The sequence below is a fragment of the Microbacterium testaceum StLB037 genome, assembly GCF_900104345.1.
Classification (GTDB): domain Bacteria; phylum Actinomycetota; class Actinomycetes; order Actinomycetales; family Microbacteriaceae; genus Microbacterium; species Microbacterium testaceum_A.
This window is the reverse complement of the sequence record NZ_FNJN01000006.1, coordinates 1-115,343: the sequence shown is the minus strand read 5'-3', so window position 1 is coordinate 115,343 and position 115,343 is coordinate 1. Positions and strand designations below refer to the sequence as shown.

Sequence of the window (115,343 nt, the reverse complement as noted above, 5' to 3'; positions counted from 1 at the left end):
GGGCTGCGTTCGTCAGGCGTTGCCGATGTGCTTGTCGACGTTCGCTCGGGTCTCGTCGACCTTCGCGTGGTGTTCCGCGGGAACGACCTTCTTGATGGCGTCGGCCGCTCCGTCGAGCACCTTGTCGCTGACCTCTTCGGCCTTCTCGCTCTTCAGAGCCTCTTCGATCTTGTCGCGGTTCTCGTCCAGGAGCTTTTTGCCCTTGGCGATGATGTCGTCCACTCCCATGCGCATCTCCTTCGCAGACACGGCCGGCGATTCCGCCGACTCTCGCCTCATTGTGGTCACGGACGGGCGTGGAACGGAACCCCCGGCTTCGGAGATCGCACTCGAGGGAGAATCCCCCGCGGGAACGACAAAGGCCGGGCCCGAAGGCCCGGCCTGTGCCGAGTGAAGTCTGGAAGGACTTACTTGAGGATCTTGGTGACGGTACCGGCACCGACGGTGCGGCCACCCTCACGGATCGCGTAGCCGAGGCCCTCTTCCATGGCGATCGGCTGGATGAGCTCGACCGACATCTCCGTGGTGTCACCGGGCATGACCATCTCGGTGCCCTCGGGCAGCGTGATGACGCCGGTCACGTCGGTGGTGCGGAAGTAGAACTGCGGGCGGTAGTTCGTGAAGAACGGGTTGTGGCGGCCGCCCTCTTCCTTGGACAGGATGTACGCCGTGCCCTCGAAGTTGGTGTGCGGGGTGACCGAACCGGGCTTCACGACGACCTGGCCGCGCTCGACGTCGTCACGCTTGGTGCCGCGGAGGAGCAGACCACAGTTCTCGCCGGCCCAGGCCTCGTCGAGCTGCTTGTGGAACATCTCGATACCCGTGACCGTGGTCTTCTGCGTCGGGCGGATGCCGACGATCTCGACCTCGGAGTTGATCGCGAGGGTACCGCGCTCGGCGCGACCCGTGACGACCGTTCCACGACCGGTGATGGTGAAGACGTCCTCGATGGGCATGAGGAACGGCTTGTCCTTGTCACGCACCGGGTCGGGGATCGACTCGTCGACGGCTTCCATGAGCTCGACGATCGCGTTGACCCACTGCTCGTCGCCCTCGAGAGCCTTGAGACCCGAGACGCGGACGACGGGGGCGTTGTCGCCGTCGAAGTCCTGCGACGACAGCAGCTCGCGAACCTCGAGCTCGACGAGCTCCAGGATCTCCTCGTCGTCGACCATGTCGCTCTTGTTCAGTGCGACCAGCAGGTAGGGAACGCCGACCTGCTTGGCGAGCAGAACGTGCTCACGGGTCTGAGCCATCGGGCCGTCGGTGGCGGCGACCACGAGGATCGCGCCGTCCATCTGAGCGGCACCGGTGATCATGTTCTTGATGTAGTCGGCGTGACCGGGCGCGTCGACGTGAGCGTAGTGACGCTTCGGGGTCTCGTACTCGACGTGCGAGATGTTGATCGTGATACCGCGCTGACGCTCTTCCGGCGCCGAGTCGATCGACGCGAAGTCGCGCTGAACGTTGGTGGCCGACGGGAACTTGTCGGCGAGCACCTTCGAGATGGCAGCGGTGAGCGTGGTCTTGCCGTGGTCGACGTGACCGATCGTTCCGATGTTCACGTGCGGCTTGGTCCGCTCGAACTTGGCCTTAGCCACTGGGTCCTCCTCAGGACGTTGGTTGCGAGGTCTCGGGCACTGGATTGCGACCGGTTCTTCGCGGGGATGGTTCTCAGATTACTAGAGAGTCGGTATTCAGTTTGAGCGGATGCCGGGAACCTGAGCAGAACCCGGGGTTCCCGGCATCCGTGAGAGCGGTTTTACTCGCCCTTGTTCTTCTGGATGATCTCGTCGGCGACGGCCTTCGGGACATCGGCGTAGCTGTCGAACTCCATCGAGTAGACGGCGCGACCCGAGGTCTTCGAGCGCAGGTCACCGATGTAGCCGAACATCTCGGACAGCGGCACGTTGGCCCGGACGACCTTGACGCCGGCGGCGTCTTCCATCGACTGGATCTGGCCACGACGCGAGTTCAGGTCGCCGATGACGTCGCCCATGTACTCCTCGGGAGTACGGACCTCGACGGCCATGATCGGCTCGAGGATCGTGGGGTTCGCCTTGCGGACGGCCTCCTTGAAGCCCATGGAGCCGGCGATCTTGAACGCCATCTCCGAGGAGTCGACGTCGTGCGAGGCGCCGTCGAGGAGGATCGCCTTGACACCCACCATGGGGTAGCCGGCGAGCACGCCGACGTTCATGGCGTCCTGGAAGCCCTGGTCGGTCGGCGAGATGTACTCGCGCGGGATACGACCACCGGTGACCTTGTTCTCGAACTCGTAGGTCTTGTCGGCCGTGACCTCGAGGGGCTCGATCGCGAACTGGATCTTCGCGAACTGACCCGATCCGCCGGTCTGCTTCTTGTGCGTGTAGTCGTGACGCTCGACCGACTTGCGGATGGTCTCGCGGTACGCGACCTGCGGCTTTCCGACGTTGGCCTCGACCTTGAACTCGCGCTTCATGCGGTCGACCAGGATGTCGAGGTGCAGCTCACCCATGCCCTTGATGACGGTCTGACCGGTCTCGGAGTTCTGCTCGACGCGGAACGTCGGGTCTTCCTCCGCGAGCTTCTGGATGGCGACACCCAGCTTCTCCTGGTCGGCCTTGGTCTTGGGCTCGATGGCGACCTCGATGACCGGCTCCGGGAACGTCATCGACTCGAGGACGACCTGGTTGGCCGGGTCGCACAGGGTGTCACCGGTGGTGGTGTCCTTGAGGCCGATGACCGCGTAGATGTGACCGGCGGTGACCGAGTCGACCGGCATCTCCTTGTTGGCGTGCATCTGGAAGATCTTCCCGATGCGCTCCTTTTTGCCCTTGGTCGCGTTGACGACCTGGGCGCCGGAGTCGAGGTGACCCGAGTACACGCGGATGTAGGTGAGGCGACCGAAGAACGGGTGCGTCACGATCTTGAACGCGAGAGCCGCGAAGGGCTCCTCGCGGTCGGCGTGGCGCTCGATGACGATCTCTTCGTCCTTGGGGTCGTGGGCCTCGATGGCCGGCACGTCCAGGGGCGAGGGGAGGTAGTCGACGACCGCGTCGAGCATGGGCTGCACGCCGCGGTTCTTGAACGCCGAACCGCAGAGCACGGGGTAGAGCTCCGAGTTGATCGTCATCTTGCGGATGGCGCCCTTGATCTCGGCGACCGTGAGCTCCTCGCCACCGAAGAACTTCTCGAGGAGGGCGTCGTCGGACTCGGCGACGGTCTCGAGGAGCTGCTGGCGGTACTCGGCGGCCTTGTCGGCGAGGTCGGCCGGGATCTCCTGGATCTCGTACTTGGCGCCCATGGTCACGTCACCCTTGGCGTCGCCGGGCCACACCAGTGCGCGCATCTCGACGAGGTCGATGACGCCGACGAAGTCGTTCTCGGCACCGATCGGCAGCTGGATGACCAGCGGCTTGGCCTTCAGGCGGTTGACGATGGTGTCGACCGTGAAGTAGAAGTCGGCGCCCAGCTTGTCCATCTTGTTGACGAAGCAGATGCGGGGGACGTCGTACTTGTCGGCCTGACGCCACACGGTCTCGGACTGGGGCTCGACGCCCTCCTTGCCGTCGAAGACGGCGACGGCGCCATCGAGCACGCGCAGCGAGCGCTCGACCTCGACCGTGAAGTCGACGTGACCGGGGGTGTCGATGATGTTGATCTGGTTCTTGTCCCAGAAGCAGGTCACAGCAGCGGAGGTGATCGTGATGCCACGCTCCTGCTCCTGCTCCATCCAGTCGGTGGTCGCCGCACCATCGTGCGTCTCACCGATCTTGTGGTTGACGCCCGTGTAGAACAGGATGCGCTCGGTCGTCGTGGTCTTGCCGGCATCGATGTGGGCCATGATGCCGATGTTGCGGACCTTGTGAAGGTCGGTGAGCACGTCTTGTGCCACGGGTGTCTTCCTTACCTGTTGGGAGGTTGATGCCGGGCCCATCGGAGGGTCCGCGACCGGGGTGCGGTCACGGACCCTCCGCGGGTTTTACCAGCGGTAGTGCGCGAAGGCGCGGTTCGACTCGGCCATCTTGTGGGTGTCTTCGCGGCGCTTGACCGCGGCACCGAGGCCGTTCGAGGCGTCGAGGATCTCGTTCTGCAGACGCTCGGTCATCGTCTTCTCACGACGACCCTTCGCGTAGCTCACGAGCCAGCGCAGCGCGAGGGTGTTCGCACGGTGCGGCTTGACCTCGACGGGAACCTGGTAGGTCGAGCCGCCGACGCGGCGGCTCTTGACCTCGAGGGTGGGACGGACGTTGTCGAGCGCCTTCTTGAGCGTGGCGACGGCGTCCTGGCTGTTCTTCGCCTCGACACCCTTGAGGGCGTCGTAGACGATCGACTCGGCGATGGACTTCTTGCCGTCGACGAGGATCTTGTTGACCAGCTGGGTGACGACGGGAGCGCCGTACACCGGGTCGTTGACGACGGGACGCTTCGGGGCAGGACCCTTACGAGGCATGTTTCTCAGCCCTTCTTCGCGCCGTAGCGGCTGCGAGCCTGCTTACGGTTCTTGACAGCCTGGGTGTCGAGTGCACCGCGGACGATCTTGTAACGGACACCGGGGAGGTCCTTGACGCGACCGCCGCGAACCAGCACGAGCGAGTGCTCCTGCAGGTTGTGGCCCTCGCCGGGGATGTAGGCGGTGACCTCGGTGCCGTTGCGCAGCTTCACGCGGGCGACCTTGCGCATGGCCGAGTTCGGCTTCTTGGGGGTCGTGGTGTACACGCGGGTGCACACGCCGGCCTGCTGGGGGTTCGACTTCAGCGCGGGAGCCTTGGTCTTCGAGACCTTCGGCGAGCGGCCCTTGCGAACCAACTGCTGAATGGTTGGCACGTTCTCTCCTTGATTGGCTGGACGTTCCCTCGCGGTGGCGCCCAGGGTGCTGCACGGTGACAGCGTCGTGTCTCCCCCGTCATGTCGCTCATCTTGCGATTCGTGACGTGTCGGGCTCACGTGTGATCCACCGCGCGCCAGAATGATCTTGCGCGATTCGTGGTGGATATGCCGTGGGGGCGACCTGTTCGCAGGCCGATCCCTGAGATGGTGCGAGCGTTGATCCGAACGACTCACCCGAAGGCATGACGCACGGCGCGCGTGAACGCACACCCGGTCAATGATACGCGTTCCCCGGGACGTGGGCAAACGAGTACGGGTCCGGTCACTGGGAGTATCCCGGATGCCGAGCCCCTCAGCCTGTCAGCAGCAGGACGGCCCCGACGATCGAGGCGACGAGCACCACCGCGATGACCGCGACGAGGACGATGACGCGGCCGGCGCCCCGGTTCGCGCGCGGACGGACCGTCCCGATGTCCGGGGCCGACGGCGCTCGGACGGCGGCGACACGCTCGACTCGCGCGGGCGCGTCGCGTCGCGGTTCGTACGACTCCATGGCGAGGGCGTCGGGGACACGGGCATCGCGAACGGCGCCCTCGACCACCGGTTCCGTCCGTCCCCCTGCCGCTTCGCGGCGACGACGGCGCGAGCCCGAGGCGGTCTCGTCGTCGACGTCCGCGGCGGGACGAGCGCGCGTGGCCTCGTCGAGCGGATCCGGGCCGGAGCTCCGGCGACGGGTGAGCTCATCGGGGACGAGGCCCTCCGCCTCCGGCGTCGATCGACTCCGCGTCGCCTCGTCGGGAACGGCGGCGTCGAGCGGGGGAGGCGTGGCGGCGCGCCGCGGAGCGGTGGTGCCCACCTCGTCGTCGGCGGGACCGGCCCGGCCGGGAAGTGCGGATCGCGTCGGGGGCGAAGCGATGGTCGCGTCGTCGACGACCTCACGGTGCGAGACGACCGTCGCGTCGTCGGGAAGATCCACCCGCGACCGCGACATCTCACCCGCCGGCACCTCCGCGCGCGACACGATCGTCTCGTCGTCCGGAAGATCCACCCGCGAAGCCGAGGGCTCCTCCACCGGCACCTCACGACGCGACACGACCGTCGCCTCGTCCGCAAGGTCCACCCGCGAAGCCGAGGACTCCTCCATCGTCGCCTCACGACGCGAAACCACCGTCGCCTCGTCCGCAAGGTCCACCCGCGAAGCCGAGGACTCCTCCCCCGGCGTCCGCCGCGAGACGAAAGTCTCGTCCTCGGGGACGTCGGCCGCAGACCGAACCGTGTCGTCGTCCGGGGTGTCCCGACGGGAGAGGACCGTCTCGTCGGCGAGCTCGTCGTCCTCCGCCGGCGCCGGGGTCGGCCACGATCGGAGTCGCCCTGCCCAGAGCGTGACCTCGTCGGGGTCGTCCGGGCGGTCGTACGGGCCGCTCACGCGTCGCTCCGCGAGAGGCGCACCTCCGCGTCACCGAGGAAGAAGCGCTCACCGGCTTCGATCTCCTCGCCCGGAGGGGCCTCGACCTCGGTACCCATGAGCGTGGCGAAGAGGACGCCGTTGGTGGAGTGCAGATCGGTGACGTACCAGGTGTCGCCGCGGAGCTCGAGACGCGCGTGGGTCTTGGAGACCGTCCGCGTCTCGTCCGAGATCGGCACGAGCTGCGCATCCGGATAGGCGGAGTCGGGGCCGGGACGGCGACCCAGGATCACCACCGCGGAGGTGAGATCGACGGGCGTGCCACTCGGCGGCACGAGAGCCCACGGGATTCGCTTGCGACGCGTGACGACGGTCCGATCGAGGGCGTCGAAGTCGTCCTCTGCCGACACCGCCGGAACCTCGGGCTGCGTGTAGAGCGCCGACACCGACGTGCGCGCGGAGCGGGGGGAGCCGGCATCCGGAGCCTCAGCCACCGCGGAGACCGCCTCGGACAACTCGGGGAACTCGTCGAGGGCCGCGGCCACCGAGGGGCGAGGAGCGGGGACCGCGTCGGGTGCGGGGCGAGTGAGGGGCACGTCCGCGATGGGCGCGGATGCGGCACCCTGCGAGGAACGACGCGGCGGGTTGGCCCACGGAGCGACGGGGTCGGACTCCTCCTCGACCTCGTCGGCCGGAGCGGGCGAGGGCGTCGGTGCGACCACGGGCGGCGCCCAGGTGGGGACGGCCGCCGGAGCGTCGGCGACGTGGGAGCGGGGAGCCTCGGGCGCTGCGGACGGAACCGGCGGGGCGGCGGGGGCGGCTGCGGGACGGTCGTCCTCGACAGGTGACCCGTCGCGCAGGGCATCGAGCACGTCGAAGACGGACGTCGCGGGCGCGGCGTCGCGGGCCTGCCCGACCCGCTCGTCCTCTGCACGAGGGCGCTCCGCCGCGGGGGCGGGGACGTGAGCCGGCGGGGCCCAGTCGTTCACCGAGGGAACCGCGTCGGCGAGCGACGGCGAGGGAGCGGCGAAGGGGAGGGTGACCGGGGCGGACACCGGCGCGAGCGGCGCGGAGGGAGCCGCGGCATCCGGGGCGGGAGCCGAGGGCCCCTGTTCCGGGGTCCATCCGCCGATGAGGGGGACGTACGGGCCGTCGAAGTCCTTGCCGCGCCGGACGGGAGCGGAGTTCTCGTCGGGGCGGCTCGTACGGCGCTCCCCGTGCCACCGCGCGGACCCGAAGCCCAGGATGCTCGCCCAGATGACGGGGAACAACGCCCCCACGACGGTGAGGCCCGCTCCGACCCCGAACCCCGTGTTGATGCGATGCACCGCCACGATGAAGACCGCGATGAAGGCGATCCCTCCGAAGATGGGCACGAGGTTCAACAGGATCAGCCACGGCGAGAACCCGCCGAGCTTGAGCACGGTGGCCCCGTTCAGGACGGGCACCCACGCCTTCCAGGCGGGTTCTCCGACCTTGCGGAAAAGCGCCGCGAGGGCGAGAGCGAGCCAGACGTACAAGACGACGACGAGGGCGAAAGACGTCGCCCCGAGCACCACCATGGTCGAATCGTTCATGTCGTGTCGCGTTCCACCAGGGCGGTGGAGCGCTTCCCCCTCTCGTCGCGGTGCGGCGACCCCCGCCGCGAAGGGCGTGGAGCGAGGAACCGCAGGAACGATCTCAACGATACGGCCGCACGCAGGCGCCGCCAGAAGCCCCGCTCACGGGTGAGAGTACGGCGTTCCTCGTCGACGATGCGCCAGAACGCCTCCACCTCGTCGGAATCCACCTGCTCCGACGAGAACACGGCCCGGTCGGCACCCTCGGCGAGAAGCGTTCCGGAGGGGGTGGCGAAGGCCTCCGCCACCTCGCGACGCGTCGGCGCGCGCGGAACGGTGCGACCCGCATCGACGCCCGCGTCGACGTACTCGTCCCAGCCTCCGGCGATGGCCGTCCGCGGATCCGCGTCGCGGCGGCGCCCACGACGGCGCACCGCCTTGGCGATGACGACCGCGAGGAACGGGCCGAAGAGCACGAGCAGGACGAGCAGCGAGATCCCCGCGATGCGCAGGCTCGCCCATAGCCAGGCGAGGTCGACCCCGTCGTCGGTGCGCGGGTCGTCGTTCTGGGCGTTGTCCTCCTGGACCGGCTCGGGAGGCACGACCTCCTGAACGGTGTCGGGCCGCACCTCCGTGACGTTCTCGGGATCCTGCTGCTGAGTGACCTCGAGGCTCGGCGACTGCTCCCACTGCGGGGTGACATCGATGGGAGCCCATCGGCCGTCGGATCCCTGCACCTCGGTCCACGCGGTGAGATCGCGCGCTCGGCACTCCCCCGCCTCGCAGGTGGAGAGTTTCGCGTCCGAAGATACCAACCGCGTGCCCACGACCACCCGAGCCGGGAAGCCGAGCTCGTGGGCGATGAGCGCCGTGGCGACGGCGAACTGTTCGTCATCGCCGACGGCCGCGACGAAGTTGCCCGAAGCGGCGGCTCGCGGGTCGTCCTCCCGCTCGAGCAGACGCTCGAACATGCGGTCGATACGGGCCAGGGAGTGTCCGGACGCGCTGGGCTGGAGCTGGTACCCCTGCAGACCGGCCGCCCACTTCGGCGTCGGCCCACCCTCCGGGGCGAGGCTGTGGCTGAGGTAGCCCCGCTGACGGAGCATCTGGACCAGGCTCTGCAGGGCCGCGCCGTCGTTGCCGCTGGCGTGCTCCTCGACCCAGCGACGGAGGTTGTCTCCCCCGGAGACGCCGTCTCCCGCGCCCGGCGCCGTCATCGTGGCGAGATCGACGGTGACGGGCTCGACGGCGTCGAGGCGGTAGCGATCCCCCTCGACGAGCCCGCCGTCAGCGGTCTGCACGCCCGCCTCGGCGTCGGAGCTGTAGTAGAACCGGTCGGCGAGAAGGCCGCGGCGGTCTCCCTCGAACGTGGCGGACGCGAGACGGCCGGCGGTCGGCATCCAAATGCCTCCGAGGTCGACGATCTCGACCTCCGCCTCGACGGGCCTGCCCTCCCCCGCATCGCGCGTCGACGGAAGGCGCACGAACCCGGCACCCTCGTTGCCGGAAGCCCGGAAGATCTCGCCGTCGTAGGCGTCGAGGGTCGCGATGCGGATGCGCTCGGGCTCCGCCCCCGTCCCGCTGACGCGGAACAGCACCTGGTCCGAGCGCGCGTCCGAGAACATCGAGCGGTACTCCGACAGGGGACTCACGGCCTCGGCGATCAGTCGCTCCGGACCGGCAGCCGATCGGAGGACCTGGCGATCCGCGTCGCGGGCGGCCGCGGGGACCACGGCGACCGTGACGGCGACCGCGACCACGAGCATTCCCGCACCGAGGCCCAGCCGTCGGCGATCCGCGCGCGAGCGTCCAGGACCCACGGGAACGGCCGATACGTCGCTCGCTCGGCGGAGGGCGCGCCCACGCTCGTCCTGCGCCCTCCAGGCCAACCACAGCACCGAGACCAGCAGGGCGCTGAGACCCACGAAGGTCTCCACCGGCGCGGGCAGGTCGAACGAGCCGATCGACAGGGGCGCGCTGGTCGAGGTGCGCCCGAAGAAGAGGCCGAACCCGGTCATGCCCAGACCGCCCACGACCGCGAACGGCGCCCAGCGATCGCCGCGGGTGGCGAGAGCGAAGGTGAGGGCGGTTCCCACGAGGAAGATCACGAGCGCGGGGATCAACAGGTTGCGGTAGGCCCCCACCGGCAGATCGACCGTGACGAGGTCCTTCCAGGCGACGATGATGCCCGCGAACGACTCGCCCAGGCCGCGCAGGACGTCGAGGGGAGAGGTGAGCCGCGAGGGGACGGCCAGCGGAACCGCGAGCACCGTGAACGCCCCCAGCAGACCGGCCGCGAGGATCCACCCGCTCCACCGGCGCCACGACACGACCCCCACGACCGCTCCGGCGACGATGACCGACACCGCCACCAGCAGCAGGAAGGAGCCCGACGCGTAAACGGGCCAGGCGGCGACGGTGGCCAGCGCGACCGACAGCACGGTGTAGACGGCAGCGGCCGCATTGCGCGGCAGGTTCGTCCCGCGCCGGCGCATCCCCGCGCGCGTGCTTCGACGCCCGCTCACGAGGTCGCCCCCCTCACCAGCAGACCCGAGAGGTCGTCGAGGGTGCCGATGGTCAGCACCGTCAGGCCCGCGATGTTCTGCATCCGCGGGTGCGCGCGCTCGTCGCAGATCACGGCGGCGACGGCCGTGTCGGCCGGGAACGCGAGGGCCGCCTGGCGCAGGCGGCTGAGCGGCACTGCGGCGCCCACGACCACGAAGGCGATCGAGAGGCGTTCGTTCGCCTCGGATGCCAATCGGCAGACGTCCTCGACGGGCATGGTGTTCTCGTGCCGCTCGATCGCGCTGAACCCGTCGAGCATCGTGCGCGGGGCCACGACGGGGATGTGGCGAATGGCGCGCAGGCGCCCCTTCACGACACGCGGGATCTCGGACCCGGTGACGATGTCGATGTCACGCGCGTCGCGCACGGCCCGAAGGCCTAGGGAGGCCGCGGCCGAGACGGCGAGCTCGTACTCGTCGGCGTCCGTGTACTCCTGCGTCGCCGCAGCGAGCACGACCGCCATCCTCGAGCGGCGCGACTCTTCGTACTGCCGCACCATGAGCCGGCCCGTCTTCGCGGTGGACTTCCAGTGCACCTGCCGACGGGAGTCCCCGGGGACGTACTCGCGGATGGCGTGGAACGACATGTCCGCATCGACCAGTCGGCGCGTGGCGTTGCCCTCGAGGTCGCGCACGAGACCCGCGCTCGTGGAAGGCAGCCCCACCGTGCGCGGGTGCACGAACAGGTCGTGCACGTCGTCGAAGGCGTGCTCCCGACGAAGCAGGCCCACGGGGTCGCTGCGCACCGTCGTGACAGGCCCGACCCGGACGACTCCGCGCGGGAGCGGGGGGATCTCGAGCGGTTCCGTGGAGCTCTGCCCGGGGCGGAGGAAGGGTACCCCGAACTCCACGAGGCCCCGACCGACGGGGATGTCGAGGCGGCCGGGCAGCGCGGGACGCGCGCTCTCGTTGCGCACAACGATCTGTCCCGTCACACCGTTGCCGGCGGTCACGCGCTCGTGCTCGAGCGCCAGGTCGACCTCGTAGGCCCGAGCGCCGAACAGGAACGGCACGCTCATGACCAGCAGGATCAGGGCCGCGCTGCCCGCGACCATCCACTCGACCCACCCGAACAGCACGCCCAGCAGCAGGCCGACCGTCGCGGCGACCACGACCACCACCCCGGCGGGACGCACGGTCCGGCCAGCCCATCGCACCGCGGCGGCGACGGCCTCGGTCGTGATCCGCCACCACTCCGCGACCTGGACCACCGCACGCACGATCCGACGCTGTCGACGGACCGAGGTCGACGTGACCGAGGTGCGCGAGCCCGTCACCATGGTGCCCGCCGAGGTCCGCGTGAGACGCGACTCGGTCAGATTCAGATCGGGCACGGCTCACCCCCCGAGCGGGGTGCGGACGCCACGGGACGCGCCACCGTCAGGCGCTCTCGCGCTGCGAGGGCGGCTGGGTGTCGAGGAGCACCTGGCCGACGACGGCCTCTTGGGTGACCCCGTCGAACTCGGCTTCGGGGTGCAGGATGAGCCGGTGCGCCAGCACCGCGACGGCCAGGGCCTTGACGTCGTCGGGGGTGGCGTAGGTCCGCCCCTGCGACGCGGCACGGGCGCGCGTGGCGCGCGTGAGGGCGAGGGCCCCGCGGATGCTCACGCCGAGGCGGACCTCGTCGGCCGTGCGGGTGGCATCCACGAGACGCGCGATGTAGTCCAGCACGAGCGCGTCGACGTAGACGGATGCCGCGAGGTCGGCCATTCCGACCAGGGCCTGCGGCGTGATGATCGCGCGCAGCTCGGCCGTGGCGACGGGCGCACCGTCGAGGATGCGGACAGTCGCCGCGTGGTCGGGGTACCCGAGCGAGGTGCGCAGCAGGAAGCGGTCGAGCTGGGCCTCGGGGAGACGGTAGGTTCCCGCCTGCTCGACGGGGTTCTGGGTCGCCAGGACGAGGAAGGGCACGCCCACCTCTCGAGAGACGCCGTCGATGGTGACCTTGCCCTCTTCCATGACCTCGAGCAGCGCCGACTGGGTCTTGGGGCTCGCGCGGTTGATCTCGTCGGCCAGGACGATGTTCGCGAAGATCGGGCCCGTGTGGAACTCGAAGGTCCCCGTCTTCTGGTCGTAGACCGTGATGCCCGTGATGTCACCGGGCAAGAGATCGGGGGTGAACTGGATGCGCGTGTTCGTGCCCTGGACCGACGACGCGACCGCCCGCGCGAGCGAGGTCTTGCCGGTGCCGGGGACGTCCTCGAGGAGGACGTGGCCGTCGCTGAGCATGGCGGTGAGCACCAGCTCGACCACGTGCCGCTTGCCGAGGACGGCGCGCTCGACGTTGTCGGCGATCTGCGAGAAGGTCTGGGAGAACCAGGTGGCCTGCTCCTGGGTGATCGTCATGTCGAATCCTTCGGTGGGCGAGAGCGGGAATGGGGATGCCGGGAGGGCTCAGGACGAGGGCTTCGGGGCGGAGGCGCTGGGCTTGCATTCGCCACCGAAGTCGGTGGACGCGGAATCGAGGTTCCAGCCCTGAGCGGACCAATCGACGGTGACGCGGATTTTGTCGACGCTCGCGGCTTCGGCGGGGACGGCCGTTGCGGCCGCACCCTCGGCACGCGGGAGCTGATTGCCGTTCTTGTCGAAGTAGCGGGCGTTGTCGTAGTTGAAGGTGACCTTGGCTTTGTCATTGCTCGAGGAGCCGTTCGCGGAAAGGGTCTTGCCGCCCTCGCAGCTCGCCACCTGCCATGACGCCTGGACCTGGTACGGGGCGCTCCCACTCGCAGGTGTCACGGCGCCGTACTGCGACTGGGTACCCCACACCTGGTGCTGGAAGTACACCTGGATCTCCGGGTCGCGGTCGAAGATCGTGTTACCCGGACCCCAGTTGACGAATCTCTTGTCGTTGAAGCGCGGCGGCGGATCGCCATCGTTGATGCGGTCGATGTACCACCGTGCTTCATTGCCCTTGATCGTCTCTTTCGCTCCGACCCGGAAGGTGTACCCCTTCGGCGCCGCCTTGCTCTGCTCGGCGTTCACCTGCTGGTCCAGGCTCACCGAGCCGTACGACCGGCCGTTGAACCACGACTCCGCGCACATCGTGAACGTGTACGTCTCGCCGTCGCCGAGTGCGGTGAATCTCTGGGTGTCACCACCGCTGCGGGGGATGCAGGGCAGCCCCTTCTGCACGATGTTGAACCGCACCTCGGAATCCGTGCCGTTCTGCTGCGCGGTCGCGCGGGCGTCGACGGTCGAGGTGCCGTTTCCGTTCGAGGTCGAGGTCAGCGTGAGGGTCGGATTGGTCGGTGCCCCGACGCCATGCGCGATAGCGCTCAGCTGATTGCCCGCCGAGGCGCCACCGAGACCCGGAGGCACGGTGAAGCGCGAGATCGGGGTGACGGTGACCTGAGTCGACGAGTTGGAACCCACGCGGAAGCGGGCGACCTGCACGACCTCCTGGTTGCGGCCGACGCTCACTTGGATCTTGTCGCCCGCGGCGCTCGCGATCTCGAGGGTCCCCGTCTCGGCGCTGTCGACGCCCTTGATGACGAGGTCGGCGAGGTTTCCCTCTCCCCCGGTCTGCGTCGGCGTGAAGTCCATGCCCTGCGGTGCGTTCGGCGGGCGGTACGCCCACCCGGTCGTGCGCACGGCCGCCTTGGACTCGCCGACGCTGTTCACCGCGGTCACGACGTACTCGCGCTGTTCGCCGTTGGGAGCAGCGATCGGCGGACAGGTGCCGTCCGCGCCGCACTGGCCGACGACCGCGCCGTTGGACCGCACGGTGAAGCCCGAGATCGCGGGGTAGGCGCGTCGCGCCTCGCCCGGGTCCACGCGGAGGGTGAGGGAGCCGTCGGCGTAGGCGGTCTGTCGCACGCTCCCCGGCGGGCGCGGGAATCCGAGCAGGTCGAGCACGACGCGGGCGTCGCGCGTCGACGCCGTCGTGCGCCCCTGCGCGTCGCGGAGCGTGACGCTCGCGCTGCAGGTGGCGCCGGGGGCGTCATCGCTCCACGAGGCGACGATGCCCGAGGCCGAGGCGACGCCGAAGCTCACGCCGGCGCAGGCAGCCGTCGGGCGCACGTCGACGACCTCGAGGGGCGTGCGCGGCAGCGGGTTGACCTCGCCGCTCGTTCCGACGACACCGATGGTGCAGCTCGAGCCCGAGGCCTGCGAGCACTGCTGCGACGTGGTGCCTCCCTGCGGAAGGGTCGAGGGAGCAGCACCCACGCGCAGCACCAGGCGCGCCGGGGCGACCGCGTTGTGGCTCGTCACCGAGATGATCGCGGCGTTCTCGGTGCCGGGAACGGAGCGGTCGTTGCCCGTGACGGTCACGATCGACCCGTCGAGCGACACGCCGAAGGCGGATCCGCCGTAGTCCAGGGCGTAGCGGATGCCGTCCCAGTCCTCGCGACCCAGCTGCCAGCTCGTCATATTGCGCAGATCGAAGGTGGCCGTCTCACCGGGCCCGACCGTCAGGGCTCCGGGCTTGAGCTCGGGCTGGGGGTCGCGCGCGACGATGCCGATGGGCACCGACACCACCGTCCATTCCTCGGTGCCCGCGATGCGCACCGGCACCTGGCAGGCATCGGTGTACGGGGAGCCGGCGCCGGCGTCGTAGCGGACGACCGTCCCCGTAACGGAGCACCGTCCTTCGGCGCGCACCCCGGTCGCCGAGACATCGGTGCCGACCTCGAGCGTCGCCCGGCGTGGGAGCGCGACGAGCCCTGCCATGTCGAACTCGACCGAGGCGAGCTCGTCGACGCGCTGAGCGGCGCCCGGGCGCAGGGAGAGACTGAGGTCGTCGTCACCGGGGACGCGCAGGAACGCGTAGGTGGTCACGTCGGAGTCGCCGACGCGGCCGGTGATGGCGAACGGGATCACGCGTCGCGTCGCGGGCAGGGTGCCCGAGATCTGGCGACCGTTCAACGTGACGTCTGCGGGCGTGCCCCACAGCGAGACGTCGAGGTCGCTGACGTCACCGCCGGACCACGTTGCTTTGCCCGCGAGCACATCGACGCCGGAGGTGAAATCGTCGCGGTTCTCGACCGTCAGTACGGTGTCGGTGACGACGGGGTAGTCCGGCACGTTCTCTCGGACGACTTTGACCACGATGAGACCGCGGCCGGTGTTTCCCGAGTCGGAGGCGACGTCGTAGAGGAACGACATCGTTCCCGGCTGTTCGCCCGCCTCGATGACGACGCCGGTGTCGGACACCGCGTCGATGTATCCCTTGAGGCGGGCGTACTCAGGGTTGTCGCTCTCGTCGACGAGCTTCTCGGGCAGGTCGGGACGGACGCCGGTGAGCGTGAGCCGCCCCTGCGTGGGGTCGATGTCGTTCGCCAACGGGCTCACGCGGATCGTACGGTCAGCGCCGGCCTGCACCTGCACGTAGTCGGTGAAAGTGATGGGGCTGGGGTTGGCCTGCGCGTCGAGCACCCCGATGCGGACGGTCCCCTCGCCCGTCGCTCCCGAGGAGTCCGAGACGCGGTACCGGAAGGACACCTGACCACGGTCACCGGGGACCGAGGAGTACAGGATGCTGGACCCGTCCGGCGAGATCGAGGCGGTGCCGCGGTTGGGCTGCGCGACGATCCGGTCGAGCGTGACGGCGTCACCGTCGGGGTCGACACCGAAACCCTTGAAGTCGATCGAGGCGGTGCCGCCGCTGAGGACGCGGCCCTCGAGGGTGTCGGGCAAGGGGGCGCGGTTCGCCTCTCCGCCCAGGACCGTGACGTGCACGGTCGCTTCGTCCCAGAGAGCCGGAGTACCGGTCGTGTAGACGCGGTACGTCACTTCGTACGAACCCGGCGTCGTCGGGGCGAGGTAGCGCAGCACTCCCCCGGAGGTGAAGGCGAGGGCATCGCTGGCCGGCTGGGTCTGCACGCTCGAGGGGTCGAGCGTCGGGCGTCCGCCCGCCGGTGAGATGTCGTTGTCGAGGACGGGGATGTCGATCTGCGCGCCCACGCGCACCGTGACGTTGTCGTCGACCGCGATCGGGGCGATCTCGGGAGCCGGCGGGAGCAGGTAGACCGTCGCCTCACCCGTCACCCGCGAGCCCTCGTCGTCCGTTCCGTCGCTGACGGTGTACGCGACGGTGCCGAGCAGCCCCGCGGACCCGTCGGCGGTGCTGCCCGAGACGCGCAGGTCGTTCTGGCCCACGGTGTCGACGGTGAGCGAGGCGCCCTCCTGAGCCGTCCCGGCCACGTCGCTCAGCAGGAGCACGCGACCGGTGGGATTCGACACCGCGCTGAAGACATCGAGCGTGGCGTCCTCCTGAGGTCGGACGAACGCGACGACCGGGGAGGTCGCCAGCTGCGCCGGCGCGTCAGCGGGGAGCAGGGTGATGCGCGCGGTCCCCGTCGCGTCGCGACCCCCGCCGTTGACGGTGAAGTCGACGCGGTAGACGCCGGGCTGATTCGCCGAGAAGTCGAACGTGGTGCTGCCGCCGACCACCGTCGCGGTGGCGGTGGCGTCGTCGAGGACCCGGACCGAGGTGAGGCTGACGTTGCCGGCGGTCCCGGTCACATGGGGGCCTACATCGACCGCGACCGACGACCCGACCGTGTCGATCTTCGCGAAGGACTGGACGGCCAACGTGGGATCGGGAGCCACGCGGATGACGAGGGGCTTCGTCGTCACGGCCCCCTCGGTGTCGGCCACGGTGACGTCGAGCTGGATGTTCTGCTCTCCGCCCGAGCCGTCGTCGGCGTGCTGGTAGACCACGTCTCCCGCGGGGGTCGCGGCGACCGTGCCCACGCCGCCGGGGTTGTCCACCGAGAGCAGCAGCAGCGGGTCGCCGTCGGGGTCCACCCAGCCGGGCAGGACGGGGACCGTGATGGTGCCGCCGCGAGCGACCTCGGGGGTCGGCCACGGCTGCAGGCACTTGTCGACGCCGCACCACACGGGTGCCGCGTTCGACGAGGGCGCCGAGACCGAGAGGGTCACCGAGGCGGGGGCGGAGTTCAAGCCGTCGGCCGCGGTGCCGTCGGTGACCGCGTACGAGAAGGTGGCGCTGCCGGTCGCTCCCGGTGCGACGCGCACGGCGAGACGCTGACCGGCGTCGGTCACCGTGAGGGTTCCGAACCCCGGATCGAGTCCCGTGACGCTCTCGGCGATGATGCTGAGGACGTCCTCGTTGGGGTCGTGGTCGTTCAAGAGCACGGGGAGCGTCGTGAGACGACCGGGCCGCACGCCGAACGAATCGGGTTCGGCGATCGGCGGCTTCGGGTCAAGGACGACGCTCAGCTTCTCGTCGCTCTGCACGGCGGTCTGCTCGGTGCGGTCGTCGAGCGACCAGTTCTGGCTGGACGCGACGAGGGCCCCGTCGGGCACCGTCCAGACCCACCCCGTGCGCGTCTCGTTCAAGATCACGGCGTGGTCGGTCGCGACGAAGACCGGCCGTCGCTGGTCGGGCATGGTCGCCCCGCCGTAGTCGAGGTCGGTCTCACCCTGGTCGGAGCGCCACAGCGTGCCGCGGGCATCCCCCGGCAGGAGCCACGCGGCGTACGCGACGCCCTGGTGCGACAAGGGGCGGGCCGGCTGGCCGAGGACATTGCCGCCGCCGCCGACCTCGCGCCGGGGCTCGGAGCCGTCTGCCGGGATGCTCCACAGCGACTGGTCGTCCGCGACGTACACCGCGCGTGCGTCGGCGTCCGCATCGGCGACCACGAGCTGATCGGCCGCATCGATGGTGACGGGGTCCGCGCCGCGCACCCACACCCGCCCGGCGTCCGCGTCGACGAGGACCCAGGTGTCCCCGGCCGCCGAGAGGACGGGAGCCGCGACCTCGGCCTCGAGCGCGTCGCGGCCGCGCAGCTCGTCGGCGTCGATGTCGTACCGGATGACCGAGCCGTCGGCGGACGAGTAGGCGAAGAGCATGCCGCGGGCGTCGAGGGCGATGGCATCCGCGGTGTAGGACGGCGCGTTCTCGTCCTGTGAGGTGTCGAAGGGGTCGAGCTCGGTGGGCTTCTGCCCCGCCTGGCTCAAGCGGCTCGCGAAGAGCGTGCCGGTGTCGGTGCGATACACCGCGTAGTCGCCCGCCGTGACCACCGATGTCGTACCGGGCGGGGTGTCGGGGGCGGCCTCGAGCTGATCGTCGGACAGGTCGACGGGCTGGGCCTCGTTGATCCGGGTGAGCTTGCTGAAGCTGTCGGTGAAGAGGTAGGCACCGTCACCGCTCTGCACCACCTGGCTGGGGTTGCCCGCCGTGCGCACGGTGTCGAGTTCGCCGACGGTGGTGTTCACGCGCGCGTAGCGCTGGCCGTCACCGGTCTGCAGCGCCCACACCGACGTGTCGACCTCGGGGGTCTGCTGGGCGTCGAGACCGGGCCACACGATGCTCGCCGTGATGACGAGGGCGGCGGCGGCGAGGGTCGAGGCCAACCCTGCGATCGTCGAGCGCTTCACCGGAGGACTCCCGTGGCGAACAAGGCGGCGACGACAACGGCCCCCGCGGTCACGAGCGTCGCCGAGGCGAGGATCCACGGCAGCGCCTTGGAGCCGGTCGAGGCCGGCGCGGCGATGTCGGTGTCTTCGTCGCGGACGTAGCCCGCCATGCCGGAGGTACCGCGGAGCTTGCGCCCGCCCTCGCGCTCGATGCGCGACCGCGCCGGGCCGCGCAACGTCCCGTCGGCGAAATCGACCGCCCGCGCGGCGGGCGCCCACTCGGCGGCGGGGACCTCGAGCGGCGTCGAGGGCAGGCCGCTCTCGACCTGGACGGCCTGGATCGCCTCGCCGAACTCACGCGCGCTGGCGTACCGGTCGGCGGGGTTGCGGGACATCGACTTCGCGAGCACCGCCTGCAGCGAGGCGGGGACGTCGCTGCGGGTGATGTCGGTGTAGGTCGCTCGAGCGATGCGGCGTCGCAACTGCTCGCGGGAGTTCTGCCCCTTCTCGCGTCGTTCGAACGGGCTCTGTCCCGCCAGCAGCGAGTAGATCGTGGCGCCGAGGCTCCACACCTCGCTCGACACGGTTCCGGCCGTCTGCTCGGCGACGACCTCGGGAGCGCTCCACGGCACCGACATCGCCAGCATCTCGTCCGCCCCCTGGCGCACGAGGGACGAGGAGATACCGAAGTCGGCGAGGACGGGGGCTCCGAACGTCGTCACGAGGATGTTGCTCGGCTTCACGTCGCGGTGGATGAGTCCCGCATGGTGCGCCGATTCGAGGGCCCCCGACATGCGGACGCCGATCGAGAGGACCTCGGGCACGGGCATGCGCTCGACGCGGTAACGCTGAGCGAGCGAGCCCGGGCAGAACTCCATGACGATGTACGGCCGGCCGTCGGCCGAGATCCCCGCCTGGTAGACCGTGACGATCGAGGGGTGGGCCGAGAGATGGGCGAGGACGTCGGCCTCGGCATTGAACATGCGCAGCAGATCGGTGTCGCGCACATCGCTCGGAAGCACCTTGACCGCGACGTCGCGGCGCGGCATGTCCTGTCCGTAGAGGAAGACGTCGGCGAATCCTCCGGACCCCAGCGGTCGGATGTACGCGAGCCCGGGCAAGATGGGCGGCGAAGACGGCAGGCGCTGCGGCATCGAGCCCCCTCCCCCTGAGACGCGTCCGCGACTCGATAAGCGGACAACCCGTTGATGCTAACAAAAGCGCGGCCTCCCGCCGTGCCCTTGTGAACAGAGCTTCAGGATGCCGGAGGCTCCACGTCGCGCGGATCGAACGGCGCATCGAGCGAGCGGGTGAGGTCGTCCAGCAGCGCGGCGATCTGCGGCTCGACGAATTCCGCCACCGCCGCCTGGATCCGGAGGCGGTGATGGAGCAGGATCGTGCACACTTCGCGGCCGATCATGTTGGCGTAATCGTCGGCGAGGCCCACCTCTTGTCGCAGCGCCGCCTTCGCGGCATCCGACAGCGGGGGAAGAGCGGGGATGGCCGCATCCTCTTCGGCCGCGAGGCCCGACAGGGTGAAGAGGAAGGGCGATCCGGGCTCGGGGTCGGGGTCGAGCGGCATCCCGTCGAACTCGGGTTCGAGTCCCTCGGCCGGGCGGTAGGAACGTCGTCGGTTGCGTTCGGCCTGCTGGTCGAGCTCGGCCTGCAGCATCGGGAGGTTGCGGGACGTGTACTCGGCGACCGCATGATCGACGATCGCCTTCACCCGCGTCGACAGGCCATGCTGCACCCCGTGCGGGACATCGGACCCGAGGCCTGCGGCCGACAGGACCGGCGAGCCGAAGCACCGACGGCACGGAGCGACACGTCCGCGGTGGTTCGCGGGCTCCCACCGGGGCAGCCAACGGAGCCAGGCGTCCACCGCCTGACCGACCTGGCTCTCGAGCGACCGCTCCACGCCCCTACGCTAGCCCGACACGCCCGGGAACACGCGGATGCGGGCGGACCCGCGCGTCACGGGTCGCATCACGGGCTCTCGTCCTCGTCTTCCCAGCGCCAGCGCGGGCCCGTCGTGCGAGCCCGCACGAGCAGGATGCCGAAGAGTCCCGCGAGCACAGCCGCACCGGCCACCACCGGACCGGGGAATCCCAGCGCGACGCTCTGCGCCGCGGCGACGCCGCGAACCGGATCGGCCCCGCTGACGAGAGCGCCGAGCACGACCCCGAGCACTTCGCCCAGATAGGCCGCGATCGCGCACGGGACGGCGGTCACCCAGCCGGGCGGATCGGCCCGAAGGCCCCACCACAGCGTCGCCGCGAATCCCGCGAGGGCCAGCACCTGACCGATGATGCCGGGGATCGCGCCGAGACCGCGGACGGGGATGACATCGGCATCGACGACGAGGCTCGTCACCCCGAGGCCGCCGATCGAGAGGGCGATGAAGACGACGGACGCGAAGACGACAGCGACCGGCGGGGAAACCCCCGCCGGTCGCTGTTCGTTGGTCATCGGCTCCGGCTCAGCGCTGCGAGAGCTGCGGACCGGCCTCGAGGGTGCGCTCGTACTCGCGCTGGGCTTCGGCGTTGATCTCGGTCACGCGGCGACCGCGTGCCGACACCCACGAGCCGAACCAGATGGTGAGTTCGCGACCGAGGACGAAGGCGACGATCGCGAGCGGGGCGAGGACGTTGTTCTGGAGCAGTTCGACCGACTGGCGGGGGGAGATCTCCCAGAACGGCGCGGCGAAGAGGGCGCCGAGCAGGTGCCCGGCCCAGGCCACGACACCGACGACGAGACCCCAGACCACCCAGTGACCCCAGCGCCCACGGTTGATCAGGGCGCCGAGGAACCAGAACCCGAAGTAGAACGCCACGGTGGGCACCCACAGGTCCCACGTGGCCAGCGCCGAGAGGGCCGCCTGACCGAGGTCGGCGGTGGCGGTGCGGCCGGTCAACAGCCCCAAGCCGAGAGTCGCGGCGAGATACAGCACCGCGAAGACCAGAGCCGCGAGAAGGCCGATGGCACCGGCCGCGCCCCGGTTGTTGCGGGGACGAGGGGCTTCGGGCGCCTGCACGAAGATCGGCTGCGCCCCGCCCACCGTGCGGGTGGGCTCTTCGGCGACGGGAGCGGCGGCGGCCGCGGCGGCGGCACCGGCGGCGGGGTACGCCGTCGTGCTCGCGTCGTCGTAGCGCGACGTCGCGGTCGTGTCGTCGTGACGGACGTCGTCGTGACGGACGTCGTCGCGGCGGACGTCGTCGCGCCCCGGCTCCGCGGAGGCGGCGTACGCCGCCCAGCGGGCGTCTTCGTCCTCGAGGTCGACCGACCCGGAGGACGCCGTGGACCCCTGCGGGGCGACCGGCGACGCGTCGTGCACGACGGGAGCCGCGTGCTCGCTGCGGGCCGTCGTCGGAGCGGAGGCGGCGTGCTCGTGCGCCTCACGCTCGTCCCACGCGGCTTCGGCCGTCGCGGGGTCGACCGCGTCGCGGCGGGCGGCCTCGGCATCGGCGAGACCCTCGTGGGCTCGGCCGACGACATCCTGCGCTTCGTCCTTCGGCTCGACGACGGGGTCGCCGTACGAAGCCTTCGGTTCAGCGACGGGGTCGCTGCCCGACGTGTTGTCGCTCATGGGGTCTCCTCACGCGGTGCTTGCCGCGCAAGGCTAACCCGGGTATCCCGCGGCGCCGTGCAGGCGTGCCGTGGGATGTCCTTCTCGACCGTGTCGGTGGGGCGGCTTAGGGTGTTCCCATGTCCCGTCGCCTGCTCCGTCCGGCCGTCGCAGCGGCTCTCGCCGGCGCCACCCTCCTCGCGCTGAGCGCGTGCGCCCCTGCCGCAGACGACGCCGCGCCCACCCCCGCGGCACCGGTCGTGTCGTCCAGCCCGACCCCCATCCCGACGATCACCCAGACGGCACCGGCCGTCCGCATCCCGGCCGACTGCCGCTCGATGCTCTCGGCCGACGTCCTGGCTCAGCTCGGCCAGACTCCGTTGAACGACCCCGCGCTCGGGCCCTCGGGCGTGCAGTCCGACGGCTCGCTGATCTGCATCTGGCGCGATCCGGCGGCGGACACCACAGGCCTCGTCACGCACATCTCGCGCATGGACCGCGGCCCCGCGCTCGACATGCTGAACGGTCTCGTCGACACCCAGGGCTTCAGCTGCTACACCCCCGACGCGGGGACGCGCTGCGAGAAGACCTGGATCAACCCGACCTACCCCGTCAACGACGGTCGGACGCTTTACTGGCGCGACGGCGTGTTGATCGACACGCAGTACTCGAACCTCGCCCCCACGGGATACACCGGCAGCATCATCGCGTCCGTCTTCGGCGGCTGACCCCGCGAGGGGGCTCCCCCGTCACTCGCCGAAGAAGGCGTGGGATGCCACGATCGCGGCGTACCCGTCGGGCATCCACCCGGAGAGCGTCGACGACACCCACCGGTCGGCACGCAGATCGTGGACCTCGTGGAGCTCGCCCGAGGCGCGTTCGCAGTGCGTGGTGTCGGCCGCGACCGCGCACGTGAAACCCTGTGCGGCGAGCGTGGTCGAGACCGCTGCGGCCCCCTCGGGCGTCACCGTCGAGACGGTCGTCTCGATCGAACGCCCGGCTTCGCCCCGCCAGTGGCAGGTGATCACGACCGTCGGAGCGGCGGCGGCGACCGCCTCGGGCGTCGACGCCGGCGCGGTACGCCGCTGGGAGAGCAACGCCTGTGGAGACCACACGAGGGAGGACCACAGCGGTTGCGAGTACAGGTGTCGGCAGTCCGAAGCCGGCGCGGGAGGGGTGGTCTCGACCGCCGCGTGCCGCCCCGTGGCGGCCCTCAGCGTGTCGCCCACGAATCCCACGGCCATCGGCACGCCGGGGGTGGCGATGACCACCAGAGCGGCGACGGCGGCCGCGCACAGCAGACCCGCCGGCCATGCCAGCCACAAGCTGCGTCCCCCGATGCGGGCCATGCGTTCCTCCACCACAACGGTAGGCGCACCGAGGTGCCTCCCCCGCGCCTCGACACGCCGCGAGCACGACGAAGGCCCCCGGCGTGAGCCGGGGGCCTTCGGGGATCAGGATGCCGCGCCGGGGCGTGGCATCCCTCCCGTCGAGTTCGGGAGGACGGGCGACCCGCCCTCCCGAGCCTCGATCAGTTGTACGTGCCGGGCGTGAAGTCGTCCGTCGAGAAGCTGTCGAAGTCGACGTAGCTCAGGTCGGCGTCGCTGTACGCGCCGTCCGAAGCGAAGATGCGGTTGGGGTACCGCTCGCTCTTCGCCTCTTCCGTCGCCTCGACCGTGACGTTGCGGTACTTCGCAAGTCCGGTTCCGGCGGGGATGAGCTTTCCGATGATGACGTTCTCCTTGAGGCCGACGAGCGGGTCGCTCTTGCCCTCCATGGCCGCCTGCGTCAGGACGCGGGTGGTCTCCTGGAACGATGCCGCCGACAGCCACGACTCGGTCGCGAGCGACGCCTTCGTGATACCCATCAGCTCGGGACGACCCGACGCGGGACGCTTGCCCTCGCCGACCGCCTCGCGGTTGATGGTCTGGTAGCGCTTGAAGTCCACCAGCTCACCGGGCAGCAGATCGGTGTCGGCGTGATCGACGACGGTGACCTTGCGGAGCATCTGTCGGACGATGACCTCGATGTGCTTGTCGTGGATCGGCACGCCCTGCGAGCGGTACACGCCCTGGACGCCGTTGACGAGGTACTTCTGCACCTCGCGGGCACCCTGCACGCGCATGACCTCCTTGGGGTCGAGCGTTCCGACCTGGAGGGGCTCGCCGACCGAGACGTGCTGGCCGTCCTCGACCAGGAGCGTCGCGCGCTTCAGGACGGGGTAGACCACCGGCTCGTCGCCGTTGTCGGGCGTCAGGATGACCTTCTTGGCCTTGTCGGTCTCGTCGATCGTGATGCGGCCGTCGGCCTCGGCGATCGGCGACGCACCCTTGGGGGTGCGGGCCTCGAAGAGCTCCTGCACACGCGGAAGACCCTGCGTGATGTCGTCCGCCGAGGCGGAACCACCGGTGTGGAAGGTACGCATCGTCAGCTGGGTACCGGGCTCACCGATCGACTGGGCCGCGATGATGCCGACGGCCTCGCCGATGTCGACGATCTTGCCGGTGGCGAGCGAACGGCCGTAGCACTTCGCGCAGACACCGACCGCCGAGTCGCAGGTCAGGACGGAGCGGACCTTGATGGTCTCGACACCACCCGCAACCAGCTTGTCGATGAGCACGTCGCCCACGTCGTCGCCGGCCTCGGCCAGCACGGTGCCCTGCGCGTCGACGACCGCCGTGGCGAGCGTACGAGCGAACACCGAGTTCTCGACGTTGGCGTCCTTGACCAGCGAACCGGTCGAGTCGGCCGCGGCGATCGGGAGCTCGAGGCCCTTCGACGTGCCGCAGTCCTCCTCGCGGATGATGACATCCTGCGAGACGTCGACCAGACGACGCGTGAGGTACCCCGAGTCGGCCGTACGGAGGGCCGTGTCGGCCAGACCCTTACGGGCACCGTGCGTCGCGATGAAGTACTCGGCGACCGACAGACCCTCGCGGTACGAGGAGATGATCGGACGCGGGATGATCTCACCCTTGGGGTTGTTCACCAGGCCTCGCATACCCGCGATGTTGCGGATCTGCAGCCAGTTACCACGGGCGCCCGACGAAACCATGCGGTTGATGGTGTTGTCGGCGGGGAAGTTGTCCCGCATCGCCTTCTGGACCTCGTCGGTGGCCTCGGTCCAGATCTTGATGAGCTCCTGACGACGCTCGGCGTCGGTGGTGAGACCCTTCTCGTACTGGCCCTGGACCTTCGCGGCCTGCTTCTCGTAGCCGGCGACGATCTCGGCCTTGTTCGGCGGGGTGAGGATGTCGCTCAGCGCCACCGTGACACCCGAACGGGTGGCCCAGTAGAAACCGGCGTCCTTGATCCGGTCGAGCGATGCTGCGACCTCGACCTTGGGGTACTCCTCTGCCAGCTTGTTGACGATCTGCGACAGCTTGCCCTTGTCGGCCTGCTCGCGAACGAACGGGTAGCCCTTGGGGAGCGTGTCGTTGAAGATCGCCTGTCCGAGCGACGCGTCGACGAGACCGTGCACGTCGTAACCCTCGGGCGCCTGGCCCTCGAGGAACGTCAGGCCGGGGATGCGGATGCGCGCCTTGGCCTGCAGGTCGAGGGTGCCCTCGTCCTTGGCCAGGATCGCCTCGCCCACGGAACCGAACGCGCGACCTTCGCCCTTCGCACCCTCCTTGAGAGTGGTGAGGTGGTGCAGACCGATGATCATGTCCTGCGAGGGCAGGGTCACCGGGCGACCGTCCGACGGCTTCAGGATGTTGTTCGAGGCGAGCATCAGCACGCGTGCCTCGGCCTGGGCCTCGACCGACAGGGGCAGGTGGACGGCCATCTGGTCACCGTCGAAGTCGGCGTTGAACGCCGCGCACACGAGCGGGTGCAGCTGGATCGCTTTGCCCTCGACGAGCTGGGGCTCGAACGCCTGGATGCCGAGACGGTGCAGGGTGGGTGCACGGTTCAGCAGCACGGGGCGCTCGCGGATGATCTCCTCGAGCACGTCCCAGACCTCGGGACGGTAGCGCTCGACGGCGCGCTTGGCGGCCTTGATGTTCTGCGAGTGACCGAGGTCGATCAGGCGCTTGATGACGAACGGCTTGAACAGCTCGAGCGCCATCTGCTTGGGCAGACCGCACTGGTGGAGCTTGAGCTGGGGTCCGACGATGATGACGGAACGGCCCGAGTAGTCCACGCGCTTTCCGAGCAGGTTCTGGCGGAAGCGACCCTGCTTTCCCTTGAGCATGTCGCTCAGGGACTTCAGGGCGCGGTTGCCGGTACCGGTGACGGGGCGACCACGGCGGCCGTTGTCGAACAGCGCGTCGACGGCCTCCTGCAGCATGCGCTTCTCGTTGTTGACGATGATCTCGGGAGCACCGAGGTCGATCAGGCGACGGAGGCGGTTGTTGCGGTTGATCACGCGACGGTAGAGGTCGTTCAGGTCGGAGGTCGCGAAGCGGCCACCGTCGAGCTGGACCATGGGACGAAGCTCCGGCGGGATCACCGGGACGACATCCAGCACCATCGAGGCCGGGCTCATGCCGGTCTGCAGGAACGAGTTGACGACCTTGAGGCGCTTGATCGCGCGAATCTTGCGCTGGCCCTTGCCCTCAGAGATCTGCAGGTGGAGGCTGTCGGCCTCGGCCTGCAGGTCGAAGGCCTCGAGGCGACGCTTGATCGACTCCGCGCCCATGTGGGCCTCGAAGTACTGACCGAAGCGGTCCTGCAGCTCGTGGAACACGTCGTCCTCGGGCTTCAGGGCGCCCACCTCGAGCGTGCGGAAGTCCTCCCACACGCGCTCGAGCTTGGCGATCTGCTCGTCGGCGTTCTTGCGGGCCGCCGTCATGTCCTTCTCGGCGGCGTCCTTGACCTTCTTCTTCTGGTCGGCCTTGGCACCCTCCGCCTCGAGGGCGGCGAGCTCCTCCTCGAGCTTGGCGAGGCGGGCCGCGACGCGGGCGTCGCGACGGTCGCCGAGCGTCTTCAGCTCGAGGCGGATGTTGTTCTCCTGCGTGGCCAGGTCGCGGTGACGAGCATCCTCGTCGACCGAGATCACCATGTAGGCGGCGAAGTAAATGACCTTCTCGAGGTCCTTCGGCGCCATGTCGAGCAGGTAGCCGAGGCGCGAGGGCACGCCCTTGAAGTACCAGATGTGCGTGACGGGCGCGGCGAGCTCGATGTGGCCCATGCGCTCGCGACGGACCGAGGACTTGGTGACCTCGACGCCGCAGCGCTCGCAGACGATGCCCTTGAAGCGCACGCGCTTGTACTTGCCGCAGGCGCACTCCCAGTCGCGGGAGGGTCCGAAGATCTGCTCGCCGAAGAGTCCGTCCTTCTCGGGCTTCAGCGTGCGGTAGTTGATCGTCTCGGGCTTCTTGACCTCACCGAAGGACCAACGACGGATGTCGTCGGCGGTGGCCAGACCGATACGGATCTGATCGAAAGTGGTTGATTCGAGCACTGGTTCTCCTGTGTCGGAATTCTCTGAAATCTGAGCTGGGTCGCTGAGCTGGAAGCTCAGATCTCGTCGATCGACGAGGACTCGAAGCGGCTGGAGATGTTGATGCCGAGTTCTTCCGCAGCGCGGAAGGCGTCGTCATCCGTGTCGCGCAGGTTCACCGCGGTGCCGTCGGCCGAGAGGACCTCGACGTTCAGGCAGAGCGACTGCATCTCCTTCATGAGCACCTTGAAGGACTCGGGGATGCCGGGCTCCTGGATGTTCTCGCCCTTGACGATGGCCTCGTACACCTTGACGCGGCCGAGGATGTCGTCGGACTTGATCGTGAGGAGCTCCTGCAGCGCGTAAGCGGCACCGTAGGCCTCGAGCGCCCACACTTCCATCTCACCGAAGCGCTGACCACCGAACTGCGCCTTACCACCGAGCGGCTGCTGGGTGATCATCGAGTACGGGCCCGTCGAACGCGCGTGGATCTTGTCGTCGACGAGGTGGTGCAGCTTCAGGATGTACATGTAGCCGACCGAGATGGGCGCCGGGAACGGCTCGCCGGAGCGACCGTCGAACAGCAGCGTCTTACCCGTGGAGTCGACCATGCGGTCGCCGTCGCGGTTGGGGATCGTCGAGTCGAGCAGACCCGCGATCTCGGCCTCGAAGGCGCCGTCGAACACCGGGGTCGCGACCTTCGTGCCGGGGGCGGCCTCGCGAGCCGACTCGGGCAGCTGGGCGGCCCACTCGGGGGTACCCTCGACCTTCCAACCCTGCTGGGCGATCCAGCCGAGGTGGAGCTCGAGGACCTGACCGAAGTTCATTCGACCGGGGATACCGAGCGGGTTGAGGATGATGTCGACCGGCGTGCCGTCGGGCAGGAAGGGCATGTCCTCGATCGGGAGGATCTTGGCGATGACGCCCTTGTTGCCGTGGCGACCGGCGAGCTTGTCGCCCTCGGTGATCTTGCGCTTCTGGGCGATGTAGACCACGACGCGGCGGTTGACGCCCGAGCCGAGCTCGTCGTCTCCGTCTTCGGCGTTGAACTCCTTGACGGCGATGATCGTGCCCTGCTCGCCGTGGGGCACCTTCAGCGAGGTGTCACGGACTTCGCGGCTCTTCTCGTTGAAGATCGCGCGGAGCAGACGCTCCTCGGCGCTCAGCTCGGTCTCGCCCTTGGGCGTGACCTTGCCGACGAGGATGTCACCGGGGCGGACCTCGGCGCCGATGCGGATGATGCCGCGGTCGTCGAGGTCCTTCAGCAGGTCGGGGCTGACGTTGGGGAGGTCACGGGTGATCTCCTCCTTGCCGAGCTTGGTGTCGCGCGCATCGACCTCGTACTCCTCGATGTGGATCGACGACAGCGTGTCGTCCTTCACGAGGTCCTGGCTGAGGATGATCGCGTCCTCGAAGTTGTGACCTTCCCAGGTCATGAACGCCACGAGGAGGTTCTTGCCGAGCGCGAGCTCGCCGTTCTCGGTCGCGGGACCGTCGGCGATGACCTCGCCGGCCTCGATGCGCTCGCCGGCCGAGACGACCACGCGCTGGTTGTAGGACGTGCCCTGGTTGGAGCGGTCGAACTTGCGCAGGAAGTAGTCCTGCGTGCCGCCCTCGTCGAGCTGGATGGTCACGACGTCGGCCGAGACCTCCAGGACGACGCCCGACTTCTCGGCCGTCACGACGTCACCGGCGTCGATGGCCGCGAAGCCCTCCATACCGGTACCGACGACGGGCGACTCGCTGCGCACGAGCGGCACGGCCTGGCGCTGCATGTTCGCACCCATGAGGGCGCGGTTGGCGTCATCGTGCTCGAGGAACGGGATGAGCGAGGTCGCGACCGACACCATCTGGCGCGGCGAGACGTCCATGTAGCCGATCTCGTCGTTCGGGAAGAGGTCGACCTCGCCACCCTGACCACGACGGGCGAGGATGCGATCCTCGACGAAGTGTCCGTCGGCCTGGAGGGCGACACCGGCCTGAGCGACGATGTGGTCGCTCTCTTCGCTGGCGGTGAGGTAGTCGATCTGGTCGGTCACCCGGCCGTCGACGACGCGACGGTACGGGGTCTCGATGAAACCGAAGGCGTTGATGCGGGCGAACGAGGCCAGCGAGCCGATCAGACCGATGTTCGGGCCTTCAGGGGTCTCGATGGGGCACATGCGGCCGTAGTGCGAGGGGTGGACGTCGCGGACCTCGACGCCGGCACGCTCACGCGAGAGACCGCCGGGGCCCAGCGCCGACAGGCGGCGCTTGTGGGTCAGACCCGCGAGCGGGTTGTTCTGGTCCATGAACTGCGACAGCTGCGAGGTTCCGAAGAACTCCTTGATCGCGGCGACGACGGGGCGCACGTTGATCAGGGTCTGCGGCGTGATCGCCTCGATGTCCTGCGTGGTCATGCGCTCGCGGACGACACGCTCCATGCGCGACAGACCGGTGCGGACCTGGTTCTGGATGAGCTCGCCGACGGCGCGGATACGACGGTTGCCGAAGTTGTCGATGTCGTCGGTGTCGAGGCGGATCTCGGCGGCCTGGCCACCGCGGACGCCGTCGAACGTGACGTCACCGCGGTGCAGGCGGACGAGGTACTTGATCGTGGCGACGATGTCGTCGACGGTCAGGACCGAGTCGCTCAGCGGCTTGTCGAGACCGAGCTTCTGGTTGATCTTGTAGCGACCCACCTTCGCGAGGTCGTAGCGCTTCGAGTTGAAGTAGAAGTTGTCCAGCAACGCGCGCGCAGCCTCGGCGGCGACCTGCTCGCCCGGACGGAGCTTGCGGTAGATGTCGCGGAGGGCGTCTTCCTTCGTGAGGATCGTGTCCTTGGACAGCGTCTCTTCGATGGAGTCGAAACCGGAGAACTCGGCGAGGATGTCCTCGCTGGTCAGGCCGAGGGCCTTGAGGAAGACGGTGACCGACTGCTTGCGCTTGCGGTCGATGCGCACGCCGACCTGGTCGCGCTTGTCGATCTCGAACTCGAGCCAGGCACCACGCGAGGGGATGACGCGCGCCGACACGATGTCCTTGTCGGAGGTCTTGTCGGGCGTCTTGTCGAAGTAGACACCGGGCGAACGCACGAGCTGCGACACGACGACACGCTCGGTGCCGTTGATGATGAACGTGCCCTTGTTGGTCTGGAGCGGGAAGTCGCCCATGAAGACCGTCTGGGTCTTGATCTCACCGGTCTGGTGGTTCATGAACTCGGCCTCGACGTACAGCGGGGCGGCGTAGGTCTTGCCGCGCTCCTTGCACTCCTCGATCGAGTACTTCTCCGGCTCGAGGTAGGGGTTCGTGAACGAGAGCTGCATGGTCTCGCTCAGGTCCTCGATCGGCGAGATCTCCTCGAAGATCTCCTCGAGTCCGCTGATCTCGGGGACGTCGGTGCGACCGGCGGCCTGAGCCTCGGCGACGCGCGCCTTCCATGCTTCGTTACCGACGAGCCAGTCGAACGACTCGGTCTGCAGCGCGAGCAGATCGGGAACGGTCAGCTTGTCGGAGATCTTCGCGAACGAGAGGCGAGATGCGCCGCGTCCGCTCTTCGGGGTGGTGGTGGTGGATGCGTTGCTCGCAGCAGCCAAGGGAATAACCTCCAGAAGCCCGGGCGAGGGGCTCGTGATTCCTTGTCGTCAGGTGGAGTGCGTTCCTGCCCCGATAACCTGCACGTCGCACACCGCGGTGAAGCGGGGACGGGCAGGCTCAGCCGACCACCATATGAGGGCAGGGGGAATCGAGGAGCGCAAAGTCCAAGCATACGCGGGAGGACTCGCCGTGTCCAGTCCAATTCTTGACGCGTTCTCGGACCTGCGGTATAACCGCGTGCGCTCGCCCGGCATTCCTCGCTCCCGCCCCGTCAGGCCCGGCGAAACCGCACCCGGTCACCCGGCCGCACCTGTGCGAGAGCGTCGAGGGCGGCATCCGGGATCACCCCGATCACGGGATAGCCCCCGGTCACGGGACCGTCGGCGAGCAGGATCACCGGGCGCCCGTGCGGAGGAACCTGCACCGCTCCCGGACGCATGCCCTCGCTGGGGAGTTCGTCGCGACGGGTGCGCTCGAGGACCGGACCGTCGAGACGGATGCCGATGCGGTCGATGTCGGTCGACACGGTCCAGGACGCATCGGTCAGCGCATCGACGGAGGCGGGGGTGAACCAGTCCGCCCGCGGCCCCGGCCGGAGCCCCACCTCGAGCACGGCTGAGGGAATCGACCGGGGGAACCCGTCCACCGCGGGCACCTCCCCGGTCGCGAATCCCGCGTGCACGAGGTCGCCGGCACGGAGGGGTGGAGGGCCGAGTCGCGCGAGAATGTCGGTGGAGCGCGAGCCGAGCACGGACTCGGCGGCCACTCCCCCGCGGACGGCGAGGATCACCCGCAGGCCCGCGCGGGCGGGGTCGATCGTCAGCTCTGCACCCCTCGCGAGCCGCACCGGCGCGTAGGCGGAGACGCCGCGCCCGTCGACGCGCACGTCGGCGACAGCACCGGTCACCGCGACCCAGCAGTCGTGTACGGCTCGCGCCGAGAACCCGCCGAGCGTGATCTCGAGAGCCGCCGCGCTCTCAGCGTTTCCGACGAGACGGTTCGCGATGCGCAGGGCGCCGCGATCCAGAGCGCCCGAGCGAGCCACCCCCAGCGCCGCTCGACCGGGTCGGCCGAGGTCCTGCACCGTGACCAGCGGACCGGGGGCGAGGATGCGGAGCGCCGGGCCCGGCGCCGCCCCGGCGGTCGAGGAACGCGCCACATGGGGCGAGGAATCACCCGCGGACGAAAAGGCCGCGGCATCCGGTCGTCCGCTCGTCGGAGTCGTGCTGTCGGGCTCCCGCGGCCCGACGACGTGCGCGCGCTCGCGGAGCGGGACGAACCGCACGCGGCTGCCAGGCGCCAAGAGGACGGGGTCGACGGCCTCGGGGTCGAAGAGGACCGCATCCGTCGACCCGATGAGCCGCCAGCCGCCCGGGGTGTCACGGGGGTAGGCCCCGCTGAACGCCCCCGCGAGACCCACGGCTCCGGCGGGGACGCGAAGGCGGGGTCGGTCGAGTCGAGGGACGTCGAACGGCCAGTCCGCACTCACGAGATAGGCGAACCCCGGCGCGAAGCCGGTGAAGGCCACCATCCACTCCGCGGCGCCGTGGCGCGCGATGAGTTCGTCCGCTCGGATGCCGAGCAGCTCGGCCGTGTCGTCCAGGTCGGCGCCGTCGTACCGCGTCGCGATCTCGACGAGGGGGCCGGGTGGGGCGGCATCCGGATCCCCGGTCGCGGCCGCCCGGACCCACGCGGCGACCGCGGACGCCGAGGTGCGGAGCGGATCGAAGGCGATGAGCACGGTGCGCGCGGCGGGCACGAGATCGTCGACGCCGTCGAGCGGATCCGCGGCGAGCGCGGCGTGCAACCGCACGACAGCGGACAGATCGGCGACCTCGGCCAGCACGGCCCTCTCGCCCATCGCCCGCAGCGTCACCACGGAGCGCGCACCTCGACACCCGCGTCGTCCAGGGCCGCGCGCACGGCCCGCGCCATCGCCACGGCGGCGGGAGTGTCCCCGTGCAGGCACAGCGAGGCGGCCTCGACGGCGAGCCGCGTCCCGTCGACGGCCTCGACCTCTCGGTCGCGTACGAGGAGCACCGCCCGCTCGGCCACGAGGGCCGGGTCGTCGACGAGCGCGCCGGGAGACCCTCGGGGCACGAGCGTCGCCGTCGCCGTGTACCCCCGGTCGAGGAAGGCCTCGGGCACGAAGGGGAGACCCGCGGATGCCGCGGCCTCGGCGATCGCGCCGGGAAGGCCGAGGATCGGGAGCGCGCGTCCGAGCCGCGCGGAGTGGTCGGCCACCGCCGCGACGACCGCGTCGGCCTGCCGTCGGTCGACGGTGACCGCGTGATAAAGCGCCCCGTGCGGCTTGACGTACCGCAGGTCGGCACCGGCCGCGGCGAGCGCGGCGATCTGCCCGATCACACTCGCGCGGAGATCGGCGGAGCCGGGCGAGCGGGCCACGCGACCGAAGTTCTCGCGGTCCTCGTACGAGGGGTGTGCGCCGACGGCGACCCCGAAACGCCCCGCCCTCTCGACGGAGGCGCGCATCGCGCCGGCATCCCCCGCGTGCCCGCCGCAAGCGATGCTGGCGCTGGAGATCACCGCGAACATGGCGTCGTCGTCGGCCGTCGGCACTCCGTCGACGGTCTCGCCCAGGTCGGCGTTGAGATCCACCCGCATGCGGCCACGGTACCGCCGCCCCGAGGGCCTAGCGTGGGTTCATGGCCCGCATGCGCATCGAACCCGACGACGCCCCGACCGCGCGGCTGTCCGACGGCGCCCTCGCCCGCGTCTCGCCCTCGGGGTTCGTGTCGGGATGGGAGCTCGTCGTCGACGGGACACCCCAGTCGCACGTCGACCTCGACGACCCCACGCACCTGCACTTCGAGTACGTGGCGCGCATGGGCGCCGTGATCGATCGACTCCGGATGCCGGGACAGCCCCTCACCGCGGTCCACCTCGGCGCGGGCGCCCTCACGCTGCCGCGCTACGTGGAGGCGACCCGACCGGGCTCGCGCCAGCAGGTCATCGAGCTCGAGCCGGCGCTGTGGGACCTCGTGCGCGAGAACCTCCCCCTCCCCCGCGGCGCGTCGATTCGCGTGCGCATCGGCGACGCGCGTGCCGGGCTGTCGAGACTGCCGGCGGGGCTCTCGGGTGCCGTCGACCTCCTCATCAGCGACGTGTACTCCGGCGCGCAGACCCCCGCCCACCTCACCACCGTGGAGTTCTACCGCGAGGCGGCGGCCCTGCTCGCGCCCGAGGGGGTGCTCCTGGTGAACGTGTCCGACGGACCCGGACTGGCCTTCGCCCGCCGCCAGGTCGCCACGATCCGCGAGGTCCTGCCCGAGGTCATCGTCCTCGCCGAGGTGCAGGTGCTCAAGGGACGCCGATTCGGCAACCTCGTCGTCGCCGCCTCCGCAGCGACCCTGCCGGTCGAGTGGCTCCCGCGACTGATGGCGGCCGGCCCCCACCCCGCCAAGGTCTCTCAAGGCGCGGAGATCGAGGAGTTCATACGCGGGTCGCGACCGGCCACGGACGCCGATGCGACCGCGTCTCCGAAGCCCTCGGCATCCCTGTTCGAGAGATGATCACGGCGTCTTCGCCGCCCGACCGCGTGGCGAGGCACCCCTCGACGCCCGTGCGGCGCACACTGGAAGTCCTGCCGGAACGAGAGGAGCGATGGTGAGCTACATCCACGGGTACGACCCCGACACTTTGCGCGAGGTCACCGACTCCCGTGAGTGCGCGGAACGTCTCGAGGAGATCGGTTCCCAGCGCAGCCTCCACGCCCTCCTCGAGCGGGTGTGGCTCCTCAAGGTGCTCGACCGATTCGACGAGGCGCTCGCGATCTCGGAGCAGTCGGTTCGGGTCGCCCGCATGGCCGGCACCCGTCGCGATCTGCTGCGCGCGCGCATCCTCCACGCGACGATCATGCAGTGCCGCGGGGCCTACGCCGCCGCCGAGCAGGAGCTCACCATGTGCGCCGAAGAGGCCGAGGGGCAGGGTTGGGCGAGCATCGCCGCCTTCGCCCTCCAGCACCGCGGAAAGGTGCACTACGACGAGGGCGACTTCGACGCCGCCCGCCGCGACTTCAAGCAGGCGCTGTTCCTGCGGCAGAACGCCGGCGCCACCGACGCGCAGCTCGAATCGACCCTGCTCGCGATCGACGCCGCGGAGCGTCGCCGCACGCGCGAGGTCGTCGCGAGCTGAGTGTCGTAGGTCCCTTCTAGGCTTCCGCTCATGTCCGATCTGCAGCGCGTCCGCATCTGGGCCGAGGCGTTGATCGCCCTCCACCTCGATCCGTCGTGGACCTTCGCCTTCGACAACGCCAAGCGGCGCGCGGGCCTGTGCGACTACGGCCGTCAGCGCATCAGCGTCTCGCGCTACCTCTCCGCGCGCTACGACGACGACACGAATCACCAGACGCTGCTGCACGAGATCGCGCACGCCGTCGCGGGCCCGGCCGCGGGGCACGGACCGGTGTGGAAGCGGACGGCACGCGAGCTGGGTTACGTGGGCGGGACGACCCACGCCGGCGAGACCGCCAACGAACTCGCCCCGTGGGTCGGCACGTGCCCGGCGGGCCACGTCGCCTATCGGCACCGGCGTGCGACCCGGCCCACCTCGTGCGCGAAGTGCGCCCCGTCGTTCGACCCGCGTTTCGCTCTGTCGTGGGTTCACCGCGACATCAGCCGCGCGACGCGGCTCGCGGCCTCGACACCCCGCTAGGGCGAGGGCTCAGGCCGAAACGATCACCCCGTCGCGCAGGATCGGGACGACGGATGCCGCATCGCGCGCGGCCGAGGCGAGCACCGCCTCGCGTCGACCGTCGGCGGCGAGGGCGCGGCCGGTGCCGCTGGCCGTCAGCAGGTGCCGGACCGCTCCGCCGAGGGCGCGGAATCCTTCTCCCGCGACGGCGGCGTCGGGAGAGGCGTGGTCGATCCCGAGATCTCCGAGAGCGGCGATGACGGCGCCCGCGCCGAGCAGGTCGTCGACGGCGAAGCGGAGGCCGTCGTCGTCGGGGTAACCGGCGGCGACCACGGAGATGCTGGTGCGCTCACCTCGCGACAGCTGCACCTCGAGCACGTGGGCGGCGACGGCGGCCGCGTTGCGCAGTCCGCCGACGACGACATGGGCGCCGTCGCTCCCCGCCGCGAGCGCGAGTCCCGCGGCCTCATCACCCTCGAGGGGGAACGTCTCGCCGTCCTCGATCGCGTCCAGCGCGCGCATCGAGAGCCCCAGCGTTTGCACGATGATGGCGATGTGAGCGGGGGCGAGACGCTCCAGCCCCGAGCGGCCCCAGTCCAGACGCACCTGGTAGTCGGACTGGGCGAGGGCGGGAGAAGACGGCATCCCTCGATCGTAAAACGCCCGGAGTGCACCCCTCGCGTCAAGCCGTGCCCACCGACGGCCCGGATCGGGCACGATCGAGGTCATGCGCATCCTGCTGAAGTTCGTCATCGACTGCGACCCGGACGCCGCGTGGCGGGCACTGCACTCCCCCCGCGCCGTCGCGGAGCTGTACGGTCCGCTCCTCGACGTGGAAGCTCTGGGCGACATGCCGACCTCGTTCTCATCGGGCGACGACGTTCCCGTGCAGATGAGCGTCGCAGGCCTCGTTCCGGTGGGTCGCCAGCTCATCTCGGTCGCCGACCGCGAGACGAGCGACGGACACGGGCGCGTCCGCGTCTTCCGCGACTGGGGCGTTCCCCTGACCGGACCGCTGTCGGTGCTCGACGTGTGGGATCACCAGATGGCGGTGTCGGCCGCCCCCGGAGAGCCCGGCCGCACCCTCTGGCGAGAGAGACTGACCATCGGCGGCGCCGCGGCCCCGGCCCTGTGGCCGGCGCTCTGGGCGACGTGGCAGTGGCGCGCGACGCGCATCAAGGCCCTCGCCCCCACGTGGGCGCACGACCCGGAGAACGACGACGCCTGAGGCGCCCGCCGCTCAGGCGAGGCCGTGGCGATAGGCGAAGACCACGAGCTGCACGCGATCGCGCAGGGCGAGCTTGGTGAGGATGCGACTGATGTGCGTCTTCACCGTCGCCTCGGAGAGGAACTCGCGCTCCGCGATCTCGGCGTTGCTGAGCCCCGCCGCGGCGAGGGCGAAGATCTCGCGTTCGCGATCGGTCAGCGCGCCGTAGGCCGCCGGAACCGGCTCTCCTCCCCCGCCGTCGGCGATGTGGGCGAAGAGCTCGCGCGTCGCCTCGGCGGCGATCACCGCCGAGCCGGCGTGCACGGTGCGCACCGCCGACAGCAGAAACTCCGGCTCGGAATCCTTCAGCAGGAACCCGCTGGCCCCGCCCTGGATCGCGCGGGCGGCGGCCTCGTCGAGGTCGAACGTCGTCAGCACGACGACCCGCGGCGCGTCGGGCTCGCGCAGGATCTCGGCCGTCGCCGCCAGACCGTCCATGACCGGCATCCGCACGTCCATGAGCACGAGGTCGGGGCGCGTGGAACGGACGACCTCGACGCCCTCGCGGCCATCCGACGCCTCCCCCACCACCTCGAGGTCGGGCTGCGAGTCGATCACCATGCGGATCCCGGCGCGGAACAGGGCTTGATCGTCGACGAGGACGATGCGGACGGGGGCGGTCATGACGACGGCTCCTCTCGCGGGTCGGGGGTGGCTCGGCATCCACTCTGCCCTCTCGCTCGGGCGTTCACAGCGGGGAGCCGATCGGGAGGGTGGCGCGCACGACGAACTCGCCGTACTCGGGCCCCGCGGTCAGGTGACCGCCGACGAGCTGCGCACGCTCGCGCATGCCGATCAGCCCGTGCCCGCCCGATGGAGGGCTAGCCGGAGCGGGGACGGATGCCGTGGCCCGGGCATTGCGCACCGAGGCGACGACCCGGTCGGGCCACCATCCCAGGTGCACGCGCACGCGCGGGTCGACTCCGTGCCGCAGGGCGTTGGTGAGCGCCTCCTGCATGATGCGGTAGACCGCGAGCTGGATGGCCGCGGGGGGCTCGCCCGGGGGCAACGGGTCGACCTCGACCTCGAGGGCCACGCCCGCCGCCCGCATCCGCTGGAAGAGGGTCTCGAGGTCGGCGAGAGTCGGCTGAGGCCCCTCGGCCTGCGAGTGCCGCAACTGAGTGAGGAGCAACCTCACGTCGGCGAGCGCGGCGCGCGCGGTCGACGAGATCGTCGTGAGCGCCTCGGCGCTCGCCCGCGGATCGGATGCCGCGGCGTACCGGGCACCGTCGGCCTGGGCGATGACCACCGCCAGGGAGTGCGCGACGACGTCGTGCATGTCGCGGGCGATGCGGACACGCTCCTGCTCGGCGATCGTCTCGGCCTCGGCCGCCCGCTGAGCCCGGCTGTTCGCCGCAGCCCTCATGGCCGTGCGCACCAGTGCACCCGAGACCCAGGCCAGCATGAGCGCGAAGCCCGCCGCGAGGAAGAGCGCAATGACGGCGAACCAGTCGTTCCCGTTCGGCGGGGCCTGCAGCCCGCGACCCACGAGGTACAGCGGAACCACGGCCGCTCCGACGATCGCCGAGACGAAGCCGAACCAGAACACGCGCCGCGAGCCGTACGCCGACGTCGTATACAGGACGGCGAAGATCGCGAGGTCGGACGGCGACGGCTGCCGGCCGAACCCCATCTGCGCGAGGGCGGCCGCCCACGCCACGCAGAGGGCGAGGCCCGGATGGAGCCGTCGCAGAGCCACCGCCCCCGCGAAGGCGAGCGCGATGAAGAATCCCGCGACGTTGTCGATCGGGGTGGCGCTCGCGACGAGCTCGATCGCGATGGCCACCAGGAAGAACACCACGGCGATACCGAGGTCGGTGACCAGCTGATAGCGGGTGAGCGGGCGCAGAGCGAACATCACGGCCACGCTACGCGGACCGACGGGGGCGGGGCATCCGTCGCGGGATGTATCCCGCCGTCAGCCGTCGTGCGGATGGCCTCGGGACCAGGTCCCGTGGCCGGGGGTCACGCCGGGTAGTCGGCGGGCTCGATCGGTCGCGCCTCGAAGAACGTCTGGAGCACCACGGTCGTGCGCGTGTTGACCTGCGCCGCGGCGCGGATGTCGCGGATCAGCTCTTCGAGATCGCGGGGCGTCGGCACGCGGACGAACAGCATGTAGGCCGCCTCGCCCGCGATGGAGTGGCACGCCTCGATCGGGGTCAGGTGGGCCAGCAGCTCGGGGGCGTTGTCGGGCTGCGCGGGATCGAGGGGCGTGATCTCGACGAACGCGGCGAGGGGTCGCCCGAGGGCCTCGGCATCGAGGATCGGACGGTAGCCCTTCACGATGCCGCGTGCCTCGAGTCGGCGCAGACGGGATTGCACCGCCGACACAGAGAGCCCGACGCGCTCCGAGAGGTGCGAGAGCGTCGCCCGCGCGTCGAGGGAGATCTCTCGCACGATGGCCGCATCGACGGAGTCCTCGAGGCGAGGGGCGCGGGATGAGGCCTCGGTCATGCGGTCGACAGTATCAGCGGCGCCGCGGGCCGCTCTTTCGGAATCCGTAAGTTTTCCGTTAGCATCCAGGTTTAGCAGGAATTTTTACAGCACAGAATGGAGGATGCCATGACCATCGCCACGCCCACCCGTGCCGCCGACGATCTGATCGCCGACCACGGCGTCGACACGGTCGAGCAGACCCCCGCCTGGATCCAGCTGAAGAGCGCGGCCACCGCCCTGCAGGCACTTCAGGCCAAAGACGGGTCCATCGAGGACACCGCCGCGGCCGCACCCCTGCTCGACGACCTCATCACCGCCATCGAGGCACTCGCCCCCCTCTTCCCCCACGACCGGTCCTACCTCGCGGCCTCCGTCGCCGACTTCCGCCGGTGGCGCGACGCCGGCCTCGGCGTGCCCGACTTCCTCGACTCCCTCGTCGCCTTCCAGCCCCAGGAGCACCGGGTCGACGGCATCCGCCACCTTGTCGTGTTCCCGATGTACACGCAGAACGGCTCCAACGAACGACACGTCGAGGCGGTGCTCGTCGAGGCGATCTGGCCCGAGTTCATCGCGCGACTCGAGACCGAGTACACCAACCGTCTGTTCGTCTCACTGCGTCTGATCGACTTCACCTCGGGCTACGACACGAACTCGGCCGTGCTCTTCCCCGAGACCGTGGCGATGCGTGAGATTCCGACCTTCACCTGGGGCGCGATCTTCCAGGACCGCGAAGCGGCGCGGTACCGCCGCGTGACCCGCGCCGCTGCCGAGATCACCAAGCTCGACCTCCCCGAGGCCGCCGCCCGCATGCTCGACGACCAGTCGCTCACCGAGCAGACGTTCGTGATGTGGGACCTCATCCACGACCGCACGCACATGCGCGGCGACCTTCCGTTCGACCCGTTCATGATCAAGCAGCGGATGCCGTTCTTCCTCTACTCGCTCGAAGAGCTGCGCTGCGACCTCACCGCCTTCCGCGAGTGCGTCTCGCTGCAAGCGCGGCTGTCGGCGCGCGACGACCTCGATGCGACCGAGAAGGCGATGCTCGAGCACGCCGAGCTCGTGCAGTACGCGGTGATCTTCGACCGGATCTTCCGCTTCGCCATCACCGGGTCCCGTGTACGCAACTACGACGGCCTCGGCGGACAGCTGCTGTTCGCCTGGCTGCACCAGCACCGCGTGCTGCACTGGACCGACACGTCGCTCGCCTTCGACTGGGACGAGGTGCCCGGCGCGGTCATCGCCCTCGCCGACGCGATCGACGAGCTGTACTGGCGCTCGATCGACCGCCCCAAGGTCGCGCACTGGCTCGCCGCATACGATCTCGTTCGCGGAGTCGTCACACCCCACCCCGCCTCGGTGTGGGCGCGCGGACTGTCCGACGAAGTGCTCGCGGGGCTGCCGAAGGGCTACACCGACGCGGTGCTCGACGACGAGTTCCCCCTGTCGATGTTCTTCGAAGCGCTCGAGAAGAAGATGCGCCCGGTCATCGCGTCGACCGCGGGCATCCGCGGGACGGACTGACCGTCGCATGAGCTCCCTCGCGACCGCACCCGTCCCGCACGAGCGGGTGCGGGGACGACTCGTGCTGCTGGCCGGCGGAACGAGCGCGGCCGGTCGCGCGTGTGCGCTCGCCCTCGTCGAGGCGGGGGCGCGCGTCGTGATCGTCGGATCGAACGCCGACCGCCTGGCCGCTTCCGCCGCGTCCGCCCCGGGGGCGGCGACTGAGCAGTGCGATCTGACCGATCCGGATGCCGTGGCGGACCTGCGCGCGCGCGTGAACGACGCGCATGGCCCGGTCGACGGTGTCGTGCACCTCGTGGGCGGGTGGCGAGGCGGAGGCGGGCTGGCCGGGCAGAGCGACGAGGATCTCGCCGTGTTGCTGCGATCGTTCACCGCACTGCGGAACGTGAGCCGCACCTTCGACGACGATCTGCGCTCCTCGGATGCCGGACGCCTGGCGATCGTCTCGTCCACGGCCGTGGCGCGGCCCCTCGCCGGGGGCGCCAACTACGCCGCGGTGAAGGCCGCGAGCGAGGCCTGGACGCGGGCCGCCGCGCAGGGCTACGCGAAGCACGCGCGAGACGGGGGACGCGAGCTCTCGGCCGCCGGCGTGATCTTCCGGGTGCGGAGCCTGGACGGTCTCGAGCACGCCCTGGCCGCGGCCGTCGTGGCCCTGTGGGACGACGACGCCGCGGCGTGGAACGACGTCGTCATCGAGATCGAGGCCGGCGGCTAGACCGCACCCACCTCGGCGTTGACCTCGGCCGTCCGGTACTGCCGGGAGAGCGTCCGGTACGAACGCGTGGCGAAAGCCAGCGCACCCGCGATCACCATCACGACCCCCGAGACGGCGAACACCAGCGCGATGCCGCGGGACTCCCCCTCGCCGAGCAGCCAGCCCCACGTCGCGCGGCCGTCTTCTGCGTCCATGTACGGGATGATCAGGAATTGCGCGATCGGCGCGATGAGGAACGACGTCACGGGCGCCGCAGCCGACTCGAACGCCGCGGCGAAACCGAAGACGCGCCCCTGGGTCTCGAAGGGGACGACCTTCTGGATGACCGTCTGCTCCGCCGCCTCGACCGGTGGGATGAGGGCCATGTAGACCCAGATGCCCACCGCGTACAGCCACCACCATTCGCGCAGGGTGAAGAGCGCCCCCAGAGCCCCCATCGCGATGACGATCCAGAGCATCGTGCGGATGGGGTTCTTTCCGAGGCCGAACTTCGCGACGAGACCACCGCCGACGATGAATCCGGTCGCGGTCACCCCGAGGACGATGCCCCAGATCTGCACGTCGAACATCTCGAGGCCGTACGGGTCCATGAGCGCCATGTACACGCCGCCGATGAGGTTGTTGAACGTCGAGAAGACGATGAGAGCGAACAGGCCCGGGGCGCGGCGCACGGCCCGGACCGCCCCGCGGAGATCGACGACGGGACCGGGAGCCGTGCCGGCGGCGGGGCGCTCCTCGGGGATGCGGATCGTCAACAGGTGGGCGAGCGCGAGGACGGTCAGTGCCAGCGCGATGGCGAGCGTCCATCCCATGCCCAGGAACCCGACGGACAGCCCGCTGAACACGCTCGTCACCACGAACGCGAGGCCCTGCACGGTGCCGACCAGGCCGTTCGCGTTGGCGTGACGCTCGACGGGGACGAGGAGCGTCACGGTCGTCGACAGAGCGATGTTGCGAAGGTTCTCGATCACGGCCCCGGCGAGGATGATGCCCGAGAAGAGCCAGAACCACGGTCCGCCCAGGTCGAGGAGCGCGGCCTCGGGAAACGCCAGCCAGAGCGCCCCCGCCAGCAGGAACGCCACGAGCGTCACGAACCCGGAGACCACCATGACCCGGTGCTTGCGATGGCGATCGACGAGCGAGCCGAACACCATCGCGAACACCGCGAGGAGCAACATGTACGCACCGCCGACGATGCCGGTGGCGAGGACGGAGCGGGTCTCGAGATAGACCCAGAACGTGAGGGCGAACCAGAGGAAGCTCGTGGTCACGTTGGCGGCGGCAGTGTTGACGAGCACCGCGAGAAAGGTGCGGCGCCCGGACGACGCGACCGCGTCGAGCGGGGCGGCGGGGGCCGGACTCTCGGACATAGCGCCACGGTAGACCGGGGGTCCGACATTGACCAGGGGCCGGTCGAACGGCGGATCCTCGGGGTCAGTCGATGAGGCTGCGGATGTCCGCCGCCGTCAGGCGGGTGCCGCCACCGAACGTCTCGCCCTCGCCGCCGTCGAGCACACGCGAGAAGAGCTCGGCCTTCGTCTCGCGCAGGGTCACCACCTTCTGCTCGATGGTGTCGGCGGCCACGAGCCGGTACACGATCACGGGACGGGTCTGCCCGATGCGATGCGCACGATCGATGGCCTGGTCTTCGACCGCGGGGTTCCACCACGGGTCGAGGAGCACCACGTAGTCCGCCTCCACGAGATTGAGGCCCACTCCGCCGGCTTTGAGCGAGATGAAGAACGCCGGGTCGTCGCCCTCGCGGAAGCGGTCGATCTCGACCTGTCGGTGCGGGGTGGCACCGTCGAGGTAGCCGGACGGAAGACCCGCTTCTGTGCATCTGTCTCGAGCCGCGCGCAGGAACCGCGTGAACTGGCTGAGGACGAGGACACGGTGTCCCTCGGCAGCGGCCTCGGTCACGAGTTCGACGAGGGCGTCGAGTTTGGCGGACGGAGCCTCTCCCTCGTCGACCAACGCCGGATCGAGAGCGAGCTGGCGCAGCATCGTCAGCGAGCGGAAGATCGCGAAGCGATTGCCCTCCGCATCGTCGAGCAGGCCCAGGAGGCGTTGACGCTCGCGATGGAAGCGCCGGTCGTACAGCTTGCGATGCGTCGGGTGCAGGGTCACCTCGACCACGGTCTCCTGCTTCGAGGGGAGCTCGGACGCGACGAGTTCTTTCGTCCGTCGCAACAGGAACGGGCGGATCCGTCGGCGGAGCAGGTCGAGGCGCGCGGAATCGGAGTGCTTCTCGATGGGCGTGCGGTACATCGCGGTGAAGGACTCGCGAGTGCCCAGAAGCCCCGGCGCCACGAGAGACATGAGGGCCCAGAGTTCGAGCAGGTTGTTCTCCATCGGCGTGCCCGTGATGACGAGCGTGAAAGGCACCGAGAGAGCGCGCGCCGCGCGGTAGCCCCGCGAGGAGGGGTTCTTGATCTGCTGTGCCTCGTCGAGCACGAGCCCCGACCACTCGACCTCGGCGTACTGCTCCTGCTCGAGACGGAACAGCGCATAGCTCGTGACCACCACGTGCGCACCCGCGGCGGCCTCGGAGATGGGGGTGGAGCGTCGCGCCTGCGTCGAGGCGATGGTCGCCACTCGCAGTCCTGGAGCGAATGCGGCGCACTCGCGAGCCCAGTTGCCCACGACACTCGTCGGCGCCACGATCAGGAACGGGGCCATCTCGGGGTCGGACTCGCGGGCGACCTCCATCATCGCGATCGCCTGCACGGTCTTGCCCAGGCCCATGTCGTCGGCGAGGACGCCCCCGAGCCCCTGCGTGCGGAGGAAGTGCAGCCAGTCCAGGCCCGAGCGTTGGTAATCGCGCAGCGTGGCTCGCAGGCCCGCGGGGGACGCGACAGGGGCGAGAGCCGCCTCGTCGGTGAGACCACGCACGCGCAGCCACCACTCCGCCTCTTGCGCCGCGAGGAGGCCGAGCTCGGATAGGTCGTCCCAGAGACCGACGTTGTAGCGGTTGAGCTTCAACCCGCCGTCCGGGCGATCGGCGAGTGTCCGCGCCTCGTCGATGACCGCGCGGAGACGGTCGAAGGCGGGGGTGTCCAGTCGGACGTATGACCCGTCGTCCAGGAAGAGAGCCCGGTCACCCACGACCAGTGCGGTGTAGAGCGCGGAGAAGTCGACCTCGGTCTCGCCCACCGTGACGCGCGCGCGCAGGTCGAACCAGTCGCTGCCGTCGTCGTCACCGGTACGAAGCTCCACGGAAGCCGGCTCGGCCGCCGCGCGAGAGGGTGCGGCGCCGTCGGCGACGTTCACTCGGACGTGATCCAAAGCCTGCAGCCGCGGCACGCCCTCGGCGACGAAGATCGCCGCGTCCGCGGGAGTCCACGCCCGGGGCGGGGTGGTACCCGAGGGGAAAGGTTGCGGAACGCCGACGCCCAGCTCGGTCGCGATGGCCGCCACGGCGTCCCACACCGCGGACTCGTGCGCCGCGTCGCGCCGGCCGTTGGTGGATGACCGGTCCCACCGGACGGTGACGGACGCACGACCGCCCCGGTGGTCGAGGTCGAGCTCGAGGACTGGACGTGGCGGAGGCGGCAGGTCGACCGTGCCCCTGGGGGACACCACGGGGGCCTCGAGCTGCAAGCGCGGAAGGTAGTCGTGCAGGAACACCTCGGAACCCCCGTCGACGGCGAGGGCGCCCGGTCGCGCCAGCAGCCCGCGGACGGCCCCCGTCACCGGCGTCGCCAGGCGCGCGATGCTGAACCTCTCATCGTCGCCGTCGCGATCCGCCACGAAAGCAACGGCGACGGCAGGGTCGCCCACCACCCACGACGACAGCGACGCGACGTCGTCGTCGACACCCTCGAGGATCCCTCTCACGTGCAGGGCCGAGCCGCGTCGGTCGACGGCGACCGCCGCCGTCATTTCGGGCTCGAGAATCCGCACCGGGTGATGTGCGCCCGAGGCCGCCACGAGTGGCACCCCGGCCGCGATGACGGCTTCGAGCTGCATCCAGAGCGAATGCGGGGGGACGGCGGAGAGCGGCATCCATTCGTCGGAGAGGAACGCGCCGTTCCCGGAGCGGCCGAGGCGGCCCAGGCTGTCGAGGGCGGCGCGGGCCCGCGGGTCGGCGGAGAGGAGCGACAGCCCCGACCATCCGGCGCGCCCCTTGATCCAGGTACCGCGCGTCCCCCGCATGCCGGGGCGGGCGGTGAGCGTCAGCGCGGTGCTGCGTCCGTGGCCTCCCCCGCGCCGGATGGCGAGGAAGAGGCACAGGTCGACGGCCTGCTCGTCGTCGACCCGGGCGCCGACCGTGAGCAATTCGTCGAGGGTGCGCTGCCACTCGGGGCGCGGCGGCCGGCCGGCCGAGATCATCCGGTCGAAGAGCACCACCGCTGCGGCGCACGAATGCTCGCACTCGGGACCGCGGCCGCACGAGCACCAGCCGGACACGCGCGTGAAATCCGTGGGCACGCGCAGTTCGAGGTGTTCGTACCCGGCTGCCCCGAAGGACTGCGCGGAGACGACGAGAACGCCGTCGAACGCCTTCACGTCGCCGACTTCGACCGAGCCGTAGATGAGGAGCCGGTCGGCGCGCGACATCGCCGCCGGGGAGAAGATCTCGCCGGCGATGCTGAGCGCCTCGGGGTCCATGTGCACTCCGCCATTCTCCCGGGCCCCACCGACATCCCGGCGCCGCCGGGGACGCGAAAAGGGAGAACGCTTCGAGACGCATCCCTGGGGAGGAGGGTCATGTCCCCCGGTCGTTACGCTGGAGGAGTGACCACCCTCCACGATTCCTCGGTGCGCGGTTTCGCCTCCGACAACTACTCCGGCATCCACCCCGATGTCCTCGCCGCGATCTCCGCCGCCAACGAAGGCCACCAGGTCGCCTACGGCGAAGACGTCTACACCTCCCGCCTCCAGGAGCTGTTCGTCTCGCTGCTCGGCGACGGCGTCGAGGCCTACCCGGTCTTCAACGGCACCGGCGCCAACGTGGTCGGCCTGCAGTCGATGCTCCCCCGCTGGGGCGCCGTGATCTCGGCATCCACCGCGCACATCAACGTGGACGAGGGCGGCGCTCCCGAGCGCGTCGGCGGCATCAAGCTGCTGACCGTCCCGACCGACGACGGCAAGCTGACCCCCGAGCTCGTCGACCGCGAGGCCTGGGGATGGGGAGACGAGCACCGCGCGCAGCCGCTGGTCGTCTCGATCACGCAGTCGACCGAGCTCGGCACCCTCTACACGGTCGACGAGATTCGCGAGCTCGCCGCCCACGCCCACGGCCACGGCATGCGCCTGCACATGGACGGCGCGCGCATCTCGAACGCCGCCGCGGCCCTCGACGTTCCCCTGCGGGCCTTCACGCGCGACGCCGGCGTCGACGTGCTGAGCTTCGGGGGGACGAAGAACGGCGCGATGATCGGCGAGGCCATCGTCGTGCTCGACCCCGAGGCCTCCACCGGGCTCACGTACCTGCGCAAGCTCGACATGCAGCTGTCGAGCAAGATGCGGTTCGTCTCGGCGCAGCTGGTCGCCCTGCTCGAGAACGACCTGTGGCTGAAGAACGCGCGTCACTCCAACGCGATGGCGCAGCGCCTGCGCGAGGGCATCGAGGCGGGTCTCTCCGACGGCTCGATCCAGGGCGTCGAGTTCACCCAGCCGACGCAGGCCAACGGCGTGTTCGCGATCCTGCCGGCCGGCGTCGCCGACCGCCTGCGTCAGAGCTTCCGCTTCTACGACTGGGACGAACTGCGGCGCGAGGTGCGGTGGATGTGCTCGTTTGATACGACCGAGGCCGACATCGACGCCTTCATCGCGGCGATCGCCCGCGAGACGACGGCCTGAGCTCGCGCCCCCACGCGCTCACGTCGCACCCAGGGCCGCGGCATCCGGAAAGGGATGCCGCGGCCCTCGACGTTCACGCGCCGGCGAGCCAGTCCCGGTAGGCGTCGAAGGTCGACTCACGACCGAGGAACGCCTTCACGAGGTCGCGGGCGTCACGGGTGCCGCCCGGTTCGAGGATCTCGCGCCGATAGCGCGTGGCCGTGTCGACGTCGAACAGGTCGTCGCCGAAGGCCGACAACAGGTCGCGGGCGATCACGAGGCTCCACTGGTACGTGTAGTAGCAGGCGCCGTAGCCGGTCAGGTGTCCGAACCCGGCGTATGAGTGCGAACCGTCGAGCGGCGTGACGGGGCTCGCGGCGCGGTAGTAGCCGTCGACGGCTTCGGCGAGGTCGGCGGGCCGGTCGACGTGAAGGCGGTACGAGGTCGTGGCGTGGCCGAGCTGACGCGTGACCTCCAGGGCCCGGCCGAAGGCGTCGGCCGTGCGCATGCGTGCGACGAGGTCGGCCGGGATCGGCTCGCCCTCGTCGTTCACGGCGAAGGCGGCGAGCGCTTCGGCATCCCACGCCCACTCCTCGAGCAACTGGCTGGGGGCCTCGACGAAGTCCCACTCCGTCGCCACGCCCGTCCACCGCGCCCACTTCTGGTGGCCGCCGAGGATGTCGTGCACGAGGTGACCGAACTCGTGGAAGAACGTCACCACCTCGTCGTGCTCGAGCAGGCCGCGCGAGAAGTTGCACAGCAGCACCGACTCGGGCAGCGACCGACCGGTGATGCCCGGGGCCAGACCGAAGCACGCGGCGTGGTTGTACTTGCCGTCGCGCGGGTGCAGGTCGAGGTGGATGCGCCCGAGGCGCTCCTCGCCGCGCACGACGTCGTAGGTGCGCACGTCGTCGTGCCAGGAGGGCGCGTCGACGGGGACGTACTCCACATCGAGCAGGCGCGCGGTGGTCGCGAGGACCCCCTCGAGCACGCGGTCGAAGCGGAAGTACGAGCGCACGAGCTGCGAGTCGACGTCGTACTCCTCGCGCTTGAGGGCGCTGAGGACGTACCAGAAGTCGGCGATCGTGACGGCGTCGGCGGTGGGCTCGTCTCGGCGGAGACGCTCGAGCACGCGGTCGTACTCGACGGCGGCGGCGGGAGCCACGGCATCCGCCACCTTCTCGAGGAAGGTCTTCACCGCGGCCGACGAACCGATCATGCGGGTCTCGGTCTCGTAGTCGGCCCAGTCGCCGTATCCGAGCAGCGCCGCGCGCTCGGCACGGACGGCGAGCATCTCGGCGAGCACGGGCTCGTTCACGGGCCACGCGAGGTCGTTGTACGCCCCCATGAGCTCGTGGCGCACCGCGCGGTCTCGCGCGTACTCGCGCACCGGCATGAGGTCGGTGTATTCGGTGGTGAGCGTCACCATCCCGTCGGCATCGGCCGGGTGTTCTGCGAGGAAGTCATCGGGGAGACCGTCGAGCGACGACGCGGGCACGCGGGTCTCGCGGCGGCCCTCACGGATGTTGCGCGAGAAGGTCAACGAGAGCTCGGTGTCGCGGTCGGTCAGCTCGCGCACGCGCTCGCGGTCGGCCTCGTCGAGGTCGACGCCGCCGCGACGGAAGTCGCGCTGGATCTGGGCGAGCAGGCGCTGCTCGTCGGAGTCGAGTCCGTCGGCGGTGGCATCGGCGAAGACGCCCCACAGCGCGCGGTCCAGGAGCCGGCGTGACTGCACGGCGTCGACCGCCTGCGCCTGCTTCTCTGCGGCGTCCCGCACCTCGCCATCGGGATGCGATTCGCTCACCAGGTGGGAGGGCGCAGCGGCCTCGCTCAGGGCGATCTCGGCCTCGTTCCACAGCGCGAGACGCTCCTGCAGCGGGAGATCGGCCTCGGCGGTGAGCCGGGCGTCGATCTCGGCCACGCGCGCGAGGCGCTCGGTCGGACGGTCTTCGGCGAATGCTCGCCACCCGTCGAGGTCGCGCGGAAGGGTCAGGGGTTCCAGGGGAGGATGCGGCATGCTTCGACCCTAGGCAGGGCCTCCGACACAGGCAATCATCCGAGCGCCGGAACCCCGTCCTCCCGGGTCAGCGCAGGGCGCCGACCGATGCGAGCGCCTGACGGATGAGGGTGCCGCGGCCGCCCTCCATCTCATCGGACAGGGCGTCGGATGCCGCCTCTTCGGGCGACAGCCACGTGACCTCGAGCGCGTCCTGGCGCGGTTCGCACGTACCCGTGACGGGGACGACGAAGGCGAGCGCCACCGCGTGCTGGCGGTCGTCGTGGAACGCGCTGACCCCGGGGAGGGGGAAGTACTCGGCGACCGTGAACGGCGTGGGCGAGGGCGGAAGCAGCGGGAAGGCCATCGGTCCGAGGTCGTTCTCGAGGTGCCGGAAGAGCGCGTCGCGCACCGTCTCGCCGTAGCGGACGCGGCCCGAGACGAGGGTGCGGGTCATCTCGCCGAGCGGGGTGGCACGCAGCAGGATGCCGACCTGGGTGACGGCGCCCATGCCATCGGTGCGCACCGGCAGGGCCTCGACGTAGAGCATCGGCAGGCGTCGCCGCGCCTCGGCGAGTTCGACCTCGCTCAGCCAGCCCGGGTTGGGGTTGGGACCCCCCTGAGCTCCTGAGAAGGACGCCGAGAGCGGCTCGCGCTCATCGCCGTTGTCGCCGGGTTCGGGATCGGGAGTGCGCACGGGCATGCTCCCTGTATATCAACGCTCCGCTCCGGATGCCGCGTGTCCGACCCCGCGGGGCGATGTCGGAGGCCTTTGCGACAATGGCCGCATGAGCACCACGCCCTCCCTCGATCCATCCGTCGTGCAGTGGTCGGTGCCGCGCGCGGAACGCGGCGACCGACCGGTTCTCGTGCTGCTGCACGGCTACGGTTCCGACGAGAACGACCTGTTCGGTCTCGTGCCGTATCTCCCCGACGCCTTCGTCGTCGCGAGCGTGCGCGCTCCGCTGTCCCCGCCGTGGCCCATGCCCGGGGCCTCGTGGTACCCGATCGAGGGCCTCGACGGCCGCGATCCGGCCGCCGTCACCCGCGCGGCCGACGCGGTGCTGGCCTGGATCCGCTCCACCGTGGGCGAGAGTCCCGTGGGACTGCTCGGGTTCTCGCAGGGTGGAGCGGTCGCTGTGCAGACCCTCCGTGTGAACCCGGATGCCGTGTCCTTCGCCGTCGTCCTCGCCGGGTACGCCGCGGGTGGCGAGCTGCCCGGCGATGCCGTCCTGGCGGAGCGGCGCCCTCCGGTGTTCTGGGGGCGTGGCGCGGCGGACGACGTGATCCCGCCGCTGCTGATCGACGCGACCTCGCAATGGCTGCCCCGCCACAGCGAGCTCCGAGGCCGGGTGTACCCGGGCCTCACCCACTCCATCTCCCAGGACGAGCTCGACGACGTGCGCACCTTCCTCAACGAACGGCTGGCCGACCGCGCCGGTGCCGCCGCGCACTGACCGCGGGGGTATCGCGCGGGCCGAGCGTCGGCTATCGTGAATGCTCCTGTCCCCGAGAACGAGGTCTCCTCCGGTGAAGAACGTCGACGCTTCCGCGCCCCTGTCCGCGCGCTGACCCGTCGACCCGCCGTCCTCTCGGCATCCCTCCGCTGATGCGGACGGGTCCGGTGTCCGCGCACCCCGCGTCATCGGAGTTCCGTTTTGTCATCTTTTTCTCCTTCCCTCGTTTTCGACCGCGTCCGCCTCGTGTGGCCCGACGGAACCGCCGCCCTCGACGGGATCTCGGGGGCGATCGGGGTTGGCCGTACCGGTCTCGTCGGTCGCAACGGCGCCGGCAAATCCACGCTCCTCCGGGTGGCTTCGGGGCATCTCACCCCCACATCCGGCACGGTCTCGGCGTCCGGTGAGGTCGCGATGCTCCCTCAACGCCTCGCCGCCGACCCGCATCGTTCCGTCGCCGCCCTTCTCGGCGTCGAAACGGCTCTCACCGCACTTCGCGCGATCGAGTCGGGCGATGTCGCACCGCACCACTTCGACGCCGTCGGCGACGACTGGGACGTCGAGGCGCGTGCCCACGCCCTGCTCGCCGAGGCGGGTCTGGCACCTGATGCGCTCGATCGAACGGTCGGAGAGCTCTCGGGTGGCGAGACGATGATGGCCGCCCTCGTCGGGCTCCGCGTCCGCGCGGCCGGGATCACGCTCCTCGACGAACCGACCAACGACCTCGACGGCGACGCGCGGGCGCGTGTGAGCGATCTCGTGCGGGGGTGGTCCGGCACGCTGATCGTCGTCAGCCACGACATCGGCCTGCTGGAGCTGATGGATGCCACCGCCGAGCTGTATGACCACACTCTCAACGTGGTCGGCGGCCCGTACAGCGCGTGGCGCGCCCACCGCGACGCGGAGCAGGAGGCCGCCGTACGCGCCGAGCGCGACGCGGCTCAGTCACTGCGCCGTGAGCGCCGGCAGCGCATCGAGTCGTACGACAAGCTCGCCACGCGAGCGCGCGTCGCGCACAAGGCGCAGGTCGAGAAGCGGGTCCCCAAGATCCTCGCGGGAGCCCGAGCCGACGCGGCCCAGGTGAGCGCGGGCCGGTTGAGCACCGAGGTGAGGGGGAAAGAGGATGCCGCGCGCGCGGCGCTGAGCGAGGCGTCGGCCCGTGTGCGCGATGACGACGTGGTGCGCATCGATCTGCCCGATCCGGGCAATGCTGCGGGCCGGCGCATCATGTCGCTGGGCGACGGTGAGCGCGAGTGGATCGTCACGGGCCGCGAGCGCGTCGCTCTGGTGGGGCGAAACGGCGCGGGGAAGACGACCCTCCTCGAGAACCTCGTCCACACCGTGGCCGCGGAGGGACCGAGCCACGCCCGTGCGAGCGTCGCGCACGTCGGCTATCTGCCGCAGCGCCTCGACGGCCTCGACGACACGGCATCCGTCCTCGACACGGTGTGCGCGGCGGCGGCGAGTGTGCCCGTTCCGCTCGTGCGCGATCGACTGGCGCGGTTCCTCGTGCGCGGCGACGCGGTCACCCGACCGCTCGGGTCGCTGTCGGGAGGGGAACGCTTCCGCGTCGCCCTCGCCCGCGTGCTCCTGGCGGACCCGCCCCCGCAGCTGCTCGTGCTCGACGAACCGACGAACAACCTCGACCTCGACACCGTCGACCAGCTCGTCGCCGCGGTGCGGGCTTATCGCGGGGCGGTGCTCGTCGTGAGCCATGACGACGCCTTCCTCTCGCGGCTCGGGCTGGACCTGCGGCTCGAGCTCAGGGAGGGGAGGTTGCGGGAGGAGCCGGTCTAAGCGGGCGTGTGGGCGGCGCCCTCCGGCCGGGAAGAGGCGGTTTCCGCGGCGGGCGAACGTCAACCCCGACCCGATGTCGGAGGTCCGGGAGAGGATGTCGGCATGGCCGACGTGTTGGAGAGATTCGGTCCTGCGACGCAGGACTGGTTCCGTGGAGCGTTCTCGGCGCCGACCAACGCTCAGAAGGGCGCGTGGGAATCCGTGTCGTCGGGCCGCAACGCGCTCGTGGTCGCGCCCACCGGTTCGGGAAAAACGCTGTCGGCCTTCCTCTTCGCGATCGACCGGGTGTTCCGCGAGAAGGGCCCCGAGGTTCCGGATGCCGCTCCCGCACGCCGCGGCAAGAAGGCCGCCCCGAAAGCACCGCCGACCACCACCCGCATCCTGTACATCTCGCCGCTGAAGGCCCTCGGCGTCGACGTCGAGCGGAACCTCCGCTCGCCTCTCGTCGGGATCGGGCAGTCCGCGCGCCGTCTCGGGATCGAGGTGCCCTCGGTGACCGTGGGCGTCCGCTCGGGTGACACGAGTTCGAGCGACCGCCGCAAGCTCGTGACCGCGCCTCCCGACATCCTCATCACCACGCCCGAGTCGCTCTACCTCATGCTCACGAGCCAGGCGGCCGAGACGCTGCGCGGCGTGCACACGGTGATCATCGACGAGGTGCACGCGGTCGCGGCCACCAAGCGCGGCGCACACCTGGCCGTGAGCCTCGAGCGGCTCGACGCCCTGCTCGACGCGCCGGCTCAGCGCATCGGACTCTCGGCGACCGTGCGTCCGATCGACGAGGTGGCCCGCTTCCTCGGCGGAGCGCAGCCCGTCGACATCGTCGCCCCCAAGGCGACCAAAGCCTTCGACCTCTCGGTCGTGGTGCCGATCGACGACATGCTCAACCCGCCGCCGCCCCCGGGGTCGCCGGCTCCCGACGAAGCCGGTGACGGCGAGTGGTTCTCCGAGCGCCCCGAGAGCACCGAGATGGCCGGCTCGGTCTGGCCGCACGTCGAAGAGGCCATCGTCGACCGCATTCTCCAGCGCCGCTCGACGATCGTGTTCGCGAACTCGCGGCGTCTGGCCGAACGACTGACCGGTCGACTCAACGAAATCTACGCCGAGCGGCAGGGCATCGACGTGCCCGAGCCGACGGTTCCGGCCGCGACGATGGCGCAGGCGGGCTCGTCAGCGGGCGTCGCCGCGATCCTCGCCAAGGCCCACCACGGCTCGGTGTCGAAAGAACAGCGCGCCCAAGTCGAGGACGAGCTCAAGTCGGGAGCGCTGCGCTGCGTCGTCGCGACCAGCAGCCTCGAGCTCGGCATCGACATGGGCTCGGTCGACCTCGTCATCCAGGTCGAATCGCCGCCCAGCGCGGCATCCGGCCTCCAGCGCGTGGGACGCGCCGGCCACCAGGTCGGCGAGGTCAGCCGGGCGGCCCTCTTCCCCAAGCACCGCAGTGACGTCCTCCACACCGCCGTGGTCACCGAGCGCATGCTCGCCGGGCGCATCGAGGCCATCTCGGTCCCGCAGAACCCGCTCGACATCCTCGCGCAGCAGACGGTCGCCGCCTCGGCCCTCGGCGCGATCGACGTCGAGGAGTGGTTCGAGACGGTCAAGCGCAGCGCGCCGTTCCGCTCGCTCCCCCGGTCGGCGTACGAGGCCACCCTCGACCTCCTGGCCGGTCGCTATCCCTCTGACGAATTCGCCGAGCTGCGCCCCCGCCTGGTCTGGGATCGCGACGCCGGTACCCTCACCGGCCGGCCCGGAGCGCAGCGCGTCGCGGTCACCAGCGGCGGAACGATCCCCGACCGGGGCCTCTTCGGCGTGTTCGTCGCGGGCGAGTCGCAGAACGCCCGCGTCGGAGAGCTCGACGAAGAGATGGTCTACGAGTCGCGCGTCAACGACGTCTTCACCCTCGGCACCACGAGCTGGCGCATCGTCGAGATCACCCACGACCGCGTCAACGTGCTGCCCGCCTTCGGCCAGCCCGGCAAGCTCCCGTTCTGGCACGGGGACGGCATCGGTCGCCCGGCCGAACTCGGAGAGGCTCTCGGCAAGTTCTCGCGCGACATCGCCGGCGTCGACCGGGGTAAGGCCGAGGAGCGCCTGCGCGAATCGGGCCTCGACGACAACGCCATCACCAACCTGCTGGCGTACTTGGCCGAGCAGCGCGAGGCCACCGGCAGCCTCCCCACCGACAAGACGCTGACCGTCGAGCGCAGCCGCGACGAGGTCGGGGACTGGCGCATCATCCTGCATTCCCCGTACGGCATGCAGGTCCATTCCCCCTGGGCCCTCGCGGTGAACGCCCGAATCCGAGAGCGCCTCGGCGTCGAGGGCGCGGCCGTGGCGAGCGACGACGGCATCATCGCCCGAGTTCCGGATGCCGCGGCCGAGCCGCCCGGGGCCGACCTATTCGTCTTCGAGGCCGACGAACTCGAGCAGATCGTCACCGACGAGGTGGGCGGATCCGCGCTGTTCGCCTCGCGCTTCCGGGAGTGCGCGGCCCGCGCGCTGCTCCTGCCGCGCTTGAACCCGAACCGCCGGTCGCCGCTGTGGCAGCAGCGGCAACGCTCCGCTCAGCTGCTCGAGGTGGCCAAGCGGCATCCGGCATTCCCGATCATCCTCGAGACCCTCCGCGAAGTCCTGCAGGACGTCTACGATCTGCCCGCCCTTCTGCGCGTGACCCGACAGATCGGCGAGCGCAAGATCCGCCTCGTCGAGATCACCACCTCGCAGCCGTCGCCCTACGCCCGAGATCTGCTCTTCGGCTACGTCGGCGCCTTCATGTACGAGGGCGACTCCCCGCTCGCCGAGCGTCGTGCCGCGGCCCTGTCGGTCGACCCGGCACTGCTGAGCGAGCTGCTCGGCAAGGTCGAGATGCGCGAGCTGCTCGACCCCGACGTCATCGCGCAGTTCGAGCGCGAGGCCCAGCGCCTCGATCCCGACCGTCGGGCCCGCGGCGTCGAAGGCGTGGCCGATCTGCTGCGCATCCTCGGTCCGCTCGACGCCACCGAGGTGACCGCGAGGCTCGACACCGAGGGAGACGCGCTCGCCGAGGCCGAGCAGCACCTCGCCAGCCTGGTCGATGACCGGCGCGCCATCCGCGTGACGATCGCGGGCGTCTCCCGCACGGCTGGGATCGAAGACGCCGGGCGACTCCGCGACGCTCTCGGCGCGGCGCTGCCGGTCGGCATCCCGAACGCGTTCCTCGAACCGTTCCCGGATCCGCTCGGCGACCTCGTCGCGCGTTTCGCTCGCACGCACGCGCCGTTCACGACCGATGCCGTCGCCGAACGCCTCGGCGTCGGCGTGGCGGTCGCGCGGCTGACACTGCAGCGCCTCGAGTCGCAGGGGCGTCTGTCCAGCGGTTTCTTCCTGCCCGAAGCCTCGGGCGGAAACCGGGGCGACGAGACCGAGTGGTGCGACGTCGAGGTCCTCCGGCGACTGCGCATGCGCTCCCTCGCGGCCATCCGCGGCAGTGTCGAGCCCGTTCCTCCGGCCGCGTACGCGCGCTTCCTCCCCATCTGGCAGCACCTCGGGCGCCCCCTCGAGGGCATCGACGGGGTGCTGGCGGTGATCGAGCAGCTCGCGGGTGTCCCGATCCCGGCCAGCGCCTGGGAATCGCTCATCCTGCCCTCACGCGTCACCGACTACTCCCCCGCCCTGCTCGACGAGCTCACCGCCACCGGCGAAGTGGTCTGGTCGGGGCACGGCACCCTTCCCGGTCGCGACGGGTGGATCGCCTTGCACCCGGCAGAGGCAGCGCCCTTCACCCTGCAGGATCCCGAGGACGCCGACGACCCCGCACCCGACTCGCTCGAGGCGCGCATCCTCACCGCGCTCGAGGGCGGGGGCGCCTACTTCGCCACCCAGCTCACGCAACTGGCCGGAGCTCAGAACGAGCAGTCCGTCAACGACGCCCTGTGGGCCCTCACCTGGGCCGGACGTGTGACGAACGACACCTTCGCCCCGGTCCGCACCCTGCTGAGCGGCGGCGGTCAGTCGCACCGCGTGGCACGGCGCGCCCCCCGCGCGCGCATGTACCGGGGCGCCACCATGCCGCGCGCGACCTCCGCGCCGCGACCTCCGTCCCTCGGCGGTCGATGGTCGCTGCTGCCCGAACGCGAAGCCGACCCGGCGGCCCGAGCCACGGCGACCGCGAGCCTCCTCCTCGATCGCTACGGGGTGGTGACGCGCGGGGCCGTGCAGTCCGAGGGGGTTCCCGGCGGCTTCGCGCAGGTGTACCGCATCCTCGCCGGCTTCGAAGAGGCGGGCCACTGCCGACGCGGATACGTGATCGAGAAGCTCGGCGCGGCGCAGTTCGCCGCCTCCGCCACCGTCGATCGCCTGCGCGAGTTCGCAGCGGTCGCGGACCCGCCACCACTGCGGACGGTGACGCTCGCCGCCACCGACCCCGCCAACCCGTACGGCGCCGCCCTCGGATGGCCCGCGATCGAAGGGGTCACCCACCGACCGGGCCGCAAGGCCGGAGGTCTCGTCGTGCTCGTCGACGGCGAGCTGACCCTCTACCTCGAGCGTGGGGGGCGCAGCGCCCTCGCCTTCACCGACGCGGAGCCCGTGCTGCAGGCGGCAGCACGTCACCTCGCCGAGACGGCGAAGAAGAGACGGCTCGAGACGCTCACCGTCGAGCAGGTGAACGGCGAGTTCGTCTACGGCACCGCGGTCGGCCGAGCGCTGCGCGAGGCGGGATTCGTCGAGTCCCCGAAGGGGCTGACCCTGCGCAAGCTCACCGCGGGCGACACCCTGCGCGAGGCGGCTCGTGCCTGAGGGCGACACCGTGTACCGCGCCGCGGCGAAGCTCTCCGCGGCGCTCACGGGCAAGGTGGTCACGCGGTTCGACATCCGCGTGCCCGGGAGCGCCACCGCGGATCTTCGCGGCGAGACGGTGCATGAGGTGGCGGCGCGGGGCAAGCATCTCCTCCACCGCATCGGCGGGTACACGCTGCACTCGCATCTGAAGATGGAGGGCCGGTGGGACGTCTATTGGCCGGGAGAGCGCTGGCGACGCCCCGCTTTCAAGGCTCGGGCGATCGTCGGTGTGACGGGCGCCGACGCCGTCGGCTTCGACCTGGCCATGGTCGAGGTTCTGCGCACGGCCGACGAGCAGACCGTGATCGGGCACCTCGGTCCCGATCTGCTCGCCGACGACTGGGACGAAGCCGAGGCCGTGCGACGCGTGTCCGCCGACGAGAGGGCCGCCCACGTCGCTCTCCTCGACCAACGGAACGTGGCGGGGTTCGGCAACGTCTATGCGAACGAGCTGCTGTTCGTCCGCGGTATCGCGCCGACCACCCCGGCCACCGAGATCGATGCCCAGGCGACCATCGCCCTCGGCGAGCGCATGATCCGCGCCAATCTTCCCCGTCCCGAGCGCACCTTCACCGGCGACAGCCGTCCCGGGCGCCGCTTCTGGGTGTACGGGCGCGAGGGGGCACCGTGCCGCCGCTGCGGCACTCCCATTCGGGCCACCTCACTCGGCGCCACCGCGACGAGCGAACGGAACGTGTACTGGTGCCCGACGTGCCAGCCAGGCTGAACGGGCGAGGGCGGGCGTGAGCAACTGATTCGACGGCGCATGTCAACCCGCCCGGCTCGCCTCGTCGAGCATGCGAAAACAGGGGGACAACTCCACGCCGCACCCCGACGTTTCCCTTTCCTCGACATCGAGGAAACCGATCACGGTACCGGCGACGAAGAAGCATTCGAGGGAATGAACGCCATTCCCGACCCGTTGTGATACATGTCGGCTCAACCCGATGGCCGACCGGAGGGGATCGTGGGAAAGAACTACATCGACATCGAAAACGACCACGGCGAGACGCTGCGTTACCGCAAGCACGTCAATGGTCGCGGACTCGTCGCGCACGGCGCGAAGGTCCACCCGTCGGCGCTGGTCGAGAACGGCGCGTACGTCGAACCCGGCGTGCAGATCGCCGCGGGTGTTCGTGTCGGCCGCGGTGCCTGGATCGAGTCAGACGCCGTGATCGGCCCGGAGGCCCACATCGAGCCGCACGCGCACATCTGCGCCGGAGCGGTGATCGGCGCGGGCGCCCACATCGGCGTCCGCACACAGGTCGGCCACAACGCTCGGATCGCGGTGGGCTCGCTCATCGGCGACGACGAGATCATCAACGACGGTGAGGCGGTCGCCACCGACCGGCGGGGCCTGCGCCTGGCCGCCTGACCATCGCCCGAAGGGCGCAACGACCCGCACGACTCCTCGGAGCGTGCGGGTTTTCGTTTGCGCCGGCGGTTCGTCCGCCTCAGGCGAAGATCGCCAGGATCAGACCGATGAGCGGCAGCGTCCCCTGGATGCTCGCGGGGCGGAGGTACTTCTTGCCCGAGGTGACGAGGACGAGCGCTGCGGCGAGCATCGACCCGAGCGAGAAGATGAGTAGCGTGCGTCCGGCGACGTCGCCGATGCCGTTGACCACCCAGAACACGATGCCGACCGCCGCGCCGACCGCGAGGAACAGGTTGTAGAAGCCCTGGTTGTACGCCATGGGCTTGGTCACGTCGGCGGCCTGCTGGTCGGCGATGCCGAAGACCTTCCACGTCTTCGGCTGCGTCCACCGGACGCTCTCGAGCACGAAGATGTAGACGTGGAGCAGGGCTGCGAGTCCCGCGAAGACGAGCGCCAGGATGCCGATCATGCATCCCACGTTAGTCCCGCGGCTAGCCTGGAGCCATGGCGAAAGGCAGCGGGTCCCGCGGACGAGGTGGCGCGCCTCGACGCACCGCCGGCGCGAAGTCTTCGGCGGCGGGACGGTCGCCCTCACCGAAACCGAAGCAGAAGGTCGAACGACCCGCTCCGCCGCCCCGCGAGGAGCCACGCGAATTCGTGCTGGGCGCGATCCCCGGCGCGACGCCCGGCAAGTGGATCGGGCTGTGGCGCGAGCGGATGCCGCACGTCTCCCTCGAACTCCGAGAGATCTCCGTCTCCACTCAACTCGAGGCGCTCACCGAGGTCGATGCGGCGCTCGTCCGCCTCCCCGTCGAGGAGTCCGACGATCTTCACGTCATCCCCCTCTACGAAGAGGAGCCCGTCGTCGTCATGTCGACCGACTCCGATCTGACCGCCGCCGACGAGCTCGACATCGCCGACCTGCGCGGTGAGGTCGTCATCGCGGCGGCGGACGACGTCTTGCACCTGTCTGTTCCGGATGCCGTCGCCCCGGCGTTCGCGCCCCCGAGCGACACCGCTGAGGCGATCGCGACGGTCGCCGCGGGGGTGGGGGTGGTGGTCGTGCCGATGTCGCTCGCTCGTGCGCACCAGCGACGTGACGTCGAGTACCGCGTGCTGCGCGATGGTCCGCGCTCCACCGTCGCCCTTGCGTGGCTTCGCGACCGCACGACCCCGGATGTGGAGACGTTCGTGGGCGTCGTGCGTGGTCGCACGGCGCGATCGTCCCGCTGACCCTGCGTCCGTGGGGGCCGCGCACCCACGTTTCGCCGCGTGTCACCCCCCGATCCGACGCGAGAGCGCGCGCGTAGAATTCCGGGATGACCGGTTCTCTTCTCTATGTCTGCGTCCGCCCGCAGCGTGAGGCGGCCGTGGCCGAGTGGGCGTCTTTCCGCGACGGTCTCGGCGCGCGCGATGAGGACCTCGTACACCACGATCTCGTCCGCGCTCCGCTCCCCGAAGACCTGGACCGATACGCTGCGGTGGTTGTCGGGGGCAGCCCTTTCAACGTCACCGACCCCGACAAGACCGACGACCAGCGTCGTCTCGAGCGCGATCTGGAACGCCTCGCCGCGGTGGCGATCGAGGGCCGCACGAACGCACTGTTCACCTGCTTCGGCATCGGCGTCGTGACGCGCCTCCTCGGCGGTCGGGTGAGTCTCCTGCACCCCGAGGGAACGGGTCCCACCGACATCGCGCTCACCGCGGCCGGCCGAGACGACGAGCTGTTCGGCATCCTGGAACCTCGCTTCGAGGCGCTGACCGCGCACAAAGAGGGCACGGCGACCGTGCCGCCGAGCGCCGTCCTGCTCGCCGAGAACGACGCCTGCCCGGTGCAGGCGTATCGCGCGGGGGCCGGGCTGTGGGCCACGCAGTTCCATCCCGAGCCGACCACCGATGCCTTCGTGGAGCGGATGGTCGTCTATCGCGATGCGGGCTACTTCGATGCCGACGCGTTCGACGAGGTGTCCGCTCACGTGCGTACCGCCTCGGTCGAGCAGCCCACGCGCCTGCTGCGCTCGTTCGCCGCGCGCTCCGTCGCGGCCTGATGCGGCGCAGCCCCCGGTGGGGGCTCGAAACGAGGGGGATCGAGGGGCGGCGGCGCCGTCCGGGCCGATGTCAACCCCGAGAGCCACATTTACCTAGCTTTTCTAGTGTTCTACGTATGAACGCAGCAGCACCGTGGCGGGGCTCGGACCTCGCTCGTCAGATCGTCGTCCTCTCCGCGGTGTCGTTCATGCTGATCGCGGCCGTCATCGGCGCGGGCGCCTTCGGCAACACCGCCGTGCAGGACCAGCAGGGCGGCGCGCTCAATACCGACGGTTCGTACCTCGCGCCCGCCGGCCCCGCGTTCTCGATCTGGTCGGTCATCTACCTCGGCCTGATCGTCTACTCGATCTGGCAGGCACTTCCCCGCCAGCGTACGAACCCGCGACAGCGCGCCCTCGGTTGGCTGATCGCCCTGACGATGACCCTGAACGGACTGTGGCTCGTGGCGGCGCGCTTCGGCACGCTCCTCCTCACCGTCGTCGTGATCGTGCTCCTGCTGGCCGCTCTCGGCTGGACCTTCCGAGTCGCCGTCGCCACGCGCGAGCCGCGCGGCGGTGTCGTCGACTCCGTGCTCATCGACGGCGTCACGGGCCTGCACCTCGGCTGGGTCACCCTGGCGACCGTCGCCAACACCGCCGCGTGGTTGACGACCATCGTGCCCGCCGAGTGGGAGAGCGCAGCGGATGCCATCGGCATCGCGGTCCTGATCGTGGTGGCCCTCATCGGGCTGGCGATCGCGTGGCGCAGCTCGTGGCGCGTGACGCCCGCCATCGCCCTCGCGTGGGGACTGAGCTGGCTCGCCGTGGAACGCTTCACCGGCGAGCCGCAGAGCGGCCCGATCGGTGCGACCGCGATCGTCGTGGCCGCGGTCGTGCTGCTGCCGCCGGCGATCGTCAGCGTGCTGCGTCTGATCCGGCCGAGCGTCGACTGACCCGGATCCGCCCGGCGGCGTCGCCGTCGACGGTTCTGCGCGCGATCGCAGCCCTCAGATGCCTCGACCGAGGTCGATCTGACGCTGGATCTCCTCGCGGGCTCGGCCGAGCTCACTATCGGGACGATGGCGTGACGCGCCTCGCGCTCCTCCCGATCGGTTGACCGCGGAAAGGAGCACCACGGCCACCGCGATCACCACGAGACCACTCGTGGACAAGGCAGCGACGAGTCCGGCATCCATGTTCCGCTCCTTCGTGAGGTGACGGCCCACGCTTCCACACCCCGCCGGGGAGGTCAACCCCGCTGGGCGTACGCCTCCGACGCCTCGTGCGCAAGCGGATCGGATGCCAGGGGCGCGGGGAGTGTAATCGGGCGGTGGACTCGTTGCCGTTCTTCCTGCTCGTCGTGATCTTCGTCGCCGCGGCGGCGGTGGTGTGGGTCGCCGGGATCCAGCTGTCGAAGGCGACCGACGTGCTCGATGCCCGGTTGCACCTGGGCAGCGCGCTCGGAGGCCTGATCGTTCTCGCCGTGGCGACCAACCTGCCCGAGATCGCGATCACGGTGTCAGCGGCCGTGTCGGGCAACCTCGAGGTCGCGGTGGGCAACATCCTGGGCGGGATCGCCCTGCAGACGGTCGTGCTCGTGATCCTCGACGCCTTCGGCAAGCGCGGCCGCGGCGTGAAGCCGCTGACCTACCGCGCGGCATCCCTCACCCTCGTCCTGGAGGGCCTCGTCGTCGTCGCCGTCCTCGCGGTGGTCATCGCGGGAAGCCAACTGCCGAGCGGACTCGAGGTGCTGCGGCTCACCCCCGACGTCGTGCTGATCGCGGCCCTGTGGATCGTGGGATTGATCCTCGTGCAGCGCGCCGGATCGCACCTGCCGTGGCACGAGGACGGTCGGGCACCGGATGCCACACCGAAGCCGCAGAAGAAGGATCCGGCGAAGGCGATGAGCACGAAGAAGGCCGCGGTCGTGTTCTCGATCTCGGCACTCGCCACCCTTGTCGCGGGCGTGGTGCTCGAGCGCGCGGGAGATGCGGCGTCGTCGCAGATCGGACTGTCGGGGGTGCTCTTCGGCGCGACGGTGCTCGCCCTCGCGACCTCGCTGCCCGAGATCTCGACCGGGCTGCAGGCCATCCGCCAGGGTGACGACAACCTCGCGATCAGCGACATCTTCGGCGGCAACGCCTTCCTGCCGGTGCTCTTCCTGCTCGCGACCGTCATCTCGGGCGCGGCGGTGCTCCCCCAGGCCAACGGAGCCGACATCTACCTGACGGCTCTCGCGGCTCTCCTGACCCTCGTGTACGTGGTCGGCTTGATCTTCCGCCCGCAGCGACGCCTGCTCGGGATGGGCGTCGACTCGTTCGTCGTCCTCGTGCTCTATGCCGTGGGCATCGGCGGCTTGTTCGCCATCTCCGCCTGACGGGGCTCAGCCGGCCGTCAGCTCCACCACCACCGCCTGCTGGGGGTTCTGCACGGGCGGGCGGATTCCGGATGCCGCGAGCTGGCGCCCGGTGAGCACGGTGTCGTGGTGCGCCCACGGCAGGGACGACTGAGCGGGCTCCTGCACCAGACCGCCCGGCGTCACGAGCCGCACCCGGTACGCGCGGTCGGGGTCGAGACCCGGCAGGCGCACGCGCCCCGCGGGCGAGGCGATGAGGGTCTGCGTCTGCGCGATCGTGAAGAAGGCGTGATCGCGATCGGCCGCGACCACGCCGCGCACGTCGAGGCCGGGGTCGACGACGTCGACGTTCACGAGACGCCCCGTGGCCACCAGCGGGCGCACGCGCCGCGCGAGAGCCACCCACTCCCCCACGACGGCGCGGTCGCGCTCGTCGAGCGTGGTGAGGTCCCACTCGATGCCGAAGTGCCCGAACAGCGCGACGGCGCCGCTGAACGCGAGCGAGACCGTGCGTCCGGTCGAGTGCACGTGCGGGGTGGTCAGGTGCATGCCCATCATCTCGGGCGGCACCACCAGCGCCGTGTAGCGCTGCGTCTCGAGCCGCTCGACCGGGTCGAGGCAGTCACTCGTCCAGATCCGGTCGGTACGGTCCAGGATGCCGAGGTCGACTCGCGCCCCACCCGAGGCGCAACTCTCGATCTCGAGACCCGGGAAGGTCGCCTTGAGCTCGTCGATGAGCCGGTACACGGCCAGGGTATGGGCGTGCACGGCCGAGCCGCCGCCGGGGCCGGTCGCGGCATCCACGAGATCCCGATTGTGGTCCCACTTCACGTAGGCGATCGGGTAGGCCCGCAGCACCTCGGTCATCCGCTCGAGGATGTACGCGTAGGCGCCGGGGTGGGCGAGGTTCAGCACCTGCTGCTGGCGCGCCGACGGCGGAAGCTCGTCGCGTCCGCGCAGGATCCACTCGGGGTGCGCGCGGGCGACGTCACTGTCGGGGTTGAGCATCTCGGGCTCGAACCACAGCCCGAACTCCATGCCCAGGCCCGTGACGTGGTCGGCGAGCGGGCTCAGCCCCTCGGGCCACACGCCCTCGTCAACGAACCAGTCGCCGAGACCCGCGGTGTCGTCGCGACGGCCGCGGAACCAGCCGTCGTCGAGCACGAACCGCTCCACGCCGATCTCGGCGGCGACGTCGGCGAGCTGCCGCAGTTTCGGCAGGCGGTGGTCGAAGTACACCGCCTCCCACGTGTTGAGGGTGATCGGGCGCGGACGCTCGGGGTGCTGCGGCCGGGCGCGCCAGGTGTCATGGAAGCGCGCGGCGAGCTGGTCGAGGCCGTCGCCCCACGACCCGTAGACGAGCGGCGACGAGACCTCGGCGCCCGGTGCGAGCACGATCTCGCCCCACGCGGCCATCTCGCCGCCGGCGAGCAGCGCCTCGCCCAGCGGCAGCCGCTCGGCGAACACGCGCTGGTTGCCGCTCCAGGCGACGTGGATGCCGTGGACCAGACCCGCCTCGAACCCGAAGCCGGGGCGCCCCGCGGCCAGCAGCAGGGTCGCGTCGGCACCGGGGCGACCGCGACGGCTCTCGCGCAGGTGCGTGCCGAAGGTGAAGGCGTGGCGCTGCGACGAGCGCTCGCGCAGGTGGCGGCCGGTGGCGTCGAGGATCTCGGTGGCCTCCCAGGGCAGCGGGAAGCTCGGCTGCAGCGTCGAGACGACGAGATCGTCGGCCCCGTCGTTGACCACGGTGAGCTTCTGCGAGAACAGGCCCGCGGCATTCACTCGCAGCTCTGCGCGCAGACGCAGAGCGCGCTGCTCGTCGACGAGGTGCAGCGTCAGGGCATCGACGGCGGAGTGGATGGATGCCAGCGAGAACACCGTTCCCTGCACGACGCCGCCGCGCCCTCCCTCGTATCCGGGAGCGCCGGGCCAGCCAGCCGCGGCCGTCGGCACGATCGTGAGGCGGGGCGTCTGGTCGATGCCCCCCGACACGCGTTGCGGACGCGCCGCAACGGCCATCGACGAGAGCGTCTCGTCATCGAGGGCGCCGAGGTCGGGCCCCCAGTGGATGATGGCGGGCGCGGGCTGCGCGGTGAGGTCGACGACGACGCTGGTGCCTCCGGCGCGGAGGTGCGCCGCCGAAGCGGTCTCGAGGGCGACGACGGTGTGCGACATGGCATTATTTCTACCACGGAACAAATGCCCGCGTGCCGCGGGAGAGCGGGAGGGGCGAGATGCTCACCGAGAGCGAGGCCGCCGTCGCCCGTGCCGTACTGATCCACGGCCCCGTCTCGCGCCGCGCCCTCGCCGCGCGCCTGCACCTGTCGCCGCCGAGCCTCACCCGCTTGACCCGCCCCCTGGTGGACGCCGGCATCCTGATCGAACTCGACGACGAGGTGGACGGCTCGGTCGGTCGCCCCTCGCGACCCCTCGACATCTCGCCCACCGCGGGCACGTTCGTCGGCGTCAAACTCACGGGCGACCACCTCTACCTCGCCGCCACCGACATCCGTGCCGAGGTGTGCGAGCGCGCGGACCGTCACCTGACGGGCTCGACGCCCGAGCACGTGATCGACGACATCGTCGCCGTGGTCGGCGCCCTGGGGCTACGCGATGTCCGCGGGGTCGGCGTGAGCCTGGGCGGTGCCGTGCGCGACGGGATCGCCGTCGACGCCCCCTTCCTCGGCTGGCGCGACGTCGCCTTCGCCGACGCGCTCGCGGTGCGCCTCGACGTGCCGGTCGCGCTCGAGAACGACGTGGTCGCCCTCGCCGAGGCCGAGCGCTGGTTCGGGGTAGGCCGCGCCCTGCCGGGCTTCGCGATCGTGACCGTCGGCGCGGGCGTGGGCTTCGGCCTCGTCATCGACGGGCGCACCGTGCGCACGCCCGATGCCGGGGTCGGCACCGTCGGCCACCTCCCACTCGTCGCGGACGGACCCCCCTGCCCGGAGGGGCACCGTGGCTGCGCCGCCGCCCTGCTGACGACCGCCGCGATCAGTTCGCAGGTGTCGCAGGCACTCCGCCGTTCCGTCTCGTATGACGACGCCCTCGCGCTCGCCCGCGCCGACGACCCCGCCGCACGCACCGTCGTGGATGCCGCGGGCGACGCCCTCGGAACCCTCTGCGCCCTCGCCGCCAACCTGTCACTGCAGTCCGACATCGTGCTCGCCGGAGAGGGCGTCGAGGCGTTCGATCTGGTGCGCGACCGGGTCGAGGCGTCCCTCGCGCGCGCCCGCGAGCGCTCGGCATCCGCCGTCTCGATCCACCCCGACCGCTCGGGTTTCTCCGCCTGGGCGCGGGGAGCCGCGGCGGTGGCGATCCAGGCGGCGATGGGCCGCATCTCGCTCACCGACTGACCCGCGCACGCCGACGGCCCCGCCCCTCGAGGGGACAGGGCCGTCGATCGGGGGTCAGAGAGCCGGCGCCACGATCGCACTCGCGCCGGCGGGCACGGTCAGCGTCGTCCCGTCGAGCACGACACCCTCGGCGGTGGCCAGCAGCACACGAACACCGGATGCCGCGGAGGCCGAGGCCTCGGCATCCGACAGGTTCACGACGACGAGGAGGTCGCCGCGACGCAGTTCATACACGCGCCCGCCCTCGGCCTCGCGAGCGGTAGCCGACAGGCCCTCGCGCGAGGGGTCGGTGAGCTCGGGACGCTCGCGACGGATCTTCGCGAGCTCGCGGTACAGACCGAGCAGCTGCGCGTGGTCGCCCTCTCCGACCTCGTCCCAGTCGAGCTTCGAGTTCTCGAAGGTCGAGGGGTCCTGCGGGTCGGGCACGGTCGACTCGTCCCAGCCCATCTTCTCGAACTCGGCGATGCGCCCCTCGGCGGTGGCCTTGCCGAGCTCGGGCTCGGGGTGCGAGGTGAAGAACTGCCAGGGCGTGGTGGCGCCCCACTCCTCGCCCATGAAGAGCATCGGCGTGCCGGGAGCGGTGAGCGTGAGCACGGCGGCCGCGGCGAGGCGGTCGTAGTCGAGCGTCTGCGACAGGCGGTCACCGGCGGCGCGGTTGCCGATCTGGTCGTGGTCCTGCGCGAAGGTCACCAGACGCCAGTTCGGCACGTCCTCCGGGATCGGTTTGCCGTGCTTCTCCTCGCGGAACGACGAGTACGTGCCGTCGTGGAAGAAGCCGCCCTCGCTGACCTTGCGGAACGCGTCGAGGTCGGCGAAGTCCTCGTAGTACCCGATCGTCTCTCCGGTCAGGGCGACGTGGGCGGTGTGGTGCCAGTCGTCCGACCACTGCGCGGTGAGCCCGTAGCCGCCGGCCTCGCGCGGCAGGATCAGCTTCGGGTCATTCATGTCGCTCTCGGCGATGGTCGTGAGCGGGATGCCGCGGTGCGCCGACAGGGCGTCGGTGCGCTCGGCGATCTCCTGCAGCACGTGCGGGTCGCGGTGGTCGAGCAGCGCGTGCACGGCATCGAGGCGCAGGCCGTCGATGTGGTAGTCGCTCATCCACATCAGCGCGTTCTCGACGATGTAGGCGCGCACGGCGTCCTCGTCGAGGTTGACCGAATCGCCCCACGTGTTGCGGCTGCCCTCCCGGAGGTACTCGCCGAAGAGGGGGAGGTAGTTGCCCGAGGGTCCGAGGTGGTTGTAGACGACGTCCTGGATGACGGCGAGGCCCGCGGCGTGGGCGGCGTCGACGAAGCGCTGGTAGGCCTCGGGCCCGCCGTAGGCCTCGTGCACGGTGTACCAGAGCACCCCGTCGTAGCCCCAGTTCCACGTGCCGTTGAAGCCGTTCACCGGGAGCAGCTCGACGTGGGTCACGCCCAGGTCGACGAGGTGGCCGAGGCGGCCGATCGCGGCATCCAGGGTCCCTTCGGGGGTGAAGGTGCCGAGGTGCAGCTCGTAGATCAGTCCGCCCGCGAGCTGCTTGCCCGTCCAGGCGGCGTCGTTCCACGCGTAGACCGAGGGGTCGAACCACGCCGATGCCTCGTGCACGCCGCCGGGCTGGCGCCGCGAGCGCGGGTCGGGACGAAAGTCGTCTCCGTCGCCGAGCACGAAGCCGTAGCGCTCCCCGTCGGCGAGATCGACCGGAGCGGTCCACCACCCGCCGGCATCCGCCGACATCTCCACGTCTTCGACGACGGTGTCGCCGCTGTCGTCGAGTCGGCGCAGTCGCACTCGGTCGGCCTTGGGTGCCCAGACGTCGATGCTCATGTGGGTTCTTCCTTCGCGTGAGGAGTCAGAAATTGTCGCTGAGACGAGCGCGAGGCGACAAGAAGTGACCCCTCACGCGCGGGGACGGGTCAGGAGATCAGCAAAGCGACCGGGTAGGTCGCGAGAAGGTCGGCGAGGCGGGTCGGACCGCCCTGGTACTGCTTGCCCGTGAGCGCGTCGATGACCAGCGTGTCGGGCAGCAGCAGCACCGTGTCGCGCCAGCCGCCCGCGGTGCGCAATCCGTGGGGCAGACGCGTCGCGACCGCGAACACCCCACCGCGATCGAACGCGACGACGTGATCGGATGCCACACCGGCGGCCTCGAGCGGACGGTAGACGTCGAGCGGCACGTCGTTCCGCACCCGGAGCGCGCGAGAAGTCACGAGCAGCTTCGCTGCCCCGGTCCCGTCGATGGGCGGGCGCACGGCATCCGTCCCGTCGATCGAGGCGAGCAGACGTCGACGCTCGGCGAAGTCGACCGGGCGACGGTTGTCGGGGTCGACCAGCGACTGCTCCCACAGCTCCGAGCCCTGGTAGACGTCGGGGACGCCCGGGCCCATGATCTGCAGCAGCTTGGCCGAGAGGCCGTTCGACCAGCCGTCGGCCGAGACCTCGTCGACGAACGCGCGCACGCGCTCGGCGGCGGGACCGGTGGCCGCATCGACCAGCGCGTGCATGCGCTCTTCGAAGGCCTCGTCCTGCTCCCACCAGCCGGTGACCTCCGACGCCTCGCGCGCGGCCTTCTCGGCGTAGGCGTGCAGGCGTTCGCGGTAGTCCGTGAGACCTTCGGGGGTGGATGCCGATGCCGGCCACGCCCCGACGATGGCCTGCCACAGCAGGGCGTCGAAGGGACCGTGCCCGGTCGAGGCGATGCCGCGGAACTCCTCGAGCCGCACGGCCCACTTCTCGGGGATCTCGGCGAGCACGGCGATGCGCGCACGCGTGTCCTCGCCGCGCTTGGTGTCGTGCGTCGAGAGGGTCGTCATCGCGGTCGGCCACGACGCGTGGCGCAGCGCCTGCGCGGTGTGGAAGCCGTGCACGTCGAGCGCGAACTGACCCGGATCGCCGCCCACCTCGGTGAGCGAACCGAGGCGCGTGTAGCGGTAGAACGCCGTGTCTTCGACGCCCTTCGCCATCACGGGCCCGGTCGTCTGCTGGAATCGCCACGCGATCTCGAGGTCGGTGTCGGAGAGCGCCGGCACGAGCTTCTCGATCACGTCGTCGAGCTCGGGGCGGCGGATCTCCGCCTCGCCCGCGGCGGCGTCGAGGTGCGCGCGGCCCGCGGGGAGGTAGGACCGGTAGACGGGGAAGCACGCGAGGATCTCGGCGAGGGCGTCCTGCAGCACCTCGGCCTCGAACTCCGTGCGTAGCGCCTCGGGAAGGCCGCGGACGATGCGGCGGATCTCTGACACCTGGATGGAGTCGGCGATCTTGCGCTTGGTGTCGTGGATGAGGTCGTGCCAGCCGGTCAGGGCGGGCAGGTCGCTCTCGGTGCGCAGTCGCGCATCGAGGGCGTCGAGCGGCACCTCGCCCGCGGGATCGGTGAGCACGCGGTCGATCTCGGCGAGCGCGTCGTACCCGGTCGTGCCGGCGGTCTTCCACCACGAGGGCAGGGCTTCGCCGTGCTCGAGGATCTTCTCGCCGAGCACGTAGCCGACCTCGTCGTCACTCGCGTCCCTCAGGGCGGCCGAGAGGCGGTCGAGGTACCCGCCGGGGTCGACGAGCCCGTCGGGGTGATCCACGCGCAGGCCGTCGGCCAGACCCTCGCGCACCCAGCGCAGGATCTCGGCGTGGGTCGCCTCGAACACCTCGGGCCGCTCGACGCGCACGCCCGCGAGCGTCGTCACGGCGAAGAAGCGGCGGTAGTTGAGGTCGGCCGCTTCGTCCTGCCAGAAGCGCAGCTCGAAGTTCTGCGCATCGAGCAGAGCCCGGATGCCGAGGTCCGACGACCCCGTTCCCGGGGCGACCGGAAACTCGTGGTCGTAGTAGCGGATCAGCCCGTCGGGGGCGTCGTCGGCCGGTGTCGGGTCGTACGAGATCTCATCGATCACCGCGTCGAGGTGATCGCCGAGCACGGGGACGCGCACCTTGCCGCCGCCGAACTCCCAGTCGATGTCGAACGCGTCGGCGTGCGCCGAGTCGCGCCCCTGGCGCAGGACGTCCCACCACCACGCGTTCGCGCGCGGCTCGGAGACGCCCATGTGGTTGGGCACGATGTCGATCAGGATGCCCAGATCCTTCGCGCGCGCCGCCTCGACGAAGCGCGAGAGACCCTCGGCACCGCCGCGGGCGGGGTCGACGCGCGTGACGTCGACGACGTCGTAGCCGTGGTCGGAGCCCGGGGTGGCCACGAGGATCGGCGAGAGGTACGCCCACGAGACCCCGAGGTCACGGAGGTAGTCCGTGACCTCGGCGGCGTCGTCGAGGGTGAACGATTCGCGGATCTGCAGGCGGTAGGTCGAAAGCGGATGCCGCATCTCGGTCACAGCTCCGGCTTGGGCGCCTGGCCGGGCAGGTCGTCGGTGCCGATGATCTGGATCTGCGCCGTGAGCGAGGCCGCGACCGAGTGGTCGACCTCGGGCTCGGGCAGGTGGTGCTCGCGCAGGACGATCAGCGACTTCGGCTCGAGCGGCAACGTCTCGCCGGGGTTGAGCGGCTCGGTGTTCGCGCGCTCGCCCGCGGTGTCGACGTAGGCGTCCCACTTGGGGGCGTACTCGAAGTCGGGTAGCCGGAAGTCGACCGTGTCGTCGCCCGCGTTGAACAGCACGAGGAAGTGGTCGTCGCTGATGGACTCGCCGCGGCGGTCGCGCTCGCGGATGCCCTGGCCGTTGAGGAAGATCCCCACCGCCAGGCCGAAGCCGTTGTCCCAGTCCTCGGGCTGCATGAGCGAGCCGTCGGGACGCAGCCACACCACGTCGGGGATGGGCGCACCCTCCTCCATCTTCACGGGGCGACCGTCGAAGAACCGGCTGCGGCGGAAGGTGGGGTGCTGCTTGCGCAGTCGCGCGAGCGCGGCGGTGAACTCGATCAGCGGGGTGTCGATGTTCGACCAGTCCACCCAGGTGATCTCGTTGTCCTGCGCGTAGCCGTTGTTGTTGCCGCCCTGCGTGCGACCGAGCTCGTCGCCGTGCAGCAGCATCGGCACACCCTGGCTCAGTAGCAGCGTCGCGATGAAGTTGCGCTGCTGCTGCGCACGGCGCTTGAGCACCTCGGGGTCGTCGGTGGGACCTTCGACGCCCATGTTGCTCGAGCGGTTGTGCGATTCGCCGTCGTTGTTGTCTTCGCCGTTGGCCTCGTTGTGCTTCTCGTTGTACGACACGAGGTCGCGCAGCGTGAAGCCGTCGTGGGCGGTGACGAAGTTGATGGATGCCACGGGGAAGCGACCGGAGTGCTCGTAAAGGTCGGCCGAGCCGGTGAGGCGCGAGGCGAACTCGCCCAGGGCCTGCGGCTCGCCGCGCCAGAAGTCACGGACGGTGTCGCGGTACTTGCCGTTCCACTCGGTCCACTGGGGCGGGAAGTTGCCGACCTGGTAGCCGCCGGGGCCCACGTCCCACGGCTCGGCGATGAGCTTGACCTGCGAGACGATCGGGTCCTGCTGCACGAGCTCGAAGAAGGCCGCGAGGCGGTCGACCTCATAGAACTCACGCGCGAGGGTCGAGGCGAGGTCGAAGCGGAAGCCGTCGACGTGCATCTCGAGCACCCAGTAGCGCAGCGAGTCCATGATCAGCTGCAGCGTGTGGGGGTTGCCCACGTTCATGCTGTTACCGGTGCCGGTGTAGTCGGTGTAGTACCGCTTGTCGTCGTCTTCGAGGCGGTAATACGCCTCGTTGTCGATGCCGCGCATCGACAGGGTCGGGCCCATGTGGTTGCCCTCGGCGGTGTGGTTGTAGACCACGTCGAGGATGACCTCGATGCCGGCGGCGTGCAGAGCCTTGACCATGGCCTTGAACTCCTGCACCTGCTGACCGTGGTCGCCGGTCGAGGAGTAGGTGTTCTGCGGGGCGAGGAACGCGATGGTGTTGTAGCCCCAGTAGTTCGACAGCCCCTTCTCTTCGAGGGTGGAGTCGTTGACGAACTGGTGCACCGGCATGAGCTCGATCGCGGTGATGCCGAGCTTCTTGAGGTGCTCGATGACGGCGGGGTGGGCGATGCCGGCGTAGGTGCCGCGCAGCTCCTCGGGCACGTCGGGGTGCAGCTGGGTGAGGCCGCGCACGTGGGCCTCGTAGATGAACGACTCGGCGTAGGGGATCTTCGGCTGACGGTCGCCCGACCAGTCGAAGAACGGGTTGATGACGACGCCCTTCATCATGTGGGCGGCGGAGTCCTCGTCGTTGAACGAGTCGGGGTCGCCGAACTCGTAGCTGAAGACCGCCTGCCCCCAGTCGACCTGGCCCTCGACGGCCTTCGCGTACGGGTCGAGGAGCAGCTTCGCGGGGTTGAAGCGCTTGCCGTTCGCGGGGTCGTACTCCCCGTGCACGCGGTAGCCGTAGCGCTGCCCCGGCTGGATGTTGGGGAGGTAGGCGTGCCAGACGAACGCGTCGACGTCGATCAGCTCGAAGCACGTCTCCGTTCCGTCTTCCTCGAAGAGGCAGAGCTCTACCTTCTCCGCTCCTTCACTGAACAGGGCGAAGTTCGTCCCGTTACCGTCGTAAGTGGCCCCGAGGGGATAACTGGATCCTGGCCATACCTGCTGCACGTCGCTCACGATAGACCAGCGTCGTTTCCGCGAACCTCCGTGGTCACGGCAGTTGACACCCACCCCACCCCCGACTATGCGTGCGGGTCTCTATGCGCGTTCGGGCGGATGCCGCAGCAGCTCGATGCGTTCCGCGAGATACCGGTCGAGGGGCATGAACCCTCCGGCGGCGCTCCACCGCACGAGGAGCTCGCCTCCGCGGATCGCCACGGGGGTGGACGACTCCCCCACCGCGTCCGGATCGATGGTGCGCCACTCGATGTGGATCGTCTCGCCCTCGGGGACTCCGCCCCGTGCGGCCGCGGCGGCGAGTTCGGCGCGACGGCGTTGCGATTCGGCGGCGAATCCGCGACGCACTTCCGCACGCGAGCGCACGATGTCGCCGGTCGCCAGCACAGCGTCGTCGGTCAGCAGCAGGACACCGAGATGCCAGGCCGTCCCGCGCGGCGCGATACGGGCCGAACGAGGGATGCCGAGCAGCCGGCGCCCCTCCTGCAGCTCGCCGAGACGTTCTCGCGGCGCCCCGGACAGACGCGCGCGCGCCTCGTCGAGCACCGCGGAGAGGGGTGAGTCGCTCATCGATCCGTTCCTTCGTCACGAGCGGCTTCGGCGCGCTCGACGGCTTCCGACGCCGCACGCACGGACTCGCGAGCCCGAGTCTGCTCATCCTGGCGCTGCATCAGCACCTCGTCGGCCGCGTCCGCCTCTTTCTCGGCGCGCGCGAGATCGGCTCGCAGGCCGTCCACGCGCTCTCGAGCGCGGGCGGCCCGTTCCGCCGCCGTATCCACACGCCGCCCGGCGGCGGTGCTCTCGCGCTCGGCGTCGGCTCTGGCCCGCTCCGCCTCACGGACGGCTCGTTCCGCGGCCTTCCGCGCGCGACGCGCGGCGAGGTCGTCGCGCGGGGCGGCAGCCTGCGGTATGGCCGCGGGAACGGAGCCGGCCACCGCCTCCGCGAGCGTTCCGTCGCCCATCTCGGCGAGGTCGATCGCCGAGGTCAAGCGCCCCGTCAGCACGGCCGCCGCGACCGTTTCGTCGACCACCGCGGCGTTCACGGTCTTCTCGACGGCGTCCGACATCGCCGCGCTCAGGGGGGTCCCGGCCTCGGCGGCGAGCTCACCCGCGCGGCGGGCGAGGGCGGCGACCAACTGTCGACGCTGCCGCCCCAGTCGCCCGAGCTCCGCGGCATCCAGGTCGTCCTGCGCTTCGTGCAGAGCGCGGGACAGCTCCACGGCCTCGCCGAGCTGACCGTCGCGTACGAGCAGGTTGACCGCCCACGCGGCGACCGTGGGCTTGCGCAGCTTGGCGATCCTCCGCCCCAGCGCCCCGCCCTCGGCGGCGCGGTCATTGCGGGCGGCGGTGAACCTCGCGGGCGGAAGAGCGAGAAGTTCGGCGGCGACCTCGTCCAGGCGGGCGTCGTCGTCGCTCATCGATCCATTGTGTCGCCCTCGTCAGAGCGAGACCACCCCGGGGTGCGCGCCGCGGATCTCGCGGTGCAAGCGCTCCATCCTCGTGTCGAGCTCGGCCGCGGTATCGGCGGCGTTCTTCAGCTCGGCGAGGAGGTCGTCGGGAACCAGCCGGTCGTACTTGTAATAGATCTTGTGCTCGAGACTCGCCCAGAAGTCCATGGCGATCGTCCGGAACTGCACCTCGACGGGCACGTCCACGCGGCCGGTCGACAGGAAGACGGGCACCTCCACGATCACGTGCAGACTCTTGTACCCGTTGGGCTTCGGGTGCGCGATGTAGTCCTTGACGTCGCGCACGGTGATGTCGTCCTGCCGCGTGAGCAGCTTCGAGAGCCGATAGGCGTCATCGATGAAGCTGCAGGTCACGCGGATGCCGGCGATGTCGGTGATCGACGCGCGAATGGAGTCGAAGTCGGTTTCGATGCCCTTGCGCCGCACCTTGTCGACCAGACTGTCCGGCGACTTCACACGACTCGAGACGTGCTCGATGGGGTTGTACGCGTGCATTTCCTGGAACTCTTCGCGCAGGATGGAAATCTTCGTCTCGACCTCGGCGAGCCCGAAGCGGTACTCCATCAGGAACCGCTGGAACTCGTCGCGCATCGCCCGCAGGGCCGCGCTCGAGACGGTGATCTGCTGTTCGTCCAGCGGGTCCGACATGGGGTCGACGCTAGCGAACACGACTACGAGGTCGCTGGGAGCGTCAGGTCCGGCGGGGTTCGATGCCGCCGGCACGCGGCAGCAACTCGCCGTCGACGACGTCGATGCCGATCAAGCCGTGGAACACCTCGGGCAGATCGTCCGGGTCGTTCCCCGATTCGGGGTTCCGAGGCATAGGGGGATTTGTCACGGCGCCCTCCTTCCGTGCAACACCCCCTACTGTGCCAGGAGCCGCCGCCACGCCCGGCGGTCTTGACACCTGGCATCCCGCCGCGTACCTGTGACGCCCCCTGGCGTATCGTGGGCCGCATGGGGACCATTCACTACGGCGGCAGCGGCACGACGGTGCACATCGAAGACCGCGCCCTGGCTCACCTGAAAGTCGTCATCTCGACGAAGCTGCGCCGCGGCGAGAGCTTCACGCTGTCGTGGCGGCACCGCGACGACGAGGAACGCGGCCGCAGCACGCTCTGGCTGCACCCCGCCATCCCGCTGCGCTTCGTCTTCGACGACAGCGAGCCGACGACGCTGAGCCGCGAGTGGATCGAGCGGCTGGCCGATTCGGCGAACTCCTCGGGCGGCATCATGCTCGTGCCCGAGGACATCACCCCGGCGGAGCAGACGGAGAAGAGCTAGCGCTCAGCCCTCTTCGACGAGGGCGTCTTCGCTGGGCTCGGGCGTGATCGCCAGGCCGTTGGGGCCCGAGGCCGCGAGCATGAGGTCTTCGACCCAGACGCGGTTGATGCGGGGCTGGCGGCTGCCGTAGAAGTGGAACTGGATCGGCACCGAGGGGTGCATCCAGAAGCTGCGACGACCGCTGCCGTCGCCGACCTCGACGTCGAACATGAACGACTCGGAGCGCCGAAGCTTGTTCATCACGACGATGCGCAAGTGCGCAAGCGTGCGGTCATCGATGTCGACCGCATTGGCAACGGTGTCGTAGATGAATCTGCCCATGCGACCGAGCCTATCCGAGGAACGCACCTTCAGCCGCTTTCCGGGATGCCACGTCGCGTCGCGCGAATCAACCCCGCCGGGGAGGCTCTCGGGGCCCGACTAGCGTACTCGTGTGGGAACGCTCTACTACGGCGACGTCGCGACGCCGATCGACATCGAGGATCGCGCTCTGGCTCACGTCAAGGTCGTCATCGCGACCAAGCTCCGCCGCGGCGAGAGCTTCACCTTGTCGTGGACGCACGGGCCCGACCAGGAGGTGGGACGCAGCACCGTGTGGCTGCACCCCTCGATTCCGCTGCGGTTCGTCTTCGACGAGCCCGAACCCGCGCTGCTCAGTCGCGCGTGGATCGAGGCGCTGGCCACCTCCGCGAACTCGTCGGGCGGTCTGCTGTTGGTCGACGAGCCGGAACTCCGCGGCTCCTGAATCAGTCCCGCGGGAGGCCCAGGATCTCGCGAGCCCCCTCTTCGACGGCGATGGGCACGACCAGGGGGCGCCCTGCCGAGAAGGCCTCCCATTCGCGCAGCACGACGGCTTCGATCCGCGACGGATCCTCGAGCGGATAGTCGGTCCTCAGGCGGGCGATGACGGCACGGAAAGAGGCGACCTCTATTCCGTCCACCTGATGGACGAGGTCGGCACCGGTCGCGGGGGAAACCGCGTCGCTTGCGCTCTCGTCCATGGACCCCATGCTCTCACGCCCGACCTGCGCGCTCGGCCGTCACGGCGGAGGGCGCGGGCGCGCTCGGCGCGTGCTCAGTGCGCGGCTACGGCGTCGACCGGGTGCGGGTCGACCTGGTCGACGGCATCCTGGAGCCGACCGAGGCAGGCGATCACCGCAGCGCTCTCTTCGGGGGTCATATCGACGACCGCCGCCATCATGCGCGTGTGCATCGACCCCAGAGTCGCGCGCACCTCTTCGTCGCTCACGGCCGTGGCCACGATGTAGATGCTCCGACGATCGGTCGGGTGCGGCACGCGAGTGACGTGACCGGTCTTCTCGAGGCGGTCCACGATCGCGGTCGTGGATGCCGTGGACACCCCGAGGTAACGGGTGAGCTCGCTCGGCGAGACCTGACGCTGCTGCCCCGCCGCTTTGATCAGGTAGCGAAGCACGAGCAGCTCGTTCTCGCCCATGGACATCGACTCGCGCGTGCGACGCCGCATGGCGACCTCGGCGGCGCGGTACACGCGGAAGGCTTGGAGGACTTCGACCGCTCGACGGCGGCGATCCTCTTCGCTCGCGCCGTACCAGTAGCGCGACTCGGACCCTGTTTCCACCAGGGCATCCTATGTCAGGCTCCGCGTCCAGCCCCCTGCCGGTGCACGGGAAGGACAGGTAGCATCTAACTAGAACGGCTATCTACTTGATTGGCGTGAAAGACAGTAGCTCACCGAGGAACGCGAGGAGGAGAGATGAAAGACGCGGCTTCCGCCGACGACGTCGTCAAGGCTCTCAACGACCTCACCGATTCCGGTGTCGCCTCCGAGCGCGCCGCGCTGCACTCCCTGGGCATCGGCCCGAACGACGCGAAGGTGCTGCGCTTCCTCCTCCAGCGCTCCGCCGACGACGAGCCGGTCACCCCTCGCATCCTCGCCTCGATGCTGAGCATCTCGTCGGCGGCCACGACGGCGCTGATCGACCGACTCGCCGACGCGGGGTGGGTGGAACGAGAGCCATACCCGGGTGATCGGCGCTCGATCGTCGTCCGCGAGACGATTCCCGCCGACTCCCCCGCCCGCCGCGTGCTGTCGGTGCGCAGCGCGTCGGCCGCCGCGGCCGCCGGGCGACTCGGCCCCGCCGAACGGCGGATCGTCGCCGACTTCCTCGACGACATCGCTCGCGGTGAGAAGCAGGACATCGACGACATGTCGGCAGACGAAGAGGCGCCCCGCGCGTCCTGACGAGCAGGAGCCGGGACGCCTCGAGGGTCACTCGGTGGAGCGACCGGTCTCGTTCTGCAGGCGATCGATCTGCTCCGACGCCTCCGCCTTCGTCAGGTCGGCGGGAATCTCCTCGCCGGCTTCACGGGCGAGGGTGTCGAGGTAGCTGCGCTGCGGGGCGGTCATGGGCTCGTCGCCGGTCACCCAGTCGGACGGGTCCTTCTCGGCGGGGTTGTCGCCCTCGCGGACGGCACCCAGGGTCTCTTCTTCGCGGGAGGTATCGCTCATGCAGGAAGGCTAGGCGGGGCCGACGACACCGGGGCCGGGATTGACAGGACGCTCAGCCGGGTAGGGCATTCTGGTCGGATGCCCGAGGACTCGCGACCCGCCGACGTCGACGTCGACACGCTCCGCCGGGGGCCCTCACAGACCCGGGTGACGCGTGTCTCGACGGGCTCGGGGACCGGGCGCCCGTTCGTCCTCATCGCCGGTATCGGCGTCGCGTCGACCTACTTCGAGTTCCTCGCACCACTGCTCGCCGAGAAGGGCGAGGTCTACGCCCTCGATCTCCCGGGTTTCGGCGGGGTCCCGGCATCCGGGGAATCCCCCACCGCCGCGTACTTCGCCGACCAGGTCGAGGGAGTGCTCGACCACTACGGTCTCGAGAATCCGGTACTCATCGGACACTCGATGGGGACGCAGGTGGTCACCGAGGTGCTGGCGCGGCGTCCCGACCTCTCGCACGCGGTGCTGGTGAGCCCCGTCGTCGACGAAGCGGAGTCCACCGCGATCATCCAGGGCGTGCGATTCGTCCAGTCGACGGTGCGGGAGTCGCTGCACATCGCCCTCCTGGCGGTCTCGGCATACCTCCTGTGCGGTTTCCTCTACTTCTTCGAAGCCCTGCCCCATATGTTGCGCTACCGCATCTCCGACCGCATCGGTGAGGGCCGGGCGACTCTGCTGCTCATCCGCGGCGAGTTCGATCGCCCCTCACCGCGCCGCCTGCACTCCCGCCTCGTCGCCCGCGCGCATCGCGCACGCCGGTGGGAGATCGAGGGAGCCGCGCACTGCGTCGTGAACAGCCACGCCGTGGGGGTGGCGCGTCTCGCCCTCCGGCACGCCGACGACGAGCTCCCCCCGAAAGGACGGATGCCGGCGGCCGAGGCCGCCGTGCCGCCCGCCACGCACTCCGACCTACGAATGGTGCTCGGCGCCATGTTGAGTCGCCTGGCGGAATGGATCAGCGCGGCCCGCCACGACGAGGACGGCGTCGAGCGGGCGAAAGCGCGTCATGCCCGCGTGCTGTGGGACGCCTACCGTCCGGGCCGCTGAGACGGCGCTAACCCGGGGAGCCCCCCGGGGCAACCCCCGCGACGACGGCGAGGCCGACGCGGAGCATGGAAGGGTGTCGACTCGCCCGCGCACCACCCGCTCATGACCGTTCCCGCCTCCCTCGACCCGCGCCGATGGTGGTCCGACGCTGTCACCGCCGATCGCCTGCTGCTCGCCGCCAAGACGGCCGCTGCCGCCGCTCTGGCGTGGTACCTCGCCCCTCTCGTGCCCTTCGCGCAGAGCGAGTACTCGTACTACGCCCCGCTCGGGGTCCTCGTGAGCATGTATCCGACGGTCGCGCGTTCCGCGTCGAGCGGCGCGCAGGCCGTGATCGGTCTCGCGCTCGGCATCGGGTTGGGACTGGGCAGCCTCGCCGTCGTGGGCACGGGTCTGCCCCGTATCGTCGCCGTCGCCCTCGTCATCTTGATCGGAGTACTGCTCGCGGGCGTGCGGGCCCTCGGCGTCGGGCGGGACTGGGTGGCGATCGCCGGTCTCTTCGTCCTGCTGCTCGGCGGCGCCGATCCCGACGGATACTCGGTGTCGTATCTGGTGACGATGGCTTTCGGTGTCGTGGTCGGCGTCGTGGTCAACCTCGTCGTGGTCCCGCCGCTGCGCGTCAAGAAGGCCGACGACCGGCTGAGCCGGCTGCGGGACGCGCTCGGCGAGGTCCTCCGTGCCATGTCGTCGTCGCTCGCGGGACGCTCCTTCGACCCCGAGGCCGCGGACCGGGCCGCCGCCGACCTCGAGGGGACCCTCGTCGAGGTGCGGGAGGAGGTCGATCTCGCCGACGAGAGTCGCCGATACAACCCGCGCGGGCGACGGTTGAAGACGCCGCGCGACCTGGGTCGGCGACGACTCGACGCCTTGACGGGCACGGCCGACGCGACCCGCGAGCTCGCAGCCGCTCTGGCGCGGCTCACCGCGGGCCCCGACGTCGACACCCGTCTGCCCGGCGACGCGCGACGCCTCCTCGCCGATGCGATCGAGACGGTGTCCCGCCTGGTCACCACGCCGCCCGAGCCGCAGGCGACCGCCGGCGAGCTCCGCGCGGCGGAGACCGCCCTGACCCGCTACACCGAGAGCCTGCGCTCCCTCGACGCGCAGGACGAACCGCTCGACGCGTGGGAGGCCGCCGTGAGTCTGCGCCGCGTCATCGCGGCGTGCGGACCGTTCTCGGATCCGGATGCCGACACCGCGGCGCGGTGACGTCCATCTCCGTCCGGATCAGCCCACGCGTCCGGTCACCGCATCCAGCGCGCGGTCGAGGGCGACGGCTGTCGCACTGCGCGCAGCCGCGGGGACCGCGGCGAGGAACCCGCCGACGAAGGTGTCCCCCAGACCGATCGTGGTGGGCTGCGCGGTGTCGACGACGTAGGCCGCAATCCCGACCGCTCCGCTGCGCTGCCGCGCGGCTTCGACGACCGCCGCACCGCCCGCATGACGGGGCGACCGGGCGGTGACCTCGAGATCGGCGGCGGTACAGGAGTCGCCGAGCCGGTAGCGCGTCGCCGCGGTGCGCACGGCGCTCTCGAGTCCCGCCGCGTGCCGGGCCGCCGAGGGGCCGACCGCGATCGCCCAGAAGGTCGTGTGCACGACCAGCGTCCGCGCCGGAATGAGCTCGTGCACCTCGACGAGGGCGGCGACGACGTCGTCGGGCGAGAGCAGGTCGACGGGTCGCCCCAGGTACTCCTGCAGCTCGTCCTCGTTCATGCCGTACACGTCGATGCGCTCGAGGAGCCGCGCGCGCACCCGGGCGGCGAGCTCGCGGTGGTAGAAGCCCGCGTCCTCGTAGTAGACGAGAGCATCGGCGGGCAGGCGTCTCATCGCCGAGACGAGATCGTCGAGCCGGGCCTCGAGCAGGTCGGCATCCTGCATCGTGTTGAACCCCGAGACGAGGAACGCCGCAGCCCCCTCGAGGGCGTCGCCCAGATCGGGGGCGATGGCCATCTCGCGGTTGGGGGCGTCGTTGGCGAAGATCAGGCGGTTCGACGCAGGCGCCGTCACCGCCCCGTCGACGAGGCGCACCGTGGTGCCCGCGGGATACTGCACGATGAGGTGCGGATCGAGGGTGTCTCGCGTGGCCGACGAGACGATGCTCATCGAGGCCGGAAGCAGGCGCCGCACGGTGTCGTCGATGCTCACGAGGTGCTGCACGGTGGGCACGCCGATGCGATCGAGGGCGATGCCCGCCCGCACCCCGGTCCCGCCGAGGGTGATGGTCTTGTCGAAGTGCGCCGCGAAGGTCTCGACGATCTCCGATGACAGCACGAAGCGCTCGCCTCCCCCGCCCGTGGCGAGGAAGGCGAGCACCGTGACGACGAGCGCGCGCTCGTCGATGATCGGCGTCGTGGTGGTCAACTCGTCGAGACGGATGCCGTGCTGCGCAGCCAGGGCCGTGAGCACCTCGGCATCCCACCGGATCTCGTAGTCGACGGTGCCGCCGAGTCCGAGGACGAGGTCTTCCGCCATGTCGTCGATCACCGTCCGATCAGTAGAGGTCGGCCTTGCCGGCGGCGCCGAACAGGTCGATCTTCTCAGCGGCCGTGACCTTCATCGCCGCGATGCACTCGGGCTGGATGGCGTTGGGCTCGCGCAGACGACGATCGGTGCCGAGCACCTCGCGCATGCGGTCGTGGTACGCCACCTTGATGTCGCTCGAGATGTTGATCTTGTTGATGCCGAGCGACACCGCGCGGGCGAGCTCGGCGTCGGGGTTGCTCGAGCCGCCGTGCAGCACGAGCGGGATGCCGACGGCCGCCTTGATCTGCTCGAGCAGGTCGTGGCGCAGCTCGGGGTTCTTCTCGGCCGGGTAGAGCCCGTGCGAGGTGCCGATGGCGATGGCGAGGCTGTCGACCCCGGTCTGCTCGACGAAGCGCACCGCGTCGTCGACGTTGGTGTAGATGATCTCGGCCGCGCCCGACTCTCCGTAGCTGTCGTTCGCGCCGATGGTTCCGAGCTCCCCCTCGACCTGCACGCCGACGGCGTGGGCGGCCTCGACGACCTTGCGGGTGAGCGCCACGTTCTGCTCGAACGGCTCGAGCGAGGCGTCGATCATGACCGAGGTGAAGCCGGCCTTGATCGCGGTGATGATCTGCTCGTACGTTCCTCCGTGGTCCCAGTGGATGGCCACGGGCACGCTCGAGCGGTGCGCGCGGGCGTGCATCGCCGGGATCAGGTCGGTGGTGATGTGCGAGACCTCGTCGGGGTGGATGGCGATGATGACCGGAGCGTTCTTCTCCTCGCTGATGTCCATGATCCCGGTGAACATCGCCCAGTCGCTGATGTTGAAGGCCGGGATGGCGAAGCTGTGGGCGTTGGCGACGTCGAGGATGGACTTGCCGGTGTAAAGCACGGATGACTCCTTGTTCGGGGTTGGGTAGGCGGCGGTCAGCTCTTCACCGAGCCGGCCGTGAGGCCGCTGATGAAGAAGCGTTGGAAGAAGAGGAAGAGCACCAGCACCGGGATCGAGCCGAGGATGCTCATCGCCATGATCTGGTTCCACTCGTAGGAGTGCTGGCCCATGAGCAACTGGATGCCGATGGGCACCGTGCGCATGTCGATGGTGCGCGTGAGGGTCAGGGCGAAGAGGAACTCGTTCCACGCGATCATGAACGTGTAGATGCCCACCGAGACGATGCCCGGGATCGAGATCGGCACGAGCACGCGCCACAGGGCCGTGAAGGAGCCGGCGCCGTCGACGCGCACCGCCTCGTCGAGCTCCTTCGGGAGGGTGTTGAAGTACCCGGTCATCATGATGATCGCGTAGGGCAGCGTGAACACCATGTACGTGAAGATCAGGCCCGGATAGGTGTTGTAGAGGCCGAGCCCGACCATCAGGCCGAAGTACGGGATGAGCAGCGTGATGGGCGGGACCGCCTGGACGCTGACGATGATGACGTTGACGATCCGCTTGCCGCGAAACTCGAAGCGGCTGAACGCGTAGGCGGCCTGGATCGCGACCAGGAGCGTCAGGATCGTCACCGCCCCCGCCACGACGTAGCTGTTGATGAAGAACCGCACCGTCTCGGGGTTGGTGAAGATCGAGATGTAGGCGTCGAACGAGAACGTGTCGGTGATCAGCCGCGGCGGCAGCTCGAAGATCTGCGTGTTCGACTTGAACGAGCTCGACAGCATCCACAGCACGGGACCTGCGGCGAACACCGCGCCGATGAGCAGGCCGACAAGCACGCCGGCTTGGGCGAAGCGACGGCGCGTGGCCGTGCGGGTGGCGCGCGGGCGCGCGGGGGTGGTCAGGGCCATGGTCAGTCCCTCGCCTTCTGGTGGCGGACGTAGAGCACCGCGACGATCATCGACATCGCCAGGACCAGCACCGCCGAGGTGGAGGCCATCGAGAAGTCGTACTTCGCGAACGCGAGCTTGTAGGTGAAGGTGCTGAGCATCTCGGTGACGTCGATCGGACCGCCGCCCGTGGTCAGCCAGATGAGCGCGAACTGCTGGGAGGTCCAGATCAGGTCGAGCAGCACGAGGCTGACGATGATCGGGCGCAGCTGCGGAACGGTGACGTTCCAGAACCGTTGGACGGGGCTGGCGCCGTCGACGGTGGCGGCCTCGTACAGATCGCTCGGAATGCCCTGGAGACCCGCGAGCAGGCTCACCATGAAGAAGGGGTAGCCGGCCCAGATGTTGATGAAGGTGACGGTGCCGAGAGCGAGCTGCGGCGAGGCGAGCCACTCGATGTTCGTGTTCAGCAGGAAGTTGACGATGCCGTTGGGGGCGAGCAGCATGCGCCACAGCACCGCGATCACGGCCACCGTGAACAGCCACGGCAGGACGTAGAGGCCGCGGAAGATCGCCCGGGGGACGGCGCCGATCAGTCGGCTGTTCAGCAGCAGGGCGAACGACAGCCCGAGCACGAGGTGCGCGGCGACGCTGGTGAGGGTGAAGAAGAGGGTGTTGCCGGTGGCCTTCCAGAAGCCCGGGTCGGTGAGGATCGCGACGTAGTTGTCGACCCCCACCAGGTCGGGGCTCTTGTTCAGGATCACGTTGTCCTGGAAGGAGTACCCGATCACCATGACGATCGGGACGATCATCAGGACGAAGAGAAGGATGAGGGTCGGCGAGAGGAAGACGTATGCCTCGCCGGCCTTGCGGAGCTGCCGGGTGCGGCGCGAGGCGGGCCGTCCGGTGACGATCAGCTCGGTATCGGGGGGTGTGAGGGTGCGCATGGTCATGAGGTGCGGCTTTCGCTGAGCGGGATGCCGCACCGCGAGCGGTGGCGGTGCGGCATCCCGGTTCGGGGTCGGATCAGAACTCCGACGTCCATTCGTCCTGCGTCTTCTTGAGGGCGTCGCCCATCGACTCCTGGCCGTCGAGCGCCGACTGGAACTCCGTGCCGAACTGGCGCATCAGTTCCTCTGCGACGGGCAGACCGGTGAACTCGTTCGCCGGGTAGCCCTTCTTGTAGATGTCGAAGGCGGTCTTGAACAACGCGTCGTCTTCGACGAAGGTCGGCACGCTCTCGGTGTTGCCCGGGAAGGCCTTGGCCATGGTCGACAGCTCGCTGTTGACGTCCTTGCCCATCAGGAACTGCACCAGCTTGAAAGCGGCGTCCTTGTGCTCGGAGTTCTCGGCGACGCCGATGCCCCACGAGGCGTAGGGGATCCCGCGCTCGCCGGTGAACCCGTCCTTGGCGGGGATCGCCGAGATCGAGAAGGTGAGATCCGGGTTGGACTGACGGATGAGGTTGATGTGCGCGAGCGAGTCGATCATCATGCCGACGCGACCGTTGGTGAACTCCTCGACCTTGTCCTGCTCCTTCATCGTGAAGGAACCCGGGGCGATGACCTTGTCATCCCACATTTGCTGGATGAAGTCGGTGGCCGAGGACACGTCACTGTTGGTCAGATCGGGCTGGCCGTCCTTGAGCATCGAGCCGCCCGAGGCCCAGACCCACGACATGACGTCGTTCTGCACGCCGTTGGGGGCTTCGAGCGACAACGGGAGCACCCAGCCCGACACGTCGCCGCCGAGGGCCGTGATCTTCTTGGCCGCGTCGGCGAACTCGGTCCGCGTCGACGGCGGGGCCGACACTCCGGCCCGGGCGAGCAGGCCGTCGTTCGTGAACATGGGGTAGACGAAATTGACCACCGGGATCATGTACGTGCTGCCGTCGACCTTGATCTGGCTGGCGAGCTGGCTCTCGTCGTAGCCGGAGTCGCTCATGAGCTTCGAGAGGTCGGCGATGACGCCCTGCTTGGCGAAGTCGCTGACCCATGCGCCGTCGAGGCCGACGACGTCGGGCATCGTGCCCGATGCCGCCCCGGCGAACAGCTGTTCCTTGGTCGAGGCGTAGGGTCCGCTCACCAAGTCGACCTTGATGCCCGGGTTCTCTTTTTCGAACTGATCCATGAGCCCGCGGAACTGTCCGTCTCCCAGCTCGGGCTCCCACCACTGGGCGAACTCGATCGTGACGTTCCCGTCGGAGGACGTGCCCGAGCTGTTCGACGAGCACCCCGCCATCGCCAGGAGGGTCGTGGCCGCTGCTGCGACACCGACGAGCTTGATGGCGTTCCGACGCCGGCGCCCGCTGTTGTCCATCGTTTCTCCTCGTTGAGATCTGCCGCATTTCGCGCCGTTCTGCGCGTTCTTGCGTCTTTCAGCACGAGTATGCGCTTCGTTGCCGGGTCTCGCAAGAGTTCGATGCACATTCGTGATTATTCGAGCGCATAGCGGCGCGGCTGGCAGCAAAAAGCGCGGAACCCGTGCCGTTCTTTGCGGCTTTTCCACAAAATCTGAGGACGGGCGAACGCCGCTGTGCTAGAGATGACGGCATGGACGCATCCACAGCCACGGTCAAGCGGCGCCTCCCGGCCGGGCGCAAGGCCGAGCTCGCGGCGTACGTCGCCGAATCAGGTCAGGTGACCGTCGTCGACCTCGCCTCGCACTTCGGCGTCTCGATCGACACCGTCCGCCGCGACCTCGACCAGCTCGATCGCGAGGGGATCGTCGTCCGCACCCACGGCGGCGCCGTGAGCGCGATGTCGGTACCCGGTCGCGATCGCGGACTCGACGTGCGGCTACAGATGCAGATCTCCGAGAAGGAGCGCATCGCCGCCCTGGCCGCCGACCTCGTCGAAGACGGATCGGTGCTGATGCTCAACGCCGGGACCACGACGCTCGCGGTCGCCCGTGCCCTGCGCAACCACCGCAACCTGACGATCGCGACGAACAACCTGCGCATCCCCGCCGAGATCTCGCCCAGCGTCTTCCGCGATCTCTACATCTTCGGCGGCGCCGTCCGCACCATCACCCAGGCGACCACGGGGCCGGTGACCCTGGCGATGAACTCCCACACACCCGAAGTCGATATCCGCTGCGACTACGCGCTCATCGCCGTCGGCGCCGTCGACGGATCGGGCTTCTCGACGAGCAACCTCGGCGACGCCACCATGATGAGCGAGATGATCCAGCGTGCGGATCGCACCGCCATCCTCGCCGACTCCTCGAAGCTCGACCGCCGCCTCTTCGCGCAGGTCGCCCCGCTCGAGAAAGCCGACTACCTCATCACCGACGCCGAGCCCTCTGCCGAGCTGGCGGCCGCCCTCGCCGACGCCGGAGTGACCGTCCTGACCCCCTGATCAGGACGCGTGCAGGGGTTACGCGAAGGAGCTCGTCGGACCCCGACGCGGTCTGCGCGGCGTTCACCTCGCAACAGGGGGCGAGGCCGCACCCGGCCTCGCCCCCTTCCGTCAGGCGACCACGCGCTCCGGCGCGGGTGCCTCGTCGTCGAACTCCACCTCGGGCGGGCGGCGGCGGAACCCCCGGGTCAGCACCGCGAGCCACACGATGCCCACGCCGATCCACACGAGACCGACCGTGAGCGCCAGCGCCGACAGGCTGAACCACAACCAGGCGGTGAGCGCGAAGCCGAGGGCGGGCAGCACGCCGAAGCGCAGCACGGCCGCTGCTCCCCGACGACGTTCGTCGAGAAACATACAGCGTAGGTTTAAAGAACGCTACGGCTTCACCGTCATCGGCCGGACGAGTTTCGTCAGGTCGTCACCGAGGTCTTACACGCCCGAAACACGCACCATCGCGTAGCGTGGGCAGACCCGACCGAAAGGCTCCGCCGTGGCCCGGCCGTCCCAGCCCAAGCTCTCGCGCGAGGGGATCGCCCGCGCCGCCCTCGCCCTCGTCGACCGCGACGGGACCGACGGCGCGAGCATCCGCCGGGTCGCCGACCGCCTCAAGGTGCACCCGACCTCGCTCTACAACCACGTCCCCAACCTCGCCGCGCTCATCGAGGACGTGCGAGCGCTGGTCTCCTCGCGCATCGACTCGTCGTTCCTGCGGGAGCGCGAATGGGAGGAGGGGCTGGCGCTGTGGGCCCGGTCGTACCGCGACGCCTTCCGCCGGCATCCGAAGACGATCCCCCTGCTCATGTCGCACAGCTCGTCGACGCCGCTACTGATGTCGCAGTACGAGGACTTCGCCATCGCCGCGGAGCGTGCCGGGTGGACGAGCGACGACATCCTGCCCCTGCTCACTGCGTTCGAATCGTTCATCCTCGGCAGCGTGCTCGACATGAGCGGCCCGTCGGTGATGTTCGATCCCACCGGGCAGGAGGCGGACGTGCCGCGCTTCGCCGCGGCCTACGCCACTCTCGAGCACCACGACCCGGCCGATCCGGTCGCCACGCGGGCATTCGAACTCGGCCTCTCGCTGCTGATCGCGGGAGCGCGCCCCCGCCCTGCCGCGTGAGCCCGACTCACATGCGCGCGTAGCGCGCGCGAGCGAAGCAGAACAGGCCGTACACGACGAGCCCGGCGCCCACGAGCCAGAGCACGATCTGACCGAAGGGCAGCCCCGCCAGCGAGCGCAGCGCCGCGTCGAGCCCGCCGGCCGCGTTCGGGTCGTGCGCGAACGCCGCGACCAGGAAGAGGATCCCCGCGACGCCCACCGCGATGCCCTTGGCGATGTAGCCCACCATGCCGAAGGTCCGGATGCCGCGTCCCGCCGTCCCGCCGGGGCTCGAGATGTTCTTCATGAACGCCTTTGTGACGCCGCGGACGACGAAGGCGACACCGATGACGGCCACCGCCAGGCCGATGATCACGAGGAGCACGACTCCGGCGGGCGTCGCCATCAGCTGGGCGCTCAGGGTGCGCGTCTGCTCCCCCGAGTCGGAGCGGCCGCCCGAGACGACGGTGAAAGCGGTGACGGCGATCGCGCCGTAGGCGACGGCGGTCCCCACGTCCTTGGCGCGGTGCGCCCAGCGCTTCTTGGCGTCGGGGCCGCGCTCGGCGACGGCTTCGGCGACCTGCCAGACGGCGAGGGCGGCGAGGCCGATCACGATGACCCACAGCAGCAGCATCCCCGCGGGAGCCTGCGCGACCTGCCCCAGCGCCCCGCTCTGGTCGGCGCTCTCACCGCCGCTGCCGGTCGCGATCGAGATCGCGATCACCCCGATGAGCAGGTGCAGCAGGCCCAGCACCACGTAGCCGATGCGCGCCGCCACGCGGAACGCGGTGGAGTCCTGCGCTTTGTCAGCGGCGGCGGAAGCGGAGGCGGAGGCGGAAGTCATCCGGGCACGATAGCGCTCACGCGGCCGCGTCGACCACCCGTTGCGCGCGACGCACTCGCCACACTTCGACGAGAGCCCACACCAACGTCGACACGGCCACGCCCTCCAGGAACCCCGCGGTCACATCGGAGAGCCAGTGCGCGTGGAGGTACGTGCGACTCCACATCATCAGCAGCACCCACACCGCACCGGCCGCCCAGACCCACCCGCGGCGCAGGATGAGAGCCAGGGTGATCGCGATGGTGGTCGCCACGGCGGTGTGCCCCGAGGGGAACGAGGTCGCTTGGGTCTCGGCGAGAGAATCGGACGGTCGGGCGCGGGCGATCACGGACGCGAGCGGAGCGCCGATGAGCACGACGAGCGCGATCGCCCCCGCGACATTGGAGGCATCCCACGGCCGCTTGACCAGGAGGAAGACGATCGTGGTCGAGATGCCGATCACGATCATGCCGATCGTGCCGCCGACGGTGGCCGGGATCCACGCGACGATCACCGCCACGGGGTTCGCCAGCGCGGCCATCGCGTCGTCCCACCACTGGTCGAAGGCCAACGGAGCGCCGCCGTCGAGGTCCACGGCCACGCGCAGCGCCACGAACAGCACCGTCGCGACCAGGCCCACGATCAGGGCGACGGGGCGACGCGCGTCGACCCTCGGTCGATCGGGCAGGATCGCTGGTTGGTCGGTGGTGGCATCCATTCGGGAATCGTGTCAGGTCGGGACACTCGAACGGTAGCCATTGCCGACCGGGCCGAGAGCACTCCGCTGGACGCCCCGACCCGTCGACGGGTTCGCCCGTCAGGCCCCGCGTTCCTCGTTGATGGAGTTCGCCCCGTCGACGACGAGCAGCTGGCCCGTGATGTACGACGCCTCGCGGCTCGCGAGGAACGCCACGGCCGCGGCGACTTCGGTCGGGGTTCCCGATCGGCCGACCGGAGTGGCGGCTCCCATCGCGATCTCGTGCGCGCTCGACGACGACGTCGCGATCCATCCGGGCGTCACCGCGTTGACGGTGATGCCCGCCGCCGCGACATCGACGGCCGCGCCACGGGTCAGCCCGAGCATGCCGGCTTTGGCCGCGTGGTAGGCGACATCGCCGGTGTAGGCCATGACGGGACCCGAGATGGATGCCACGTTGACCACGCGACCGTATCCGGCGGCCCGCATGCCGGGCACGACCGCCCGGGTCATGCGCAGAGCCGTGGTGAGGTTGCGGTCCAGGGACATGGCCCACTGGTCGAGGGTGATGTCGTCGATCGCAGCCGGCGAATCGGCCGTCGACACCGAGGTCATGCCGGCGTTGTTGACGAGGACGGTCGGTTCGCCGAACGCCTGACGCGCCGCATCGAGGACCACCTCCACTCCGCGCGGATCCGTCAGGTCGGCCGCGACGCCGCGGGCGTCGACCCCGGCGCCGCGCAGCTCGGCCACGCGCTCCTGGATGCGGTCGGTGGTGGACGTCACGATCACCCGCATGCCGGCGCGCCCGAGGGCGAGCGCGGTCGCCGCGCCGATCCCCTCGGCGCTTCCGGCCCCGGTCACGATGGCGATGTCTGTCGGTTCGGGCATGGCGCTTCTCTCTCCGGGTGAGGACGAGGCGGTCCGACGAGAGGGCGGCCTCGCGACATCTTGTCACGAATATAGTGAATGTGCTTCACTATCTCGCGTGCGGCTCAGTGGGGCCGCGCCGAGGCGATGAGCATGTCGAGCCCCCGCTCGAAGGCCCGGGTGGCCACGGGGTCGTCGGGGTCTTCGTCGGCCAGGGTCGCGAAGGCGTTGGAGAAGCGCGGGAACGCCTCCTCCTGCCCCGTGGGGTCGAAGACGACGGAGGGACCCGACATGTCGAGGACGCTGCCGAGGATGAACGACTCGAAGGCGGTCAGCAGCGGGATCACGTCTCGCGGCGCCCAGCCGGCGGCCTCTGCCGCGGCCGCGAAGTCCTCGTACTGCGAAAGGAGCACGGGCGCGGACGCGCGTTCCGTCATCAGCAGGGGCACCACGCGCGCGTGCCGCGCGAAGGCCCGCCGATACGAACGACCCCAGGCCCGCAGCGCCTCCTCCCAGGGAAGTTCCCGCAGCGGCTTCGAGTCGATGTGCGCCGAGACGAGCGCGCGGACGTCTTCGACCATGGCCGCACGGTTGGGGACGTGGTTGTACAGCGAGGCGGGATTGACACCGAGGCGCGCGGCGACACGGCGGACGCTGGCGCCGTCGGGGCCGTGTCGGTCGACGAGCGCGAGGGCCGTCCGCGCGATGAGGTCACGGCTCAGCAGTGGCGTATGCGGTCTGGCGATGACGGCCTCCCCCTTCGGTGCGAGCCGTGGGTCCACGGTCTCACGAACTCACTCTCGCACACCTAAAACAAACGGTGTATGTTTACCGCCATGACCACCGAGGCCCTCACCGTCGTCGACGCCGACATCGACCGCCTGCGTGCAGCACTCGAAGCCGGCGAGCTCACCAGCGTCGAGCTCGTGGCCCGCTACCTCAACCGCATCGCGGCGTACGACCGCGCCGGCATCCGGCTCAACAGCGTGCCCGTGCTCGACCCCCGCGCGTTCGCCGCGGCCCGCGCCTCCGACCTGCGTCGCGCACAGGGGCGCACGCTCGGCCCCCTCGACGGCATCCCCTTCACCGCAAAGGACAGCTACCGCGTCGAGGGCCTGCCCGTGGCATCCGGGTCTCCGGCCTTCCGCCACCTGATCGCCGGCGACGACGCCTTCGCCGTCGAGCGCCTGCGCGCAGCGGGCGCCGTATTCCTGGGGCTCACCAACATGCCGCCCATGGCGGCCGGCGGCATGCAGCGCGGGGTGTACGGCCGGGCCGAGTCCCCCTACAACGGCGACTACCTGGCATCCGCCTTCGGCTCGGGCTCGTCCAACGGATCGGGCACCGCCACCGCGGCGAGCTTCTGCGCGTTCGGGCTCGGCGAAGAGACGTGGTCGTCGGGCCGCGCCCCCGCCTCGCACAACGCCCTCGTGGCCTACACGCCCTCGCGCGGGGTGATCTCGGTACGCGGCAACTGGCCACTCGTCCCGACGATGGACGTCGTCGTCCCCCACACGCGGTCGGTCGGCGACCTGCAGCACGTACTCGACGCGGTCGTCGCCGACGACGCCGAGACCGAGGGCGACCTCTGGCGCACGCAGCCGTTCATCGACCTCCCGCGCCCGTCCGAGGTGCGTCCCGCATCGTTCGCCGCGCTCGAGCCGCTGCCGCTCGCGGGGCTGCGCCTCGCCGTACCGCGCATCTACGTCAACGGCGACCCCGACAACGCCTCGCCCATCGTCACGCGCGACAGCGTGATCGCTCTCTGGAACGACCTGCGCGCCGACCTCGAGGCCGCCGGCGCCGAGGTCGTCGAGACGGACTTCCCCGCGGTCGACCGCTACGAGAAGCTGCACGCGGGCGACGAGGACTTCCTCGACCGCGGGTTCGTCACGCGTGCCTTCCTCGACGACGAGGTCGGCGACCTGGCGGTCTGGGCGATGGACACCTTCCTGCGCACTAACGGCGACGCGAACCTGCCCCGCCTCGCCGACGCCGAGGCGGCCCTGATCTTCCCCCACCCTCCGGGTGCGCTCCCCGACCGCTACGGCATCTGGCACTACGACATCTCGTACGACATCGGCGAGTACGTCGCCCGCGCGCAGGAGTGGGAGCCCGACTGGAAAGACGTGGCGAGCCTCGAGACGGGCCTCCGCGGTCTCGAGCACACGCGCCGCGTCGACTTCGAGGAGTGGATGGATGCCGAAGGCCTCGACGCCGTGATCTTCCCCACGCAGTCCGACGTCGGTCCCGCCGACGCCGACGTGAACCCGGCCTCGGCCGACATCGCGTGGCGCAACGGCGTGTGGGTCTCCAACGGCAACCTGGTTCCCCGCCACCTCGGCATCCCCACCGTCACGGTGCCGATGGGGACGATGGCCGACACCGGGATGCCGGTGGGCCTGACCCTCGCCGGTCCCGCCTACAGCGACACGCGCCTCGTGCAGCTGGCCCAGGCGATCACCGCCCTCGGCGAGCGCCGCACGACGCCTCCGCGCACCCCCGCCCTGCCGGATGAGGCGGCCTTCGCCGAGCCCCGCCCCGCGGCCGAGGGCGAGCTGTCGGTCACCGTCGACGAGGTCTCGCGCGACGGCGAGCGCGTGACCGTCTCGGCCACCGTCAGCGGAGGCGTCGCGGTCGATCACGCCCTCTTCGTCGACGGCGTGCGCGTTCCCGCGCGACTCGAGAACGGCCGAGTCACCGCCGAGGTCGCCCCCGCGCCATCCGGCGAGCCCGTGAGCGAGTGGATCGCCCCCTACGGCCCGCTGATCGTCATCGTCGTGCGCGATGCCGCGGGTGCCGTCGCGGGCGCCGTCGCCACGGCATCCGACTCTCCCCTGTGACACCCGAATCACCCGAGGAACACACCGTGACCGAGACCGCTCCGACCCCCGTCTTCGACTACTTCAGCCAGGTCGACCTGCCCACCCCGACGCTCTCCGACGACGAGGTGCAGCGTCTGTTCGCCGACACGTTCGGCGTCGAGATCGACGTGCAGGCGCTCGGCAGCCAGCAGGACCAGAACTTCCGCGTCTTCGCCCGGGGCTCCACCGAGCCCCTCGGAGTGCTCAAGCTCAGCAACCCCGTCTTCAGCGAGGCCGAGATCGAGATGCAGGATGCCGCGGCGGCTCTCGTCGCCGAGCGGAGCCCCCACGTGCGCATCCCGCGCATCGTCGAGGGGCCGCGCGGCGCGATGTCGACGTGGTGGGAGTCGAGCCAGGGCCGCATCCACGCGCGCGTGATCGAGAACATCGCCGGGCGCACGCTCATGGGCTCGGGCTACCTCTCCCCCGCCGTCGTCGAGGGGATGGGCGCCCTGTCGGGGGCGGTGAGCCTGTCGCTCGCCGACTTCACCCACCCCGCGAGCGGCCGGGTGCTGCAATGGGACCTCCGCCACGCCGGGCGCGTCATCGACACCCTGCTCCCCCTCGAACCGGATGCCGAGGTGCGAGACGTCGTGCAGCGCGCCGCCGACGCCGCCCGCGCGGCCCTCGCCCCCGTGCAGGACGCCCTGCCCGTGCAGGCCGGACACTTCGACGTCACCGACGACAACGTGCTGCGCGCCCCCGGAGAGACGGTGCCCGACGCGGTCATCGACTTCGGCGACGTGTGCGCGTCGTGGCGCGTGGGCGAGATCGCCGTGACCGTGTCGTCGGTGCTGCATCACGACGGCGCGACACCCGAGAGCGCTTTTCCCGCCATCCGCGCCTTCGACCGCATCCGCGACCTCACCGACGACGAGATCACCGCCCTCTGGCCGCTCGTCATGCTGCGCGGCGCGGTCCTCGTGCTGAGCGGGCGCGCGCAGGTGCGCCTCGACGACGCGAACGCCTACGCCACCGTCGCGCTCGACCGCGAGTTCCGGATCCTGGTGCAGGCGGCATCCGTTCCGATCCCCGTGATCACCGCCGCGACCCGGGCGGCGCTGGGGCGTGCCCGCGCCGAAGCGCCCGCGTGGACCGGCACCTCGGTGCTGTCGCTCGGCCGCCACGTCGAGCTCGACGCCTCGACGGAGTCACCGCTGAACGACGCGGGCGCCTGGCTCGACGCCGCCACCCTCGACGACGCGGCTCTCGCCGCCCTCGACGCGGGCGCCGACGTCGTGACCGTGCCCGCGTGGCGCGCGCGGTTGACCGGAACGACGGACCCGCTTCCCTCGACGCCCGAGACCGTGCCGACCGACGTGCTCGTGTGGCTCGCGTCACCGGTCACCCTCGATCGGAGCGAGCGCAACGAGCACGGGTGGCAGATCGTGACGACGGATGCCGGGACCCTGGCGATCGGCGGAGTGCCCGCCGACGCGGCATCCGGAACCCTTCCGGCGCGTACCCGTCTGTCGATGCGCCGCTCGCTCGGCGGACTCGTCCCCCCGACGCGCACCACGCCCGCCCTCGCCGCCGCCTGGCGCGAGGTGGCCGGCGACCCCGGCGCCGTGATCGGCGCGCCCGCCGCGGCCCCGGTCGACGACCACGTGCTCGAGCGACGCCGCGAGGTGCTCGCCGAGGTGCAGGAGCACTACTACGCGACCCCTCCCCGCATCGAGCGCGGGTGGCGCGAACACCTGATCGACGTGAACGGCCGGGTCTACCTCGACATGGTCAACAACGTCGCCTCGGTCGGCCACGCGCACCCCCGAGTGGTCGAAGCGGGCTCCCGCCAGATGCACCTGCTGAACACCAACTCGCGCTTCCATTACCGCGCGATCACCGACTTCGCCGACCGGATCGTGGCGACCCTCCCCGACGGCTTCGACACCGTGTTCTTCGTCAACTCCGGCTCCGAGGCCACCGACCTCGCGATCCGGCTCGCGATGGCGGCGACGGGCCGCCCCGACATCGTCGCGATGCGCGAGGCGTACCACGGGTGGACCTACGCGAGCGATGCCGTCTCCACCTCGATCGCCGACAACCCCTTCGCCCTCGAGACGCGTCCCGACTGGGTGCACACCGTCGACGCGGCGAACTCTTACCGGGGGAAGCACCGGGGGGCGGATGCCGGGAAGTACGCGCCCGAGGCCGTCGCGGTCATCGACGAGCTCGCGGCATCCGGTCGCCCTCCGGCGGGGATGATCGCCGAGACATACTTCGGCAACGCGGGCGGGGTCGCTCTTCCCGACGGCTACCTCACCGAGGTGTACGCCGCGATCCGCCGCCACGGCGGGCTCGCGATCGCCGACGAGGTGCAGGTCGGCTACGGCCGCCTCGGCGAGTGGTTCTGGGGCTTCCAGCAGCAGGGGGCCGTGCCCGACATCGTCGCGGTGGCGAAGTCCATCGGCGGCGGTCACCCGCTCGGTGCGGTGATCACGCGGCGCGAGATCGCCGACCGCTACCGCACGCAGGGGTACTTCTTCTCCTCCACCGGAGGCTCGCCCGTCTCGTCGGCGATCGGCATGGCCGTGCTCGACGTGATCGAACAGGAAGGCCTGCACGAGAACGCGCGGGTCGTCGGCGGCCACCTCAAGCGGCGCCTCGAAGAGCTCGGCGACAAGCACGACCTCATCGGCACCGTGCACGGCTCGGGGCTGTACCTCGGCGTCGAGTTCGTCCGCGACCGCGAGACCCTCGAACCGGCGACCGCCGAGACCGCGGCGATCTGCGATCGCCTGCTCGAGCTCGGTGTGATCATGCAGCCCACCGGCGATTTCCAGAACGTCCTCAAGATCAAACCGCCCCTGGTGGTCACGCGGGCCTCGGTCGACGTCTTCGTCGACGCGCTCGACCGCGTCCTCACCACCGGCTACTGACCCGATTGACCCGAGAAGGAGCACGCCATGTGGCGCATGCCCGCTGAATCCGCCCCGCACGAGCGCACCTGGATGGCGTTCCCGCGCGAGGGCATCACCCTCGGCGAGGGCGCGGAGTTCCGCGAACAGGGCTACCAGGCCTGGACCGACGTCGCACACGCCGTGCGGGAGTTCGAGCCCGTCACGATGGTCGTCGACCCCACCGAGATGACCCGAGCCCGGCGCATGCTCTCGTCTGCCATCGAGATCGTCGAGGCCCCTCTCGACGAGTTCTGGATGCGCGACATGGGCCCCACCTTCGTCGTCGACCCCGACCGCCCCGGCGTCCTCGGCGCGGTCGACTGGATCTTCAACGGCTGGGGCGCCCCCGACTGGGCCGAGTGGCAGAAGTCGGCGGGGATCGCCCGCGTCGTCGCCGAACACCTGGGAGCCGAGCGCATCGATTCGCTGCTCGTCGCCGAGGGCGGCGGTCTGCATGTCGACGGCACCGGCACGGTGCTGCTCACCGAGACCGTGCAGCTCGACCCGCGCCGCAACCCCTTCGCCGACCGCGCCCGCGTCGAGGCCGAGATGGCCCGCACGATCGGAGCGACAGATGCCATCTGGCTCTCCCGCGGCCTGACCCGCGACTACGACGACCTCGGCACCAACGGACACGTCGACATCGTGGCCACGTTCGCCTCGCCCGAGCACGTCCTCATCCACGAGCAGACGGATGCCACCCATCCCGACTTCGAGGTGTCACGTCTGGTGCGCCGCGAGCTCTCGGACGCGTTCGCCGCCCGCGGCCGCGAGGTGCGTATCACCGGCATCCCCGCCCCGACAACGCTGCGCGACGACGAGGGCTGGCTCGACTGGAGCTACATCAACCACCTCGTCACCAACGACGGTGTCGTGCTGTGCGGCTTCGGCGATGAGACCGCCGACGCCCGCGCTCGAGAGGTCGTGGCCGATGCCTACCCGGGTCGCCGGGTGGTCACGGTCGACTCGCGCCCGATCTTCGACCGCGGCGGCGGCATCCACTGCATCACGCAGCAGCAGCCCGCCCTCGGCTGAGCCGGGGCGCCTTCGTCGTTCAGACGGCGGCTGCGACCGTGGCCAGGGCGTCGAGGTACATCTCGAGCTGCTTGGCGAACACCTCGCGGTAGTTCACCAGCGCCAGCTCCGCTTTCGCCGCCTCGGCGTGCGGATACTGCGAGGGGTCGGTGGGGGCGTAGACCTGGATCCACCCGTCCGCCACCTCCCGAGTGGCGCCGGCGGCCAGGCGCGCGCCGTACGCCGAGGCGGCGCCGAGCACGGTCTGCGCGTACACCTGGTATTGCACGACCGCCTCGCGTCCGTGCAGACCCGCAACCGCCATCGCGCGCAGGATCCATTCGACGGCCCGCAGTTCGTTGATGCTGTTGGCCACCGTCAACAGGGTGAGGGCGGCGGCCGCGGGGTGCGCCTCGGCGGTGCGCCAGGCGCGCCACGCGAGATCCTCGAGGTCGGCGCGCCATTCGTCGGTGGGTTCGTAGCCCTCGAGCGAGATGCCGTCGAGATGGTCGGCCAGGGCTTCGAGCAGTTCGTCGCGGCTGGCGAAGTGCCGATAGACCGCCGTCGGGGACGACTTGAGCTCAGCCCCCAGCCGCGAGAACGTGAGCGCCGACTCGCCCTCGCCGTCCATCAGTCGAAGGGCCGCCTCGACGATCTCCGCGCGACTGAGCGATCCGCGCTTGCGCCGGGTCCTCGCCTCTTCGGTCATGACGCCCCCGATCTCACCCCGGCGAGCGTCGATCGGCCCGAGCGGGGTCAGTGAATGGTCATGATCATCTCATTCACTATGGAGTCAAGCAAGCGACACCACGGGAACGAGCCTACCGATCGACGCCGACCGCCGGCGACGTTCGAGGAGCGGCGGGCGGCGCCGGCGAGCCCGGTGTTACCGCCGTCGTCGGCGGATGTTACGAGTTAGTGAATGCTGTTGACTACAACATCCACTATGAGGATACTCAGGACACGCGCAACGAAGCGCCGCCCACCCGCCTCGGAGGCCCTGATGAATCCCGCTCCATCGCTCCGCCCCTGCTTCACCGTCGTCGCCCGCGTCGACCCCGCGCGCGAGCGTCGCGGCGGTGAGGCGTCGCGTGCAGTACATCCCGCAGGACCCGTTCTCGTCCCTCGACCCGCGACGCACGATCGGGCAGACCCTCGCCGAGGCGATCGATCCCGTCGGCGCACGCCAGCGGCGCCACCATGCGCGGATCGTCGAAGCCCTGGCATCCGTCGCTCTGGGAGAGGATGCCGTCGACCGCTACCCGCACGAGTTCTCGGGTGGTCAGCGCCAGCGCATCGCGATCGCGCGGGCTCTGGTCGTGGACCCCGACGTCATCGTCGCCGACGAGATCACCTCGGCTCTCGACGTGTCGACGCAGGCCGAGATCCTGCAGCTGCTCGAGAGACTGCAGCGCGAGCGGAACCTGACGATGCTCTTCATCTCGCACAACCTCGCCGTGGTGGAGGAGCTGTGCGACGAGGTGGTCGTGCTGTTGCACGGGCGCATCGTCGAGCAGGGGGCGATCGCCGAGGTGTTCGCCGATCCGCGCGAGGCGTACACGCGGCGGCTGCTCGAGTCGGTGCCCGGCGGAGCGGCGTTCGATGTCACCGCCCCGGTCGTCACCGCGGCGGTGCGGACGGTGCCGGTCCGGGGACGCCGGCGATTGTTCGGGTGAGGCTCGGGGCCCTCAGTTCTTCGTCGTGCCTCCGTGCCGCGCACTCCGCAACGGCGAGAAGGCGATGACGAGGGATGCGAGGACGAAGAACCCGGCGCCCGCGCCGAGCGTCGCGGGCAGACCGATCACGGTCATCAACAGCCCCGCCAGGAGCGCTCCGACGAAGAACACCGTGCGGTTCACGGTGCGGATGGTGGAGTTCATCCGCCCCTGGATGCCATCGGGTGCGACGGACTGACGGTAGGAGATGTCGTTGGGGTCCTCGATCCCCATCGCCAGTCCGTAGACGAACTGGGCGGCGGCGACGACGCCGAGGGTCACCCCCATGCCACCGTCGGGGCTGAGCGGGACGAGCGCGAGAGCCGCCCAGGGCAGCACGACCAGAACACGGCCCAGCAGGATCGCGCGTCCCGCCCCGAGGCGGGCGCCGAGGCGCGGGGCGATGACCGCTCCCACGAAACCGCCCACTCCCCCGAGCGCGAGGGCCACCCCGTAGGCCCAGGGCGGCAGGGCGAGTTCTCGCAGCGCGAAGACGACGAATGCCGTCACCACGATGCTGTTGCCGAGGAACCACACGTGGATCGACAGGGCGAGGGGCCGGAGCGTCGGATGCCGGTAGGTGTAGCGCATGCCCTGGGCGATCTCGTGCCCGACGTGTCGACCGGCGGCTCGCGGCGCGGCCCTCTTCTCGGACACGACGATGCCCGACTGCAGAAGGGCGGCGACGGCCGCGATGACGGCGTCGATCACGAAGAGGATCGGCGCACCCACGATCGCGAGCAGCGCACCGCCGATCGCGGGCCCCGCCGTCTGGGCGACGGTCTGACTCTGGCCGAGTCGGGCGTTGGCCGCGGGAAGCGACGCCCGCGGCACGAGTCGCGGCAGGAGCGGTTGCGCCGCGGAGTCCCCGAACAGGGTGAGAACCCCGAGCGCCAGGGTGACCGCCGCGAGCGACCAGAAATCGAGCGCCCCCGTCACCACAAGGACGGGGACGATCGCGAGCACCACCGCCCGGCCGATCGTGGTCACCACCAAAGCCCGTTGTCGTCGCCAGCGATCCATCCACGCGCCGACGATCAGACCGAGGAACAGGTACGGAACGACGCTGAGGGCATTCAGGATGCCGACCTGCCCGGGCGTCGCGCCGATCACCGTCACGATCAGAACCTGGAAGGCGACCCCGGCGATCGTAGAACCGAAGGCACGCAGCGTCGTCGCGGTCCAGAAGAAGGCGAATGCCGGGTGACGGAGGATCTCGCGCGGGGGCGCCGCCGACGGTGAGTCCTCGTCCATGCGTCGAGCGTATCCAGGCCGGTGGCGCGACCGCCCGGCGGCAGGGTCACCCCGCGGCGTCAGTGCCCGTGTGGATGCGGAACTCGTCGACCGTCCCGCGGTGGCCGCAGCCGCCTCGACCTTCGTGGCACTGGATGGGGTCGCCGTTCGAGAATCCGCTCCGCGGGTCGATGACGCGCGCGGGGAAGTGCTCCGCCGACGGCTGCCCCGCCGCGGTCGGATCCACGCCGTCGTCGAGCATGACGACGTTCAAGGTGACTTGAATGACGAACGCACGCTCGTGCGCACACCGGGGGCAGCGGATCCCGGCGAGACGCCCCGTGTTGGAGCCTGCCTCCGCCGCCGCCGCGGGAACGACAGGAACGGGTGCGGGTCGGCGATGGACCGCGAGCTCGTCCGCGCAGTCGTACGTGAAGTGGGTGATCTGCCCGTCCGGATGCCGCTCAGTGAGACGACGGGTCCACGGGTTCTCCGCCTCGATCCCGATGATCTCGGAGTCGGTGCCGACCACGACATCCCCCGTCCGCAGATCGAACACGGGAAGGGTCAGCACCGGGTACGTCCGGTGCTCACGGGTGGTGGGGGCGGTCATGCGGCGGCTCCGATCGGAACGAGGGCGTGGACGTCGCGGGTCAGCGTCTTCACGCGCGCACCTCGTGCAAGCCCGGAAGAGTCCAGCCCTACTATCGGGTCACTGACGCGGCTCCGTAACGAGCTGACGCGCCCGTTCCGAGGTGGGGTTCTCGGTGTGGCAGGGCGGGCGCCTTCGCGCCAGTATCGACGCGGCGACCGGGCCCCGTGTCCCAGCCGGCCAGCAGCCCCGCTCAGCGCACGGCGGCGAGCACAGTCGGGTCGGAGCATCCTTTCGCGAAACCGCGAATGCGCCGATCCATGTCGTACTGCAGGACGACGGCGCCGATCCGTTCAGCGAGCGGTGCCAGCCACCGGGGGCGGCAGGCGAAGTTGTACCGCCAGACGGCGAGAGTGCTGCCGGGGTCGTCGGCGACGGGGGTGAACTTCCACCCGCCGGCGAGACGCTCGAAGAACCAGGACCCCTTCGTCATCTTCATGCCGACGTTCGACGGCGGGTTGTAGGAGACGTACTCGCTCTCCATTCGGAAGCCGAAACGCTGCACGGTGTACGTCCGAACGCCCTTCGCCGGAGCGGTCGCACCATCGACGAAGTATTGGCGCCGGATGAACGGATCCCATCGCTGGCGGGTCTCGCCGGTGGTCTGCGACACGGCGAACGCGACGCTCACGTCGACCGGGACGACGCAGCGGGACTCGATGACGGGCATGAAGTCATCGTGTCAGGGCGACGCGCTCGACGCATCGCGAGGAGACAAGACGAAGGCCCCGAATCCGTGAGGATTCGGGGCCTTCGTGGTGGCGGTGACGGTGGGATTTGAACCCATCTCACGATCTAGTTCTACCGCCGGGCCGCGCCGAGAACCGCGCAGATATGCGGAACCCATTCACACCTGTGCACGCCTGTTCACGGGATGCCGCATGCATCCCGTTACTGCTGCGTTACCGCTCAACCGCGGCGCGGTGATCGCCTACCGCCAGCAATACGAAAAATAGGACACGACCCGCACTCGCACAGGGCAGCTCGACTGTGTCATCTGCTTCTACCCTGAGACCCGTGGAACACCGAACCAAAAATCTGTGGCTCAAAGCTCGGGCGAGCGGCCTGGCGAAAGCCTTGTCACAGCTGTACAAGCCGCTACCGAACGGCTTGAAACCCGACTACGAGCTACTGTCCCTGGAGCCTGGATTCGACGAGACCGCGCATGGCGAGTACGCGAGACTGCTCATACACGAGCTGGAGAAACCGCGAGCGAACGCGCCTAGAAGCATCGCGTTGACCGGGCCCTACGGGGCGGGCAAGAGCAGTGTGATCCAACGCGTCATCGAGCACGTCGGACCGCGGGCAGTCACGATCTCACTCCCCACATTGGGCGATGCAGTCGCCCAAGAAAAGCGAGGGTCGGCGGGCGCTAGTCCTGATCGCCAGATGACCAAGACCAACGTGGTTCAAAAAGAGATTGTCAAGCAGCTCCTCTATATCGAGCGACCATCGAAGATGCCCGGCTCTCGTTTCCAGAGGATCACGCCGATGAGGTGGCGTTTGGCACTGGCTTATGCCGTCGCCGTGGCCACGGTGTCGACGGTGATCCTCTTCGCGACAGACGCACTCGCGAGCTTGGTACGGCTTCTGCCGGACCCGTGGCTGTATGCAGCAGCGATCCATTTTGCAGCGTGGCTTTTTGTGTTCGGTCTCGCCTTGATGACCCAGGCGGCGTTCCACAGTCGAGTAACGGTCGAGCAGCTCGGGTCGGCCGCCGCCTCCATTAAGTTAACGAACGCAAACACGAACTTTTTCGACGAGTATCTCGATGAAATCGTCTACTTCTTTGAACGAACAGAAGTAGACATCGTGATCTTCGAGGACTTGGACCGCTTCAACGAACCACACATCTTCGAGGCACTCAAGGAACTGAACACCCTTCTCAATGGGTCCAAGCAGCTCAACTCCAAGAAGTGCGTAAGATTCGTATATGCACTCAGAGATAGCGTCTTCGACACGGGGACCGAGGTAGGCGCGGGGTCAGAGAGGGCGAAGTTTTTCGGAGCCATCGTGCCGCTGGTGCCATTCATCACACACAAGAGTTCCGCCTCGTTAATCTTGGAAACGTTGGGAAAATCGGCGCCCGATAGCCCGCACTTGGTCGACACCATTTCGGCGCATCTGACCGATATGCGTCTCATAAAAAACATCCGAAACGAGTGGGAGCTATTCCGGCGACGAATTCTCAACGAAGACGGCCTCAAGGACCTCAGCCCGGTGCGCCTGTTTGCGATGGTCGTCTTCAAAAATCTGTACCCTGGCGACTTCGAGCGCATACGATCGGCAACCAGCCGACTCGACATCCTCTTTCGCGCCGGAACCGCGACCATCGAGCAGAATGCCGCAAGACTCTCGAAGGAAGCCGCAAAGCTGCGCGCACGCTCACGTAACCCGCACGCGGAACAGATCGCCAAGGATACCGGGGCGAAGCTCCACGAATACGCGTCCCGCCTTGGCGGAATATATGGCGAACAGCCTCCTAGTACGTACACCGTTGGATCCAGGACCTATCAGCCCGCGCAGCTCGAGACCGTCCAGTTTTGGCGAGATCTCGCGGAGCATCCTCCGCTCGGGGCCATCTATCAAGCTGTCCGCAACTACAACGCGGTTAACCTGACTGCGAACTACACCATCTCTGACATCGAAGCTGGGCTGGGGGTCAAGTGCGACCCCGACCTCTGGGAATCAGAATCGACAGACAAGCTTGCACGTCAAGCTGAGGCTCGCGAGGAGGAGATCCTCAGTCTCGAGAGCCGCTCCGTAGCCGACCTGCTCGTCGAGGCCAGTTACTCAGTGGACGTCGAGCCTCGCGACCGGGCGAGGCTGACCGGAGATGACCTACTGCCGGACGGCCCTATCCGGTTTGATCGACTCGTTGAGCTACTGTTCCCAGAGTCCTTGGTGCACGATCTACTCCTGCATGAGCTTGTGGATCGAAACTTCACTCTGTACGCATCGGAGTTTCGGGATGCCCGAATCACGGCCTCAGCGATGACATACTTCCTCCATCACGTCCAAGACGGCCGCGCAAACTTGACGTATCGGTTCAGCAAACCGAGCGACGTGGATGCGCTCATCGATTACGCGGGAGCCCCTGCGATCAATGATCGCTCGTTCTACAACATCGAGATCATCCAACGCTTGCTGACGGAGCCAAGGCACTCCGAGTCCCTCGACAACCTGCTCCTGGTCCTGGGATCCGCGACAGACGAAGATCGTGCCTTCCTGCGCTCATTCCTCGATCGCAGCCAGTCGGGTTCGCTCTTGCTAGAGAAGCTCGCAGCGCACGACTCGCGGTTGTTCGAATGGATCGTAGCCAACTTCGCAGCCGACAACATCGGCCGCGCGGTCGCCTACTTCTCCGCCGCGCTCCTCGGAGGATCCGCTCGCCCCTATCACGGAGACGAGCGCGTGCGCATCTTCGTTTCGGAGAACGCTCACCGCATGGTCGCTCTCACGGAACCCGTCAGCGCGGTCGCCTCGTCAACAATCACATCAGTGCTTCGGCGCCTCGACGCGAAAGTGCCGGACCTTCGGGTTTTGCCCGAGCCGCAGCGTAGTGATGCGATGCAGCGCGAACTTTTCGAACTGAACCGTACGAACCTCAAGGTTGCCGCGCGCGGAGCAGAGCTCAGTCTCGACGGGTTGCGCGAGACGAACCCATGGCTCGCGGATCTTCTTGTACGGAATGGGACCGAGTATGTCGACATGATTCGTACTAACGAGGACCTTGTCGCGATCCAAGATGAGACTGTAATGAGCGCGACGCTCAATTGGGTCGGAGAGTCGAGTCCTGATCTGGTTGAGGAAATCGCTCGGCTGGCGAGCCCCGGCGCCATGATTGCCGACCTAGCCGAGGTTGGGAAGCCCCTCCAGGCATCCGTGGCACGCGCGGGCCGCGCGACCCCGACAGTCGCAAACATCGCCGAGCTGGAGGCCCGGCTGGAGGACGGGACGGCATCGGAGTCAGACATTGAGCAGTTCCTCGCCCACTTCTCGCAACTCGAGGACGATGGTTCCGACGCCGACTTGTCGACGAGGACCCGCGACCGGATCCTGAAGGCCTCGCTGATCGCAAACGATGACAAAGCCACTCTGATAGCGAGCCTGGCCGCAGCGCCCGAATTGACCGTGGAGGACCTGGAACTCGACGACTCAGACTTGGTGGCCAGGTTAGTCAGCGTCGGTGTCCTTCGGGACGACATCAACACGTTCACTGCGCTGACCGGTTGGCCCACTGCGCGCGCAGCGCTGATGGAGTATTCAAGCGAGTTCACCAACTACGTCACGAGTGATGTTCTCGACAGCGATGCTGTCGAAGCGATCGCACTCTCGCCATCTATCAGCGAAACAGTACGACGGCGCATCTTGTCTCTCCCGCGAAGTCTGTCTCGTGCGAATCGGGTAGCCGCCAAAGCGCTGGTTGAATTCGCGAAGGCTGAGCGAGCGCCCGTTCAAACCAGCAACCTCCAGTACATCGCCTCACTGGGCGTACCCAGGGCAGACGTAGTCGCGCTGGTTGCATTCAATATCGAAAACCGCTCGGGGGCCGCCCTCGGGTCGTTGTTCCAGCTGCTCGGAGGTGAGTACGCAGACCTGGCGAGTCCGGGTCGCGGAGTCATCGAGTTGCCAGACGATGCAGCCCACAGGGCAATTGCCAAGCGTATGCAGGAGGTGGGATTCGCTGGCAAGTTTGGATCCTCGAAGTCTCCAGCGAACTTCGTCGTTTACCGCAGACGCACGGCGGACGGCTTGTGATCGCGCGACTCTATTGGCTGGGCAAGGACGTTCGCATCAGTATGCGGCGATGGTCCTCTCATGCGTCCGGATGAGAGGGCGGGGACGGCTGAGTGCTGAGCGGCCCGATTGACGCGGCACGCGCCACGTTCAGCGCCGCGGCGACGTCGTCAAGATCCTCGTCGAACAGATCGGCATAAGTGTCGAGGGTCATGGCGGCGCTCGCGTGCCCGAGCATTCGTTGGACCGCCTTGACGTTCGCGCCGGCGCTGATCGCAAGTGAAGCAGCGGTGTGTCGAAGATCATGCGGCGTGACGCGCGGCATGATCACACGAACCGCTTCCCCCCGGGCCCTAGCTTCGGCTGCAGCAGACGCATCCTCGAGTCGGGCACGCTTGCATGCGCCTGCGAACCACCCGGACTTCGAGTTACCCGGTCGAAGGTAGCCGCCGGTTCCGGCGGAGAAGATCAACTCGTCCGGCCGTTTGAGCATGACTGCACGGGTCATAGCCGCGTCGAGAAAAGCCGGATAGACCACCGTGCGGCGTTCGTGAGTTTTCGGCGTGCCGACGATCACGTGACCGTTGACGACGACGGCGTTCGCGGAGATGTTCAGGCGACGCCGCGATAGGTCGACGTCTGCGACCGTTAGTCCCGTCGCTTCACCCCACCGAAGGCCTGTGTATGCGAGGAAGCGCACGACGTCCGGATAGAGAGAAGCTGTCGCGAGCCGTTCGACCTGCTGATGCGTGAGGTAGGCCCTCTGCTTGCAAACTTTGCGCGGGGTCTTCACCTCGCGCGCAGGGTTGGACTGTAGCCGGCGATCGCGGACTGCTCCATCGAGGATGGATGCGAGAACGCCGTGGCAACGCTTCACGGTGGTAGCTGAGCGCGCGGCGCTCAGCTCAGCGATCCATGCTGCGACCTCGGTGTGCCGGATCGTGCCGACGCGGCGCCCTCCCCACGCTGGTTCGACGTGCACGCGCCAGGCACTCTCGTCACTGTGGAACGTCGACGGCTTCACCGCAACCGCGTGCGCGATGAGCCATTCCGCACCCAGTTCACGGACGGTGATTCGCGACTCTCCCGGGGCGATGTACGCGCCCTGCAGCTTCGCCGACTCCACTGAGGTGATGTACGCCTCGGCGTCCCGCTTGCGCGCGAACCCTCCCTTACGGGCAGTCTTCCCGTCCGGCTTTCGGTATCGCGCCTCCCAACGCTTTCCGATCTTCGTGTCATAGGAGTAGGCGCTGCCCATCAGGCGGCTTCCTCCGAGGTGCTTCCGTGCTCTTGCGAGAGAAGCCACTCGTCTACGGCTTCTGGACGGTAGCGGGGACTGCGGCCGATGCGAATGAACTTCGGTCCGCGACCGGTGATGCGCCATTCGCTCAAACTGCGTTCGGTCGTGCCGAGACGTTGGGCAAGGGTTGCCGGCGTGATGAGCGAGTCCAGCAGACGAGTGCTCGCGGGGGCCTGTGAAGACATGATGGGTCCTTGGAAGAGATATTCCAAGGGACCTTGGTAGCCGAACCCGTTAGCGGTTGCTTGGCGTATCCACTTGTCGAGCCGAATGGCTCTGACCCTTTTTTGTCGTCAGGCTTGCTCATGACCCTACTAGTGGGCACTGACATTTATCGCGAGCCCCCATGGCCGCACTTCAACGCACGAGTGCACCACTTCTGCCACGAGGGTCAGCTCGACTTCCCTCGCGGGGAGGCCGCCGCCGAAATGATTCGCGGAATGATTTCGGAATTGATTCGCCGCCTCGGGCGCGCGATCAGGCAGAGCCCAGGCGCTCCTCGAGCAGCGGCGTGACGGTCAGCCACGATCCCTCGGCGAGGTGGTCGACGACCTCGAGATACTGCTCTCTGGAGAGCCCGGCGACGTTCAACTGAACGACGCGCGGCCCGAGGGCGATCACGGCATGGACGAGAGCGTCCATGCGCTCAGGCGTGACGTCATCAGTGACGAATGACGAAGTGCCCCCATCGAAGCGCCACCCGATCATGGTGATCAACATGCGCTCGCAAGCGAGCTCGTCGAGATGGGGCGGACCTGGGTCGGCCGCCGTCCGCTCCGGAGCGATGCGCATGCGCCGCCCCGCTTGCCCGCGACCCCAGAGAGCCCTAAACCGAGAGCCGGCGCTCAGCGCCGCACTGTCGCGTTTCCGCGTCCCAAGTCCACGCTCGAGGCGAGACGTCTCGGGGATTTCCAGCGAGGACGTCAGCCGCTCGCGCAGGTCCCGATTCGTACTCTCAGCCACAGCGAACTCACGTCATCCTCTGTCGGTCAACAGGTTGGTCTCACGTTCCGACCACGAACCTGGGACGGACATCGAACCAACCCCCGGGTCGGCACCGCCGACCTCTCACTGCCCTGGCGCGGAGGGCGCTCTCAGACGCTCGGTCGCATCGCGACCGCGACCCCGCGCCGTTGGTTCATTCGGACATCATCAGCGGCTTCAGCCGCGCTCTCACACCCCCGCCCGAAGGGTGGGTTCAACCGGCGATGCCGCGCCACAGCGAAGCGACGAAGCGACATCGACGGGAGCACCCGAGAACGCCCCAGTGGGGCGTTGGAGGGCAAGGAGCGAAGCGACGCAGTAGGGGCCCTCGACGCGTCAGCGGCGAGGGTGAGGGAACCCGCGAGAAGGAGCGCAGCGACGCCCGAACGGGTGACCGAAGAGGTGTCGGCTATGCCGACCACCGGGATGTGATTCGACCGAGCGCAGCGACGGAGAAACGCAGCCCGGTGCCACCTCCCCTTATGCTCTTTTCTTTACCCCCGAGCATCCGGAGCTTCAGCGGAGGATCGAGGTCATGTTTTGCGACAGCATCAGGGAAAAAGGTGGTCACCAGTCCATCTGTCACCAGACCGGAATCCGTAGGACCCGAAGGGCGGGCTGGTGACAGCGGCACCTTTTTCCCTGGGAAAGTCGGGGATTGGCTGTCACCCAGGTTGAGAACGAAGTGGCACCTGGGTGACAGCCTTCGAGCAACGCGAGGCGAGGGTGGTGCCACGCAGTGGTGACAGCCTCTTGGATCCCCGACGCGGCCGCGGGGACGCGGTCGCTTTCAGCCTCGCTGGAGCGCAGGACGCGGCGCAGCCGTGGCCTCTGCGTGTAGCCGTCATCGACCTCATCGAAGGACGCGGATCCTCCACAGAGGAGCCGTGGCCGAAGGGTTGGCGCCAGCCGCGCAGCGGCGTTCGTGAAGCTCTTCTTTCGCCCCCTCGGGGCTGATTAGCGACTGCAGCTGTCCCCTTCGAGATGCTCTCGGTGGGGCCTAGAGGCTCACCCGCTGACCCACTGACTCGCGACGATCTCCTCGAGGTGGCCTTCGAGCTTGTCGAGGTCATCGGCGATCTCCGTCTCGCCGATGAAGCGCAGCGCAGGGCTGAGCTCCTTCACCGCGGGTAAGTACTTCTGGGCCCGGCGGAGCACGACGTAGGGTGTGTCGCCGGCGGCCAGCTGGTGACGCAGGGCGCCGGCGTTATCGAGGAGGTCGAGGGTCTTCACGATGACCGCCATTACGGCGATGGGGACGGTCCCGATGGCACGCAAGCTCGTGCATGTTTCGAAGCGGTACGGTCAGAATGCAACGCATCGGAAGATATTGCTCTCAGGGAGGTCGTCATGCCAACCGCCGCCCGGCCGCTCACTCTAGCTGACGCGGTCGATGAATCGCTCGCGAGAATCGACCGATCCGAATGCGGACCGGAAATACTACGGACCCTACACTTGGAAGCCACGCGACTCCTTCGCGCATCACGCCCGGAATCCCACTCGTCAGGAATGACTCCTCATATCCGCGCAATCCTGATTGAGTCCCAGGTATTCACAACACAGAGTCTCGTCGAGATGGAAGAACGCCTTGCACGCGGTGAGCTGCGTGAGTCGGAAGATCGGACCAGACTGGAAACAATTGCCGCATCATACGGTGAACACGAAGTCGCGGAGAGGCTCGGCCTGGACGTTCGAGAGGTTCAATATCGCGCGCGGATCGGAACGTTGTACTCTTTCCCTGTCGGCGGTGTTACGGTCTATCCGAAATGGCAGTTCGCGCATGAAACTGAGGACAAATTGCTACCTCACCTCGCGCGCGTGTTAGCGTCGCTTCTCGAGGAATGGGATCCGGCAAGCGTGCAAGGATTCATGAGCACCCCAAAGGAAGATCTGACATCTCGTGGTAAGCGCATGACTCCGGTCGAGTGGTTGCTTCAGGGCAAGAGCCCCCGCCGTGTCGAGGTCATCCTCGAATGGGAGCTGTGTCATTGAGCGTTTGTGCTCAGCGCGCAAGACCTCCGGAACGTGCGCTGCCCCGAACTCTGGTGGCCGACTCCGCTGGCGGAGTGACTGTCGACATGCTTGTCTAAGGATGAACAGCCGCTCGGAGCGCGCCGGCCCCCTTCGGCGTCGCACCGGCCCCTACCACTGAGGCGACTTTCTCTTGAGTCCTCGGTCGTACCGTTGATGGCCGCACCTGACCCATTGACCGCGCATACCCTCAAGTGAAGACCCGCACCACGCAAAGGCGGCAGGGATCGTACTCCCCCCCTCCGGGGGGGGGGGGCAGCTCCACGTGCCGCGGCCTCCCTGACGCGTAGGTGTGGACCATCGCGGCAGCGCTGTCGAAGAAGGTACTGTTGAACGGCGTCCGGAATTCACGCACGTGAGCGAGCTCGGCGCACGAGGGGGTCGAAGTTGCTCTTGGACACGTTCTGGGTGAGCGCCTTGCCGAGGATTGCCTCGCCTCGGAGGGATGTATCGCCCCAGACGCGATTGCCACTCTCCGCGCGCAAGAGCCCCTACAACGACGTCCGCGCACCGGCTCATACTTGGCAACCTGCCGCGATTCAGAAATGGGTCGACCCGAATGTGTGCGCGATGGCCGCCGGCGTTATTTTGAGCCCTTCGTCACGCAGGTGCTAGGCGGAACAGGTGGCGACAGTTGGGTTCAACTCAACAGTTGGGTTCAACTCAACAGTTGGGTTCAACACATGCGTTGCATGCAACGCGTACAACGCATACAACGCACGTGGCCCAGGGCCCGCGTCCGAGCGCAATAAGGCCCACAGGTAGGGCTCAACACCGAGCCTGGGTTCCCTTTTGCCTTTCAGAAACCGAGCGGGGCCACCTGCGTCACGACGCGGGCTGCAGTTGCCCAAACGTGCCTGCGGTTCAGCGACCTACCTTGGGCGCTTCGACTACCATCGGGGGTGAGCGAGGGGCTTGGACCTTCGCGCACATTTCGGTGGGTTCCCGATACACAACGTGTCCCGGGAACCCACTTGTGTTTCGGAGGCAAACCGCCGGGCTGGCTGGTGGACATTGAGAGCCCCGGTGGAACCTTGAATCGCTGGGCATTTCTCATCCATGGCGGACCGCGGGCGCGCCTATGAACGGGCGACGCGCGCGGCAGTTTCTGGTCGCTTCGGCGTGGCGTCCGAACGCGACTGAATGCCCCAGCGGAGGCCGGACCATTCATCTCCGGCTCGAAGAGAGGGGCCGATAACGATGGTCCGCCCAACGACGGTCGCTTCTGTCATGATGTGCGCAGTTCAGTCGCTATCCCCATGGATGGTCGTGATCGCGTCCTTCAACGCGTGCAGAGCACTCGGCGTTGGGCGGACGTTCGCTCCGGGGGTGTTTGTTGCGCCGACTTGGGCACCTGTCACACCGAAAGACTAGAAGGCCCACACCAGAGATGGGACAGCCAGCCGATCAGAGCGTCCCGCGCAATCGGTCGTCCGTCCTTCACCAAGGCCGGACTCCGGGTTGAGCTCTCCTGTCGAGGCTTCGCACGTTGACCTCTTGCTCCCGGTCATCGGCCGGATTCAACCCTGAGCGAAGGACGGGCGAGTCTTGGACGCGTCACACGCCTTTCAAGGCTTTGCGCGATACCCGCTCGCGCGCGACGATGCAAGCGAGCTCACGGTTCATCTCGGCCTCAGCATCAGCTGCGGTAAGTCGGCCGTCGAGTACGCGGCGAGCACGATCCATCATGGCTTTGCTGGGGAAATGTCCCGCGAGCTGATGCCCCTTCTCGATCACAGCGAGCGCCTGCTCGATGGGATTGCTGGACACGTTGTCGTCGTCATTAGACATCGTCACGCGTCGACCTCCCAACGCTCCCCCTGCTTGAGTCCAATCTTAATGAAGGCGCCCCCGGACTACCGGGTCTTGCGACGGCCACAACCACGTGATGCAGCCTTCCGGGGCGAGGAGACCGCGCGCATCGCTGCGGAGCTCGAGGCTCAGCGTCTGGCCGCAGAAGCCGGAGCCAGGCGCCTGGCGGAGGAGGAAGCCGCTCGCCAGGCTACCGTAGCCGCTGCCGAGGAGGCCGCTCGCCAGCAGGCCGCCCAGCGCAACTCCAGTGGTGGCTCGTCGAACAACTCCGGTGGCTCCAGCAACACCGGGTCCTCCGGTGGCTCGCGGCCCGGCGGCGGCGGTCCCCCCGCGGGCGGCCAGGTCGGAGGCGGCGGTGGCTGCGTCGTGGACAACGGTATGGGCGGCACCCGTCCCTGCTAAGACCGGGGGTGGCTGGCCCACCCCGCATCTCGCCTACCAGCGGTAGAAGGAGAATCTGAGAGCGTCCCAGATGACGCACTCTGCCCGAGCTCGGCGCTCAGCGCACGAACGGTTCAAGAAGCCCCCGGGGAGCATCTGCTCCTTGGGGGCTTTTCTCTCGCTCACCGCTCTCACTGCATCGCGTACCAGCGCATCCGGTACGCGTGCTCGCCGCGTCGTATAGCAAAAAACCCCAGTTCAGGCTCCCTATACAGGTCGAGTTCGCGCGTGGGCGTACCGGTTGCGGTACCACGCTGATTCGCTCAATTACCTCCGCTGATCTGGCCTTTTGTGCCGATGTACCACGTGTACCACCTGACGCGTACAACCTCATGCACGTGTGCGCGCATGCGCGTACGTGTGGAGTTTGTAGATATAGGTGGTACTCCCGGTACATTCACTCTTTCTCTCTCCAAAAACCCCAGAAAACCGGGCGAGAACGGGGTCTGGAGTGCGTACCGGAAGAAAATCCCTCCCGGTGCGCGGCAAAGCCTGGCGTGCTTCGAAATCACCCCTGAGCTGGCATTTGTTTGACGGCGGTGCGTACCAGATGCATTTGGCTACGTGGTACTTCCACCCTCCCCTGTGCCCCACCAGCGAGCCCAGCGTGCTTCGAGATTGCCTGCATCGGGACGGCGTGCGTCGGCTGCGACTGCACGCGGACCATGCCCCATCGAGCTTTTGGGTACCGGCGACGGCAGAGCCGCCGACGGGTGGTTTCCGATGGTTCCGCAACGGTGGGCCACAATCCCACATCCACTCGAAGGAGCATCATGCAGACGCAGACCATCGCTATCGCCATCAGCTCGCTCAGCGGACTCCTGTCCGAGCCCAAGGCCTCGTTCGAGGGACTCACCACGCTCCACGGCGTCCGCGAGCAGATCTCGGACCTGTTCGACAGCTACGCCGCCGAGCTGCGCGCGGATCCGGACACCGCGCCCATGTGGGACGCTGTCGCCGCGGCTCTGCCGCACCCCTCGAGTGCCACGGTGGCGACCCCTTCCCCCGACGCCCACGTCGCGGCGTTCTGGCGTGAGCACTCCGACCAGTTCACCTGGGATTTCGTGCCCATGGTCGTGGTTCATGAGATCTACATCGACTGGATGCGGCGCCGGCACCCGTCCGTGGATCAGCTGACCCGGCTCGCGTTCAGCAGGGCTCTGCGGCTTATCCTCCCCGGCCGCGGCGCCTGGCGCTACACACGGGCTCGCATCGGCGCTCTCGCCCGCGTCGACGAGCCGCTGGCCCGCGGGGTCAAGTGGCGCCCGGGCGGAAGCGCCGCGACCTACGGGCTTCGTCGGCAGGCGTCGTGAGCGACGCCTGCGCGGAATCACGCGAGGCGCTCAGCCCCGAAGCGCCGACGGTAGTAGACCAGTGCGTCATCCCGCCGGATCTCAGAGAAGCCGTTCTTCAGCAGGACCTGCTGAGAGGCGATGTTTCTGACGTCTGTGTCGGCGGCCGCGACGCGGGCGCCCCAGGCCGATGCGAAACGCAGGGCTAGCCCCACCGCTTCGGTCGCGAGGCCTGCTCCGCGGGCTGACGGGACGAGACCGTAACCGAATTCGACGTGACCCAGCTCGTCCGGAGGTCCGAAGAACCCGAAGCCACCGATCGCGCGCCCATCGTCCGTTCTTCGAACCAGGTACATCGTGAACGGGCTGTTCGTCGGTTCAGCTGCAGAGAGGGCCGCCAATGGGACCAGCTCATCCGCAAAGGGGTACTCAGGATGCCAATTGTCACCAGGCTGCTCCTGGCGATCAACGATACGCCGGGCAAGTTCTTGGGAGATCGGTTCCAAGGCAACACGGGCACTGTGAAGGATCATCGGTCGATGATTCCAGCTTTCCCGTGGTCCATCGACCGATCGGATATCGAACGCGATCTTCAACACCGATCGCGAACGGCCCGTCGGTTCACTTCTGCCGCGAGCCCGCTTCTCGCGCACTCCCGCTGCCTGACCAGCGATGCGTTTCCGTCAGCCCAAACGCGTCATACGTGCGTTGGCTTTCTCCACTGCGCGTTGCACCTCTTGCGCCGGGCGGTCATTGACGAGGGCGAAACGGATCAGCTGAAGCGGGAACGTCGCGGCAATGAAGCGCGCCCGCGCCACGATGTCCGCCGTGCAGGCTTTCTCGAGTGCATCCCATCCATGCCACGCGGCCAACGCTGCGACGTCCTCAGCCGGGTCGTCAGCGCTTGCAAGGTCCCAATCCAACACGCCTACGACGCGCCCGTTCTCCCAAAGAACGTTTTCGCCGGCGAGATCTCCATGAATGAGGGATGTGGCGTGGCCTTGGAGAGCTGCAAGGCTGTCCGCGGCGTCACGGGCCGCGCGTCGAACTGCCGGGTCGAGTCGCGGGATTGCTTCCTCGACCATGATCGAGTGCCAGCCCGCGCCGCCCATGAACGCGTGAGACTGGGCGAGGTGCTGCTTGAGTGGAGCGACGGACACGGCCTGCAACGCCTCGAGCAGTTCTGCGATGCTCCGCGGGTCGCCCTCGCCCGGTCGGTGCGCTGCCCCAGGGATGCGGTGTTGCGCGATCGCGACGATGCCGCTCTCGGCGATGGGTTCTGCGAGCGATCGGGGTACGGCGAACGGCAGCTCGGGAAGCGAGTCGATTACTTTCTGGGCATGAAGGGCAACGGCTGCCGCGTGGGGGCTCCGACTCACGCGCACCGCGGCGCTGCCCGCGAGAACAACCAGGTTGGAGGAACCGTGGTTCACAAGCTCCCAATGCGACGGCGGGACGCGAACGCCTGATCCTTGCAGCGCGGCAGTCACCGCCGCGTCCACGATCTCTCGCTCCGGCGCGATGTATGTCGGACATTCCATGGCAAAACGATAACGACGCGCTACCTGACCACGTCGGAGGCAGGGAGCTCGTTCAAGCCCCGGAGTTAGGCGTGGATCTCGGGTCTCTCACTCAGTCGCGATGAGGCCGCGTTCTCAGCCAATTCCTCATCAACAGCGGAAAGACTGGCTATACGATCGTCTTACCAAACCCTATCGAAAGGAAA

94 protein-coding genes and 1 pseudogene are annotated in these 115,343 nt (G+C 69.3%); 32 read left to right on the top strand and 63 right to left on the bottom strand.

Translation table 11 applies throughout. The annotated features are described in order from the left end of the window. Positions 1–12: 12 nt before the first annotated feature. The 15 genes from BLS25_RS13350 to BLS25_RS13280 all read right to left on the bottom strand — a co-directional run bounded on the left by BLS25_RS13350 (position 13) and on the right by BLS25_RS13280 (position 22,251). Complete coding sequence (locus BLS25_RS13350; RefSeq protein ID WP_056226241.1) at positions 13–228, bottom strand: hypothetical protein; 216 nt, start codon at positions 226–228, stop codon at positions 13–15. A gap of 179 nt (positions 229–407) precedes the next feature. Beyond that, positions 408–1,601 (bottom strand): elongation factor Tu, encoded by a 1,194-nt coding sequence (gene tuf, locus BLS25_RS13345; protein ID WP_056226238.1) that lies wholly within the window; start codon positions 1,599–1,601, stop codon positions 408–410. 161 nt (positions 1,602–1,762) lie between these two features. Then, positions 1,763–3,877 carry an elongation factor G gene (fusA, locus tag BLS25_RS13340; RefSeq protein WP_056226235.1) on the bottom strand — a complete coding sequence of 705 codons (2,115 nt, stop codon included), beginning with the start codon at positions 3,875–3,877 and terminating at the stop codon, positions 1,763–1,765. An 87-nt stretch (positions 3,878–3,964) separates the two neighbouring features. Next, positions 3,965–4,435 carry a 30S ribosomal protein S7 gene (gene rpsG / locus BLS25_RS13335; protein WP_013584050.1) on the bottom strand — a complete coding sequence of 157 codons (471 nt, stop codon included), beginning with the start codon at positions 4,433–4,435 and terminating at the stop codon, positions 3,965–3,967. A 5-nt stretch (positions 4,436–4,440) separates the two neighbouring features. After that, positions 4,441–4,809 (bottom strand): 30S ribosomal protein S12, encoded by a 369-nt coding sequence (gene rpsL / locus BLS25_RS13330; protein ID WP_013584051.1) that lies wholly within the window; start codon positions 4,807–4,809, stop codon positions 4,441–4,443. A gap of 355 nt (positions 4,810–5,164) precedes the next feature. Continuing rightward, positions 5,165–6,238, bottom strand: coding sequence for a hypothetical protein (locus BLS25_RS13325; RefSeq protein ID WP_074696427.1), 1,074 nt, complete (start codon positions 6,236–6,238; stop codon positions 5,165–5,167). After that, positions 6,235–7,794, bottom strand: coding sequence for a DUF5684 domain-containing protein (locus BLS25_RS13320; RefSeq protein WP_056226229.1), 1,560 nt, complete (start codon positions 7,792–7,794; stop codon positions 6,235–6,237). Before BLS25_RS13320 ends, BLS25_RS13325 begins: the two co-directional genes overlap by 4 nt. Further along, positions 7,791–10,301 carry a transglutaminase TgpA family protein gene (locus BLS25_RS13315; protein ID WP_256335594.1) on the bottom strand — a complete coding sequence of 837 codons (2,511 nt, stop codon included), beginning with the start codon at positions 10,299–10,301 and terminating at the stop codon, positions 7,791–7,793. Before BLS25_RS13315 ends, BLS25_RS13320 begins: the two co-directional genes overlap by 4 nt. Then, entirely contained in the window at positions 10,298–11,674 is a 1,377-nt protein-coding gene (locus BLS25_RS13310) for a DUF58 domain-containing protein (RefSeq protein ID WP_327037359.1), read from the bottom strand. The genes BLS25_RS13315 and BLS25_RS13310 overlap by 4 nt, the downstream gene beginning before the upstream one ends. 46 nt (positions 11,675–11,720) lie before the next feature. After that, the gene (locus tag BLS25_RS13305; RefSeq protein ID WP_056226224.1) at positions 11,721–12,686 is read right to left on the bottom strand and encodes an AAA family ATPase; all 966 of its coding nucleotides are present in this window, start codon (positions 12,684–12,686) and stop codon (positions 11,721–11,723) included. A 48-nt stretch (positions 12,687–12,734) separates the two neighbouring features. Further along, positions 12,735–18,686: an Ig-like domain-containing protein gene (locus tag BLS25_RS13300; protein WP_074696423.1), complete on the bottom strand. Its 5,952-nt coding sequence runs from the start codon at positions 18,684–18,686 to the stop codon at positions 12,735–12,737. After that, positions 18,683–19,819 carry a serine/threonine-protein kinase gene (locus BLS25_RS13295; protein WP_074696421.1) on the bottom strand — a complete coding sequence of 379 codons (1,137 nt, stop codon included), beginning with the start codon at positions 19,817–19,819 and terminating at the stop codon, positions 18,683–18,685. Before BLS25_RS13295 ends, BLS25_RS13300 begins: the two co-directional genes overlap by 4 nt. Positions 19,820–19,920: 101 nt before the next feature. Continuing rightward, on the bottom strand, positions 19,921–20,583 hold the full coding sequence (locus BLS25_RS13290; RefSeq protein ID WP_056226214.1) for a hypothetical protein: 663 nt from the start codon (positions 20,581–20,583) through the stop codon (positions 19,921–19,923). Positions 20,584–20,651: 68 nt separating this feature from the next. Next, on the bottom strand, positions 20,652–21,134 hold the full coding sequence (locus BLS25_RS16975) for a hypothetical protein (protein WP_074696419.1): 483 nt from the start codon (positions 21,132–21,134) through the stop codon (positions 20,652–20,654). A 10-nt stretch (positions 21,135–21,144) separates the two neighbouring features. After that, on the bottom strand, positions 21,145–22,251 hold the full coding sequence (locus BLS25_RS13280; protein ID WP_074696417.1) for a hypothetical protein: 1,107 nt from the start codon (positions 22,249–22,251) through the stop codon (positions 21,145–21,147). A gap of 119 nt (positions 22,252–22,370) precedes the next feature. On the opposite strand from BLS25_RS13280, the gene BLS25_RS13275 reads away from it, so the two are divergent. Continuing rightward, positions 22,371–22,958: a hypothetical protein gene (locus BLS25_RS13275; RefSeq protein WP_056226206.1), complete on the top strand. Its 588-nt coding sequence runs from the start codon at positions 22,371–22,373 to the stop codon at positions 22,956–22,958. Positions 22,959–22,979: 21 nt separating this feature from the next. On the opposite strand, the gene BLS25_RS13270 is transcribed toward BLS25_RS13275, so the two are convergent. From BLS25_RS13270 to pxpA, 5 genes are all read right to left on the bottom strand, one after another. Next, positions 22,980–23,579: a hypothetical protein gene (locus BLS25_RS13270; protein ID WP_056226203.1), complete on the bottom strand. Its 600-nt coding sequence runs from the start codon at positions 23,577–23,579 to the stop codon at positions 22,980–22,982. A gap of 182 nt (positions 23,580–23,761) precedes the next feature. Then, positions 23,762–27,637, bottom strand: coding sequence for a DNA-directed RNA polymerase subunit beta' (rpoC, locus tag BLS25_RS13265; RefSeq protein WP_056226200.1), 3,876 nt, complete (start codon positions 27,635–27,637; stop codon positions 23,762–23,764). 56 nt (positions 27,638–27,693) lie between these two features. After that, positions 27,694–31,191 (bottom strand): DNA-directed RNA polymerase subunit beta, encoded by a 3,498-nt coding sequence (gene rpoB, locus BLS25_RS13260; protein WP_056226197.1) that lies wholly within the window; start codon positions 31,189–31,191, stop codon positions 27,694–27,696. Between the two features lie 272 nt (positions 31,192–31,463). After that, entirely contained in the window at positions 31,464–33,053 is a 1,590-nt protein-coding gene (locus BLS25_RS13255; RefSeq protein ID WP_074696566.1) for a 5-oxoprolinase subunit B/C family protein, read from the bottom strand. A gap of 11 nt (positions 33,054–33,064) precedes the next feature. Continuing rightward, positions 33,065–33,817, bottom strand: coding sequence for a 5-oxoprolinase subunit PxpA (gene pxpA / locus BLS25_RS13250; RefSeq protein ID WP_056226194.1), 753 nt, complete (start codon positions 33,815–33,817; stop codon positions 33,065–33,067). Positions 33,818–33,858: 41 nt separating this feature from the next. Between pxpA and BLS25_RS13245 the strand changes: the two genes are divergently transcribed. The 3 genes from BLS25_RS13245 to BLS25_RS13235 all read left to right on the top strand — a co-directional run bounded on the left by BLS25_RS13245 (position 33,859) and on the right by BLS25_RS13235 (position 35,866). Beyond that, a complete protein-coding gene (locus tag BLS25_RS13245; protein ID WP_056226191.1) occupies positions 33,859–34,725 on the top strand; it encodes a spermidine synthase in 867 nt (288 codons plus the stop codon). A gap of 94 nt (positions 34,726–34,819) precedes the next feature. After that, positions 34,820–35,347 carry a hypothetical protein gene (locus BLS25_RS13240; protein WP_056228266.1) on the top strand — a complete coding sequence of 176 codons (528 nt, stop codon included), beginning with the start codon at positions 34,820–34,822 and terminating at the stop codon, positions 35,345–35,347. 30 nt (positions 35,348–35,377) lie between these two features. Then, positions 35,378–35,866 carry a SprT-like domain-containing protein gene (locus tag BLS25_RS13235; RefSeq protein WP_056226188.1) on the top strand — a complete coding sequence of 163 codons (489 nt, stop codon included), beginning with the start codon at positions 35,378–35,380 and terminating at the stop codon, positions 35,864–35,866. Between the two features lie 9 nt (positions 35,867–35,875). Here BLS25_RS13235 and BLS25_RS13230 read toward each other — a convergent pair whose 3' ends face one another. Continuing rightward, positions 35,876–36,490, bottom strand: coding sequence for a 2-phosphosulfolactate phosphatase (locus BLS25_RS13230; protein ID WP_074696415.1), 615 nt, complete (start codon positions 36,488–36,490; stop codon positions 35,876–35,878). A gap of 82 nt (positions 36,491–36,572) precedes the next feature. Between BLS25_RS13230 and BLS25_RS13225 the strand changes: the two genes are divergently transcribed. Further along, positions 36,573–37,073: a hypothetical protein gene (locus BLS25_RS13225; RefSeq protein ID WP_056226181.1), complete on the top strand. Its 501-nt coding sequence runs from the start codon at positions 36,573–36,575 to the stop codon at positions 37,071–37,073. Positions 37,074–37,085: 12 nt separating this feature from the next. Here BLS25_RS13225 and BLS25_RS13220 read toward each other — a convergent pair whose 3' ends face one another. From BLS25_RS13220 to BLS25_RS13210, 3 genes are all read right to left on the bottom strand, one after another. Beyond that, positions 37,086–37,736, bottom strand: a complete 651-nt coding sequence (locus BLS25_RS13220; protein WP_056226178.1) for a response regulator — start codon at positions 37,734–37,736, stop codon at positions 37,086–37,088. A gap of 64 nt (positions 37,737–37,800) precedes the next feature. Continuing rightward, positions 37,801–38,970 carry a sensor histidine kinase gene (locus tag BLS25_RS13215; protein ID WP_056228262.1) on the bottom strand — a complete coding sequence of 390 codons (1,170 nt, stop codon included), beginning with the start codon at positions 38,968–38,970 and terminating at the stop codon, positions 37,801–37,803. A 107-nt stretch (positions 38,971–39,077) separates the two neighbouring features. Next, on the bottom strand, positions 39,078–39,566 hold the full coding sequence (locus BLS25_RS13210) for an Lrp/AsnC family transcriptional regulator (protein WP_056226175.1): 489 nt from the start codon (positions 39,564–39,566) through the stop codon (positions 39,078–39,080). A gap of 108 nt (positions 39,567–39,674) precedes the next feature. Between BLS25_RS13210 and BLS25_RS13205 the strand changes: the two genes are divergently transcribed. Further along, complete coding sequence (locus tag BLS25_RS13205) at positions 39,675–41,072, top strand: DUF6421 family protein (RefSeq protein ID WP_143017960.1); 1,398 nt, start codon at positions 39,675–39,677, stop codon at positions 41,070–41,072. Positions 41,073–41,079: 7 nt separating this feature from the next. Further along, positions 41,080–41,787, top strand: a complete 708-nt coding sequence (locus BLS25_RS13200; protein WP_074696413.1) for an SDR family NAD(P)-dependent oxidoreductase — start codon at positions 41,080–41,082, stop codon at positions 41,785–41,787. Here the strand turns inward: BLS25_RS13200 and BLS25_RS13195 are convergent. Further along, entirely contained in the window at positions 41,784–43,157 is a 1,374-nt protein-coding gene (locus BLS25_RS13195) for an MFS transporter (RefSeq protein WP_074696411.1), read from the bottom strand. The genes BLS25_RS13200 and BLS25_RS13195 overlap by 4 nt on opposite strands. A gap of 64 nt (positions 43,158–43,221) precedes the next feature. Beyond that, entirely contained in the window at positions 43,222–46,398 is a 3,177-nt protein-coding gene (locus tag BLS25_RS13190; RefSeq protein WP_256335597.1) for a DEAD/DEAH box helicase, read from the bottom strand. Positions 46,399–46,524: 126 nt separating this feature from the next. Between BLS25_RS13190 and BLS25_RS13185 the strand changes: the two genes are divergently transcribed. Then, positions 46,525–47,592 (top strand): threonine aldolase family protein, encoded by a 1,068-nt coding sequence (locus BLS25_RS13185; protein ID WP_056226163.1) that lies wholly within the window; start codon positions 46,525–46,527, stop codon positions 47,590–47,592. A gap of 73 nt (positions 47,593–47,665) precedes the next feature. On the opposite strand, the gene BLS25_RS13180 is transcribed toward BLS25_RS13185, so the two are convergent. After that, positions 47,666–49,588, bottom strand: coding sequence for a M3 family metallopeptidase (locus BLS25_RS13180; protein ID WP_074696409.1), 1,923 nt, complete (start codon positions 49,586–49,588; stop codon positions 47,666–47,668). Positions 49,589–49,655: 67 nt separating this feature from the next. Next, entirely contained in the window at positions 49,656–50,270 is a 615-nt protein-coding gene (locus BLS25_RS13175) for an NUDIX hydrolase family protein (protein ID WP_056226157.1), read from the bottom strand. Positions 50,271–50,355: 85 nt separating this feature from the next. Between BLS25_RS13175 and BLS25_RS13170 the strand changes: the two genes are divergently transcribed. The 5 genes from BLS25_RS13170 to BLS25_RS13150 all read left to right on the top strand — a co-directional run bounded on the left by BLS25_RS13170 (position 50,356) and on the right by BLS25_RS13150 (position 59,014). Continuing rightward, positions 50,356–51,024 (top strand): alpha/beta hydrolase, encoded by a 669-nt coding sequence (locus BLS25_RS13170; RefSeq protein WP_074696407.1) that lies wholly within the window; start codon positions 50,356–50,358, stop codon positions 51,022–51,024. A 201-nt stretch (positions 51,025–51,225) separates the two neighbouring features. Further along, on the top strand, positions 51,226–52,821 hold the full coding sequence (locus BLS25_RS13165; RefSeq protein ID WP_074696406.1) for an ABC-F family ATP-binding cassette domain-containing protein: 1,596 nt from the start codon (positions 51,226–51,228) through the stop codon (positions 52,819–52,821). A gap of 102 nt (positions 52,822–52,923) precedes the next feature. Continuing rightward, a complete protein-coding gene (locus BLS25_RS13160; protein WP_074696404.1) occupies positions 52,924–57,597 on the top strand; it encodes an ATP-dependent helicase in 4,674 nt (1,557 codons plus the stop codon). Then, positions 57,590–58,366 (top strand): DNA-formamidopyrimidine glycosylase family protein, encoded by a 777-nt coding sequence (locus tag BLS25_RS13155; RefSeq protein ID WP_074696402.1) that lies wholly within the window; start codon positions 57,590–57,592, stop codon positions 58,364–58,366. The genes BLS25_RS13160 and BLS25_RS13155 overlap by 8 nt, the downstream gene beginning before the upstream one ends. Positions 58,367–58,606: 240 nt before the next feature. Next, a complete protein-coding gene (locus BLS25_RS13150; RefSeq protein ID WP_056226142.1) occupies positions 58,607–59,014 on the top strand; it encodes a transferase in 408 nt (135 codons plus the stop codon). Between the two features lie 79 nt (positions 59,015–59,093). Here the strand turns inward: BLS25_RS13150 and BLS25_RS13145 are convergent, their stop codons facing one another. Then, positions 59,094–59,483, bottom strand: a complete 390-nt coding sequence (locus BLS25_RS13145) for a DUF1304 domain-containing protein (protein ID WP_074696400.1) — start codon at positions 59,481–59,483, stop codon at positions 59,094–59,096. A 35-nt stretch (positions 59,484–59,518) separates the two neighbouring features. Between BLS25_RS13145 and BLS25_RS13140 the strand changes: the two genes are divergently transcribed. The 3 genes from BLS25_RS13140 to BLS25_RS13130 all read left to right on the top strand — a co-directional run bounded on the left by BLS25_RS13140 (position 59,519) and on the right by BLS25_RS13130 (position 61,994). Beyond that, positions 59,519–60,247 (top strand): LysR substrate-binding domain-containing protein, encoded by a 729-nt coding sequence (locus tag BLS25_RS13140; RefSeq protein ID WP_074696398.1) that lies wholly within the window; start codon positions 59,519–59,521, stop codon positions 60,245–60,247. 86 nt (positions 60,248–60,333) lie between these two features. After that, a complete protein-coding gene (locus BLS25_RS13135; protein ID WP_074696396.1) occupies positions 60,334–61,062 on the top strand; it encodes a type 1 glutamine amidotransferase family protein in 729 nt (242 codons plus the stop codon). 116 nt (positions 61,063–61,178) lie between these two features. Then, positions 61,179–61,994 carry a tryptophan-rich sensory protein gene (locus BLS25_RS13130; RefSeq protein WP_074696394.1) on the top strand — a complete coding sequence of 272 codons (816 nt, stop codon included), beginning with the start codon at positions 61,179–61,181 and terminating at the stop codon, positions 61,992–61,994. Between the two features lie 54 nt (positions 61,995–62,048). Here BLS25_RS13130 and BLS25_RS13125 read toward each other — a convergent pair whose 3' ends face one another. Further along, positions 62,049–62,237 (bottom strand): hypothetical protein, encoded by a 189-nt coding sequence (locus tag BLS25_RS13125; RefSeq protein ID WP_074696392.1) that lies wholly within the window; start codon positions 62,235–62,237, stop codon positions 62,049–62,051. Between the two features lie 134 nt (positions 62,238–62,371). Here BLS25_RS13125 and BLS25_RS13120 point away from each other — a divergent pair, with 134 nt between their 5' ends. After that, positions 62,372–63,418 carry a sodium:calcium antiporter gene (locus tag BLS25_RS13120; protein WP_074696390.1) on the top strand — a complete coding sequence of 349 codons (1,047 nt, stop codon included), beginning with the start codon at positions 62,372–62,374 and terminating at the stop codon, positions 63,416–63,418. A gap of 6 nt (positions 63,419–63,424) precedes the next feature. Here BLS25_RS13120 and BLS25_RS13115 read toward each other — a convergent pair whose 3' ends face one another. Then, positions 63,425–65,572: an alpha-galactosidase gene (locus BLS25_RS13115; RefSeq protein WP_074696388.1), complete on the bottom strand. Its 2,148-nt coding sequence runs from the start codon at positions 65,570–65,572 to the stop codon at positions 63,425–63,427. Between the two features lie 59 nt (positions 65,573–65,631). Between BLS25_RS13115 and BLS25_RS13110 the strand changes: the two genes are divergently transcribed. Continuing rightward, complete coding sequence (locus BLS25_RS13110; RefSeq protein WP_074696386.1) at positions 65,632–66,750, top strand: ROK family transcriptional regulator; 1,119 nt, start codon at positions 65,632–65,634, stop codon at positions 66,748–66,750. Positions 66,751–66,804: 54 nt separating this feature from the next. On the opposite strand, the gene treZ is transcribed toward BLS25_RS13110, so the two are convergent. The 7 genes from treZ to BLS25_RS16970 form a co-directional block, all read right to left on the bottom strand. Then, on the bottom strand, positions 66,805–68,556 hold the full coding sequence (gene treZ / locus BLS25_RS13105; protein ID WP_074696384.1) for a malto-oligosyltrehalose trehalohydrolase: 1,752 nt from the start codon (positions 68,554–68,556) through the stop codon (positions 66,805–66,807). 89 nt (positions 68,557–68,645) lie between these two features. After that, the gene (treY, locus tag BLS25_RS13100; protein WP_074696562.1) at positions 68,646–71,033 is read right to left on the bottom strand and encodes a malto-oligosyltrehalose synthase; all 2,388 of its coding nucleotides are present in this window, start codon (positions 71,031–71,033) and stop codon (positions 68,646–68,648) included. A 5-nt stretch (positions 71,034–71,038) separates the two neighbouring features. Continuing rightward, positions 71,039–73,261: a glycogen debranching protein GlgX gene (gene glgX / locus BLS25_RS13095; protein WP_256335593.1), complete on the bottom strand. Its 2,223-nt coding sequence runs from the start codon at positions 73,259–73,261 to the stop codon at positions 71,039–71,041. Positions 73,262–73,342: 81 nt separating this feature from the next. Further along, a complete protein-coding gene (locus BLS25_RS13090; RefSeq protein WP_056226118.1) occupies positions 73,343–73,831 on the bottom strand; it encodes a hypothetical protein in 489 nt (162 codons plus the stop codon). Continuing rightward, positions 73,828–74,679 carry a hypothetical protein gene (locus BLS25_RS13085; protein WP_056226115.1) on the bottom strand — a complete coding sequence of 284 codons (852 nt, stop codon included), beginning with the start codon at positions 74,677–74,679 and terminating at the stop codon, positions 73,828–73,830. The genes BLS25_RS13090 and BLS25_RS13085 overlap by 4 nt, the downstream gene beginning before the upstream one ends. Before the next feature lie 21 nt (positions 74,680–74,700). Further along, on the bottom strand, positions 74,701–75,378 hold the full coding sequence (locus BLS25_RS13080; protein ID WP_056226111.1) for a GTP pyrophosphokinase: 678 nt from the start codon (positions 75,376–75,378) through the stop codon (positions 74,701–74,703). A gap of 43 nt (positions 75,379–75,421) precedes the next feature. Beyond that, positions 75,422–75,568: a hypothetical protein gene (locus tag BLS25_RS16970; protein ID WP_156371620.1), complete on the bottom strand. Its 147-nt coding sequence runs from the start codon at positions 75,566–75,568 to the stop codon at positions 75,422–75,424. Between the two features lie 119 nt (positions 75,569–75,687). On the opposite strand from BLS25_RS16970, the gene BLS25_RS13075 reads away from it, so the two are divergent. Continuing rightward, positions 75,688–76,014, top strand: a complete 327-nt coding sequence (locus BLS25_RS13075) for a DUF7882 family protein (RefSeq protein WP_056226107.1) — start codon at positions 75,688–75,690, stop codon at positions 76,012–76,014. 3 nt (positions 76,015–76,017) lie between these two features. Here BLS25_RS13075 and BLS25_RS13070 read toward each other — a convergent pair whose 3' ends face one another. Beyond that, complete coding sequence (locus tag BLS25_RS13070) at positions 76,018–76,335, bottom strand: DUF7882 family protein (RefSeq protein WP_056226105.1); 318 nt, start codon at positions 76,333–76,335, stop codon at positions 76,018–76,020. Between the two features lie 112 nt (positions 76,336–76,447). Here BLS25_RS13070 and BLS25_RS13065 point away from each other — a divergent pair, with 112 nt between their 5' ends. Continuing rightward, entirely contained in the window at positions 76,448–76,759 is a 312-nt protein-coding gene (locus tag BLS25_RS13065) for a DUF7882 family protein (protein ID WP_074696382.1), read from the top strand. 1 nt (position 76,760) lies between these two features. Here BLS25_RS13065 and BLS25_RS13060 read toward each other — a convergent pair whose 3' ends face one another. After that, positions 76,761–77,015 (bottom strand): three-helix bundle dimerization domain-containing protein, encoded by a 255-nt coding sequence (locus tag BLS25_RS13060; RefSeq protein WP_056226099.1) that lies wholly within the window; start codon positions 77,013–77,015, stop codon positions 76,761–76,763. 74 nt (positions 77,016–77,089) lie between these two features. Further along, a complete protein-coding gene (locus BLS25_RS13055) occupies positions 77,090–77,614 on the bottom strand; it encodes a MarR family winged helix-turn-helix transcriptional regulator (protein ID WP_074696381.1) in 525 nt (174 codons plus the stop codon). A gap of 135 nt (positions 77,615–77,749) precedes the next feature. Between BLS25_RS13055 and BLS25_RS13050 the strand changes: the two genes are divergently transcribed. After that, a complete protein-coding gene (locus tag BLS25_RS13050; RefSeq protein WP_074696379.1) occupies positions 77,750–78,238 on the top strand; it encodes a MarR family winged helix-turn-helix transcriptional regulator in 489 nt (162 codons plus the stop codon). 27 nt (positions 78,239–78,265) lie between these two features. Here BLS25_RS13050 and BLS25_RS13045 read toward each other — a convergent pair whose 3' ends face one another. Beyond that, positions 78,266–78,505: a DUF3072 domain-containing protein gene (locus BLS25_RS13045; protein ID WP_056226090.1), complete on the bottom strand. Its 240-nt coding sequence runs from the start codon at positions 78,503–78,505 to the stop codon at positions 78,266–78,268. Between the two features lie 78 nt (positions 78,506–78,583). Between BLS25_RS13045 and BLS25_RS13040 the strand changes: the two genes are divergently transcribed. Both BLS25_RS13040 and BLS25_RS13035 read left to right on the top strand, forming a co-directional pair. Next, positions 78,584–79,549: an alpha/beta fold hydrolase gene (locus tag BLS25_RS13040; RefSeq protein WP_074696377.1), complete on the top strand. Its 966-nt coding sequence runs from the start codon at positions 78,584–78,586 to the stop codon at positions 79,547–79,549. Positions 79,550–79,651: 102 nt separating this feature from the next. Beyond that, positions 79,652–80,755, top strand: a complete 1,104-nt coding sequence (locus BLS25_RS13035; RefSeq protein ID WP_074696375.1) for an FUSC family protein — start codon at positions 79,652–79,654, stop codon at positions 80,753–80,755. Between the two features lie 18 nt (positions 80,756–80,773). Here the strand turns inward: BLS25_RS13035 and BLS25_RS13030 are convergent, their stop codons facing one another. The 5 genes from BLS25_RS13030 to BLS25_RS13010 form a co-directional block, all read right to left on the bottom strand. Next, positions 80,774–82,030: an ADP-dependent glucokinase/phosphofructokinase gene (locus BLS25_RS13030; protein WP_256335592.1), complete on the bottom strand. Its 1,257-nt coding sequence runs from the start codon at positions 82,028–82,030 to the stop codon at positions 80,774–80,776. A gap of 7 nt (positions 82,031–82,037) precedes the next feature. After that, the gene (locus tag BLS25_RS13025) at positions 82,038–82,901 is read right to left on the bottom strand and encodes a ketose-bisphosphate aldolase (RefSeq protein WP_056226082.1); all 864 of its coding nucleotides are present in this window, start codon (positions 82,899–82,901) and stop codon (positions 82,038–82,040) included. Between the two features lie 35 nt (positions 82,902–82,936). Next, positions 82,937–83,809 (bottom strand): carbohydrate ABC transporter permease, encoded by an 873-nt coding sequence (locus tag BLS25_RS13020; protein ID WP_056226079.1) that lies wholly within the window; start codon positions 83,807–83,809, stop codon positions 82,937–82,939. A gap of 2 nt (positions 83,810–83,811) precedes the next feature. Further along, a complete protein-coding gene (locus tag BLS25_RS13015; protein ID WP_056226076.1) occupies positions 83,812–84,741 on the bottom strand; it encodes a carbohydrate ABC transporter permease in 930 nt (309 codons plus the stop codon). A gap of 73 nt (positions 84,742–84,814) precedes the next feature. Then, on the bottom strand, positions 84,815–86,107 hold the full coding sequence (locus tag BLS25_RS13010; protein ID WP_074696373.1) for an ABC transporter substrate-binding protein: 1,293 nt from the start codon (positions 86,105–86,107) through the stop codon (positions 84,815–84,817). Between the two features lie 233 nt (positions 86,108–86,340). Between BLS25_RS13010 and BLS25_RS13005 the strand changes: the two genes are divergently transcribed. Continuing rightward, positions 86,341–87,147 carry a DeoR/GlpR family DNA-binding transcription regulator gene (locus BLS25_RS13005; RefSeq protein ID WP_074696371.1) on the top strand — a complete coding sequence of 269 codons (807 nt, stop codon included), beginning with the start codon at positions 86,341–86,343 and terminating at the stop codon, positions 87,145–87,147. Positions 87,148–87,258: 111 nt separating this feature from the next. On the opposite strand, the gene BLS25_RS13000 is transcribed toward BLS25_RS13005, so the two are convergent. Further along, the gene (locus BLS25_RS13000) at positions 87,259–87,504 is read right to left on the bottom strand and encodes a hypothetical protein (RefSeq protein WP_176786375.1); all 246 of its coding nucleotides are present in this window, start codon (positions 87,502–87,504) and stop codon (positions 87,259–87,261) included. A 136-nt stretch (positions 87,505–87,640) separates the two neighbouring features. On the opposite strand from BLS25_RS13000, the gene BLS25_RS12995 reads away from it, so the two are divergent. After that, on the top strand, positions 87,641–88,270 hold the full coding sequence (locus tag BLS25_RS12995) for a TetR/AcrR family transcriptional regulator (protein WP_074696369.1): 630 nt from the start codon (positions 87,641–87,643) through the stop codon (positions 88,268–88,270). Between the two features lie 7 nt (positions 88,271–88,277). Here BLS25_RS12995 and BLS25_RS12990 read toward each other — a convergent pair whose 3' ends face one another. The 4 genes from BLS25_RS12990 to BLS25_RS12975 all read right to left on the bottom strand — a co-directional run bounded on the left by BLS25_RS12990 (position 88,278) and on the right by BLS25_RS12975 (position 91,421). Continuing rightward, positions 88,278–89,093 (bottom strand): DUF1206 domain-containing protein, encoded by an 816-nt coding sequence (locus tag BLS25_RS12990; protein WP_074696367.1) that lies wholly within the window; start codon positions 89,091–89,093, stop codon positions 88,278–88,280. 16 nt (positions 89,094–89,109) lie between these two features. Beyond that, positions 89,110–89,790: a phosphatase PAP2 family protein gene (locus tag BLS25_RS12985; protein ID WP_074696365.1), complete on the bottom strand. Its 681-nt coding sequence runs from the start codon at positions 89,788–89,790 to the stop codon at positions 89,110–89,112. A gap of 99 nt (positions 89,791–89,889) precedes the next feature. Next, a complete protein-coding gene (locus BLS25_RS12980; RefSeq protein ID WP_074696363.1) occupies positions 89,890–90,660 on the bottom strand; it encodes an SDR family NAD(P)-dependent oxidoreductase in 771 nt (256 codons plus the stop codon). A 104-nt stretch (positions 90,661–90,764) separates the two neighbouring features. Then, entirely contained in the window at positions 90,765–91,421 is a 657-nt protein-coding gene (locus BLS25_RS12975; RefSeq protein WP_081349850.1) for a TetR/AcrR family transcriptional regulator, read from the bottom strand. Between the two features lie 54 nt (positions 91,422–91,475). On the opposite strand from BLS25_RS12975, the pseudogene BLS25_RS12970 reads away from it, so the two are divergent. The 3 genes and pseudogenes from BLS25_RS12970 to BLS25_RS12960 all read left to right on the top strand — a co-directional run. After that, positions 91,476–93,149 (top strand): annotated as a pseudogene (locus BLS25_RS12970) (amidase); the annotation flags it as partial. 359 nt (positions 93,150–93,508) lie between these two features. Then, a complete protein-coding gene (locus BLS25_RS12965) occupies positions 93,509–96,382 on the top strand; it encodes an aminotransferase (RefSeq protein WP_074696359.1) in 2,874 nt (957 codons plus the stop codon). Between the two features lie 27 nt (positions 96,383–96,409). Continuing rightward, complete coding sequence (locus tag BLS25_RS12960; RefSeq protein WP_074696357.1) at positions 96,410–97,438, top strand: agmatine deiminase family protein; 1,029 nt, start codon at positions 96,410–96,412, stop codon at positions 97,436–97,438. Between the two features lie 19 nt (positions 97,439–97,457). Here the strand turns inward: BLS25_RS12960 and BLS25_RS12955 are convergent, their stop codons facing one another. After that, positions 97,458–98,126, bottom strand: a complete 669-nt coding sequence (locus tag BLS25_RS12955; protein WP_081349849.1) for a TetR/AcrR family transcriptional regulator — start codon at positions 98,124–98,126, stop codon at positions 97,458–97,460. Positions 98,127–98,496: 370 nt separating this feature from the next. On the opposite strand from BLS25_RS12955, the gene BLS25_RS12950 reads away from it, so the two are divergent. Continuing rightward, entirely contained in the window at positions 98,497–99,093 is a 597-nt protein-coding gene (locus BLS25_RS12950; protein WP_235556933.1) for an ATP-binding cassette domain-containing protein, read from the top strand. A gap of 12 nt (positions 99,094–99,105) precedes the next feature. On the opposite strand, the gene BLS25_RS12945 is transcribed toward BLS25_RS12950, so the two are convergent. From BLS25_RS12945 to BLS25_RS12935, 3 genes are all read right to left on the bottom strand, one after another. Next, positions 99,106–100,386: an MFS transporter gene (locus BLS25_RS12945; protein ID WP_074696355.1), complete on the bottom strand. Its 1,281-nt coding sequence runs from the start codon at positions 100,384–100,386 to the stop codon at positions 99,106–99,108. 46 nt (positions 100,387–100,432) lie between these two features. Then, positions 100,433–100,978 carry a hypothetical protein gene (locus BLS25_RS12940; protein WP_074696353.1) on the bottom strand — a complete coding sequence of 182 codons (546 nt, stop codon included), beginning with the start codon at positions 100,976–100,978 and terminating at the stop codon, positions 100,433–100,435. A gap of 232 nt (positions 100,979–101,210) precedes the next feature. Beyond that, positions 101,211–101,687, bottom strand: a complete 477-nt coding sequence (locus BLS25_RS12935; protein ID WP_074696351.1) for an SRPBCC family protein — start codon at positions 101,685–101,687, stop codon at positions 101,211–101,213. Between the two features lie 347 nt (positions 101,688–102,034). On the opposite strand from BLS25_RS12935, the gene BLS25_RS12930 reads away from it, so the two are divergent. Then, on the top strand, positions 102,035–105,778 hold the full coding sequence (locus BLS25_RS12930; protein ID WP_143017959.1) for a YobI family P-loop NTPase: 3,744 nt from the start codon (positions 102,035–102,037) through the stop codon (positions 105,776–105,778). A 58-nt stretch (positions 105,779–105,836) separates the two neighbouring features. On the opposite strand, the gene BLS25_RS12925 is transcribed toward BLS25_RS12930, so the two are convergent. From BLS25_RS12925 to BLS25_RS12910, 4 genes are all read right to left on the bottom strand, one after another. Then, positions 105,837–107,015, bottom strand: coding sequence for a tyrosine-type recombinase/integrase (locus BLS25_RS12925; protein WP_074696347.1), 1,179 nt, complete (start codon positions 107,013–107,015; stop codon positions 105,837–105,839). Continuing rightward, a complete protein-coding gene (locus BLS25_RS12920; RefSeq protein ID WP_081349847.1) occupies positions 107,015–107,242 on the bottom strand; it encodes a helix-turn-helix transcriptional regulator in 228 nt (75 codons plus the stop codon). Before BLS25_RS12920 ends, BLS25_RS12925 begins: the two co-directional genes overlap by 1 nt. Positions 107,243–107,534: 292 nt before the next feature. Then, positions 107,535–107,699: a hypothetical protein gene (locus BLS25_RS16965; protein WP_176786374.1), complete on the bottom strand. Its 165-nt coding sequence runs from the start codon at positions 107,697–107,699 to the stop codon at positions 107,535–107,537. 1,350 nt (positions 107,700–109,049) lie between these two features. Further along, entirely contained in the window at positions 109,050–109,319 is a 270-nt protein-coding gene (locus BLS25_RS12910; protein WP_143017958.1) for a hypothetical protein, read from the bottom strand. Between the two features lie 297 nt (positions 109,320–109,616). Here BLS25_RS12910 and BLS25_RS16715 point away from each other — a divergent pair, with 297 nt between their 5' ends. After that, complete coding sequence (locus BLS25_RS16715) at positions 109,617–110,033, top strand: hypothetical protein (RefSeq protein ID WP_143017957.1); 417 nt, start codon at positions 109,617–109,619, stop codon at positions 110,031–110,033. Positions 110,034–111,629: 1,596 nt separating this feature from the next. On the opposite strand, the gene BLS25_RS16490 is transcribed toward BLS25_RS16715, so the two are convergent. Further along, the gene (locus tag BLS25_RS16490) at positions 111,630–111,842 is read right to left on the bottom strand and encodes a hypothetical protein (protein ID WP_176786373.1); all 213 of its coding nucleotides are present in this window, start codon (positions 111,840–111,842) and stop codon (positions 111,630–111,632) included. A 1,256-nt stretch (positions 111,843–113,098) separates the two neighbouring features. Here BLS25_RS16490 and BLS25_RS12905 point away from each other — a divergent pair. Continuing rightward, entirely contained in the window at positions 113,099–113,638 is a 540-nt protein-coding gene (locus BLS25_RS12905) for a hypothetical protein (RefSeq protein WP_074696341.1), read from the top strand. Positions 113,639–113,655: 17 nt separating this feature from the next. Here the strand turns inward: BLS25_RS12905 and BLS25_RS12900 are convergent, their stop codons facing one another. After that, positions 113,656–114,150: a GNAT family N-acetyltransferase gene (locus BLS25_RS12900; RefSeq protein ID WP_074696339.1), complete on the bottom strand. Its 495-nt coding sequence runs from the start codon at positions 114,148–114,150 to the stop codon at positions 113,656–113,658. 150 nt (positions 114,151–114,300) lie between these two features. Next, positions 114,301–115,158, bottom strand: coding sequence for a phosphotransferase family protein (locus tag BLS25_RS12895; RefSeq protein ID WP_074696337.1), 858 nt, complete (start codon positions 115,156–115,158; stop codon positions 114,301–114,303). Positions 115,159–115,343 lie beyond the last annotated feature (185 nt).

Excerpts from the sequence above, each read along its gene's own strand:
- BLS25_RS13350 (WP_056226241.1), bottom strand. The coding sequence starts at position 228 with ATGGGAGTGGACGACATCATCGCCAAGGGCAAAAAGCTCCTGGACGAG.
- rpsG (WP_013584050.1), bottom strand. The coding sequence starts at position 4,435 with ATGCCTCGTAAGGGTCCTGCCCCGAAGCGTCCCGTCGTCAACGACCCG.
- BLS25_RS13320 (WP_056226229.1), bottom strand. The coding sequence starts at position 7,794 with ATGAACGATTCGACCATGGTGGTGCTCGGGGCGACGTCTTTCGCCCTC.
- BLS25_RS13305 (WP_056226224.1), bottom strand. The coding sequence starts at position 12,686 with ATGACGATCACCCAGGAGCAGGCCACCTGGTTCTCCCAGACCTTCTCG.
- BLS25_RS13295 (WP_074696421.1), bottom strand. The coding sequence starts at position 19,819 with ATGCCGCAGCGCCTGCCGTCTTCGCCGCCCATCTTGCCCGGGCTCGCG.
- BLS25_RS16975 (WP_074696419.1), bottom strand. The coding sequence starts at position 21,134 with ATGACCAACGAACAGCGACCGGCGGGGGTTTCCCCGCCGGTCGCTGTC.
- BLS25_RS13280 (WP_074696417.1), bottom strand. The coding sequence starts at position 22,251 with ATGAGCGACAACACGTCGGGCAGCGACCCCGTCGCTGAACCGAAGGCT.
- BLS25_RS13275 (WP_056226206.1), top strand. The coding sequence starts at position 22,371 with ATGTCCCGTCGCCTGCTCCGTCCGGCCGTCGCAGCGGCTCTCGCCGGC.
- BLS25_RS13270 (WP_056226203.1), bottom strand. The coding sequence starts at position 23,579 with ATGGCCCGCATCGGGGGACGCAGCTTGTGGCTGGCATGGCCGGCGGGT.
- BLS25_RS13255 (WP_074696566.1), bottom strand. The coding sequence starts at position 33,053 with ATGGGCGAGAGGGCCGTGCTGGCCGAGGTCGCCGATCTGTCCGCTGTC.
- pxpA (WP_056226194.1), bottom strand. The coding sequence starts at position 33,817 with ATGCGGGTGGATCTCAACGCCGACCTGGGCGAGACCGTCGACGGAGTG.
- BLS25_RS13245 (WP_056226191.1), top strand. The coding sequence starts at position 33,859 with ATGGCCCGCATGCGCATCGAACCCGACGACGCCCCGACCGCGCGGCTG.
- BLS25_RS13235 (WP_056226188.1), top strand. The coding sequence starts at position 35,378 with ATGTCCGATCTGCAGCGCGTCCGCATCTGGGCCGAGGCGTTGATCGCC.
- BLS25_RS13230 (WP_074696415.1), bottom strand. The coding sequence starts at position 36,490 with ATGCCGTCTTCTCCCGCCCTCGCCCAGTCCGACTACCAGGTGCGTCTG.
- BLS25_RS13225 (WP_056226181.1), top strand. The coding sequence starts at position 36,573 with ATGCGCATCCTGCTGAAGTTCGTCATCGACTGCGACCCGGACGCCGCG.
- BLS25_RS13220 (WP_056226178.1), bottom strand. The coding sequence starts at position 37,736 with ATGACCGCCCCCGTCCGCATCGTCCTCGTCGACGATCAAGCCCTGTTC.
- BLS25_RS13215 (WP_056228262.1), bottom strand. The coding sequence starts at position 38,970 with ATGTTCGCTCTGCGCCCGCTCACCCGCTATCAGCTGGTCACCGACCTC.
- BLS25_RS13210 (WP_056226175.1), bottom strand. The coding sequence starts at position 39,566 with ATGACCGAGGCCTCATCCCGCGCCCCTCGCCTCGAGGACTCCGTCGAT.
- BLS25_RS13205 (WP_143017960.1), top strand. The coding sequence starts at position 39,675 with ATGACCATCGCCACGCCCACCCGTGCCGCCGACGATCTGATCGCCGAC.
- BLS25_RS13200 (WP_074696413.1), top strand. The coding sequence starts at position 41,080 with ATGAGCTCCCTCGCGACCGCACCCGTCCCGCACGAGCGGGTGCGGGGA.
- BLS25_RS13195 (WP_074696411.1), bottom strand. The coding sequence starts at position 43,157 with ATGTCCGAGAGTCCGGCCCCCGCCGCCCCGCTCGACGCGGTCGCGTCG.
- BLS25_RS13190 (WP_256335597.1), bottom strand. The coding sequence starts at position 46,398 with ATGGACCCCGAGGCGCTCAGCATCGCCGGCGAGATCTTCTCCCCGGCG.
- BLS25_RS13180 (WP_074696409.1), bottom strand. The coding sequence starts at position 49,588 with ATGCCGCATCCTCCCCTGGAACCCCTGACCCTTCCGCGCGACCTCGAC.
- BLS25_RS13175 (WP_056226157.1), bottom strand. The coding sequence starts at position 50,270 with ATGCCCGTGCGCACTCCCGATCCCGAACCCGGCGACAACGGCGATGAG.
- BLS25_RS13170 (WP_074696407.1), top strand. The coding sequence starts at position 50,356 with ATGAGCACCACGCCCTCCCTCGATCCATCCGTCGTGCAGTGGTCGGTG.
- BLS25_RS13160 (WP_074696404.1), top strand. The coding sequence starts at position 52,924 with ATGGCCGACGTGTTGGAGAGATTCGGTCCTGCGACGCAGGACTGGTTC.
- BLS25_RS13145 (WP_074696400.1), bottom strand. The coding sequence starts at position 59,483 with ATGATCGGCATCCTGGCGCTCGTCTTCGCGGGACTCGCAGCCCTGCTC.
- BLS25_RS13140 (WP_074696398.1), top strand. The coding sequence starts at position 59,519 with ATGGCGAAAGGCAGCGGGTCCCGCGGACGAGGTGGCGCGCCTCGACGC.
- BLS25_RS13135 (WP_074696396.1), top strand. The coding sequence starts at position 60,334 with ATGACCGGTTCTCTTCTCTATGTCTGCGTCCGCCCGCAGCGTGAGGCG.
- BLS25_RS13130 (WP_074696394.1), top strand. The coding sequence starts at position 61,179 with ATGAACGCAGCAGCACCGTGGCGGGGCTCGGACCTCGCTCGTCAGATC.
- BLS25_RS13125 (WP_074696392.1), bottom strand. The coding sequence starts at position 62,237 with ATGGATGCCGGACTCGTCGCTGCCTTGTCCACGAGTGGTCTCGTGGTG.
- BLS25_RS13115 (WP_074696388.1), bottom strand. The coding sequence starts at position 65,572 with ATGTCGCACACCGTCGTCGCCCTCGAGACCGCTTCGGCGGCGCACCTC.
- BLS25_RS13110 (WP_074696386.1), top strand. The coding sequence starts at position 65,632 with ATGCTCACCGAGAGCGAGGCCGCCGTCGCCCGTGCCGTACTGATCCAC.
- treZ (WP_074696384.1), bottom strand. The coding sequence starts at position 68,556 with ATGAGCATCGACGTCTGGGCACCCAAGGCCGACCGAGTGCGACTGCGC.
- treY (WP_074696562.1), bottom strand. The coding sequence starts at position 71,033 with ATGCGGCATCCGCTTTCGACCTACCGCCTGCAGATCCGCGAATCGTTC.
- BLS25_RS13090 (WP_056226118.1), bottom strand. The coding sequence starts at position 73,831 with ATGAGCGACTCACCCCTCTCCGCGGTGCTCGACGAGGCGCGCGCGCGT.
- BLS25_RS13085 (WP_056226115.1), bottom strand. The coding sequence starts at position 74,679 with ATGAGCGACGACGACGCCCGCCTGGACGAGGTCGCCGCCGAACTTCTC.
- BLS25_RS13080 (WP_056226111.1), bottom strand. The coding sequence starts at position 75,378 with ATGTCGGACCCGCTGGACGAACAGCAGATCACCGTCTCGAGCGCGGCC.
- BLS25_RS13075 (WP_056226107.1), top strand. The coding sequence starts at position 75,688 with ATGGGGACCATTCACTACGGCGGCAGCGGCACGACGGTGCACATCGAA.
- BLS25_RS13070 (WP_056226105.1), bottom strand. The coding sequence starts at position 76,335 with ATGGGCAGATTCATCTACGACACCGTTGCCAATGCGGTCGACATCGAT.
- BLS25_RS13060 (WP_056226099.1), bottom strand. The coding sequence starts at position 77,015 with ATGGACGAGAGCGCAAGCGACGCGGTTTCCCCCGCGACCGGTGCCGAC.
- BLS25_RS13050 (WP_074696379.1), top strand. The coding sequence starts at position 77,750 with ATGAAAGACGCGGCTTCCGCCGACGACGTCGTCAAGGCTCTCAACGAC.
- BLS25_RS13045 (WP_056226090.1), bottom strand. The coding sequence starts at position 78,505 with ATGAGCGATACCTCCCGCGAAGAAGAGACCCTGGGTGCCGTCCGCGAG.
- BLS25_RS13040 (WP_074696377.1), top strand. The coding sequence starts at position 78,584 with ATGCCCGAGGACTCGCGACCCGCCGACGTCGACGTCGACACGCTCCGC.
- BLS25_RS13035 (WP_074696375.1), top strand. The coding sequence starts at position 79,652 with ATGACCGTTCCCGCCTCCCTCGACCCGCGCCGATGGTGGTCCGACGCT.
- BLS25_RS13020 (WP_056226079.1), bottom strand. The coding sequence starts at position 83,809 with ATGGCCCTGACCACCCCCGCGCGCCCGCGCGCCACCCGCACGGCCACG.
- BLS25_RS13015 (WP_056226076.1), bottom strand. The coding sequence starts at position 84,741 with ATGACCATGCGCACCCTCACACCCCCCGATACCGAGCTGATCGTCACC.
- BLS25_RS13010 (WP_074696373.1), bottom strand. The coding sequence starts at position 86,107 with ATGGACAACAGCGGGCGCCGGCGTCGGAACGCCATCAAGCTCGTCGGT.
- BLS25_RS13005 (WP_074696371.1), top strand. The coding sequence starts at position 86,341 with ATGGACGCATCCACAGCCACGGTCAAGCGGCGCCTCCCGGCCGGGCGC.
- BLS25_RS13000 (WP_176786375.1), bottom strand. The coding sequence starts at position 87,504 with ATGTTTCTCGACGAACGTCGTCGGGGAGCAGCGGCCGTGCTGCGCTTC.
- BLS25_RS12990 (WP_074696367.1), bottom strand. The coding sequence starts at position 89,093 with ATGACTTCCGCCTCCGCCTCCGCTTCCGCCGCCGCTGACAAAGCGCAG.
- BLS25_RS12985 (WP_074696365.1), bottom strand. The coding sequence starts at position 89,790 with ATGGATGCCACCACCGACCAACCAGCGATCCTGCCCGATCGACCGAGG.
- BLS25_RS12980 (WP_074696363.1), bottom strand. The coding sequence starts at position 90,660 with ATGCCCGAACCGACAGACATCGCCATCGTGACCGGGGCCGGAAGCGCC.
- BLS25_RS12960 (WP_074696357.1), top strand. The coding sequence starts at position 96,410 with ATGTGGCGCATGCCCGCTGAATCCGCCCCGCACGAGCGCACCTGGATG.
- BLS25_RS12955 (WP_081349849.1), bottom strand. The coding sequence starts at position 98,126 with ATGACCGAAGAGGCGAGGACCCGGCGCAAGCGCGGATCGCTCAGTCGC.
- BLS25_RS12945 (WP_074696355.1), bottom strand. The coding sequence starts at position 100,386 with ATGGACGAGGACTCACCGTCGGCGGCGCCCCCGCGCGAGATCCTCCGT.
- BLS25_RS12940 (WP_074696353.1), bottom strand. The coding sequence starts at position 100,978 with ATGACCGCCCCCACCACCCGTGAGCACCGGACGTACCCGGTGCTGACC.
- BLS25_RS12935 (WP_074696351.1), bottom strand. The coding sequence starts at position 101,687 with ATGCCCGTCATCGAGTCCCGCTGCGTCGTCCCGGTCGACGTGAGCGTC.
- BLS25_RS12925 (WP_074696347.1), bottom strand. The coding sequence starts at position 107,015 with ATGGGCAGCGCCTACTCCTATGACACGAAGATCGGAAAGCGTTGGGAG.
- BLS25_RS12920 (WP_081349847.1), bottom strand. The coding sequence starts at position 107,242 with ATGTCTTCACAGGCCCCCGCGAGCACTCGTCTGCTGGACTCGCTCATC.
- BLS25_RS16965 (WP_176786374.1), bottom strand. The coding sequence starts at position 107,699 with ATGGACGCTCTCGTCCATGCCGTGATCGCCCTCGGGCCGCGCGTCGTT.
- BLS25_RS16715 (WP_143017957.1), top strand. The coding sequence starts at position 109,617 with ATGGAAGAACGCCTTGCACGCGGTGAGCTGCGTGAGTCGGAAGATCGG.
- BLS25_RS12905 (WP_074696341.1), top strand. The coding sequence starts at position 113,099 with ATGCAGACGCAGACCATCGCTATCGCCATCAGCTCGCTCAGCGGACTC.
- BLS25_RS12900 (WP_074696339.1), bottom strand. The coding sequence starts at position 114,150 with ATGATCCTTCACAGTGCCCGTGTTGCCTTGGAACCGATCTCCCAAGAA.
- BLS25_RS12895 (WP_074696337.1), bottom strand. The coding sequence starts at position 115,158 with ATGGAATGTCCGACATACATCGCGCCGGAGCGAGAGATCGTGGACGCG.